Source organism: Rhodococcus sp. C3V, from assembly GCF_029269915.1.
GTDB classification, from domain to species: Bacteria; Actinomycetota; Actinomycetes; order Mycobacteriales; family Mycobacteriaceae; genus Rhodococcus_F; species Rhodococcus_F qingshengii.
Window position 1 is genome coordinate 907,470 of sequence record NZ_JARJBE010000001.1, and the last position, 96,771, is coordinate 1,004,240.

The window sequence follows — 96,771 nt, forward strand, 5'->3', positions numbered from 1 at the left end:
TCACCGGCGAGGACATCACCGAAGTCGGGCACCCGGGTGAGTTGCGAATCAGCGGACCGACGGTCTTTGCCGGCTATCTCGGCGATCGGCCGTCTCCGTTCGACGAGCGCGGATTCCTCTGCACCGGCGACATCTTCGAGATTGCCGGTGATCACGGACAATTCCTACGCTACCTGGATCGAGGCAAGGACCTGGTGATCCGCGGTGGAATGAACATCGCCCCAGCCGAACTGGAGGGATTGATCGCCGAGCATCCGGCCGTTGCGGATGTGGCCGTCATCGGCGACCCCGACGAAGTACTCGGTGAGCGCGTCGCAGCAGTGGTGACACTTCGACCCGAGACGGAACTCGAACTCGATGCTCTGGTTGCGTTCCTGAAGGACAAGCGCATCGCGTCGTACAAACTTCCCGAGCGGCTGGAGATTCGGAAAGAACTGCCGCGCAATTCGACCGGAAAGATCCTCAAGCGTGAGCTTCGACAGAAGAGTGTGGCATGAGTGTGATGAACGACAGTGACAAGCTTGCGTTGGCGCGTGAGATGTTCCAGGCGTGGGACGTCATGGACTGGACACGCGTCGTCGACTTGTTCGCCGAGGACGGTGTGCTCCACAGTGTCATGCAGGAACCTCTTGTCGGCAAGGAGGCCGTTGCGGGCCGAATTGCGTTACTGGCAAGCAAGTGTGAACGGATCACACTGAAGATCGAGTCTCTCGGCGTGATCGACGGAAGGGTATTTGTGCAGCGAGTGGACGACTTCCACTTCGACGGTACCCATGGCGTCGTTCCTGTTGTCGGAATCCTCAGCATGGCAGACGGACGGATCACCGAGTGGCTCGAGTACTACGACCGTCCGACACTGTTGAAGGGAATGGGTCTTGTCTCCGACTTCGAGTAGAGGTTTGCCGACCATCGACATCTCCCTGGGGTTGTGGCAGGACCGTCCGCCGCGGGAGGTGACCACTACCGCGCGCCTCGCCGACAAACTCGGGTTCGGCCGAGTGTGGGTGGGGGAGATGGCGACGTACGACGCCTTTGCTCTGGCGACGTCGGTCGGCGTCGGCTTCGAGTACTCCGAACTGGTGGTCGGCCCACTCGCGGTGACGGTTCGTGATCCGGCGATGATCGCGATCGGGGCGGCGTCGGTGGCCGATCTCACCGGGCGCCACGTGTCGATCGCCTTGGGTACGTCCAGCACTGTCGTGGTCGAAAAATGGCATGGACGAAGCAGGTCCGGGGCAGCTCGGGCGCTCGCGGAGTCCGCCCGCGGTGTGCGAGCGCTCATGAACGGCGAGCGGGGTGAAGTCGCCGGCACGGTGATGCGGACCAGTGGATACCGGCTGCGACTTCAACCGCCGGGCGGCCGGCTGATCGTTGCGGCATTCGGGGACAAGGCGCTTCGGGCCGCGGTGGAGTTGGGCGACGAACTGGTGCTCAATCTGGTCAGCCCGGAGCAAGCGGGGCGCCTGATCACACGGTGCAAGGAAATCGCTGCCGAGTTGGAAACCGGCATGCCTTTCGTGTCGGTGTGGGCACCGGCTGCCGTCGCCGAGAATGGACCGTCACAGGTGTCGATCGATCAACTTCGACGCGGGCTCGTACCGTATCTGGCTGCTCCGGGGTACTCGGACATGTTCGTCCGCGCGGGCTTCGCTGATGTGATCGAGGCAGCCAGGGCCGGGGCCGCGCCGCGCGAGCTCTTGAGCCAGGTCTCGGACGCGATGGTGGCAACGGTGGGAATCGTCGGGACTCCGGCCGATGCCCGCGAGCAACTCGAGGCGTACCGAGCGGCGGGAGTGGACTCCGTCGTGGCCGTGCCTTCATCCACTGATTCGGATCCTGCCGGCAAAGTGACCATGGAACTTCTTGCGGAGATGGCATGACGGACCCCCGACGAACTTACTCTCAGGTAAGTTCGTCGGGGGTCCGTCTAACCGAAGGAGTAGCCGTGAGTGATCGCGTTCGTGTCGAGGTAGTGCAGTCGGTGGCGTACGTGACGCTCAGCCGACCGGAGAAACTCAACGGTCTCGATCTGGACATGCTCGACGCCCTGGTGGACGCCGCTCGAACTATCGAAGCTGATCGTTCGATCCGGGGCGTGATTCTTCAAGGCGCGGGTGACGCGTTCTCGGCCGGGTTGGACTTCGCCTCTGCGGGTAAGCAACCGAGGCGCATGGCGAAGGCCTTCGCGAAGTTTCCCGGTCAGAAGACCAACCTCTTTCAACGCGCGTGCTGGGTGTGGCGCGAATTGCCCGTTCCGGTCATCGCGGTCATTCACGGGCACTGCTTCGGTGGTGGACTGCAATTGGCGCTCGCCGCAGACTTTCGATTCTCCACGCCCGATTGCACGTTCTCGGTGATGGAGGCGAAGTGGGGATTGATCCCCGACATGACCGGAACGGTCACGATGCGCGAACTCGCGACGATGGACGTCGTGAAGCGCCTTGCCATGACTGCTGAACTGTTCGACGGAAATCAGGCTCTCGAGTGGGGATTCGTGAGCGGAGTCAGCGACGATCCGATCAAACCGGCACAGGAACTGTTGTCGCAGATCACGACTCGCTCGCCGGATGCCGTCGCAGCAACGAAGACCTTGCTGCACAAGACCTGGAACCGCTCGCCTCGCGGTGCGTTCTGGATCGAGTCGCGGATTCAGTTGGCGCTGATGCGAGGCAAGAACCACAAGATCGTGCGTACAGCGAATGCTGCGAAGAAGTTGCCGGAGTTCGCCATTCGAAAGTTCGGCTGACAAACTCCGGCATCGCGACGCCGTTGGGCGTCCACATTCAGGTCGATCACACCATCAGGTCTCGTCCTGATCGATCCTTGATGAGCATCGTGGCGACGAACGAGACCGCGGCCAGCAGGGCGAGGTAGATCGAGATGGCAAGGGTGCCACCGGTCTTGCCGAGGAGCCACTGTGCGACGGTGGGAGCAAAGGCGCCGCCGAAGATGGTGCCTACCGCGTAGGAGATCGACGCACCGCTGTAACGGATCGAAGCCGGGAACAGTTCGGCGAACAACGCGGGTTGAGGTCCGTACGACAGCCCGAGTCCGACCGAGAACAGGATCATCGCCACGTAGATCCAGCCGAGATTCCCGGTGTCGACGAGGAGGAAGAACGGCACCGCGAAGAGGACCATTGCGAGGTTGCCCACGTTCATCACCGTGGTGCGGCCGCGTCGATCCGACCAGTAGGCACCGATCATGGTGAAAACGCCCCACGTGACGGCACTTGCGAGCGTGGCAATCAGGAGTTCGGTCTTACCCAGGCCATAGGTCTTGGTTGCGTACGCGACGATGAATCCGCCGATCACCATGTAGCCGTTGCCGTTTGTGCCGATGAAGGACAGCGCAGCGAGTACGACCTGCTTCGGGTGTTTCTTGAACAGAGTTCGGATAGGCGTGTTGCTCTCGGTGCGGCGTTCCTTGAGTTCGGCGAATACGGGTGACTCGCTGACCTTGCTTCGAATGTAGAAGCCGACGCCGATCAACACGACGCTGAGCAGGAACGGCACTCGCCATCCCCAGGTGGTGAACTGTTCGTCCGTGAGGGTGAACGTGCACAGTGCCAAAACGCCGGTGGCGAGCAACATTCCGAGCGGTACTCCCATCTGTACGAACGCTCCGAAGAATCCTCGACGCTTGGTGGGTGCGTGTTCGACGGCAAGAAGAGCGGCCCCGCCCCATTCGCCGCCCGTCGAGAATCCTTGGACGACGCGAAGCAGGATCAACAGGATCGGTGCCCAGATTCCGATCGATGCATACGTCGGCAGCACACCGATGAGAACCGTCGCGGCACCCATCATCGCCAACGTCGCGACCAGGACACGTTTGCGGCCGAGCCTGTCGCCGAGATAGCCGGCCACGATGGCACCGAGCGGACGGAAGACAAAGCTGATGCCGACCGTGACGTAGGAGACGATCTGGCCGGCCGAGCCCATCGGCTTGAAGAACAGGTCGGCAAAGATCAGGGCGGCAGCTTGGGCGTAGATGAAGAAGTCGTACCACTCGACGGTGGTGCCGACCATCGACGCCATCGCGGCGCGGTCGTATTCCTTCGCGGCGGGCTTGGTGCCAGTTCTGGTTGTGGTCATCGAGCTACTTTCTGCCAGTCACGTGGTTCACCGACACGGTGAAACTGCGAAGTCGGAACAGGGGAGAAACGCTGTTCGATCTGCGACGTTGCCGGTGTGCTCGGTGCATGCTTTTGGCTGACTCGGAGCGTTCCTGCGCGATCTCATCGTCGATATCGGCAACCGAATGATCGGTAGGTAATGAATTATGCAGAAGTGTGAGCGTCAACACAAGCGATGCCGGAAAAGTCTGATTGTTTGATGCGGAGCGTGCGAGAAGTCAGCGACTCACGTGTGGAGTGACGCCGCGATCCGCAGATCGATTTCCCTGGCGCTGAGCAGATGGTCGAGGACGAGAACCGCACAACCGAGGATGCCGGATTGTGCGCCGTGGCTGACCGAAGCGATCTGAAGCTTTCGGGTGGCAAGCGCCGTTGCGTTGCCGTAGACGGACTCCCGAAGCCCGGCGAGGAAGAGTTCGTCCGCCTCGGCCATGTCGCCGCCGATGATCAGGACCTCGGGATTGAGGAGATTGACCGCGCCGGAAATGACGTCGCCGATCAGTCGGCCGCTGCTTCTGATGAGCCGGCGGGCTTCGCTGTCGCCGTCCAGGGCGAGGCGGACGACATCACGCACGTGACCGACGCTTCGGCCCTGATCTCGGAGGGCGTGCACGAGAGCCCAACCGCTGGCGACGGTTTCGACGCAGCCGACGTCGCCGCAGCGACACTTCATGCCCCGCGCTGCAGCGGTTTTGGTATGCCCGATCTCGCCGGACGCTCCGAGTGAACCGCGTTGGAGGACTCCGCCCATGACGATTCCTGCGCCGAGGCCGGTTGACGCCTTGATCATCAGGAGGTTGGGCGCACTCTCGCGTCGCTCGCTCAATTCGGCCAGAGCCATCACGTTGGCATCGTTGTCCGCGAACAGCGGAGCCGTGGTCACCGATGCCAGATAGGGGGCAAGCGCGACTCCGTCCCACCCCGCCATCATCGGAGAGTCGAGGCTTGCTCCCGCGGCGACGTCGACCGTTCCGGGAATGCTCAGTCCGATTCCGATGACCTCGGTAGACGCGCGGTGGACCTGGGCCAGTAGTGACGAAAGATGCTCGGCAATTTCGGGCATCAGTTCGTCGGGGCCGACCCCGACCGACTTGTCGATGTCTTCTGCCGCGAGGATCGTGCCCGCCAGGTCGGTGACGGCAAGTTGTGCCCGCGATCGACCGATTGCCACGACGAGAACCACGCCGGACGAGTTCGCGAAGGTGAGAGTGGACGGCGGCCGGCCGCCCGTCGACGGGCCCTCGTCGTCATCGGCAATCAAACCAAGCGATTGAAGTGCTGCAACCCTGGCCGATACCGCCGTCCTGGACAGGCCGGTGAGCTTCCCGATCTCGCTGCGCGTGGTCGCGGAACCGCTGCGTATCAGCGTGAATACCTCTCCCGCGGTGGCCGGAGTCGTGGACGGTCGGGTCATTGTCCTATTCAAGCATTCCTCGTCGGTAACTTCAGCGTGCGAAAGTTCGCATACTTTGTCCACAAAAAGACGTAAGTAGGTCTTGTGAAAAAGCAGAAGTAGGCATAGTCTGTGTCTTGACTCACTGCCACGGGCGTCCGAGGAGACGAGTCGCAGTTTCTGTGAAGCAGGGCGCACAAACAGGGGAGAACCTGATGAGCCGCACCGATACACAAGAGATCGTCGAGTTCGCACGTAAGTGGCAGCAGTTCGACGGTGGACCTGACGAAGAGATCTTTGTAACCTTCGGCCTCGCCCCGGACGAGTATTTCCGCAGGCTGCAGGCAATTCTCGACGACGGCGTCGTAGCGCTGACTCCGCCGGTCACCGGCGAACTCGCAACGGTCTGTGCACATCGACTCGGCCAATCGGCCAGGCGTCGATAAGTCCGACCCGGCGTCAGCCCAGAGTCACCCGAATCCGTGTCACCCGAGTAAGGAATTGAGGTCGCCATCATGCACAAGCACCTTCCGATGCCGTACCCGACCGCCGAAGTGTGGGACTGGCAGCTGCAGGGAGCGTGCCGCGGGCACGATTCCGCGGTGTACTTCCATCCGGACGGCGAGCGTGGACACGCCCGCGAGAACCGTGAACGCAACGCCAAGAAGGTCTGCGCGACGTGCCCTGTACTCCAGCAGTGCCGCGAACACGCACTCTCCGTCCACGAGCCGTACGGCATCTGGGGTGGAATGACGGAGACCGAGCGCGCAGAATATGTGCGATCGCTGCGTAAGCGCAGCAACCGGATGCCCGCGGTCGCCAACGCGAGCTGACGGTCCTTCGGAAAGGACGCCAGTGTGACCCTCGTAGCCGGTATCGATTCGTCTACCCAGTCGTGCAAAGTCATTGTCCGTGATGCCGATTCGGGAGAGCTGGTACGAGAAGGGCGGGCGGCGCATCCCGTCGGTACCGAGATAGATCCGGCATGCTGGCTCGAGGCGATGGACAGTGCAATCGCCGCAGCGGGTGGGCTCGGCGACGTCGCAGCCGTATCGGTCGGAGCTCAACAGCACGGCATGGTGTGTATGGACAGTGGCGGCGAGGTCGTCAGACCGGCGTTGCTGTGGAACGACACTCGGTCGGCGAAGGCCGCGACCGATCTGGTCGAAGAGCTCGGCGGACCCAAGGCGTGGGCCGACGCAGTTGGTGTAGTTCCGGTCGCCGCGGTCACGGCAAGCAAGCTTCGATGGCTGGCAGATCACGAACCCGGCAACGCCGATCGCACTGCCGCGGTGTGTCTTCCGCATGACTGGTTGTCCTGGAAGTTGGGTGGGTCCGGCTCGATCGAGGAGCTTGCCACCGACGCGGGCGACGCCAGTGGAACCGGCTATTATGCTGCCTCGACGCGCGAATATCGTAAAGATTTGCTGGCGTTGGCATTTCGCGGTCGAACCCCGCATGTTCCCCGAGTTGCATCGCCGAACGAAAAGATCGGAAGTACACGTTCCGGAGGTATTGTCGGGCCTGGCACCGGTGACAATGCCGCAGCCGCACTGGGTTTGGGGGCAGTTCCCGGTGACGTGATCATCTCGATCGGAACATCCGGCGTCGTCTCGGCTGTATCGGCCACCCCCACGCATGATCCCGGCGGGAACGTGGCAGGATTCGCGGACGCAACCGGCCTGCACTTGCCGCTGGTGTGCACTCTCAACGGCGCGCGCATTCTTGATGCGACGGCGTCCATTCTCGGTGTCGATCACGCCGAACTGTCGCGGTTGGCGTTGAAGGCGCCCCTCGGAAACGACGGGCTGGTCATGATTCCGTACTTCGAGGGTGAACGGACGCCCAACCGCCCTGACGCCACGGGGGCCATGCACGGATTCCGGCTGCAGAACTCGACGCCTGCGCACTTTGCACGAGCCGCAATCGAAGGGCTCCTGTGCGGCTTGGCCGACGGCGTCGACGACCTGGTTCGTCAAGGCGTCGAGGTGAAGCGAGTTCTCCTCGTGGGAGGCGGAGCGAAGTCGCGCGCTCTCTGTGAGATCGCGCCGGCAATTCTCGGAGTGCCGGTCGTGATCCCTGCTCCGGGTGAGTACGTCGCCGAAGGGGCATGCAGGCAAGCAGCATGGGCACTGTCCGGGGACACGCAGCCGCCGGTGTGGCCGAAACCGGAAGAGCGACGATTCGACGCCGAACCAGCTCCCCACGTGCGCGAGCGCTACGCGGCGTTGCGCGAACTCACCGAAGGTGTCTGAGCGCTCCTTACAGAAGCCCGAACTTCCGCACTGCGTCGAGTAGCGCGTGCGGGCGTTCGGTCGTCGGCAGGGGATCGACGAGTGCGAACTGGCAACCGACGTCTCGGGCAGCGCCGTCGGCGATCTCGCTGTCACCGACCATCAGGGTCTGCGCCGCATCCACATCGAGTTGTGCGAGGGCGTACTCGAAGATCGCCGGTTCGGGCTTGACTGCACCTACCTCGAACGAGAGGACGAACTCGTCGACCCAGACGTCCCAGCCGCGGTCGGCGAACGCCGGACGGATGTCGAAGGCGATGTTGCTCAAGACGGCAGTGCGTATGCCCTTCTCCGACAGTGACTTCAGGACCTCGCCGGTATCCGGGTACGGCGACCACTGATCCGGATCGACCAGCAGGGCGTAGAAAGCTTCGGCCCGAACCGGATCGGGCACCCCGGACTTACTCAACACGTCGAGGTAAGCCTGACGATGCAACTTCGGATCCCGGTCGCGGTTCTCCCACGCGTAGATCCCCGCTTCGTCCATCTCCACGGTTCTGCCCACCGGCGCGGTCATCCGACGCATCAGCTCGGCTTGAGCGTGCACGTCGAGCGGATCGCCTTGGTGATCGACGAGGTGCTCGGTCCAATCGTCGCTCTCCTCCAAACGGAAGAGGGTTCCGGAGAAATCGAACAGCGTCGCGGCGATATGTCCGTCTTGATGGGCCGTGCTGTCAGTGTTCACCTCGACAGGTTATCGGCGTCCGCTTTCCGATGCGTGATGTGAGCCAGTGCACGCGTACTTTGAGAGAGCACATTTTCCGAGGTTCCCCCGACGGGCACGATTTCGATGCCCCGGATGAACCGTATGACGAGGGGGATCCTCCGTGTCCGACCACGCGAATACACCAGACCTGACGAAGCCGTCCGGCGAAGACCCCCACCTCTCACGTCAGCTGTCCAACCGGCATATCCAGCTGATCGCCATCGGTGGTGCCATCGGCACCGGACTGTTCATGGGATCGGGCAAGACGATCTCGCTCGCCGGGCCCTCCGTGATCTTCGTGTACATGATCATCGGATTCATGCTCTTCTTCGTCATGCGGGCGATGGGGGAGCTGCTGCTCTCGAACATGGCGTACAAGTCGTTCTCCGACTTCGCCGCGGATCTGCTGGGCCCCTGGGCGGGATTCTTCACCGGCTGGACCTACTGGTTCTGTTGGATCGTCACCGGCATCGCGGACGTCATCGCGATTTCCGGGTACTTCAAGTACTGGTGGCCAGGGCTCGCGGCGTGGATTCCTGCTTTGCTGACGATCGCGGCGCTGTTGCTCCTCAATCTCCCGACCGTTCGCGCCTTCGGTGAAACCGAGTTCTGGTTCGCGCTGATCAAGATCATCGCCATCGTCAGCCTGATCGTCGTCGGCATCGTCATGGTCGTCTCCGGGTTCACGGCGCCGAACGGTGCCACCTCGGGTATCGACAACCTCTGGAACGACGGCGGGATGTTCCCGACCGGATTCATGGGCTTCGTCGCCGGCTTCCAGATCGCCGTGTTCGCCTTCGTGGGTATCGAGCTCGTCGGCACGACGGCAGCCGAGGCGAAGGACCCGGAGAAGAACCTGCCGAAGGCCATCAACTCCATCCCCATTCGTGTCCTGCTGTTCTACGTCGTTGCACTGACCGTGATCATCGCGGTGACTCCGTGGCGTGAAATCAGCGCAGACAAGAGTCCGTTCGTCGCCATGTTCACACTCGCCGGCCTCGGCATCGCTGCTTCTGTCATCAACTTCGTCGTGCTGACCTCCGCTGCATCTTCGGCCAACTCGGGTATCTACTCCACCTCGCGCATGGTGTTCGGCCTTGCGCAGGAAGGCGACGCACCGAGGGCCCTCGGCAAGCTGAACTCACGCAAGGTCCCCGCGAACGCCCTGATGTTCTCGTGCATCTTCCTGCTGGCGTCGTTGATCCTGCTGTTCTCGGGCGATTCCGTGATCGAGGCCTTCACCGTCGTCACGACCATTTCGGCGCTGCTGTTCATGTTCGTATGGACGATCATCCTGGCGAGCTACATGGTGTACCGGAAGCGTCGTCCGCACCTGCACGAGGCGTCGAAGTTCAAGATGCCCGGCGGCATCGTGATGTGCTGGGTCGTGCTCGCGTTCTTCGTCTTCATTCTCTGGGCACTGACAACCAAGGACGACACCCTGCAGGCACTTCTCGTCACGCCGATCTGGTTCGTGGTTCTGGGCATCGCGTGGGCGATCATCCGGCGTCGACCCGCTCACCGGGCACGATACGACGCATTCAAGTCAGAACTGGACGCCAGCCGACAGAACGGCGACAAATAGTTTTGGTCAAGATCGGGTAACGGTGGCGGCCGCCTTGATCAAACTGTTACATTCTTCGGCAGACAGAGGAGCGGGCTTCATCAGAAGGACGCTGCACGCCGACGACTGACGGAGTACACACTGTGGGAAACCACCACCGCACGGGCAATGACGATGTTGTCTTCGAGATCGATCCCGAGGCAGCAAGCGGCCGCCACCGCACCCCGTCGGCTGGCCCTGGTGCCGGTGTCAAGGCAGGTGTCGTAGCTGCGGCTACCGGTGCACTCCTCGTCGGTGCAGGCCAGATGGGCGCAGGAACCGCTGCTGCGGCGCCGGCAACACAGACCATCGCCGGCATCGAAATCCCGCAGGGTCTGCTCCCCGAGGGCGTTGTCGTTCCGGCTGAATTGGCGGCACTTCCGGCTCTCGACATCCCCGAGCTTCCCGATTTTGCTGCCGACCTCAACACGCAGGCACAGCAGTTCCTCGCTGGGATCAACCCCGGCACCTCAGCTCGTACCGTGCAGCCGGTGTCCGGAACGCTGACCTCCACCTTCGGTTCGCGCTGGGGAGCACACCACGGCGGCCTCGACATCGCGGCTCCGATCGGTACGCCGATTCTGGCTGCAGCCGACGGCCAGGTCATCGACGCCGGCCCGGCGTCAGGTTTCGGCCTCTGGGTCCGCGTCCAGCACGACGACGGCACGGTCACCACGTACGGCCACGTCAACGACTACCAGGTCAACGTCGGCCAGCGCGTCAACGCCGGCCAGCAGATCGCCACCGTGGGTAACCGTGGCCAGTCCACCGGCCCGCACCTGCACTTCGAGGTTGCCGAGAACGGCGCAAAGGTCGATCCCGCAGCGTGGCTGCAGGCTCGCGGCGTAGCTGTCACCTGGGTCGACAACTCGTAGAAGAAACTTTCGGAGAACTGCGGTGGCGTCGGGAAATTCTTCCCGGTGCCACCGCAGTTCTCGTTTGTCGGTGACACCGGACGGATAGCCTTCAGTGACGTTGATCGTCGAAGGGGGAATGCGCAATGGGTGCAGAGGTCACGGCGCGAGAATTCACCAGAGCCGACCGTAGGCTCTTTCGTAAGAAGGTGCGCTCGTGCGTCGACGCCATGAAGCAGATGCTCGACGGTGGTGACTTCCGAGACGCCGTCGACAAGCCCGCTCCGCTGTTGGGCATGGAGATCGAGTTCAACCTCGTGACCGGCGACATGAGGCCCGCGATGTCCAACCGTGAAGTGCTCGAATCCATCGACGACTCTGCGGTTTTCCAAACCGAGCTCGGACAGTTCAACGTCGAGATGAACGTCGAGCCCGGCCCACTCACCGGTGATGCGACTTTCGAATTGGAGAAGAAACTGCGGGCGTCCCTCGACGTCGCAGACGCGCGAATCCACGCGCACGACGCCGAGATGGTGATGATCGGGATGCTGCCGACACTGCAGCTCGAGCATCTCGATCGTGAGTGGATCACCGCCAACCCGCGCTACGAATTGCTCAACGAGCAAATTTTTGCCGCGCGAGGAGAGGACATCGAACTCGACGTCGAAGGTGTCGCGCTACCCGGCGGCGACGTGGAAATCCTTCGGGCCGACACCAATTCGGTAGTCCCGGAGGCGGCATGTACGTCCATGCAGTTGCACCTGCGCGTCGCGCCGGAAGAATTCGCAGCGCACTGGAATGCCGCGCAGTGTCTGGCCGGAGTGCAGGTGGCGCTTGCTGCCAATTCTCCTTTCCTGGCAGGCAAGGCACTTTGGCACGAATCGCGCATTCCGATCTTCGAACAGGCAACGGACACCCGAACTTTCGAGCTCAAGAACCAAGGTGTGCGACCGCGAGTGTGGTTCGGTGAGCGGTGGATCCATTCGGTTCTCGACCTGTTCGAGGAGAATTCACGGTACTTCCCGGCGCTGCTCCCTGATGTCTCGGACACCGATCCGCTGGAAGTGCTCGCGGCGGGCGGGGTTCCGGAGTTGAGCGAGCTTCAGATGCACAACGGCACGGTCTATCGCTGGAATCGGCCCGTCTACGACTGCTCGGATGGCAAGCCGCACTTGCGTATCGAGAATCGGGTGTTGCCGGCCGGGCCGACCGTCGTCGACATCATGGCCAATGCGGCCTTCTACTACGGAACCGTCCGCGCATTGGTGAACGCGGAGCGGCCACTGTGGTCGCACATGTCGTTCCATGCGGCAGAAGAGAACCTGCACATCGGCGCCAAGTACGGACTCGACGCCACCCTGTACTGGCCGGAGATCGGTTGGGTCGGTGCCGACGAGTTGGTCCTGCGAAGGCTGCTGCCGTTGGCGGACGAGGGTTTGGCCGACTTCGGATTGTCCGCCGCGGCCCGCGATCGGTACCTCGGCGTGATCGAAGGGCGGTGCATGAATCGGCAGACCGGTGCCGCCTGGCAACGCGAGCAAGTGGCGCACGCGGAGGCCTCGGGCGCGGACCGCTCGACTGCGCTCACCGGAATGCTCCGCGGTTACGTGGAGAACATGCGGACGGGAGATCCTGTTCACACCTGGTCCTGATTGCTCTGCTAATTCTCCTATCCGTCAACAGTTTCGGGGACCTAAGTCCCCGAAATGAAGAGGGGGCGACCCCAAAAAAGCCGGACAAGTGGGATGGTTAGAGTGAAAGTGGCTCGGTTACTTCTTCAGGAAGGTGGGCACATGAGTTCACGCGAACATAACAGTGTTGTTGTCGGAGTCGAGGGTTCGGACACTGCGTCCACAGCGCTCCGCGAGGCCGCGAAAATCGCCGCCCAGCGCGAATTGCGACTCGACATCATCCACGCTCTCGACTTCGCGCCTTACGGTTTCGGCGGACCGTACGTCGACGCGGGTGGGGTGTACGAATGGGTCGAAGAGGCCGGAAAAGCGATCTTGGCGGAGGCGGAACAGTTCGCCCGTGAGATCGATCCGAAACTCGAAGTTCACACCGAAATCGCCATCGGCAGCGCAACTCAGTGGCTGATCGAGAGTTCGGCACAAGCCAGGCGGGTAGTCGTCGGAGCGTCGGCGTCAGGCAAGGCGGCGACAGCAGTCCTCGGCAATACCGCGGTCGGTGTGGCCAGTCACGGCAAGTGTCCGGTCATCGTCGTCCGAGACCGCGATGGTGCGGTGCCCTCGGAAGGACCCGTAGTGGTCGGCGTCGACGGCAGCGCGTTGAGCGCCCAGGCCGTCGGTGCGGCTTTCGAGGAAGCGTCGTTCCGCGGAGTCGAGTTGGTGGCGTTGCACGTGTGGAGTGACCTCGGCAGTGCGGCATTCGAAGACCCGAGGGCCGCTGCGCTTGCCCCGCAGTCTCTCGAAGAGGAAGAGCACGCGGTACTCAGCGAGAGCTTGGCCGGATGGTCCGAGCAATACCCGGACGTGAAGGTCCGGCGCGAGGTATACCTCGACAACCCACGCGGACGGCTGCTGGACTGGTCGGCAAAAGCGCAGCTCGTCGTAGTCGGCAGCCGTGGCCGTGGTGGATTCCGCGGCATGTTGCTCGGCTCGACCAGCAACACCCTGATCGCTTCGGCCAAGTGCCCCGTCATGGTGGTTCGCCCCGAAGAATCCTGACCCTCGACAGGCTCTCCCACTGCCCCGTTCATTTCGGTCATCGAATATGAACGGGGTAGTCACATGAATGCGGACTCAGGTTCCGTAGTGTTCGATGTGAGTTAAGTGTTCGATGGGAGTACCACTGCTCGTGTGCGCGTCGCACACGGCAGCAATCGTCAGGATTGGGGTTACAACGTGCGTATCGGTATGGGTTTGAACTACAGCGGCGGGTTCGCCGAAACCGTCGAAGAGGTCGGTGACCTGGAGAAGGCGGGCCTCGACATCGCCTTCGTCCCGGAGGCGTATTCCTTCGACGCCGTCAGCCAGCTCGGTTACCTGGCGGCCAAGACGTCGACCATCGAACTCGCTTCGGGAATCTTTCAGATCTACACCCGTACCCCTTCGTTGACCGCCATGACGGCGGCTGGCCTGGACTTCGTCTCCAACGGTCGCTTCGTGATGGGACTGGGCGCTTCCGGACCGCAGGTGATCGAGGGGTTCCACGGCGTCAAGTACGACGCTCCGCTGGGACGCACACGTGAGGTCGTCGAGATCTGCCGTCAGGTATGGCGCCGCGAGAAGGTCGAGTACCAGGGCAAGTACTACCAGGTTCCCCTCCCCGCCGAGAAGGGCACCGGACTCGGAAAGCCGCTCAAGCTGATCAATCATCCTGTGCGTGAGCGCATCCCGATCCTGATCGCTTCGCTCGGACCCAAGAACGTCGAGCTGACGGCGGAAATCGCCGAAGGCTGGGAACCTATCTTCTTCCATCCGGAGAAGGCAGCAAGCGTGTGGGGTGAGCCGATCGCCAAGGGCAAGGCCAAGCGCGATCCGAGCCTCGGTGAGCTTCAGGTGTACGCGTCGCCGGCACTGGCCATCGGTGACGACGTCGACCACATGCTCGACTGGGTACGCCCGAGCCTTGCGCTCTACATCGGTGGCATGGGCGCCAAGGGCAAGAACTTCTACAACGATCTCGCGGTGCGCTACGGCTACGAAGAGGCCGCCGAGAAGATCCAGGATCTCTACCTCGCGGGCAAGAAGGACGAAGCCGCAGCAGCAGTGCCGGACGAACTGGTTCGCGCAGTGTCGTTGATCGGTCCCGAGAGCTACGTCAAGGAACGCGTCGCAGCCTTCGCCGAAGCCGGTGTCACGACGCTCAACGTCACGCCGTTGGCGGCCGACCGCAACGGCCGAGTGCAGCTGATCGAGAAGTTCCGCAAGATTTGTGACTGATCCTGCTGTGCGCCTTTATTAACCGCCGGCGGTTAACAAAGGCGCACAGCAGAGCAGGTGGTTCGGGATCTCCTGCGTACGAAACCCGATTTTGGGCGCTTGTTGACAGGACTTTTTTCACTTCTGACCGGTCGGGTTCTTCACCTAACGTGGATCGAGTAGCCAGGGTTTGCGTGCGAATCCGGCACCGGTGGCCTCGTTGACGCCCGAAAGGGATGTTGGCGGGGCCGTTGCCGCAGTCCACCCGAACACCCAATGTCCGATTCGGGACTCGCGTCGGCTGATGAATCCTTTTTGCCGTCATTGGGCAATAGTGTGAGGGCGAAGAGATTCTGTGGTCGATTGTGGAGGGACGAACATGAGTGCAACCAAACCCGTCGTCGTAGCGGTAGACGGTTCGGAATCGGCGTCGTCGGCTGTCGTCTGGGCGGCGAGGACCGCGGTGGCGCTCGGTCGACCGCTCCACATCGCGACGGTGGTGCACATCCCAGCCTTCTACTACTCCGAGCCTTACCTCGCCGAGAGCTTCAAGGACGAACTGCGGCGCACTGCCACCGCTCGTCTGGACAGCGCACAGATCCTCGCGCGGCAAAGCATCGACGACGACCTCGAGATCGTCACCGAACTACTCGACGGCAGCGTCTCCGATCGCCTGATCGAATTGTCCAAGGGCGCGTACATCATTGCGCTCGGCCCTCGCGGGCACGGCGAATTCACCGGATTGGTCGTCGGTTCTGCGACGGTCTCGGTTGTCTCGCACGGCGAATCTCCGGTTGCAGTTGTCCGAGGACGGACGCTCGACGGTCGGCCGCCGACCGAGGGCCCCGTCGTCGTCGGTGTCGATGGATCCGAAAGCAGCATCGAGGCAGTCGAGCACGCTTTCGAGCAGGCCTCCGCGCGGGGCGCCACCTTGATTGCCGTCAACGTGTGGAGCGACGTGAGTGTGCAGCCCTCGTTGGGCGCCACCCCCGACGACCCACTGTGGAGCAGCATCCAGACGGGTGAGGAAGTTGTCCTCGCGGAGCAATTGGCCGGATTCACCGAGCGTTACCCGGACGTCGTCGTCGAAAGAGTCGTCGCGCGTGACCGTCCCGTCCGAGTCCTGAGCGAATACGCGGAGACGGCGCAGTTGATAGTCGTCGGCAGTCGCGGGCGCGGCGGATTCGCAGGAATGCTCCTCGGATCGACCAGTCGGGCGCTCCTGCACACCGCGGATTGCCCGGTTCTCATCGTCCGGCACGTCAACAAGTGAAGAGAATGCATTCCATGAGTTCTGAGTCCACCGTCTCCGGTACCGTTCGACGTGAGATGTCTTTTGGAGGGGTTCGATGACAACGCGGATATTCCTGGTCGACGATCACGAGATCGTCAGACGCGGATTGTTCGACCTACTCGGTGGGGTCGAGGACTTCGTGGTGGTGGGCGAGGCGGCGTCCGTGGGGGAAGCGCTGGCTGCGGTACCGCAGACCAACGCCGACGTCGCTGTTCTGGACGTACGCCTGCCTGACGGCAACGGCGTCGAACTGTGCCGAGAACTCCGCTCGATGCTTCCCGACCTCCGCTGCCTGATGCTCACGTCGTACGCCGACGACGAGGCGTTGCTCGACGCGATCATGGCGGGCGCCTCGGGATTCGTCCTCAAGCAGATTCTCGGAACCGATCTGGTCGCTGCAGTCCGCACAGTCGGGCGCGGCGGTTCACTGCTCGACAGTCGTGCAACCGAGGCGCTGATGCAGCGGATCCGCAGCGACCGTACAGCTGATCCGTTGGCCGAACTTTCCGATCAGGAGCGAGCAGTCTTCGATCTCATCGGAGAGGGGCTCACCAACCGGGAGATCGGCGCGCGATTGTTCCTCGCGGAGAAGACGGTCAAGAACTACGTGACGCGTCTGCTCTCGAAGCTGGGCATGCAGCGTCGTACTCAGGCTGCGGTGCTGGCGACCGAAATCCGTAGCGGCAGTCGCTAGGATCTAACGACCGGATTTCGGTCGATTCGAGTTGGTGCGACCGAGCGGTACTCGCCAGAGCAGGCGTGCACCGCTCGGATCGTGATTGACGATCGTGCACGTACCGCCGCAATGTTCGGCGCGGCGCTCCAGATTGTGCAGTCCACTCTTGTGGAAGTCGGAGGGGAGTCCGACGCCGTCGTCCTCGATCGTGATCGCAAATTCGACGTCCGCGGTGACAGCGATGGTGATGTGGCGTGCGTGTGCATGCCGAAGGACGTTGCTCAACCCCTCACGCAGCACGGCTTCGGCGTGCTGGTGGATCCCGGGATTCACCAGAGTGTCGATGGCGCCGGAGAATTGGACGCTCGGGGTCACAGCGGACTGTGCGGTGGCGTCGCCGATGACATCGAGGAGGCGCCGGCGCAGGCTCGACGAATCGGTGGCCGTCGGAGTCTGCAGATCGAAGATGGTTGTCCGAATCTCGCGGACGGTCTTGTCGAGCTGTTCGAGAGATCGTTTGACAATCGCGCGCGCCGACTCCGGGAGGGTCTCGTCCGGAAGCGTGCTCTGCAGGCTCATTCCGCTCGCGAACAGTCGCTGGATGACGTTGTCGTGCAGGTCTCGTGCGATGCGGTCGCGGTCGGCGAGCACGGACAACAGGCGTTGCGCCTTTTGTTTCTCGTCGAACTCGATTGCAACGGAGCCGAGTTCGGCCATCGACTCGATCCGGGTCAGTTCGTCGTGATCCCAGTGTGTGTTGGTGGAATTCGACGCCACGATGACCGCGCCGACTACACCCGAGGCAACGCACATCGGTGCCACGACAGCACTCCCAGCGGACGGCACCAGTTCGGTGAGTGCGCCTAAAGTGGTGAGTACCTGTAGCTTTCGAGTGCTCCGCACCACGTCGAACGGATAGGTGGTCGCCGGAATTCTGACTCCACGTGACGTGGTCCGGGCGCTGGCCGCGGCGTGAACCTGTGCGTAGCCGTTCTCGCAGATCACCACGATCACGTCGTCGACGCCGGTCAGGTCCCGAACGCGACTGGCAAGAAGTTGCAGACCGTCCTCGAGCGAGTCACCGGCCAGCAACCGCGAGCGGATGGCAGATGTTGCGGTGAGCCATCTTTCACGAGTTCGTGACTGCTCGAACAGTCGGGCGTTTTCCACAGCGATACCGGCTGCGATGGCGAGGGCTTCGAGAATGACCTCGTCTTCCTGGGTGAACTCGGCCTGTCCCCGTTTCTCGGTCAGGTAGATGCTTCCGAACACCTTTCCCCGCATCATGATCGGCGCTCCGAGGAAGCTCTCCATCGGTGGATGATTTGCGGGGAATCCCACCGATTCGGGATGGTCGCCGAGATGGGCCACACGCAAAGTCTGCGGGTGATTCATCAGAACACCCAGCACGCCATGACCTTCGGGGAAATGTCCCATGGTCGCGCGTTGGGACCCGGAGATTCCCTCGTACACGAATTCCGAGAGCCCGCCCCCCGGCGCCGCGACCCCCAGGGCGCCGTAGCGGCAATCCAGAACCGTTGTCGCAGAGGTGATGATCCGTTGAAGCGTCAGGTCGAGGTCCAGGCCGGAGCCGACCACCAGGACCGCCTCGAGCAGGCGGTGGAGTGTCGGTATGTCGGCATTGGAATCGCCCAGGCGGTCGAGCAACTCGCCGAACGTACGTGCCGGACTGTGACCCGAAGCTTCGACCATGGTCGAAGCATATCGCCTCACCGAACGTCAGCTCTCCTGGCGGCGACCTTCCCACCACGACGACCAGTGATGCTTGATCTCGTCGAACTCGTCATCGCTCAGGTCGTAGGTGGTCAGCAGGATGGACATGCCTCCGTCGGGCCGCTGCGCCGTCACCGACTGGGTGGCGACAGACAGCAGGCCAGGGCCGAGATCCTCGACTGTCAACCCGAATTGGTGGTCGGTGACGTAGTCGACGACGCCTTCGAAATAGTCGCCGGGAGCGATTGTCACCGCGTACCGACTTCCCGCTTCCAATTCGATTTCGGTGAGCCCGAGGACGCTTGCCACGTTCTCACCGGGGAGCAGAAGGCCGTCGAGATAAATGGTTCTACGCTCGGCCAGTCCGTGGTGCTCCACTGCGAATCTGAGCAGCTGGAGGAATGTCGTCCAGCCCTCGGTGATGTCGTTGTACCAGTCGTCGTCGGCAGATTTGGCCGGTCGGTCGATGCGGACGACCGTCTTGCCGTCCTGTTCGCGAAGTGAGAAACGGTCGCCGTTTCCGAGTTTCAGCGTCAACGCTTCGGGGTCGGCCTCAGCGGTGGAGTAGATCTGGGTGATTTCGTCGTCGAGTCCGTCGTACTCCCAGCCGAACCAACGTCGAATCAGCGACGGGTCGCGCAGCGCGGGCCAGAGTACGGACGGGGCTGCGACGATGGACACTTCGATCACGGTTTCGCTCACGCGGAAGACGCTACCGATTTCAGCCCTTCATGGCGACGGTCAGTAGAAATGCAACGTCTTCGAGCGCTTCGACGCTGTGCCGGTCGGCCGGGACGGTCAGGAAATCACCCGTGGATCCTTTCCACTGGTCACTCCCACACACAAGATTCAGCTTCCCGCTCAGGACCAACAACGTGGCTTCGCCCGGACTGTCGTGTTCGGCGAGGCTCTTGCCGGCGCTCAGCGCGATCACCGTCTGTCGCAGGCTGCGCTGGTGGCCACCGTAGACGGTTTGTGAACTGCGACCGCTGGTCGCCGAGCCCGCCAGTTTCAACTGTTGGCGAGCGAGAGCGGTCAGTGACTTCTTGTCCATCGAAGACCTCTCGGAAGCGGTGAATGTCCTTCTTGGAGTATGACCGACTCACTCGCGAGGTGCCTCGTTATCGGCGGAAGTCGGTCAGCGCGTGTACTCCAACCAGCGGAAGCGCAGGCCGCTCTTCTCCGAGGTCTGCCAGGGCTCGTCGGATTTCAGGTTCCATTCGGGGCCGATCTCGGGAGCAAAAGCATCACCGGCGATGTCGAGGTCGATCTCGGTCACCAGTAGATGCGTCGCGAATGGCAGTGCAGCCGAATAAATTTGCCCGCCACCGACGACGAAGACGTCACCGTCCGGCAACGCCAGGGCGTCGTCCAGACTGCGGACCACCTCGGCGCCTTCGGCGTGCCATTGCGGATCGCGTGTGACGACGATGTTCCGACGCCCGCTGAACGGACGGAACTTCGATGGAATGGAGTCCCAGGTGCGCCGCCCCATGATTACCGGATGGCCCATGGTGACGCGTTTGAAGTAAGCCATGTCCTCGGACACGCGCCACGGGATCGAGTTGTCGGCGCCGATGACGCCGCCGTGGGCCTGCGCCCAGATGAGGGTGACTGTGCGATCGGTCATCGTCAGACCGCTACCGGGGCTTTGATCGCGGGGTGGTGCTGGTAGTCGACGATCTCCACGTCCTCGAAGGTGTAGTCGAAGATGGAGTCGCGCTTGTTCAGCTTCAGGGTCGGCAACGGCAGCGGTTCGCGACCGAGCTGCTCGGTCACCTGGTCGACGTGATTGTCGTAGATGTGGCAGTCGCCGCCGGTCCAGACGAACTCACCGACGTCGAGTCCGGCCTGCTGGGCCATCATGTGGGTGAGCAGCGCGTAGCTGGCGATGTTGAACGGAACGCCGAGGAACATGTCGGCGCTGCGCTGGTACAGCTGGCAGGAGAGCTTGCCGTCGGCGACGTAGAACTGGAAGAAAGCGTGGCACGGCGCCAGGGCCATCTGTGGAATGTCGGCGACGTTCCACGCCGAAACGATGATCCGCCGCGAATCGGGGTTGGAGCGCAGGGTCTCGACGGTCTGCGTGATCTGGTCGATGTGCTCGCCCGAAGGGGTGGGCCAGCTACGCCACTGGACGCCGTAGACGGGGCCGAGTTCACCGTTCTCGTCGGCCCACTCGTCCCAGATGGAGACGCCGTGCTCGTGCAGCCACGCCACGTTGGAGTCGCCGCGCAGGAACCACAGGAGTTCGTTGACTATCGACTTGAGGTGGACCTTCTTGGTGGTGACGAGCGGAAAGCCGTCGGCAAGATCGAAACGCATCTGGTGACCGAAGATGCTGCGGGTGCCGGTTCCGGTTCGATCGGATTTGGCGGTACCCGTCTCCATGACGAGCCGGAGGAGGTCTTCGTAAGCAGTGGAGACAGTCACGGGAATCAGTCTAGGGCCTGCCCTGCTGTGCGCCTTTATTAACCTCCGGCGGTTAATAAAGGCGCACGGCAATATAGCCTCGGCACATGCGCGAACTCTTGGTGATCGGTATCGGTGCTGGTGATCCCGACCAGGTGACGGTTCAGGCGATCAAGGCCATGAACAGGGCCGATACCTTCTTCATCATCGGAAAGGGTGACGAGAAGCAGGCTCTGGTCGACTTGCGCACCGGCATCCTCGACGAGCACGTTCACCTCGACTACAAGGTGGTCGAGATCACGGACCCGCCGCGGGACCGAACTCCCACCGATTACGAGGGAGTCGTCGAGGACTGGCACGAGCGTCGGGCCGCGAAATTCGAAGCGGAATTCGCGGCCGAACCTGGCGTCGGAGCGATTCTCGTCTGGGGTGACCCTTCCCTCTACGACAGCACTCTGCGGATCGTCGAGCGCGTGCTCGCTCGCGGGAGAGTTTCGTTCGACTACTCCGTCATCCCGGGAATCACCAGCGTGCAGTCGCTGGCTGCACAACACCGGATCGTCCTGAACCGAATCGGCGAACCCATCCACATCACGACCGGCCGCAAACTGGCCGAGGGATTGCCCGACGGCGTGGACAATGCCGTCGTGATGCTCGACGCGCATTGCACCTTCACTCAGGTAAGCGAAAACGACGCCGAGATCTGGTGGGGCGCGTACCTCGGGACCCCGGACGAGGAGTTGATTTCCGGCAAACTGCGTGACGTCGAAGATCGGATCGTCGCTCGCCGGGCGGAGTTGCGTGAGAAGCACGGTTGGATCATGGATACGTACCTCGTTCGGCGCTGACAACCGACCCTGAATTTGCCGCCTCGATCCTGCACTCTTGGTCCCGAACGACGGTCCGCGCACCTATGATCTGCGCATGACATCGTTCGGGCAGGACCGACTGCAGTCGATTCTGCCCGCGCCGCGTGGCCGTGAAAAATCAGCTGTGAAGTCGGCTTTCGGCCTTCTGGTTCAGTGGTATCGGCGTCCTGATCAATTCGACAGTTTCAATCGATACCTCGCCACGAAGGGCCTGGAGCTAGCTGTCCGATTGCTGGTCATCGGCTCGCTGACGACGGTCATCATTGCGATGACTCTGCTGCGCTTCAGCGACGCGGGCGTGCACAACCACGTCACCAGCGTCGTCAACGCCGTTATCATCGCCGTCACGATTGCGGTGATCGTGCTCTTCTGCCTTCTGCCCGAAATCACGCGTCGGTGGTCGTACTTCTTTGTCGCCTACTGCGAGGTCGGCGTATTCGTCGGTGTGTTCTTGAACAACGACCCTTTCATCGGGTTGATCCAGTGTGTGCTCTTCGTACTGATCGGTGGTTACATCGCGTACTTTCACAACGCGAGACTCCAGGCGATCCACATCGCGCTGTCCATCGTGATTCTGGCAGTGGTCGGCCGAAAGGTCGCGGTCTACGCGGATCCTGCGTTGGCCACAGCACTGTGCCTGATCATCGCCACCGGGATCGTGGTCATCCCGTTCGCCTGCCAGTTCGTCCTCTCACTTCTCGGCTCCGACGCGGACAGTTCGGATGTGGATCCGTTGACAGGGCTTCTGAATCGGCGCGGGCTGCAGCGAGCTGTTGTCGAAATGGGGGCGACGGGGCATGCGTCGAGCAAGTCGTCGTATGTCGTCGCGATTGTCGATGTCGATTCGTTCAAGAGCGTCAACGACTCACAGGGGCACGAAGAAGGCGATCTCGTACTTCGCCAGATTGCTGATCGACTGCGGTGGTGCGGCGGCGAGAAGGCGCTCTTCGCCAGATTCGGTGGGGACGAGTTCGTGTTGGTAGACACGATAGACGTCGGCGCAGCGCCTGCGTTCGAAGACAATCTGCGAAGGCACTTGCGAATCGACGATCGTGATCCGGTAGTGACCACCAGCGTCGGAGTCGCGATCACCTCTGCCGAATGGTCGTCGATTATTTCCGACGAGGAGTTGACGGAACTGTTTCGAGTAGCCGATGCCTCGATGTACCGCGCGAAGGCCGCCGGCGGCGATCAGGTTGTGATGTGGGACGGCAAACAGTGAAAATTGTCTGATTGCGGGGAGTTGACTGGATTACCCTGACCCTATGGAATCTGCCGAGAGTGTTGAGCGTTCGGACGCCGCGGCGTCTCGACGACCGCTCTCGGGTCCCGCGTTCCGGCTGATCTCTTCTCAACTTGTCGATTGGTATCGGCGTCCGGACCAATTCGACACCTTCAATCGCTATCTCGCGGACAAAGGGTTGACCGTCGCCTCGCGGTTTCTCGTCGTCTGCTCGTTGGTGCTGGTCACCGTGATCATGTTCCTGACTCGCTTCAGTCCACAGGGGCCGACCACTTCGCACGCGCGCACCGCGAACGCAGTCATCATGGTCATAACCGTGATGATGGCCGTCGCCCTCTCGACGAGGCGCAATCTCTCCCGTTCCTGGTCTTACGCCTTTGTGCTCTATTCGGAAGTGGGAATAGCGGCCGCAATGCTGCTGTACTCCAATCCACTTGCAGCATTGGCACACGCCGTGATGTTCTCGGTGATCGGCGGATACATCGCGTTCTTCCACAATGCTCGAATACAGAGCCTTCACATGTTGTGGGTATTCGTCGTGGTCATCGGCATCGTGACACGTACGGCCGTGGTCGAAAACGATGTGGATATTCCGGTTCTGGTCGCGTTGGTAGTACTGGTCGGCGCGGCAATCTACGTGATTCCCTTTGCCTGTCAGTTCATTTTCTCCATCCTCGGCACCGACGCGTTGAACTCGCAATTGGACCCACTGACCGGACTGCTCAACAGGAGGGGACTGGCCGACGAAGTGCGACTGTTGCTGGAGCGGTCGTACACGCACTCGGCGCTCTTGGTAGTCGCCGCTGTCGACATCAATCGATTCAAGGCCATCAACGACGAGTACGGACATACCGTCGGTGACGCTGTGATCGAAAAAGTCGGATCGAGGCTGGTCGAATGCGCCGGCCCGGCGGCCTTGATCGCACGGATAGGCGGCGACGAGTTCGTCATCGTCGATTCGGTCGATCAACGCTCGTTCCATCGACTCGAATATGAACTACTCCGTTCGACGATCACCTCGCCCGATCATCCCGAGGTGGCGATGAGCGTCGGAATCGCGAAGATCGCAGGGCCTTTCGAATCAGCGGATGATGCGCTGGTCGCCTACCCGACTCTGCTGCGGCGAGCGGATCGGGCGATGTACTCCGCGAAGGCACGCGGTGGGCACTCGGTGGTGCTGCAGACGGAAACGGACTGAGCGCGCTGTGAGTGTCCGTGGTCGGCGTTAGTCTGTTGCCATGCCTGAACTACCCGAGGTGGAAGCGCTGGCAGGGTTCCTTCGTCAGCACGCGGTCGGCGCAGTGGTGGGACGCGTCGACATCGCTGCATTGAGTGTGCTCAAGACCTTCGATCCGCCGATCACTGCTCTGCAGGGGCGTGACGTCACGGGCGCCGCCCGCTTCGGGAAGCATCTGGCTCTGGATTGCGACGGGCTGTGGTTGGTCACGCATCTCTCCCGTGCCGGCTGGATGCGCTGGCTGGACAATCCATCGGCGACGCCGCCGAAGCCGGGGAAGGGGCCGTTGGCGCTGCGCGTTCATTTCTTCACACCCGAAGGTTCGACGCCGGCATTCGATCTCACCGAAGCCGGCACCAAGAAACGCCTCGCCGTCTGGGTCGTGAACGATCCGCAGGAGGTTCCGGGCATCGCCCGGTTGGGGCCGGACGCGATGGCTGTGACCGAAGCCGAGTTCGCACAGATTCTGGGCGGAACGTCGGCGCGGATCAAGAACTCGATAGTCGATCAGTCGTTGATCGCCGGTATCGGGAACGCCTACTCGGACGAGATCCTCCACACCGCGAAACTCTCGCCATTCGCGACCTCGTCGCGGCTGACGCCGGATCAGATTTCGACGCTGTATGCCGTGATGCGATCCACGCTGGCCGACGCGATCGAGCGTTCGGAAGGTCAGGACGCGGCCCGGCTCAAGGGTGAGAAACGCTCGGGGATGCGAGTACATGCTCGTACCGGACTTCCGTGCCCGGTGTGCGGTGACGTCGTACGCGAAGTGTCGTTCGCGGAGCGTTCTTTTCAATACTGCGCGACGTGCCAGACCGGCGGTAAGCCGTTGGCGGACAGGCGAATGTCGAAACTGCTCAAGTAGCGAACTGCGCTGCGAGTAGTTCGACGAACTCGCGGGCGAGTGCCGACGAATGGGTGGGTTCGGTGATTGCGTGGACGATCCGATGCGGCGCATCGGTGATCGGAATACAGACCAATTCGGAGTGCAGGGCGCTCATGGACTGGGGGAGCAAACCTACGCCCAGGCCGTTGGCGGTCAGTGAACAGATCAGGTCTACCGAGTTGGCTTCAAGTGTTTTTCCCCGAGGGACCTGTGATTCGGCGAAGGCTTGGTCGGTTTGGACCCGGGCCTCGCTGCCGGAGGCGAAGTCCACGAGAGTGTGATCGCGTAGGTCTTCGAGCCTGATCGACGAAGCCTGGGCAAAGGGATGGTCGGGAGCAACGAACGCTGCGGTGGGTTCACTCCACAGTGGCGCGGCGGCAAAGCTCTTGGGTAGGCGACCTGCGGCCAATCCGACAATGCCGACGTCGATTGCACCGGACCGGACTCCTTCGATAACTACTTCACTGCCGTACGGTCGCGCGGTGATGTTGATTGCAGGGTGGCGCCGTGTCAGATCTGCCAGCGCGCGTCCGACGTCGACGCGCCCCGCCGAGGTGATGGTGCCGACCGTCAACCGCACTTGCTCGTTGCTCCGTGCGGAGACATCACTGACGAGTCTCGACACGGCGCCGAGTACCTCGCGGGAGCGGGCGACAAAAACCTCGCCTGCAGCAGTCAGGCCGACGTTTCGGCTGTTCCGGTTGAACAATTCGACTCCCAGTTCCTTTTCGAGGTCTCTGACCTGGGCACTCAAGGCGGACTGGGAAACGTGCAACCGCGACGCTGCTCGGCTGAAGTGTCTGTCTTCCGCGACTGCCAGGGCGTAGCGGATGTGACGTAGTTCCATTGCACCAATCTATCGTTTCTGGAGATAGATCATGCATATCTATCTATTGGACGCGCGTCGGTGTAGGCGGTCATGCTTGACGACATGATTTCAAGCGACGCGCGTCCGAGGCTCGGACTACCGATAGTGCTGCTGATGGCTGCAGCGACGGGCCTGTGCGCGGGCGGTAACTATTTCAACCAGCCACTCCTCGATTCCATCGCAGATCACCTGAATGTGTCGGCCTCCGCAGCGGCCGCGACGGTGACCATCGCGCAGGTCGCGTATGCACTCGGATTGATACTTCTGGTTCCGGTGGGCGACATGGTGGACCGACGCAAGCTGACGGTAGGGCTCATGCTGCTGGCGGCGACCGGTCAAGCGGTCAGCGGATTTGCGCCCAACTTTGCCACGCTTGCAGTGGGAATCGCTGTCGCTGGAGTCTTTTCGGTCGCCGCCCAGGTGCTGATTCCGTTTGCCGCCTCACTGGCCGAACCTGAGAGGTCCGGTCAGGTGGTCGGCACGATCATGAGTGGACTGCTGATCGGAATCCTGCTGGCGCGCAGCGTTGCCGGCGTCCTCTCCGGACTGGGAGGTTGGTCGACGGTATACAAGGTTGCGGCGGTGCTGATGGTGGTGATGGCCGTGGCATTGTGGCGATCTCTGCCTTCCGATTCCGCAGATCGCCCGAAGGCAAGCTACCGCGCAACGCTCGCTTCGGTAGGGAAGTTGGCTGCGACCCTGCCGCGCCTGAGAACCCGATCGGCCATGGGCGGACTGGCTTTTGCTGCTGTCAGCACCGTCTTCACGACGATGGCCTTTCTTCTGTCCGGCGAATTCGGCTACAGCGACACTCAAATCGGCTTGGTCGGACTACTCGGTGTGGCGGGAGCTTTGATGGCGACGGTGGCGGGCAGGCTGGCCGATCGGGGATTGGGTCAGCTGGCGACCGGCGGCGCCATCGCGATTCTCTTGGTGTCGTGGCTTCCATTTGTCGCCGGTGCCACCCACGTGGTGTGGTTTCTCGTTGCCATCGTCCTTGCCGATCTCGCGCTGCAGGGAGTGCACGTCAGCAACCAGAACGTGATCTACGCCCTTGTCCCCGAAGCACGTTCGCGTGTGAATTCCGTGTACATGACCACCTACTTCGTCGGTGCTGCCGTGGGCTCGGCGGTGGGATCAGTGGTGTGGAAGTCGTACGGCTGGAACGGAGTATGCATCGCCGGGTTGGTCTTCTCCGTTGCAACGGCGATGGTGTGGGTGCATGATCGCCGACTGGAGACGGCTGAACTGCGAATCCCGGAATCCCCTGTTTCAGTGGGGTAGGCACCCACACCTTCTCGGCTCCAGCACCTTTCAGATTTCGGCACCGTCCACCAGGATCTTGCCGACGCGTTCGGGATAGAACGACATGTGGTCGTCGATCCCGGACGCTTCGGCGGTAGTGAACGGATAGAACCACGCCAGATCCTCGATCGGAGCGAGTTCGGTTGTGCCGGTGAACGACAGATACGACGCAGTGCCCTTGTAGGGGCAGGCCGTGGTGGTCGGGGACGGCGCAAAGTACTCGCTGCGAACGTCGATTCTCGGAATGTAGTACCGCGTGGGCAGTCCGGTTTCGAAGAGCAGTCTGGGTCGTCTCGTCTCGGCGACCAGTACGTCGCCGACAAAGACCTGGACGTGGCGGGACGAGGGGAGTGCGTCGATACGTACGTATGGATCGCGGGCGTGGACAAAGACCTGTTGATCCTCCTCGTACCAGGCGTCCATGCGATCCCAATAGAATGCGACGTACTCACTCAGATCCAGGGAACCGTCGAGCTGTTCAGGGTAGGTCCAGATGGCGTCCTCGGCCCGGCGGTCTCCGATCTCGATCGTCCAATAGGTGGCGTCACCTTTCCACGGGCAATGGGTGGTCGTCGACGTCGGGACGAGGAATTCGGTACGAACGTCCGCGAGGGGGATGTAGTACATCGGCAGGCGGCCGCGTTCGAAAAGGTATACCGAACGAGTGGTGTCTGCGACGGCGTGACCAGCGAAGAAGGCTCGAATTCGGCGGGGGTTCGGCTCCAGTGCGATCCGCCCGTTGGAAGCTGTGATCTGTGTGTCTTCTGCGTGAGTCAGTGCTGTGGACATTCGCGAATGCTCCTGAGATCGGCAGGGTGGTCCTTCCCATCCTGCGCCCGGCAGCAGTTATTTGACAGGTTGGAGTCGAAATACGCGGATCTGGCGCCCGAATGCTCGATCGGCGTAGGTTTCGTACGGCGGCCACGTGGTGGTCGCGAGCTCCCACAGCTTCTTACGCGTGGCGCCCTCCGCCAGACTCGCACCGACCGGTATTTCGACGCCCTTCACTGTCACGATCGCGGTGGGGTTTGCCATCAAATTGAGTGTCCATGCTGGATGCGTATCCTGCCCCCAGTTCGAACCGACGACGACAAACGCATCGCCGTCGGGTGCGTACAGGAGTGGCGTGGTGCGAGAACGGCCGGTCTTACGGCCCGTCGTGGTGAGCAGTAGCTGAGTCACGGTGTTCTCTCCGACCAGCGAGAGCTTGCCTCCCGACACTCTCTGCACTGCTCGATCGAGCGGAACCAGATCCTTGCCGAGATCCGAGAACCATTGTGTATGGCCGACATTGCGCATCAATGACCGGTAGATATTGCGCATCGGACCCCTCGCATTCTCGGCACTGTTTCGAGGCTGGTGCACCTCGACTCGGAAGAGTCTGCCACGTCAGGTCACAGATACCTGAGTCCCAAGGTCCCGAAAGGAATGAAGCGGTCAGCCGAATTCGGTTTTGGTGGAGTGGAATTGGGGCATACCGCCGAAACCGTTCGTTTGTGCGCGTTGGACGGTCGTTGGAAGATCAACCCTCCGAGGTCAAGACATCAGGCTCGAGCCACTCGACGCCGAGCAGTTCGGACAGCGACCGCAGACCGGATCGATCACCACCTTTCAGACCTGTGACCGAATTGAGATTGCGCAACATGACCGTGGCGACGTCCTCTTCCTTGGTGCCCACGCCGAAGGGTATGACCCACGGGCACGTCTGGTAGTCGCGATGCGACCGACCGAACGTCTGTTCTGCCGCGATCCCTGAGTAGCGCGGTTGATGAAATATTCCCGTCCGTGGCAACGGGGACGCGTGAGTGCCGTCCGGGAGTGCTTCGTTGGCATGGAGCGAGATCGAGGTCGTGACATTGAAGACGATGACCGGTGCGTCCCCGCGTTGAAACCGCAGACGTTGACCCTCCTTGTCCGGCACCGCACCGAACAGTTTTGCCACCGAGATCCCGGCGTCTTCGATCATCTCGACCAGTGGATCACCTGCCGTGGAGACGAATTCGACGGCCACCAACACCTGCTTGCCTGCCTTGACCTGCGCCTGCGCCCACTGGGCCGTCGACTCGGCGCGGATCATGCCCGCTTTCTGTCGGTAGCGCAGAACCAGCGCACGGCCGCGCGCGATGTTGCGACTCTTGCGGGCCAATCCCATTTCGTAGGCGTACTCGGCCCACTCCGTCTCGTACTCGGCGCGCTGGGCATGGGTGAGGTCGATCGGCATACCGTCGAGCGGAACGGGTCCCCACGGAGTCGGTCGATGAATCATCAAGGGCGGTTTGCTGTTCGACATCCACCCACGCACGGTCTCGAGCGCGCGAGATTGCAGCGCAGGTGATTCCTTCGCCTCTGCGCTCCACGTCCACTTCCCGTAGGACTTGTCCAGCGGAAGGCCGGACTCGACCAGCCTGGCGCCCAGGTCGGACCAGTACTCCGAAGGTTCTGAATGCAGCTGCGCGAAAAGCGGTGCCAGGTAACGCTGATCGGCCGGCGTGTGTCCCGGTGTTGCTGTCACGGACAGGACGAACGGCGCTTGCTCGTGAGCATTCGAAAAGCGCGCGACCTTCTCGAATGCGGCCGTGCGCTGTGTGTCGTTGCTGTATAGCTGGGCCTCGTCGGCAATCACCACACCGAACGTGTACTTGGGGCGGCCGTTTCGCGCGATCAGCTTCTTCAATTGGTCAGGCGACATGATCAACCAGCGGAATCCACCGTCGCCCACCGAGGCGATGGAATAGCGCCAATGCGGAATGGTGATCTGTGCGGGTCGATCGACGAGGACGAGGATGTTGGTTTCGCCGCGCTCCTCGGCAATCGTCTTGGCAGACATCACTGCGATCAGCGTCTTACCCAGGCCTGCATTGTCTGCCAACAGAAATCCGCGTTTGCCGGCGCGAGCGGCATCGACGACGGCTGCAGCCCCCGAAACCTGCTCGGGCCGAGGAATTTTGGGTGCAGCAACGGGACGTTCGCCGGTGCTGTCATTGATGTCGTCCTCTACCCACTGCTGATACGAGAAGGGGAGTGCCTTGAATGGAGCGAGTTCTACGGGCAACTCCGTACCGACCCACGCGTAGCTCTTCCATTTCTTGACGAACTGTGCACCAGGCGCCGGCGTCCGAAAGGGGACGTCGAGGAGCCAGACTCTCTCACCAGGGCCGGCAGTCGGCACATCCGGCATCGTCGCGCGTGAGCTCTTCTTTGCGACAGTCTTCTTCGGGGCGGTCTTTCTGGTCGTGTTCCTCTTGGGTGCAGCCTTCTTCGGTGCAGCCTTCTTTGCGGCAGCCTTGCGTGCCGTGGTTGCTTTGCGTGGTGGCATCAGGCGGTTTCTGCTGTGAGGAATTCACGCAGCGTGAGCGCAGGCCGGCCGACAAGGTCCTCCACGGTGCCCGTGATCAGCGCCAATTCACCCTGCGCGATTGCGGTGTACGTCGACACCCATGCGTCGAGTTCCCAAGCGGGTGCGTTGTACGACGCCCGCGATTCGTAAGCTTCCTCGAGCGTTTCCTCGACGTACGTGGTTCGCTTGCCGGTGACTTCGGTGATGATGCTCGCGGCCTCGAAGAGCGTCAGTGCCTCCCGTCCGGTCAGGTTGTACGTCTGTCCGACATGAGAATCCAGATCCTGCAGAACCGACACAGCGACGGCAGCAATGTCGGAGCGCGCTACCGCGCCGACGAGACCGTCCCCTGCGGGTCCGCGGATCACACCGTCTTCACCGGCGAGAGCGGGTAGGAAATCGAGGTAGAAGCTGTCGCGCAGGAAGGTGAATGCGAGCCCGGAAGCGCGGATATGTTCTTCGGTGACCCAGTGATCGCGAGCGAGCGTGAACGTCGCGTCCGGAGCAGCGCCGAGGAAAGACGTGTACACGATGTGCCTGACCCCGGCCTCCGCGGCGGCGTCGATGAAGGTGCGGTGCTGATCCAGGCGATCTGCGCTTTCGGCCGCCGAGACCATGAAGAGGGTGTCGATTCCGGCCAGAGCCGCGAGAGCGCGCTCCTGATCCCCGTACGTGGTCTCGGCCGAATCGGCACCGGGGAGCTGCGGTAATCGGTTGGCCGACCGTGCGATCAGCCGCTGCGGGACACCGGCGTCGGCCAACGACCGGGCCACCAGTCCGCCGATATGACCGGTCGCGCCGGTGACGGCGATCCTCGCAGACCGTGAATCTACGGACATGGTGCCCCTCCTTCGGTCGGTGTGCATCCCATCTTGCCGGAACCCACTCCCACGTCAGGTCACGACGCGACGATTACACCGCGAGCCACCGACAGAGCGTCGGACAAAGCTGTCCTGGTGTTGTCGTCGAGGGACAGCAGGGGCCGGCGGGGAAGGCCGGCGTCGACGCCGAGAGATTCCAACCCGGCTTTGACCGTCGACGGCAGTCCGCGACTGACGAGGACCTTCAGTAGCGGCTCGATCTGTTCGAACACAGCGGCGGCACCCGACCGATCACCGGATTCGAGTAGACGCCAGAAGTGCACCACCTGTTCGGGGGCCAGACACGGGGCTGCCGTGCACCATCCGCTTGCACCGGCAGAGAAAGATTGCAGTGCAAGAGGATTGCTGCCGTTGAAGAAGGGGATCGTGCCACCGCTCAGTTCGTTGATGCGGTTCATCCGGGTGATGTCGCCGGTGGATTCCTTGATCATCGTGATGCCGTCGACGGTGGAGACGAGATCGACGAGAAACTCCGGCGACATGTCGATCCCGGTGGTGGCCGGATTGTTGTAGATCATCGTGGGAATGTCGACGGAATCGGCCACCGCGGTGACGTGTTCACGAATCTCCTGCTCACCCAGATGCCAGTACGACGTGGGGAGGATCATCATTGCGTCGGCTCCGGCGTCTGCCGCGATCGATGCTCGGCGGAGTGCTCCCGCCGTAGTCAGATCCGACACTCCGACGACGGTGGAGACTCGGCGGTCGACGTAGTCGACAGTCTCCCGAGCGACCGTCTCCCACTCTGCATCGTCGAGATAGGCGCTCTCGCCGGTACTGCCGAGTGGGGCTATCGCGTCGACACCACTGCTGATCATGCTGTCGAGGAGCGTGTGTAGCGGCTTGGGGTCGAATGCTCCGGTGTCCCGGTCGAACGGGGTGATGGGATAGGCGACGATTCCCTTGATGGTGCTGCTCATGAGGCTCTCAGTTCTGTTGGTGGGAAACAAAAGTCAGTTGGTCAGTGTGTCGGGATGATTGCGGAGAGCGCGACGGGCGTAGTAAGCGAAGTTCGCCTCGCTGCGCCGAGGAGTCAGTGTCCAATCGTGTGCCTCCTTCGCCAGGCGAGGCGGTAGCGGCTTGATGTCTCCGGCAGCCATCGCCAGCAACTGCAGTCTGGCCGCTCGCTCGATCAGATGCCCGAGAGAGCATGCCTCTTCGACCGTGTTGCCGACGACGAGTTGGCCGTGGTGGGCGAGCAGAATTGCCCGCTTGTCGCCGAGTGCAGCCGAAATGATCTCGCCCTCCTCGTTTCCCACGGGAACCCCGGGCCAGTCGGCGAGAAATGCGCAGTCGTCGTAGAGCGGCGCGATGTCCATTTGGGAGACGACGAGGGGAATCTCGAGCATCGACAGCGCCGTCGCATGTAGTGGGTGTGTGTGGACGATGCAGTTGACGTCGGGTCGTGCGCGGTAGATCCAACTGTGGAACCTGTTGGCGGGGTTCGGCATGCCTTCCCCGTCGAGGACTTCGAGATCCTCGTTGACGAGCAGGAGGTTGTCCTCGGTGATCTCGTCGAACCCGAGGCCGAGTCGCTGTGTGACAAACGTTCCTGGCTGCCCACCGCGGGCGGAGATCTGTCCGGCAAGGCCGGAGTCGTGGCCGGCGTCCGACAGTGCCCGGCAGGTCAGTGCGATCTTCTGTCGAAGAGTCCAACTACCTGTCGTTACTTCGGTGAGCATCTTCGTCTCGGCGGTGGCCATGAGTTCCTGCTTGCTCGCATGCATCGTGTCGGTCATGGGGTGTGCCTTTCTCGGGACCCGGAAATCAATGACATTCAGTCACCTATAAGACACAAAGTGTCATATAGGACGGAAATGCGCAACCCTCGATTCCTGCATCGCTGATCGCCGCAGGTCAATGTATTGGTAGGGTGATGACACAAAGTCGCGTGAGGGGAACCGAATGGCAGCGTTTTTGCGAACACATCGGCGTCGCGCCGGTCTGACGCTCGAGGGCCTGGCCGAGCAGACCGGTCTGACGAAGAGCTATCTCTCCAAGGTCGAGCGGGGTATCAGTACCCCGTCGATCGCGGTGGCACTCAAGATTGCGCGTGTGCTCGACGCCGATGTGGGGCAACTGTTCTCGGACAGTATGGAGGGAAATGCCATGACGATCGTGCGCGCGAAGGACCGCGTGATCGACCCGGCCAACTCCGTGCAGTCTTCCGTCTACGATCCGATCGCGCCCTCACTGGTCGGAAAGGCCATGCAGCCGTTCGTGGTTCATCCGGCCTCGGTGATGGGTCCCAAGTTCATGGACCACACGGGAGAGGAGTTCGTGTTCGTGCATTCCGGATCCGTGGAATTCGAAATCCCCGGGCAGACGATGCACCTCGACGCCGGCGACAGCTTGTACTTCGACGCGAATACGCCGCACCGGATGCGGTCGGTGTCGGCGGATCGTGCGGTGGTGCTGGTTGTCGTCTACGACAAGCCTTCGGCTGGATCACCCAGCGGTGACTCGCTGGAAACGCACTGCGGGGTGGGCAGATGACGCTGGGGATCGACACGACACTGACGCTTCTCACGGCCGGTCTGATCTTCCTTCTCTCCCTGTGCCTGGGAATCTGGAAATACCGACAGATGGCCACTTCGGACAATCACCTCGCCCATCCGTATGTCGACATCGCACACCGCGCTGCCCTGATGTACTCGTTTGCGACGCTGCTGATCGCGGTGTTCGTCGAACTCAGTGCGTGGCCGACGTGGATCAACCTGACCAGTGCCGCAGTGGTCGTGTTCTTCTTTCTCGCAGCGATATTCAGCTACATCGCTCACGGTGCGATGAAGGACACCGACAATCAGTTCGAGTCCGCCGGTCCGCCCCTGCACCTCGGGATGTTTCTGCTGATCCTCGGTGAGGTGGGCGGATTTGCCGTACTACTCGCAGGTTTCGTGAAAGGTCAGTTCTTCTGATCGGGCTTCAGCGCCTGTGCTCGTAGCCGATCCAAGCCCGTCGACGCTCACCCATCGGGTCGTTCTCCACTCGGGACGTCTCGTCGAAGATCATTGTTTGCCGCTCCGGTACGGAGTAGGCGGGCCAATCCCGGTCCGGCACTCCGTGGCGGGCGAAATGGATCCAGTGGCGCTGCATGGTGGAGGTCACCGCAGTCAGTCCGCGGCGCCCACCGACCGCTGTCAAGGCCGCGGTGAGTGCATCCGAACGCCCGAAGACCGCAAGCAATTCGGTGGCGTGGGTAGCGCCCATGCCGACGAGTCTGAGCAGGCGAGGCGCAAAATCGTAGCGGTAACTGTAGGTAGGAGCTACCTGGCAATGACCCTGTGCGCAGAGTATCGCGGGCTCCCAGAACGTGATGTCGCCGCCGAGATCTGCGGCAGCAAACCGGTGCGGATACGTGGGATACGCCGCGAGCGCACGTGCTTTCACTTCAGGGGTGGTGTGGGAGAACATCTTCTCGATCCGAACCGGGTCGGTAGGCAAGATGTCGAGAACGCGCGGGAAGATTCTTCCCTCGTGGAGATTCGAACCGACGAGCAGCGGAACGGGGTGGGCGCGTCCGGCGGCGAACACGTCGAGCGGGTGTTCGGGAAGGACGTCGTCACCCACCACGGGGGCAAATGCCCGCGTTCCGGGTTCTTCGTCCGCGCCGCGGCGCGCAAGTTCTTCGCCGGCAGCGACCAGGTCCTTCACCGAAGCGGAGCGCAGCCACGATCCCGGATCGGTATCCGGAGCCTGTGCGATCTCGAGGAACTCGCGTGCCCAACCGTGCGCTCGCTCTTTTCCGTATGCCGAAGCAGCCGGCGGACTTTGAGCGATGGCCCGGGCGAACAGTCCTCGTGCCGCCGGCGTTGCCATCAGAGTGGTGACCGCGTTGGCGCCGGACGATTCACCGAAGACGGTGACGGCGTTCGGGTCGCCGCCGAAAGCGGCGATGTTGCGTTGGACCCACGTCATCGCGGCGATCTGATCGCGCAATCCGAGGTTCGTCTCGAACGATCTTTCCGCAGTGGAATATTCACTGAAATCGAGGTAGCCCAACGCGCCGAGACGATATTGGATCGAGACGTAGACGATGTCGCCACGTTCGACCAGGCTCGTTCCGCGGTACATGGGCGTCGACGGATTCCCGCCGTTGTACGCGCCGCCGTGAATGAAGACCATGACCGGTCGCAACGAATCCGACGGTACCTGCGGGGCCACGACATTGACGAAGAGTGAGTTCTCGTCGAAGTTGCTCTTGCGCTGCGGAGACGGAGAGCCGAATGCTTCCGCCGGGCGGACACCATTCCAAGCCTCGACCGGCTGTGGTGCGCGAAATCTCCAAGGACCGGTCGGGGCCGCTGCGTAGGGGATAGCTCGCCAGGTGCGCAGTCCTCGATCGAGGCGCCCGCGCACGACTCCGGAATCGAGAGTGATCTCGAGAGGGCTCGTCACGGTAGGGAGATGTCGGTGCCGTGACTGCGGTAACCGCTGTATCCCGCCCAGGCCAAGCGTTGTTCACGTCTGGGATCGTTCTCGACGCGGACGATCTCGTCGAAGATCATGGTCCGACGCTCCTGCCCCTCGTAGCGCGGCCAGGATCCGCGCGGCGAGCCGTGCTCGGCGAAGTGAAGCCAGTGTCCCTGAACAGATTCGGTGACTGCGCGCAGTCCGCGTCGACCGCCGGGAAGGGTGAGGCCGCGCCCGACAAGGGTGTCACCGATGCCGAAGACTGCAAACATCTCGAATCCGTGGGTGGCGTCGAGGCCGAGCCAGCGCATCATCGTCGGCGCGAAGTCGAATCGGTAGGCGTATGTCGGCGCCGATTGTGCGTGCGCTTGCATCAACTCCACGGACGGGTGCCAGAACGTGACGTCTCCGCCGACGTCGATCGCGGACTGCTCGTCCGGGTAGCCGGGATAGGTTGCGAGGATGCGCTTCCCGGCCTCGGGATCGGTGAGGGCAAACATGGTGTCGATGCGTGACGGGTTGGTCGGAAGTGCGTCGAGCACCTTCGGGAACAGCGTCCCCTCCCGTCTGTTGGTGCCGATGATCATCGGCACCTGGTGTGCCGATCCTTCTTTGAATGCGTCCAAGGGGGAGCGCGGGAGGAAGTCGCCGTCGACGACCGGTCCGAAGGGATGTAGTCCAGGTGTGTTCGCGAGTACCTCGGCGCCCAGTCTGCTTCCGGCTCTGCCCAATTCGACGGCTGTCGCCGAGGTCAGGGCCTTCGCGGGTGGTAGGCCGGAATTGAGGATCTCGACGAAACGCGCGCCCCAGGCATGCGATCGCTGCGTGCTCGAGACCAGATCCGGAGCCGAACTCTCGGCGATAGCGCCGGCGAAGAGTCCCTTGGCGGCCGGAGTCGCCATCAGGGTGGTGACGGCGGTGGCTCCGGCGGATTCACCGAAAATCGTGACTTTTTCTGGATCCCCACCGAATGCGGCGATGTTGCGTTGCACCCACTGCAGGGCCGCGACCTGATCGCGCAGTCCGAGGTTGGAGTCGAATACGCGCTCGGATGTGGAGAAGGGTGTGAAATCGAGGTAGCCCAGAGCGCCGAGCCGGTAGTTGATCGAGACGTAGACGACGTCGCCGCGTTCGACGAGGGACACGCCCGAGTACAAGCCGGTGGCCGAGGTCCCGATGGTGTTTGCCCCACCGTGGATGAAAACCATGACGGGACGCGGAGTATTGCCGGTGTTCGCGGGGGCGAGCACGTTGAGCGTCAGGCAGTCCTCGCTGCTCGGCTGGTACTTCCCGGGCGCGAGCAACAGCCCCTTCTTGTGTTGGACAGACGCGTCGCCGAACCTGGTCGCGTCGCGTTCTCCGGTCCACGGCGTGACCGGCTGGGGTCGCGTCAGACGCAGTGTTCCGACCGGCGGCCGGGCGTAGGGAATTCCGCGCCAGGCACGAAGTTTTCCCACCCGGCGGCCGCGCAGGGTGCCGTCGGCCGTGGTCACAAGTATGTCGGACGCCATGTCGCGACTATACGTACTTCGGGAGCGCGTCAGCGGCGAGCCTCCAGCAATCGAAGCCAGACTTCACTGACCGTCGGATACGAGGGCACCGCATGCCAGAGAGTTTCCAGTGGTACGGCGCCGACGACCGCGATTGTCGCCGCATGCACCAGCTCGGATACTTCGGGCCCGGCGAAGGTAGCGCCGAGGATCACGTCGGTGGCCTTGTCGATCACCAACTTCGCGCGCCCCGAGTAGTCGTCGCGCAGCAGCGAAGATCCCGCGACGGCGAGTTCGATCTCCACGACTTCGACGTCGTAGCCGTCGTCGCGAGCTTTCTTCTCGGTGCGTCCCACCCAGGCGATCTCGGGTGAGGTGAACACCACCTGGGGGACCTGTCCGTTGTCCGCCGACGCGGTGTATCGAGGTCCACTGAGCCCGCGACTCTCGGCCCGCGCGGCGATGACGTCTCCGCAGACTCTCGCCTGATACTTGCCCATGTGGGTGAGGGGAGAACGACCGTTGATGTCGCCGACTGCGTAGAGCCATTCACCTTGGGCGCAGAGGTGATCGTCGGTCGTGACGTACTTGCCGTCCTCGAGGCCGATGACAGACAAGCCGAGATCGGCAGATGTCGGCCCGCGGCCCGCCGCGACGATGACCTCGTCGACTTCGATCACGCCGGACGATGTCTCGATGCTGACGGGTCCACCGTGGATGTGACCTTCGCCGGTGGCCTTGGCATCGGGGCGTGAGACCGAGTTGACGGCAGTGCTCAGTCGAACGTCCACACCGCGGGCGCCGAGTGCTTCGGCCACCATCGTTCCGGCAAACGGTTCTGCTGATTTCAACAGAGCATCGCCCCTCACGAGCAACGTCACGTGAGCGCCGAACGACGACAACCACGTTGCGCACTCCGTTGCGACCACTCCGCCGCCGATGACCGCCACTCGCGACGGAACCTCGTGCAGGTTGGTGGCGTCGCGCGAGGTCCACGGGAGTGCCTCGCGCAATCCCGGTGTCTTCGGGACGGTGGCGGTCGTTCCCGTGGCTAGTACGACGGCCTGGCGGGCACGGAGCTTACGGGTCCCGTCGACGGTCACTGCTCGCTCGCCGTCGATGACCCCGTGGCCTTTGATCACGGTGATGCCCGCGGAGGTTGCCCAGTCGACCTGGGACGAGTCGTCGTGGTTGTGGGTGAACGAGTCGCGCCGTTTCAGAACGGCATCGACGTCCAGCGGTCCGGCCGGGATCCCGGGCAAGGCGTCGGCCGCCTCGAGGACCTGCCCCGGGCGCAGTAGTGCCTTGCTGGGCATACAGGCCCAATACGAGCATTCACCGCCGACCAGTTCGTGTTCCACGATTGCGGCGGTGCGATTACTTCCGGCGATGGCGTATGCGGCGGCGTTCTCGCCGGCGGGTCCACCGCCGATCACGATGACATCGAATTCGTCGGTCATTGCTCCACGGTATGCCGGATCGGTCCGAGTTCGCTCGGTTACTGCCGGGTACGAGAGCTCGATGATGGCTACAGTTGCACCCATGACGCGGCAGAAGATTTTGATCACCGGTGCCAGTTCGGGTCTGGGGGAGGAGATGGCCAGGAGATTCGCCGCGGCCGGTCGCGACCTCGCGCTGTGTGCCCGGCGGACGGATCGTCTCGACACGCTGCGAGGGGAGTTGGTGGCGCAGTACCCGTCGATCAGCGTCGCAGTGCGCGAACTCGATGTGACCGAACACGATTCCGTCGTCCGGGTTTTCGGTGAGCTGCGCGACGAGTTGGGTGGCCTGGACCGGGTGATCGTGAACGCCGGGCTCGGCAAGGGCGCCAAGATCGGAACCGGAAAAGCGCACGCGAATCTTGCAACAGCGCAGACGAATTTTGTCGGCGCGCTGTCGCAGTGTGAAGCTGCGCTCGAGATCTTCCGCGCGCAGGACGCCGGACACCTGGTTCTCGTGTCCTCGATAAGCGCGGATCGGGGGCTACCCGGGCCAAAAGCGGCCTATTCGGCAAGCAAGGCCGGGGTAGCGGCTCTGGGTGAGGCGCTCAGTATCGAGTTGGCGCGCACACCTATTCGGGTCACCACCCTGCTGCCGGGCTTCATCAAGACCGACATGTCCGCCGGCGCCGGCGACGACGCAGCGCTCATGGCCAGTCTGGACGAAGGCGTCAGTGCCATGGTCGACGCCATCGAGAAGGAAACCACCCGAGCGGCGCTACCAGGCCTCAAGTGGCAAGGGATAGATGCGGCCCTACGATTCCTGCCCAACTCCGTGACAGCGAGGTTTGTCTGATGAGCATCCACATCTCGAACGGTAAGCCCCGCGTAGTGATCGTCGGTGGCGGCTTCGGTGGACTGTACGCAGCGAGACGGCTCAAGAAGGCCGACGTCGAGGTGGTTCTGATCGACCGAGGGACCAGCCACGTCTTCCAGCCCCTGCTATACCAGTGCGCCACGGGTCTGCTCTCCGAAGGGCAGATCGCAAGTCCGCTGCGACATCTGCTCGAGGACAACAAGAACACGAACGTCGTTCTGGGCGAGGCCAAGTCGGTGGACGCCGACGCCGGGATACTGACTGCCAGTCGCTTCGACGGGTCGACCTTCGAATTGCCGTACGACTACCTGATCGTGGCGGCTGGAATGCGCCAGTCGTACCACGGCCAGGACGAGTTCATCAAATGGGCGCCTGGCATGAAAACCCTCGACGACGCTTTGGCGATCAGGCGCAGTCTCATTGCTGCGTTCGAGATGGCCGAATCGCTCCCGACGGCGGAAGAACGTCGGCCGTGGCTGACCTTCGCCGTGGCGGGCGGTGGACCCACCGGCGTCGAATTAGCCGGGCAGATCCGCGAATTGGCGATGCACGCGCTGACCAACGAGTTCCGGTCCATAGACCCGGACGAGGCAAGGGTGCTGCTCTTCCACGGCGACGATCGGGTGCTCCCTTCGTTCAGTCGCAAGCTCTCGGCCGCCGCCAAACGTACTCTCGACGGGATCGGCGTCGAGACTCACCTCGGCGTGCACGTCACCGACGTGTGCGAGACCAGCATCGAGACGACGGACAAGAAGACAAAAGAGAAGCGGCAGTACGAGACCCGCACGATTCTGTGGACCGCGGGCGTCGAAGCAGTGCCGTTCGCCGAGGCACTGGCCACGGCGCTGGGTGTGAAGCAGGTCGGCGGTGGCCGCATCGAGGTGGAAGCCGATCTGACCGTTCCCGGCCACCCGAACGTCTACGTGGTGGGCGACCTCATGTCGCGGGACAAACTTGCCGGGGTGGCCGAGGTCGCGATGCAGGGTGGTCGGCACGCCGGTGCCCGGATCGCGGCAACCGTGGAAAACGGAGTGCCCAGCCGAAAACCGTTCAAGTACCGCGATCTTGGAACCGCGGCCTACATTTCGCGACGCCACGCGTTGCTTCAGGCAGGGCCGGTCCAGTTGTCCGGGTTCATCGGATGGGTGTCATGGGGAATCATCCACATCGCATTCCTCGCCGGTTTCCGCAATCGCGCCAGCACGGTGCTGAACTGGGGCGCAACCCTGGCGTCGAAAACGCGTCGGGAACGGGCAATCACGTACGGCGACCCCGAAACCGCTCGGCAGCCGTACAACTGAGGGTTACTCAGTCTTGAACACGGGGTTTCCGGCGGCGTCGATCATCCACCACAGGCTGCCGACGCTCTGTCCGAGCATGTCTCCGGGAACCTTGTCGTCGAGGTACCGATAGACGGGCTTGCCGTTGACGGTGATCTGGAAAGATCCTTCAGGCCCGTCGACAGTGTCGATGACGGCGTCGATTCCTTCGACGATCGGCGAATCCGTGACCGAGGTGACCGCCGGCCAGTAATGCAGGCACGCTTCGTCGCACGACCCGGCTTGTGAGTTCTCCTCGTCCGGGTTGTAGACGTAGACGGTCATGCCTTCGCCGTCGACGGCGATCGTCCCGAGTGGGGAGTCGGCGGTCTTCAGCAGGGGTGCATCAGCGGCGGCGGGTGGCGACAGCGACGTCGCAATGGCAGTGACGTTGTCTGCGCTGTCCCCGGAATCGAGGGCGTCGGGCGAGCAACCGGTGAGGATCAGGGCGGTACTCGCAACCGTCGCGAACAACCACTGTCTGCGCATGACGTCTCCGTTCTGGGCGGGAGTGCTCGGGACAAGCAACCGGGGATACCCGTTGCGGACGAGCTGAAAACGCCGGGCGTCCGGATTCCTCGACAATAGCTCTGTTACAGAGCTATTGTGAGGTTGTGGATGGAAGCGGAGCAGATCTTGCGGATGACGTCCTGGAGACGCTCGGACAATTGCGCCGGGGCACGAGGAAGGCATCGGGGCGGCCGTTTGCGGAACGACCGCTCGCCGGCGCCCAGATCGAACTCGTCAGGCTGCTACGACGCAACCCGGGTCTGTCGGTGGCCGAGGCCGCCGGGCGATTGGGTGTCGCGGCAAACACGGTGTCCACCTTGGTGCGGCAGCTCGTCGACGATGGAGTGATCGAACGCGTTGCCGACGAGGCCGACCGCCGCGTCGCGCGATTGGTACTCGCGGACGAGGCGCGCGCCCGCGTCGAGGTGTGGCGTGATCGCCGGAGTGTGATTGTCGGTCAGGCATTGTCGAGTCTGACCGGAGAAGACAGAGCGAGGATCGAGGCTGCGCTACCAGCCCTGTCGCGATTGGCGAGCGCTCTGGCAGCAGCCGGATCAGAAGGTGAGGGGTAGTGAGATGCTGACACAGTGGTGGAAGAGCCGAGCGGCAGGTTCACCCGACCCCGGCGCACACGCGGTCGAGATCGACTCGGTTACATACAAGTTCGGCGACCACCGCGCGGTGGACAACCTGAGTCTGGTCATCAATGCGGGGGAGTGTTTCGGCCTGCTCGGTCCCAACGGCGCAGGAAAGACTACGACGATCAGGTTGCTCAACACGTTACTTCCTCTGCAAGACGGTGACATTCGGATTCTCGGTCGCTCAGTTCGTACCGAGGCGATGACCATTCGGCGCTACCTCGGGTACGTGCCACAACAGCTCTCGATCGAAAGCGCATTGACCGCACGCGAGAACGTGACCTGGTTCGCGCGACTGTACGACGTTCCGCGGTCCGAACGACGCGAGCGCGTCGACCAGGCGCTCGAGATGGTGGACCTACTCGATTCAGGTGATCGTCTGGCGTCGGGTTTCTCCGGCGGTATGGTGCGACGTCTCGAACTTGCGCAGGCGCTGGTGAACCGACCGTCGTTGCTGGTGCTCGACGAACCGACGGTGGGGCTGGATCCCATTGCCCGCGAATCCGTCTGGCAGCGAGTGGCGGAGATGCAGAAGCAGTACGGCATGACTGTGCTGCTCACGACGCACTACATGGAAGAAGCCGAGGAGTTGTGTGATCGTGTTGCGTTGATGCATCACGGTGAACTTCGTGCAGTGGGCGAGCCGAGCGCGTTGGCCGCCGAACTGGGGCCGGAGGCCACTCTAGAAGACGTGTTCCGTCACTACACCGGCGACGACCTCACCGGCGGCAAGTCAGGAGGTCTCCGCGATGTCCGCAGTGCCCGTCGCACAGCGCGCCGCTTGGGCTGATCCCACTACCAACGGTTTTGCTCGATTGCTCTCGAGAATTTACACATTCTGCCTCGTGGAGGTTCAGAAGTTGCGGCACGACCGATCTGAATTGGTCACGCGCGCAATCCAGCCGATCCTCTGGTTGGTGATCTTCGGTCAGACGTTCAGTCATATCCGAGCGATCCCGACTGGCGACGTACCGTATCTCGACTTTCTCGCGCCGGGCATCATTGCGCAGTCCGCACTCTTTGTTGCGATCTTCTACGGAATCCAGATCATCTGGGAGCGTGACGCGGGGGTCCTCACCAAACTCATGGTGACGCCGACGCCACGAGCCGCGCTGGTCACCGGAAAGGCATTTGCAGCCGGTATCCGTGCGGTCGCCCAGGCCGTGGTCGTAGTCGTTGTAGCGGCGCTGCTGGGCGTGAGCATGACGTGGAACCCGATAAAGCTGCTCGGCGTCGTGGGCGTCGTTGTCCTCGGCTCGGCGTTCTTCGCCTGTCTGTCGGTTGCGATCGCGGGGATCGTGCTCAAACGAGATCGATTGATGGGCATCGGCCAGGCGATCACCATGCCGTTGTTCTTCGCGTCCAACGCTCTGTACCCGGTCGAACTCATGCCGACGTGGGTTCAGTGGCTCAGTCGCATCAATCCGCTGAGCTACGAGGTGTCAGCGCTGCGCGGTCTGCTGATCGGAATGCCGACCGATTACCTCGTCGACTTCGGCGTGCTGATCGGGGCCGCGCTGCTCGGAATCATCACAGCTTCGGCACTATTAGGCCGCTTGACTCGCTGATCTGACTCGCTGATCTTCGCTCCGGACTAGTCGCGAGTGAACGGTGGGGTGTAGGTGCTGCAATCCGGAGGGACGGCCGGGAGTCCTTCGGACGAGCGAAGTTTCTCCGCAATCGATGAGAGCAAGTCCTGCGATTCAGGGGAGAGATCGACCGCTTTTATGGCCAGAGAACGTAATTCGCTGTCGTGGAACTCTTCGACAACCGAACGGTCTTCTTCCGGAATCAGTTCGGGATCTTGGCGAGGTGTCGGGCCGAAGAAGTACTCTGCTGCTACGCCGAAGTAATCGGCCAATGCCAAAACGACTTGCTCCGACGGATTTGTGCGCACACCGCTCCGGAGTTGCGAGAGGTACGGTGTCGAAATCTTGCATCCACGTTGCGAAAGGGCTTCCACAACTTGTGCGTTGGTGAGTCTCGGTGCTGTGGCCGGGTACAAGGCGTTCAAACGGTCCTTGAATGAATCGGTCACAATTCCTCCCTCGAGCGTGACCCAGCGTCACAGCTACTTCGCAGTTTTCACATAGTAGACGACACGGTTATTCTGGACTCCGGTCGAAAGTCCTTTCACCTGCGGATATTTGGCGCGGAGAGTTTCCAAAGACTTTGTAAAGTATGTGATTTACACCGCGTACTGACCGTTCGTTTTGCCAACGGGCGTGTGGGTGGCGTATAAGCAAAATGCCGGTGGTTACGCCGTTGCGCTGCAGGTTCTTTCGGCCGGTCCTATGTAGCTGCGTCGATGCATTGTGGCCCTGTCTGTAACGTGCGAGCACTGCCGCCGGGCGCCGGGCGTCACTCTCTCCGGCGGTTGGCGAGCCGCGTGTTCGGAACTCTTTCTCGGTGCTCTGCTCGACGCTCGCGCGTAGTGATGGGCGCGTATTTTTCTCGGCAGTCGAGAGTGAGCGGGCAGGTGTGTCGACCTGTCGAAAGTGGCGCGCGTCGAAAGCGGCCGATTGGTATGTCATCGACGTTGGAACACAGTGCTTCTCGTCAGTCGCCGCTATCTCCTGCGGTGATATCGGCGTCGCCCGGACGTGTTTTGCGGCAGACCGAGCTCGAGGCGCAGCGTCCCGGCACGACATGTCGACCGTCGCCTTTGCGTCTTTCGGATCGGAATAGCCCGCTGCGCCGGTAGTAGTCGACGTCAGTCGCAGTCGGGTGCGGTCAGGACCCTTCGAAGGAATACGCGGCTTGCACACGGAGGGCGACAGTCCGGGCGGCAATTCTGTCGCACAGATCTACCATCAGCCCCTGCCGTGGGCTGCTCCTCCTGCAGGATGCGTGCCTCGGCCTCGGAAGCGGCTTATGGCACGGGGCTTGCTGACCGGCGCATACTGGTTACAACGCGGTGTGTTCGAAGGGCAGGACTGACATGGTCAGTGTCGAGAAGTGGGCGATGTGGGATTCCGCCGTGGAGGTGGATGTCACCGAAGGCGCTGCGCTGCCCACTGCGCACGCGTTGATCGCAGCTGCCATCGACGAAACCGAAGCGGTCTGCGACCTTCGCCGGGGTGACGCCGAGATTCACGCCGTCAACCTCGCTCAGGGAACTCCGGTCAAAGTGACTCGGCGTATGTCTGCTCTCTTGCGGTCGGCGCTGTGGGCGGCTCGTATGACCGGCGGCGCAGTCAATCCGCTTGCCGACAATTACTCCGAGGACGAGTCCATCCCTCCGGTCCACCCGACCCCGACGTTCGAGGACGTACAGCTCGACGGCGACGTGGTGTACGCGCCCTGGGGTGCGTCGTTCGACATCACCGGAGTTGCCAAGGCCGACACCGTCGATCGCGCCGCGCAGATCGTCGCCGCCGAATTACAATGCGGCGTTGCTGTGCGGATCGGCGACGTGATCGCCACGGCCGGCCATGCACCGGCTGGTGGCTGGCAGATTCCGGTGCCGGACAGCGAAGAAGTCGAACTGATCAACGGAACCGCGATGGCGACGGCGCGGGCGCTGGAGCTGCCCTCCTGGGAGCCGAACCAGGAGCGGCCCTCCACGGAATGGGCACAGGTCTCGGTGATTGCTGACGACGCGGTGTGGGCGTACGCCGCGAGCGAGGCTGCGTTGATCCGGGGGATAAGCGCCATCAAATGGGTTGAACAGCAAGAGCTTCGCGCTCGGCTCGTCGACCGATCCGGACGCGTGTACACAACGGAAAGTTGGTTCGGCCCGGCCGCCGCGTGAGTCAGGCCCGTCCGCGCTCTCTGCGGTACCACTGCACCAGAGCATCTGTGGATGTGTCGCCGAGGTCGCCGGGTGCTGCTTCGGAAGAGAGCGCAGGCCCCAGTTCCAGTGCCTGCGTCTTGCCGAGTTCGACGCCCCACTGATCGAACGGATTGACACCCCAGACAGCACCTTCGACAAATACCTGGTGCTCGTAAAGCGCGATCAGCTGACCGACGACCGAGGGGGTCAGCTCCTTCGCCAAGATAGTGCTCGACGGTCGGTTGCCTGGCATCACCTTGTGCGGCACCAACTCCGGAGCAGTGCCCTCTGACGCGATCTCTTCGGCAGTCTTGCCGAACGCGAGAACCTTTGTCTGAGCGAAGAAGTTACTCATGAGCAGATCGTGCATTGATCCCGTGCCGTCCGCAGTAGGCAGATCGTCGGTGGATTCCGCGAAGCCGATGAAATCGGCGGGCACGAGCCACGTGCCCTGATGCAGGAGCTGATAGAACGCGTGTTGGCCGTTGGTCCCCGGCTCGCCCCAGAAGATCTCACCGGTGGACGTGGTCACCGGTGAGCCGTCGGCGCGAACCGATTTGCCGTTGGACTCCATGGTCAGCTGCTGCAGGTACGCGGGAAAGCGCAGCAAGTCGTTGGAGTAGGGCAGCACTGCGCGGGACTGAGCGCCGAAGAAGTTGGAGTACCAGAGCCCGATGAGGCCGAGGAGGACCGGCGCGTTCTGCTCGAGCGGTTGGTTTCGGAAGTGCGTGTCGATCTGGTGGAAACCGTCGAGAAACTCCGCAAAACGAACGGGTCCGACGGCACACATGACCGACAAGCCGATCGCCGAGTCGACGGAGTAGCGCCCGCCGACCCAATCCCAGAACCCGAACATGTTCGCGGTGTCGATGCCGAACTCCGCCACGCGGTCACCGTGGGTGGAGACTGCGACGAAATGCTTGGCTACGGCCGAGACGTCTTCGCTGCCCAGACCGGCGAACAGCCAACGCTTTGCCGCTGTCGCGTTGGTGAGGGTCTCGAGGGTGGAGAACGTCTTGGATGCGACGATGAAGAGCGTCGTCTCCGGATCGAGGTCGTCGAGCTGTCCGACCAGATCGACAGGGTCGATGTTGGAGACGAACCGGACGCTGATTCCGGCGTCGGCGTAATGCCGTAGTGCGCGGTAGACCATCACCGGCCCGAGGTCGGAACCGCCGATGCCGATGTTGACGATGGTGCGGATGCGCTTGCCGGTAGCTCCGGTCCACTCGCCGCTGCGCACACGATCGGCAAAAGCGCCCATCGCGTCCAGAACTTCGTGAACGTCCGCGACGACGTCTTGACCGTCGACGGTCAGAGCAGAATCCTTGGGCAGACGCAGTGCTGTGTGCAGTACGGCGCGGTCTTCGGAAGTGTTGATGTGATCGCCCGCGAACATCGCGTCGCGTCGTGCCTCGACGCCGGCCTCGCGGGCCAGTTCGACGAGTAGCGCGAGAGTTTCGCGGCTGACGCGATGCTTGCTGTAGTCGATGTGAAGATCACCGGCGTCGATCGTCAGCTCTCGCCCGCGGGCTGGATCGTCCTGGAAGAGTTCTCGCAGGTGAACGCCTTCGATGTCGGCGTAATGAGCGCGCAGTTTCTGCCAGGCTGAGGTTCCGGTGATGTCAGTGCTCACGATCATCGACTTTAGTGGCACAAGCTGGAAACTTCCGCGTGAGTCTCGCTCGCGGGCAGACGGACGCGGCTCCGACGAGCATCATGGAACCCATGGACACATTCGAATTCATTCGATCAGTTCCCACCCAGTTGTTCGTCGGCGGTCGGTTCGTGCCCGCGGAGAACAACGCGACCTTCGCGGTGGCGGATCCGGCGACCGGGAAATCGTTGACCGATGTCGCCGATGCGAGCCCCGCGGACGCGCTGCGCGCTCTCGACGAAGCCGTCGCCGTCTCGTCGAAGTGGGCGAGCACACCTGCGCGCGAGCGTGGTGAAATCCTGCGAGCCGTCTTCGAGAAGATCACCGAGCGAGCCGAGGACGTGGCGCTGCTGATGACCCTCGAAATGGGCAAGGCACTCGCCGAAAGTCGCGCCGAGGTGAAGTACGGGGCGGAGTTCTTCCGGTGGTTCAGCGAGGAGGCCGTTCGCATCGGCGGGCGCTACACGCCGGCCCCGGCGGGCAACGGCCGGATCCTTGTCACCAAGGCGCCGGTCGGACCGTGTCTGGCCATCACTCCCTGGAATTTCCCGTTGGCGATGGGTACCCGCAAGATCGGCCCGGCATTGGCCGCCGGCTGCACGATCATCGTCAAGCCCGCCTCGGAGACCCCGTTGACGATGTTGTTGCTTGCTCAGCTCATGGCCGAAGCCGGGTTGCCCGACGGAGTCCTCTCGGTGTTGCCGACATCGAAATCCGGTGAAGTGACCGGCCCTCTCATCGACGACCCTCGACTGCGCAAGCTCACCTTCACCGGGTCCACCGGCGTCGGCAAGATGCTGGTGGAGAAGTCCGCGAAGCGATTGCTCCGCACGTCGATGGAATTGGGTGGCAACGCACCCTTCGTGGTGTTCGACGACGCGGACGTCGACAAGGCAGTCGAGGGCGCGGTACTGGCGAAGCTTCGCAACGGAGGCGAAGCATGCACCGCCGCCAACCGGTTCCACGTCGCCAACGCCGTGCGTGAAGAGTTCACGACCAAGCTGACCGAGAAGATGGCGACTTTCACGATGGGACCCGGTACCGACCCGGAGACGAAGCTCGGCCCGCTGATCAACCAGAACCAACTCGACACGGTCGCGGAGTTGGTTGCAGATGCGGTGGATGCCGGGGCGAAGGTGCGACTGGGCGGCGAAGCGCCGGGTGGTGAAGGGTACTTCTATCCAGCCACGGTGTTGGCAGACGTTCCGGCCAGCGCGCGGATTCTGAAAGAAGAGGTGTTCGGACCCGTCGCCGCGATCACCGGCTTCGACACCGAAGCCGAGGGAATCGCAGCCGCCAACGACACCGAGTTCGGACTGGCCGCGTACATCTTCACGAGGGATCTCGACCGTGCGCTTCGGGTTTCCGACGCACTGGAATCAGGAATGATCGGCGTCAACCGCGGAGTGATCTCGGACGCGGCAGCGCCGTTCGGTGGCGTGAAGGAATCCGGATTCGGCCGCGAGGGCGGGACCGAGGGGATCGAGGAATACCTGAACACGAAGTACATCGCGCTCGAGAGCTGATACACACGCGAACGGCCACATCGGGACTGCCAGAGGCATCCGATGTGGCCGTTCGCAAGTGATCTGGGTGTGCGCTAGTGGCCCAGGCGTCCGCGGCCCAGGCGCAGGAGCAGCATCGCGAGAGTGTGGCCTTCCTGGCCCAGCTCGTTGAATCGTTCTAGGACCTTCATCTCGCGGCTGTGCACCAGACGCGGACCACCCGATGCCATCCGGGTACGGCCGATGATCTGGGAGACCTCGGAGCGGCGTTTGATGGCCGCGAGGATCTCGGCGTCGAGACGGTCGATTTCTTTCCGTAGTTCGTCGATCTCCGCCTCACTCTGGGGGATCTCGACGTCTGTCGGAGCAGTTTTTACAGTATCGACAGTATTTCCATGGGGGGCTGCAGCCTGGGTGCTCATTGCTATTCGTCTCCTCTTCCTACTGCGTGGATCGTGGTCTCGGCTCGGGTCGTTACCGATCCAGGCACACTGACGAAAATGCCCCGGATCCGATTCGGACCAGGGGCGGGTGAGCTGTTCAGATCACGTGCACCGAGGTCCGGGGCACGTAAAGTAACGCCACAGCGGGCCGACGGGGTCGGCCGTGTTGTCGCGAACGGAAATGCTGAACATAGCGTCCAGTTTGCCATGCTCGACACAGGTAATCCAAGTGCCTCTACCAGCAGGTGGACGCACTGACGACCGTGTCGGTGGACGCCGGTAGCGTGGACAGGCGATGAACACGTACCCAGCACTCGGTGAGCACGACGGACATTCCCAGCACGACGGGGGCGGCGCGCGGGGACACGACGCGGGTTCGGACGCCCTCCTCGAGGGTCTCAACCCGCAACAGCGCGAGGCCGTGGTCCATGCCGGTTCGCCGTTGCTGATAGTCGCGGGCGCCGGCTCGGGCAAGACTGCAGTGCTGACGCGTCGCATCGCCTATCTGTTGGCCGAACGGGGTGTCACCCCCGGTCAGATCCTGGCCATCACGTTCACCAACAAGGCTGCGGCCGAGATGCGCGAGCGTGTGGCAGCTCTTGTCGGACCGCGTGCCAACGCCATGTGGGTCTCGACGTTCCACTCCAGTTGCGTGCGGATCCTGCGAGCACAGGCGGCGCTCCTGCCCGGTTTGAACTCGAATTTCTCGATCTACGATTCCGACGATTCGCGTCGACTGCTGACGATGATCTCGAAGGACCTCGAGCTCGACACCAAACGATTCTCCGCGCGGCTTCTCGCTACGCATATCTCCAATCTGAAGAACGAACTCGTCGGACCGGAAGAGGCGGTTGTCGCAGCCGATCAGGATCCGGCCGAACTTCCGCGACTGATCGCCAAGGTCTACGGCCACTACCAACAGCGGTTGCGTGCGGCGAACGCACTAGACTTCGACGATCTCATCGGTGAGACCGTCGCGCTTCTCCAGGCGTTTCCCCAGATCGCCGAGTACTACCGCCGCCGCTTCCGTCACGTGCTCGTCGACGAGTACCAGGACACCAACCACGCGCAGTACATGCTTGTGCGTGAACTGGTCGGCGGAGCCGGAGAGTCCGACCACGCCGTTGCCCCGGCCGAACTGTGCGTCGTCGGTGACGCCGATCAGTCGATCTACGCATTCCGCGGAGCCACTATCCGCAACATCGAAGAGTTCGAACGCGACTACCCGGATGCTCGGACCATCCTTCTCGAACAGAACTACCGTTCGACGCAGAACATTCTGTCTGCGGCCAACTCCGTGATTTCCAAGAACACCGGCCGACGAGAAAAGCGTCTGTGGACCGATTCGGGTGAAGGCGAACTGATCGTCGGCTACGTTGCAGACAACGAGCACGACGAAGCATCGTTTGTCGCCTCGGAGATCGATCGGCTGGTGGACCAGGGCGAGACCAAGTTCGCCGACATCGCGGTGTTCTACCGGACCAACAACTCCTCGCGCGCGCTCGAGGAGATCTTCATTCGACTCGGAGTGCCGTACAAGGTGGTCGGCGGCGTTCGCTTCTACGAGCGCAAGGAAGTTCGGGACATCGTCGCGTATCTGCGCGTCCTCGCCAACGAGGACGACACCGTGAGCCTGCGACGCATTCTCAACACGCCCCGACGCGGTATCGGTGATCGAGCCGAAGCCTGCGTCGCCGTGCACTCCGAGCATCGCAACATCAGCTTCGCCGCCGCTCTCCGTGACGGCGCGGAAGGCAAAGTGGCGCTGCTCAATACGCGGTCACAGAAGGCCATCGCGTCGTTCCTCGAGATGATGGACGGGCTGCGGGCCCTGCTACCGACAGCGGCCGCCGACGAGGACGAACCGTTCGAGCTCGGTGACATCGGTGAGGTTGCCGAGGCGGTGCTCGAGCGCACCGGCTACCGCGCCGAGCTTGCGGCGAGCAGCGATCCGCAGGATGGCGCGCGACTCGACAACTTGAACGAACTCGTCAGCGTGGCAAGGGAATTCAGTTCCGACGCGCGAAACGCGGCCGGGCTGATCGATCCGGACGACGAGGAAACCGCAGCAATGCGTGAAGGTGAACCCGATCCGGGTTCGCTTGCCGCCTTCCTCGAACGGGTATCGCTTGTCGCCGACGCCGATCAACTGCCGGACTCCGACGACGGCGTCGTGACCATGATGACGCTTCACACCGCCAAGGGCCTCGAGTTCCCGGTCGTCTTCGTCACCGGTTGGGAGGACGGGCAGTTCCCGCACATGCGCGCCCTCGGTGATCCGGCGGAGCTGTCCGAAGAGCGTCGACTTGCTTACGTCGGCATCACCCGTGCCAGGCAGCGCCTGTACCTGACGCGCGCGATCATGCGTTCGGCGTGGGGGCAACCGATCCAGAACCCGGCGTCGCGGTTCATCCAGGAGATCCCGGAGGACCTGATCAACTGGCGCCGTGAGGATCCGGGCACCGGTGGCGGATTCGGAAGCGGCAGGCCGGGTTACGGCAGCGGAAGCCGCTACGGCAGCCAGGGCGGCCAGGGATACGGCGGCGGGCAGAACTACGGGGGAGGGTCCGGCAAGGCCGCGTCGACTCCCAGTTTCGGTGCCGCGCGTGGCCGCAACAACGTTCTGGTCCTCGCCACGGGTGACCGCGTCAGTCACGACAAGTACGGTCTGGGCACCGTGTTGGAAACCAAGGGCACTGGCCCCACCGCGACGGTCACCATCGACTTCGGTAGCGCGGGCAAGGTGCGGTTGATGCTCATCGGCGGTGTGCCGATGGTCAAGCTGTAGAAGACAGGCGAAAACTTCCGGCCCGTACCTGGAAAGGTGCGGGCCGGAAGTTTTTCATCAGAAGCGTTGGGCTTGCGATCAGTCCTGCTCGACGCCGAGGCTGATGCCGCGTGAGGCGAGCCAGGGGAGGGGATCGATCTTGTTCTCGCCGGCGAGATGAACCTCGAAGTGAAGGTGAGGGCCGGTGGAGAAGCCGCGGTTGCCGACAGTGGCGATCTGGTCTCCGGCCATGACCTGCTGACCGACCGTGACGGTGGACGTGTCGATGTGGCCGTAGACGGTGATCGTTCCGTCTGCGTGCTGTAGGCGTACCCACATGCCGAACCCGGAAGCCGGACCTGAATCGATGACCTTGCCGTCGGCGACGGCGACGATGGGCGTCCCGATCGGGGCGGCGATGTCGACGCCGGCGTGCAGGGTGCCCCAGCGGGTGCCGAAGTTGGACGTGAACGTGCCCACTGCCGGCAGGACGAACAGCGGGCGACGGGCAGCGGCTTCGCGTGCTGCGCGCTCGTCACTGAAACGCTGGCCCTTGGCAAGCAGGTTGCTGAACTGGGAGAGGTCGGTCGGCGCTGCGACGTTGAGGACCTGCGGAGCGTCGGCCTCGGTGGTGGCTGCCGTGGAGGTGGCCGGAGCGAACTGAGCGGCCTGCGGTTCTGCGGTGGTACCGATCGCGGAGGACTCGTTGGCGAGTGCAACTTCCGAGTGGTCGGCGGCAGAAGAGGAACCGTCGTTGACAACTGCCTGGCCCGCGGCGACAACCGCGCCGGCTGCAACTGCCAGAACGGCGGCGCGGCCCTTGAGAGCGGAGGGAGGGGTGGGGAGTCGGTGAGCACCGCTGCGGCGAACCGGAGATTCGACATCGACTGTCGGTGCGGAGGTGGCGTAAGTGGGGGTGCTGATCACGTCGGACTCGACGAACTCGTGAGAGTCGGAATCTGACGACGTGGGGGATGAATTTCGAGTGAACATATCGGTAGAGATCTCAGAACTTTTGGTCTCGGTGTAACGCCTGGCCGAGTGCGTTGGATAAGTGGTCGTGACCTCGTCTGGAGCTGAGTTCGAGAACCTACTAGCGGTGAACTGGCTGCGGTGATGCATATGCCGGTTCTCTCCTCGAGTTCGTGATCAGCCCGTGACTTAGACCGACTGACGGTAACGAAATGATTGCGATGGGCGCAAGCCGTAGCGGAAACCTGTCCGATTATGTGACGTGCCTCACAGCTTGACCTGGGAATATGTCGATCCGGGCAAAACGGACGAATCATCTCGTTTCGTGATCACGCGTGTCACAACCGGATCACCGGTCCATTCAGGCACTACCGTCGATCGAGTGTCCACAACACCTGGAACTACGTCGCAGGCGCGTTTCGACGACCCCGGAGTGAAGTCCGGGGCGCCACTCGCGGCGGTAATCGGACTGCTCGGTGCCGTCGGAGTGGCAGCCAGTCCCGTCGTCGGAGTCGGGAGTGCCCGCGGGGTCGACACGACGGGGGCTCTTGCTTCCGCCGCTCTCTTCGCTGCCGTCTGCACGATCGTCGTGCCGCTGGTTGCGGTGCTCACCTCGGGGCGCAGGCCCGCCTTCGCAGGTGGACTCCTGGCAGGTATCGGCGCGGTGTCCCTCGGCGCGGCGATCCTCGACGTTCAGTTGTTCGTCGACGCAATCGATGCAAACCGCTTGGACCTTTTCCGTCCGATTTCGGCGGGTTCGATCGATGCGGGTCCGGGCGCTTATCTCGCGCTCGCGGGCCACGGACTTCTTGTGGTGTCTGGTGTCCTCGGCTTCATGGTCGTCCACCGTGAATCGGAGCGGGACGGATACGGCAGCGCTCGCGCCGCGGAATTCGACGGGCGATCGGTTGGCGGGCGGATCGGTGGGTGGCCGACAGCGCTGCTGATTCTGGCCGCGGTGGTGTTCGTGCTCTCCCTGTTCGGTCCTTCCTTCAGTTCGCAGGATCCGATCTTTCTGGTCAAACCGCTCGTCGACTCGGCGGCGGCTACCGCCGTCGGTACGGGATTGGTCGGCGTCGCGGTACTCGTTGCGGTCGCGGCGGCATTGACGTCCATCTCGCTACCGGTGGGCTGCGGCGCCCTGATCGGTGTCGGTCTCGGCGCACTCGCAGTCAGTGGAACCAGGGTGATGGCTGGGTTCGCGGCCGGCGATCGGATCGGCGTCGGTTCGGGATCGGTGGTCGGGGCACTGGCCGCCGTGGTCATCGCCGTGATCGGAGTTTCAGCTCCCTACCTCGCTTCCAGGCGTGAAACAGATGGGATTCCCGCTGAAAGTGTGGTTCGCGCACCCGCGAAGACGACAAAGGGTGCGCTGAAAGCGGCGATGGTGGCTCAGTCCCGGGCGGCGCAAGCGCGGGTGAACAGACTTCACCGCGTTGCCGGTATCGGCGCAGTTGTCACCGCAGCAGTGGCAGCCCTGGGCGTGGCACTTCCGGTCCTGTCGTTGCCGGAGAACATCCCCGAACCGTCCATGCTCTCGTCTCGAGTTGTCCTGCTCGCGGCTGCTGTACTGATGGTCGCCGGTCTGGGCTTGTTCGCCCCGGGCCGCGCCGCGGTGGTGCGGCCGGCCGTCGGCGTGTTGTGGACCACGGTCGTGATGGGAGTCGCCGCTGTCATGCAGTCGGCTGTCATCGCCACGGACGTACCGGGCGTCGGGTTGGGGGCCGGTGCCTTCGTGCTCTGCGGCGCGGCTTTCCTCGCTGCGGCGACGGGACTGCTCGTCTGGCTGGCGGGAAGCGCCGAGCGTGAGGATGTCGACACGTCGGTAGGTGGCGGTTCGAGAGGGCTGGTGCTTCTCGTCGGTGGGATCGGCGCCGTCGCTGTCCTGATCGGAACCGCGCTTCCCCTCTATCAGGGCGACACCTATACGGCGGCCTCAGTTCTGGAGTGGCCGTGGGGAATTGACGTCTGGGGTCAACTGCTCGTCGGCGTCACCGTCGTGATCGCCGCTGTGATCGCAGCGTCCGCGCGGCCGTCGCGGGGCGCGGCATTGCTGATCGGATCTGCCGTGGCAGCTCTGGTGTACGTCGGTGAGTGGCCACTCACGTCATCGCGCATATCGGACGCAACCGTGGGGGTGGGTGCGATCACAGCGGCCACGGGCATAGTGTTGCTTCTCGTTGCAGCGTTCTCGAGCGCAAGAATCAGTGAGACTGATGCTTGACAAATTCGGTGTGGCCACCTTGCCGAATCGGTGAGGCGTGCCTCATCGGGCAATTGCGCGTGACTTGGGCCACATAGCATCAATGCGGGCGCAAACCGAACGCGGCAACTGGTTAAAGTCCAGAACAGACCCGCTCCTACCCCTCGAGCGGGTGACAACGCAGACGAGACGGTGAGCAGATGGATCTCTTCGAATACCAGGCGAAGGAACTCTTCGCCAAGCACGGAGTGCCGACTTCGGCTGGACGTGTTACAGACACAGTCGCCGGCGCACGCGAGATTGCCGAAGAAATCGGTAAGCCCGTGATGGTGAAGGCACAGGTCAAGGTAGGCGGCCGCGGCAAGGCCGGTGGCGTCAAGTACTCGCCCGACGTGGATGCCGCAGTGGCAAACGCCGAGGCAATCCTGGGCCTGGACATCAAGGGCCATGTCGTCAAGAAGCTGCTGGTCGCAGAGGCAAGTGACATTGCCGAGGAGTACTACATCTCCTTCCTGCTCGACCGCACCAACCGCACCTACCTGGCCATGTGCTCGGTAGAGGGTGGCGTCGAGATCGAGGTCACCGCCGAGGAGAACCCCGACGCTCTCGCCAAGATCCCCGTCGACGCAGTCAAGGGCGTCGACCTCGCGTTCGCGCGCAGCATCGCCGAGGCAGGAAAGCTGCCCGCAGAGGTGCTCGACGCAGCGGCCGTGACGATCCAGAAGCTGTGGGAGGTCTTCATCGGCGAAGACGCACTCCTCGTCGAGGTCAACCCCCTCGTTCGTACGCCTGACGATCAGATCCTCGCCCTCGACGGCAAGGTCACCCTCGACGAGAACGCAGCGTTCCGTCAGCCCGGCCACGAGGCATTCGAGGATCGCGACGCTACCGATCCCCTCGAGCTCAAGGCCAAGGAAAACGACCTCAACTACGTCAAGCTCGATGGTGAGGTCGGAATCATCGGCAACGGCGCAGGCCTGGTCATGTCCACGCTGGACGTCGTCGCATACGCCGGCGAGAACCACGGTGGCGTCAAGCCCGCCAACTTCCTCGACATCGGCGGCGGAGCTTCCGCTGCAGTCATGGCTGCCGGCCTGGATGTCATCCTCAACGATGCACAGGTCAAGAGCGTGTTCGTCAACGTCTTCGGCGGCATCACCGCGTGTGACGCAGTTGCCAACGGCATCGTCGGCGCACTGAAGACCCTGGGTGACGAGGCCAACAAGCCGCTCGTCGTTCGCCTGGACGGAAACAACGTCGAAGAGGGTCGTCGCATCCTCGCCGAGGCCAACCACCCGCTGGTCACGGTCGTCGCAACCATGGACGAGGCCGCCGACAAGGCCGCCGAACTCGCTCACGCAGCGAAGTAAGGGACTCACAGAACAATGGCAATCTTCCTCACCAAGGATTCAAAGGTCATCGTCCAGGGCATCACCGGCGGCGAGGGCACCAAGCACACCGCTCTGATGCTCAAGGCCGGCACCCAGGTCGTCGGCGGCGTCAACGCTCGCAAGGCCGGCACCACGGTCTCGCACGTTGCAGCTGACGGTTCCCCTGTCGAGCTCCCCGTCTTCGCGACGGTCGAAGAGGCAATCAAGGAGACCGGCGCAGACGTCTCCATCGCATTCGTTCCCCCGGCCTTCTCGAAGGACGCCATCGTCGAGGCCATCGACGCGGAGATCCCGCTCCTCGTGGTCATCACCGAGGGCATCCCGGTTCAGGACTCCGCTTACGCTTGGGCGTACAACGAGTCCAAGGGCAAGAAGACGCGCATCATCGGACCGAACTGCCCCGGCATCATCACCCCGGGTGAGGCCCTCGTCGGCATCACGCCCGCCAACATTGCAGGCACCGGCCCCATCGGCCTGGTCTCCAAGTCGGGCACCCTGACCTACCAGATGATGTACGAACTCCGTGACTTCGGCTTCTCCACCGCCATCGGCATCGGCGGCGACCCGGTCATCGGAACCACCCACATCGACGCCATCGAGGCGTTCGAGAAGGATCCCGAGACCAAGGTCATCGTGATGATCGGTGAAATCGGTGGCGACGCCGAAGAGCGTGCAGCCGATTACATCAAGGCCAACGTCACCAAGCCGGTCGTCGGCTACGTGGCAGGCTTCACCGCTCCCGAAGGCAAGACCATGGGCCACGCCGGTGCCATCGTCTCCGGTTCCTCGGGAACTGCTCAGGCAAAGCAGGAAGCTCTCGAAGCTGCAGGCGTGAAGGTCGGCAAGACGCCGTCCGCTACCGCTGCTCTCGCTCGCGAGATTCTTCAGTCCCTGTAAGGGGCTTCGTCCCCGTGCGTGGTTAGGGAGTCTCCGGACTCCTTAACCACGCACAGTGGTATCGACCCACATCGACCCGGCAGGTTCCAACTGCCCGGCACCGGATGTGATGGATGCGACGATCGAATCGAGATCGTCGGCGTCACCGGCGGCGAGCGTCATCACCGCCTTCGATCCATACGTAGTTCCGAGCACCGAGACGCCCCGCGCTCTCAGCTCCGCTTCCACCCGACCGGCCTCTGAGTGCCGGATCGCCAAAGTGCGCAGGACCTTTCTCTCCCTGGCCACAAGCTCGGCCGAATCGAGAGCCACCGAGACCGCTCCCGAATACGCGCGGACCAATCCACCGGCGCCGAGCTTGATTCCGCCGAAATAGCGCGTGACGACAACAATCACATCGACCAGATCTCGAGACTTGAGAACTTGAAGCATCGGCACCCCGGCAGTGCCGCCCGGTTCACCGTCGTCGTGTGCACGCTCGACGCGTGAGTTCGCCTCGTATCCGATCACGAAAGCCGAACAATGATGGCGCGCATCGGGATACAGCGATTTCTGCTCCGCGACGAACTCCGTGGCGGCTTCGGCGTCGTCTACCCGGTGAAGCGCGGCGATGAATCGTGAGTGCTTCACCTCGGTTTCGACGACGTGGTCGGCGCCGGGCGCGAGGGTGAAGGGCATCTGCCCATTGTCTCCTGTCGGTGTTAGCGTGCGAAGTCGAGACACATACGCTGGTAACCATCGAAGACCGTCTACGAGGAGAAGTCATGACGTTCACGCCGCAAGGGCCCAGCTTCGGGCCACCGAATCAGCCGGCAGCGGGCGGTGGAACCAAGAATCTCGGATTCATCCTGCTCATCGCCGTCGCGGCACTCGGCCTGATCAATTTCCTGCTCGGTTTTGCGCCCTTCACGTCGATCAGTGGAAGCAGCAGCGGCATCGGTAGCGGCCTGGATACCAGTTCGAGTTTCTTCGAATCGAGCATCTACGGCCTCGGATTCGTTTTCGCCGGCGGTGTGGTCGCAGGCGTCTCGCTGCTCCCGAAGCAGTCGTATGCAGGCATTGCCGCAGCGCTCACCCTCACGGGTTTCTTCGCTTTGGTGTTCGCCGCGTTCTCCGTCGGTACCAGCGACTACGTCGACATCAGCCTCGGTTGGGGCCTGATCATCGTGCTGATCCTCTCGTTCGTGCAGACCGTCGTCGCAGTCGCCGCGTTGTTGTTCGAGATCGGAATTCTGAAGGCGCCCGCGCCCCGACCGGTAGCTCAGCAGTACGGTCAGCAGCAGCCTTACGGCCAGCCCCAGGGCCAGGCGCCGGGGCAGGCGCCCGGTCAGCCACAGGGATACGGACAGGCTCAGTACGGCCAGCCTCAGCAGGCTCAGCAGCCGGGCCAGTACCAGCAGAATCCGCAGTACGGGCAGGCGCAGCAGCAGGGATACGGGGGAGCGCACGCCGCCCCCACAGACCCGACCGCTTCGCAGCCTTACGGCCAGACTGCGCCTCCCTACGGTCAGAACCCTGTGCAGAATCCCGGACAGACCGACTCGTCGGCCGCGACGACGTCGTCTTACTATCCGCTGACCTCTCAGCCCGCGAGTCAGCCGAACCCGAGTTACTCGTCGGATCAGTTCACCGCTCCACGCGGTTACGGCCAGCCGTACAACCAGCAGCAGACTGGCTCGACCGAGCAGCCGACGGGCTTCGAGCCGCCTACCTTCGAAGCGCCGACGCCGTCTGCGGAACCTGACCAGGGCAGCAGCGATTCCGCGGCCGAGACCAAGGTCTTCGGCTCGCAGAACCCCGACGAGCGTCAGCAGTAGTACTTCTTCGTTTCACGAACATGAATGTGGCCTCCGACCCGCTGCGGGTGGAGGCCACATTCCGTGAGCCCGACGGCGCGCCTGAGTGCGCGGCGCACTGTCGAGTGAAACCCTCGAGGGGATGAGTTCTTTGATTGATGGCACCCGGTCCCGTCCCACGTCCTCACGACCCGGACGTGGTCGTACTGGCAGCGGCCGCGTCGGCGGCGGTCGCCCGGGACCGAACCCGGACCTGGCGCGCAAGCTGCTGACCGTCGCCTTCCGACCGTCGGGCCTGACGATGCTGCTGATCGCGGCTGTCGTCGTGGTCACTTTGGTATCGGCGAGCAGCGACCTGACCGGAACCTTCGGCGCCATTGCCACCACCTGGTTGGTCATCCACCAGGTGCCGGCGACTATCAGCGGCGTCCAACTCGGTGTACTGCCATTGCTTCCGACGGCCGTCATGATGTGGGTGGTTGCACGCCGATGCGCGTCGACTGCGGTGCACACCGACTCCCGTGACGACACCCTCCGCCTGGTGGGGGCGGCAGTAGCCGGGCCGTTGACTATCACGGCAATCGCTCTCGCCGTTGTCGCCGACGCCTCCGCGGCAATTCCGCTGTCGAGCCCCAACACGTTGGCCGCTTTCGGCTGGGTCGCCGGGATTCACCTGATCGCCGCGTCCGTCGGTGTTGCTGCTGCGCACTGGGATCGCGTCGTCGCCGAGATTCCGCCGTGGGCATCTGCCGCTGTTCGTCCGGCCGCGGCCGCGTCGGCAGCGCTGCTGGCTGCGGGCGCCGTGGCCGTCGTGGTGTCACTACTCGTGTCGTGGTCGACGGTCGGTGACCTACTCGCACGAGGCAACGGGTTTGTCGGCGTGCTGGGATTGACGGTGTTGTCGCTGCTCTATCTGCCGAACCTCGTGGTCGGTGCAGCCGCGGTGATGACGGGATCGACGGCCGATTTCGGCAACGTCTCCATCAGCGTGTTCGGCAACATCGGTGGAGATCTGCCACCGTTGCCCCTTCTCGGAGCGGTTCCGGAAGGCGTCGCCGGCGGAATCTGGCCGGTGCTGTTGATCGTTCCGGCTGCGGTGGGTGTGATGCTCGGCCGTGATTGCGCTCGACGCATCGCCGGGCAGGACAGTGTGCTCGCGGTGCTGACGGCAGCTGCCGGTGCCGGCGTCGTCATGGCTCTGCTTGCCCTTGCTGCGGGGGGAGACCTCGGGCAGTTCGGCACCGTCGAGGTCCTGTGGTGGGGCTTCGGTCTTCTGACTTTTGCGTGGCTGGGATTGTTCGGAACCGTCTCGGCGCTGTTCGCGATGTGGTTCTCACACCGCGGACACATGAAGGACGAGGTTGCGCCGCCGACGGCTGAACCGGCTCGAGCATCCGAGCCCGAACTTGCGATCACGGCCGCGGCCACAACGGATGGCGAGGACGACGAAAACGCCGACGAAGTGCTCGCCCAGGAATCTGCGGTGGTAGTGACCAAGGTCGTCGAAGCCGAGTTTGTCGAAGAATCAGGCGAACCCGTGCAGGTAGTGACAGAGGAAACCGTCGAGATCGAAGTAGTCGACGCGGAGGTTGTCGCGGCACCCGAGGCGGACCCCACAGCCGGGGCCGAGCCGGAGACCGACCTGCCCTCGAAGCCGCAGGAGTCCAGCGACTAGGCTGTCATGCGGCCGATACTCCGGCCGCATCATCTTCCAGTTCTCAGGAGTAGTGCGCTGACTGCCTCGGCCGACAATCCGCAGCCGACAATGCCCGACAGGGTCCAATTTCGCGACTCGGTCGCGCGGGTAGTCGTACTCGCTTCCGGCGCGGGAACCCTGCTGACTTCGCTGATCGACGCTTCGCATGCCGAGGGATACCCCGCCGAGATCGTTGCCGTCGGTGTAGATCGTGACTGCCTCGCCGCCGAGCACGCTGCGGATTCGAAGATCCCGTCCTTCAAGGTCTCGATCAAGACCTACGAAAATCGTGCCGCCTGGGACGAGGCGCTGACAGCAGCAGTGGCCGAGTACGAACCCGATCTCGTGGTCAGTGCAGGCTTCATGAAAATCCTCGGCCCCAGCTTTCTCGCGCGTTTCGGCGGCCGAATCATCAACACTCATCCCGCGTTGCTGCCTGCCTTTCCCGGCGCGCACGCGGTTCCCGACGCTCTGGCGTACGGCGTGAAGGTCACCGGTTCCACGGTGCATCTCGTCGACGGCGGAGTTGATACCGGGCCGATCTTGGCGCAGGAAGCTGTGCCGGTGCATGACGACGACACCGAGTCTTCGTTGCATGAACGCATCAAAATTGTGGAGCGACGGTTGTTGGCGGACGTCATCGCCGCTGTTGCTACGCGCGGAGTGGTTTCCGATGGACGAAAGGCCGTGATCCCCAGTGAGTGAACGCAAGGCTGTGCGCCGTGCACTTGTCAGCGTCTACGACAAGAGTGGTCTGATCGAGCTGGCCACGGGCCTGCACGAGGCCGGTGTCGAGTTGGTCTCGACCGGTTCGACCGCGTCGAAGATCGCCGACGCCGGAATCCCCGTGACCCCGGTCGAGGCTCTGACCGGATTCCCGGAATGCCTCGAAGGCCGTGTGAAGACGCTGCATCCGCGCGTCCACGCCGGCGTTCTCGCCGATACCCGCAAGCCGGATCACCTCGCTCAGCTCGAGGAACTCGGCATCGCGACCTTCGAATTGGTCGTCGTGAACCTGTACCCCTTCACCGAGACGGTTGCCTCGGGCGCTAGCCCGGACGAGTGCGTCGAGCAGATCGACATCGGCGGCCCGTCGATGGTGCGTGCTGCAGCCAAGAACCATCCGTCGGTTGCCGTCGTGGTCGATCCGGCTCGGTACGCCGACGTCCTGACTGCCGTTGCCGGTGGCGGATTCACCTTGCGTGAGCGCACTGTGCTTGCAGCGCAGGCTTTCCAGCACACTGCGTCGTACGACGTCGCGGTTGCGAGCTGGATGACGAGCACGATCGCCGCTGACGAGGACGGTTCGCTGTTCCCGGCCTGGGTCGGTGCGACCTGGAACCGCAGCGCTGTTCTTCGCTACGGCGAGAACCCGCACCAGGACGCTGCGCTGTACGAAAACCCGGCTGCGCCTGCAGGTTTGGCTCAGGCGGAGCAGTTGCACGGCAAGGAGATGTCGTACAACAACTACACGGACTCCGACGCAGCGTGGCGCGCAGCGTACGACTTCACTGATCCGGCCGTCGCAATCATCAAGCACGCCAACCCGTGTGGCATCGCCATCGGCACCGACATCGCCGACGCCCACCGCAAGGCGCATGCATGCGATCCGGTCAGTGCTTTCGGTGGTGTGATCGCTGCCAACCGCGAGGTCACCGTCGAACTGGCCGAGCAGATCGCCGACATCTTCACCGAGGTCGTCATCGCGCCCTCGTACGAAGACGGAGCTGTCGAGGTTCTGCAGCGTAAGAAGAACATTCGTGTTCTGAAGGCAGCCGCTCCGACCGCTACCGGAATCGAACTGCGTCCGATCTCCGGCGGTACCTTGCTCCAGCAGCGCGACGTCCTGGACGCCGACGGCGACAACCCGGCCAACTGGACCCTCGCCAACGGTGAGGCTGCCGATGCCGAGACTCTCGCTGACCTCGAATTTGCTTGGCGCGCCAGCCGTTCGGTGAAGTCCAACGCGATCCTGCTGGCCTCCGGCGGTGCCTCTGTCGGCGTCGGCATGGGCCAGGTCAACCGCGTCGACGCAGCGCATCTGGCTGTTCAGCGAGCCGGTGACCGCGTCGTAGGTTCGGTTGCAGCTTCGGACGCGTTCTTCCCGTTCCCTGACGGTCTGCAGGTGCTGCTCAACGCCGGCGTCAAGGCTGTTGTGCAGCCGGGTGGTTCGGTTCGCGACAACGAAGTGATTGCCGCAGCCAAGGAAGCCGGTGTCACTCTCTATCTGACCGGTGCGCGCCACTTCGCGCACTGACTCCTACGTCGGTAGCGGGCCTCGACTCCTCAACGGGAGTTCGGGGCCCGTTCTGCATTCAGGCCGCCCGGGTCTTTCAGGCGGCGCTGCTGTGGGTGCCCTGGAGTTCGCGCGGTGAGCCGGTGATGACGACGCGTGAGGCTCCGCGACTGCGGATCTCGCTGATCAATGCGCCGAGGGTAGCTTCGTGGGCCGCATCGGAGTGTGAAAGATCCAGGGTGACGGCGTATCCGGTGAGGTCACCGGGCAGATCGACATACGGCGGCGCGATGGACAGTTGGTTGACTCGAAGTTTCATGTGGTGCTCCTGCGTGTGAAAGGTAAAAGAAAAGGCACCCGAGGCGTTTGCCCTGGGTGCCCGAGAACGAATCCGGTGAAACTGGGGATCATTCTCGGGGTACACCGCGCTTGTTGCCCATGTGCTTGGCCGACATTGCGGCCGAAAAAATGTGCTTGTCTGCGGTGCAGCTGCGCCACGAAGGTACGGATACGACGTGCGGGTGTAGCGACATGATGTCCGTTCCTTTCTGTGTGGCGTTGCTGGTTAATGGATGACCGTACAGCACGGATCGAGGGTTCGCACCAATAAAAAGCGCCGCGAACGTAAACTCCGGGTGACTTCTGTCCCCAGGTTCGCCGGATTGAAAGAGTCTTCATTGCAGGTCAGGCGTAGAAAGCAGAATTCCCTCCGCGATGGTTCGCGGAGGGAACTTTCTACCTGAAAAAGAGGACGTTCGGTCTGTACGTGATCAGGAGAACGAGCGGACCCACGCTGTGAAGGGCTCCGAGAACTCTGCCGAGTACGGGAGCGGCGCGACGTAGTCGGCCCCGGTGGACTGTTCGTCGCCGATGTCCTTGAGTACGAAGTTGGCGTTGCGCATCCGCACGGAAGTCAGCGCTGTATGTGAGAGCGCGGCGTCGAGTGCCGCGACATCGGCGGGAATGACTTGGATGTCTTTGTCCGAGCAGCTCGTGAGAACGGGCATGCCCGCCGGTAGCGCCGCCACGAGCGCAACCGGGTCCAATGCGTCTTCCTCGGCGAGTGCCTTGGCGTTGGCGTGTACGAGTCCCGCATTCTGCAGCGGCTCGGGCAGGTCATCCGGAACAGTGCCTTCGGATCGCAGCGACTCGACGGCATCGGCGAGCGCGACGCGCAGTTCGTCAGCCAGTTCGACCGGCAACTGACCGGCGCCGACGACCGCATCGAGCTGACGGTGAATCTGCGTCGTGAGTAGATCGAGAAGTCTGACGCTCAGTGGCTCGAGCAGTGCGAGGGCACTGACTCTGGCGCCCTCCTTCGCGGTGGCAAGTGCTAGCGCGACTACGGCGCCGTCGCTGTGTCCGACCATGAACAAGCGCTCGGGATCGACACCGGGTTGCCCGGCGAGGTAGTCAAGTCCGTCGGAGGCGGCGTCGAAAAAAGTGTTGAAGCCGAGATCGGCGATGTCCTCGATCTCGTAGTCGCCGAGTGCGGTTTCGCCGCTGCCGAGCTTGTCGTAACGCAGACTTGAAATGCCCTGATTCTCAAGGAGATCCGCGATGAAACGGAGGGTTCCGATATCGCCTTCGAGGAGTGCGCTGTCGCCGTTTCGGTCGGTGGGGCCACTGCCGGCCAGAATCAGCGCGGCCGGCGCCGGGGAGTCGGGTGAGGCTGCCAGGCGAAGACTCCCGTACAGGGTGACGTCGCCGGATTGGAACGAGATCTCGGTGTCGGACATGACGACTTGTCTACCAGGTCGATGCGGTCAGGCGGTGCGCAGACTCCGGACACGACGCCAGCCACGCCAGCTGAACCACAAGAGCGCGGCGAGCAGGGGAATGATCAGGAGCGGCAAGATCATCGCGATCAAGGAAGTGAAGAAAGTCAGCACATCCTCGATGACGGAAACGACGGGATTTGCCAGCCCACCGGTAGTGGCCGTACTGGCCGCGCGAGTGCCGGTCTGCGCGGCGCTGAACGTCAACGCCGTCGGCGCTCCGACGATGATGCCCGCCAACGCGGCCATCGCAGGGTCGAGATGACTGAATGCCGCCCAGGCGGCGATCACTCCGGCGATCGGCCCCGTGACGTTCCCGATCACCGAGAGTGCGTTGTCCACGAACGGAATGAGGTCGGCACCCAGTTCGACCACCGCGGCGATTGCCAATGCCACCAGCGCGCCGGTCGATCCGATCCACCGCATCGACTCGCCGACGGTGATCCCGAACAGTTCGAAGTGGACGGCAGCGCTGAGCATCAGCAGGGGCAGGAAGGTTCGCATTCCGGACGCTGCGGCGAGTCCGAGGCCGAGCATGGCGGGCAACACCCAGGTATCCATGGGTGGAGTTTAGGTCTACTGTGCGCCTTTATTAACCGCCGGCGGTTAATAAAGGCGCACAGCAAAGTCTCGGAAAGGACCTTTCATGGCGACAAACCCGCAGCCGATGTTCTTCCTCAACCTGCCCGTCAAGGACCTCGGCAAGGCCACCACCTTCTACGAGGGCCTCGGATACTCCAAGAACACGCAGTTCTCCGACGAGAATGCGTCGTCGATGGTCATCAGTGACACCATCGTCGTGATGCTGTTGGCCGAGCCCTTCTTCAAGACCTTCACCGCCAAGGGCATCGCCGACACCTCGACGTCGACGGAAGCGCTGCTCGGTCTCTCGGCCGAGACCCGTGAGGCCGTCGACGCCCTCGTCGACAAGGCGCTCGAGACCGGCGGTTCCGAAGGAAACGCGACGCAGGATCACGGCTTCATGTACAGCCGCAGCTTCCAGGATCCCGATGGCCACATCTGGGAAATCATCTGGATGAATCCCGAGAACATCGAGGGCTGAGCGACCGAACTTCCTCGGCGAGAGGCGAAACCCCGAAAACACTCGTAGCGTGGAGTGGTGACTGTCGCAAAAACCCTCGGAGAGCTACGCGCCTCCGGACACGTACAGCGAAGTGTCAAGGAAGAACTACGAGAGAATCTTCTCGCCGCGTTGCGGGACGGCCGTGACCCCTGGCCCGGGATAGTCGGGTTCGAGGACACGGTCGCCCCGCAACTCGAGCGGGCGCTGATCGCCGGCCACGACGTGGTTCTGCTCGGCGAACGAGGTCAGGGAAAGACGAGGCTGCTTCGCACTCTCGGGCTCCTGCTCGACGAGTGGACGCCCGTCATCGAAGGCTCGGAACTGGGGGAGCACCCGTACGAGCCGATCACCCCGGCTTCGATACGTCGAGCCAAGGAACTGGGCGACGACCTCCCGATCGCCTGGCGCCATCGCAGCGAGCGGTACTCCGAGAAGTTGGCGACGCCGGACACCTCGGTCGCCGACCTGATCGGAGATGTCGACCCGGTCAAGGTGGCCGAAGGTAGGAGCCTCGGTGATCCGGAGACCATTCACTTCGGTCTCGTGCCCCGCGCGCATCGCGGAATCGTGGCCATCAACGAGCTTCCCGACCTCGCCGAGCGCATCCAGGTCTCCTTGCTCAACGTGATGGAAGAGCGGGACATCCAGGTCCGCGGGTACACGCTTCGGCTTCCGTTGGACGTTCTTCTGGTCGCGAGCGCCAACCCCGAGGACTACACCAACCGCGGGCGCATCATCACACCGCTCAAGGACCGCTTCGGCGCAGAAATCCGCACTCACTACCCCGTCGAGTTGGCGGGCGAGATCGCGGTGATCGAGCAGGAGGCGCACCTGGCCGCGGAGGTGCCTGACTACCTTCTCGAAATTCTTGCCAGGTTCACGCGCTTGCTACGCGAATCCACCTCGGTGGACCAGCGATCGGGTGTGTCGGCACGCTTTGCCGTCGCCGGCGCGGAAACCGTCAGTGCCGCCGCGGTACGACGGGCAGCGGTGCTCGGCGAAGCCGATCCTGTTGCACGGCCCGTCGATCTCGAGTCCGTGGTCGAGGTTCTTCGCGGCAAGGTCGAGTTCGAATCCGGTGAAGAGGGACGAGAACTGGAGGTGCTCGAGCACCTGCTGCGTCGCGCGACGGCCGATACGGTTCGGGTACGTCTCGGCGGGATCGACCTGGGGATGCTGGTTGCTGCGGTGGAGATGGGCAACACGATCGTCACCGGTGAATCTGTCACGGCCAAGGCATTTCTCGACGAGCTTCCGGACCTCGAGGTCCTGGACGAAGTAGCCGAACGCCTCGGCGCGCAATCCGACGGCGAGCGTGCCGCCGGTGCCGAACTTGCCCTCGAAGGGCTTTACCTCGCGCGCCGGATCTCCAAAGATCAAGGCCCGGGCGGCCGCTCGGTGTATTCGTAAGGGGCAGTGATGATCCACAATCCGCGGTACGGGCCTTACGACGGTGGTCCCGATCCGCTGGCGCCTCCCGTGGATCTGCGCGAGGCCCTGGCAGCAATCGGCGACGACGTGTTGTCGGGCACGTCGCCGCGCCATGCCCTCCGAGAGCTCCTGCGCCGAGGCAACCGGGACATGCGCGGGCTCGACGACCTTGCCGCCCAGGCGAACCGGCGTCGACGCGAGTTGCTGCGCCGCAACAATCTCGACGGAACTCTCGACGAGGTTCGCAAGCTTCTCGACAAGGCGGTGCTCGAAGAGCGCAAAGAACTGGCACGTGCTCTCGACGACGACGCACGATTCAACGAAATGCGGATCGAGGAGTTACCGCCGTCGACAGCTCAGGCCGTGCAAGATCTGGCCGACTACAACTGGCGCAGCGAACAGGCGCGCGCGGATTACGAGAAGATTCGTGATCTGCTCGGGCGAGAGGTCCTCGATCAACGCTTCTCGGGAATGAAGCAGGCACTCGAGGGCGCCACCGACGAGGATCGTGAGCAGATACGCCAGATGCTGGCTGATCTGAATCACTTGCTCGACGCGCACTCTCGGGGCGTCGACACTGCGGAGCAGTTCGCGGACTTCATAGACAAGCACGGGCAGTATTTCCCGGACAACCCGCGCAACGTCGACGAACTTCTGGATTCTTTGGCGCAGCGCGCGGCGGCTGCACAACGATTGCGGAACTCGCTCTCGCAGGAGCAGCGTGACGAGTTGGATGCGTTGGCGCAGCAGGCGTTCGGTGATCCGAGCCTGATGAGTGAGCTGAGTCAACTCGACCAGTTCCTTCAGGCGGCTCGGCCGGGTGAGGACTGGGAAGGTTCGCAACAGTTCCGCGGCGACAACGGAATGGGGTTGGGTGAGGGGACCGGTGCCCTGCAGGACATCGCCGAGCTGGAATCCTTGGCGGATCAACTGTCGCAGCAATACGCGGGCGCGGCGCTCGACGACATCGACCCCGAGCTACTCGCGCGGCAACTCGGCGACGAAGCCGCCGCTGATGCTCGCACCCTGGCCGATCTCGAAAAGGCTTTGCAGGAACAGGGTTTCTTCGATCGTTCACCGGATGGTCAATGGCGCTTGTCGCCCAAAGCCATGCGACAGCTCGGGCAGACTGCTCTGCGCGATGTCGCCGGGCAACTGTCGTCGCGAACCGGCCAACGCGATACGCGTCGGGCCGGTGCGATGGGCGAACCGACCGGAGCTTCCCGCGAATGGGAGTTCGGGGACACCGAACCGTGGGACGTCACGAGAACCATCACCAACGCCGTCCTACGTGACCCGGGCCGAATGCCGGTGCGGCTGAGCGTCGTCGATGTCGAGGTGGCCGAAACCGAGCAGCGTAGTCAGGCTGCTGTGGCTCTGTTGGTGGACACGTCGTTCTCGATGGTGATGGAGGATCGCTGGGTGCCGATGAAGCGCACCGCTCTGGCACTCAATCATCTGGTGAGCACGCGGTTTCGCAGCGACGAACTCCAGTTGATCGCCTTCGGACGCCACGCGCACGTACTGAGCCCGTCGGAGCTCGCCGGTTTGGACGGCGCGTGGGACCAGGGAACCAACCTGCACCACGCACTGTTGTTGGCGGCCAGACACCTTCGACGCCATTCCAATGCACAGCCGGTGGTATTGATCGTCACGGACGGTGAGCCGACGGCTCATCTCGAAGCGGACGGAGAAGCCAGGTTCGACTACCCGCCGAGTGCGCGAACCCTCGGTTTGACGGTTCGAGCACTCGACGCGGTGGCCAGGCTGGGCGCCAAGGTCACGTTCTTCCGCCTCGGTGAGGATCCAGGTCTGGCCAGGGTGGTCGACCGGATGGCGCACCGTGTGGGTGGACGCGTCATCGCGCCGGACCTGGACGGCCTCGGCGCCGCGGTCGTGAGTGACTACATGCGAGGTCGCCGCTGATTCCGGCCGTCAGTCTTGTTCAGCGGGCTGGTGCTGGGTGATGCAGTGGATGCCGCCGCCACGTTCGAACAGCGGTCTGGCGTCGACGGTGACGACGGTGCGCCCGGGGTAGGCGGCCGCAAGGATCCGGGCCGCTTCGGCGTCGGCCGGATCGTCGAAGCTGCAGGCAATCACTCCGCGATTGACCACGAGATGGTTGATGTAGCTGTAGTCGACGAATCCCTCGTCGTCGCGCAGGATTTCGGGAGCGGGTACCCGAATGACCTTCCACGGCCGGCCGCCGACGTCCGTCGAGCTTTCGAACAACTCGATGATCGTCTTGCTGACGGCGTAGTCGGGGTGCACCGGATTGCGTTGGTCATGGACGAGTACCACTCCGGGGGAAGAGATGGCAGCGACGATGTCGACGTGTCCGCGCGTTCCGTAGGTCTCCTGATCGCGGGTCAACCCGCGGGGAAGCCAGATCACGTGCTTGGCGCCGATGGTGCGGGCGAGTTCGGCCTCGATGTCGGCCTTCGTCAGGTCGGGGTTTCGTCCCGGATCGAGTTGGACGGTTTCGGTGACCAAGACGGTGCCGAGACCGTCGACTTGAATACCGCCGCCCTCGTTGACGATTGGTGAGTCGATCAACTGGGCACCGGATTGTTCGACGACAAATGCGCCGATCTTCGAGTCCTTGTCCCACTGCGCCCAATCCTGTGCACCCCAGCCGTTGAACACCCAGTCGACTCCGCCGAGACGGCCTTCGTCGGACAGGACGAACGTCGGCCCGATGTCGCGCATCCACGCGTCGTCGAGAGGTGCCTCGACGATGTCGACCTTCTCGGACAGGTACTTTCGTGCTTCTTCGACTTCGGCGGGATCGACGACGACGGTGACCGGCTCGAATTCGGCGACGGCGTGGGCGACGGCCGCCCACGTCGAGCGCGCTTCGTGCTGTTCTTCCGCGGTGTCCCCGAGAGAGTATCCGGCGCTCGGGTACGCCATCCAGGTACGTTCGTGCGGCTCACTTTCCGCGGGCATGCGCCAGGTCATCGGTTGGCTCCTGCAGTGTTCACCGGTGCGGTCAGGGCCGAGTAGGTGTCGGGTCGGCGAGTGGCCAGGAACGGGAACAGCGCAAGCCAGTCTTCACGGTGCTGCAGGTCGAGATCTGCGACCAGGACGGCTGATTCGTCGCGCGGAGCCTGAACGAGGATGCGTCCGTACGGGTCCGAGATGAACGACGAACCGTAGAAGGTGATGAGACCTTCACTGCCGTGGCGATTGGGGACAACCATGAAAGTGCCGTTGGCGATACCGTTTCCGACGATCACTTGCTGCCACAGCGGTTGGGTGTCGAAGTTCGGGTGATCGGGTTCCGAGCCGATCGCCGTCGGGTACACGAGGACCTGGGCACCGGCGAGGGAGTATGCACGTGCGACCTCGGGGAACCACTCGTCCCAGCATGTCGGGAGTCCGAACTTGGCGCCGAGTGCCTCGTGAACGGGGTATGCGTCCACGGACGGACCGCCGCGAAAGTACGTGTCCTCGTAGTACCCGGCCGTCACCGGAATGTGGAGCTTGCGGGTACGACCGAGAAGTTCACCCCCGGGCGAGACCAGGATCGCGGTGTTGAAACCCAGGCCGTCCTCGGCGTCGCTGCGCTCGTACAACGACGCGTGAACGAGAACCTGGTTCTCCGCGGCGGCCTTGGTGGCGAAGGCGAAAGTGGGTCCGGTGAGCAGGTCTTCCGCCGCGCGTCCGGGATTGTCGCCGGCCGGGGTGGAAGCGGGGTAGCGGCTGAGCGTCAGCTCCGGAAGAAAGACCACGGAAGCGCCCAGCTTCGCTGCGGACGCAATGCCTTCGCTCAATTCAGCGTGGAGGTCGTCTTGGTCCTCGTGCCAGCGATGTTGGACGAGACCTACACGCAGAGGGGTGGACGTGGACGGCGAAGTCGCGGCCGGTGACTCGGGTGGGGTGAGGGCGGTGATCGTCAGCATGGGGTTTCCTCGGTGCTCGGGTATTCGACGTTCAACGTAAAACGAATGTGATTCGTTAAGTATGGTGGGTGAGCGCTGATTGATCAAGGACTTTCGAGGAATTGTTTTTTGCAGCGCCCCGAACGGTATGGATCACTACAGGAGGACATATGCCGCGGCCATCGCAACGACTGCTCTCACCGGCGATCATCACCGAGGCAGCGATCGAGTCGGTGGACGAATCCGGCGACTTCACCATGCCGGGACTCGCCGCAAGACTGAAGGTTCGACCGTCCTCGCTCTACAACCACGTTTCCGGACGAGCCGAGATCGTCGAACTGATGAGGGCGCAGTTGATGGCAGGAATCGACGTCGAGTCGGCCTCGGGGACCTGGAGTGAGACCGTCGCGGCGCTGGCAGCCGAGTACCGGCGAAGCTACGCCGCGCATCCTCGTCTGATTCCGCTCTTCACGGCCCAGACGGTGCAGGCCGGTGTGGCGTTCACCCTCTACAACGCATTGGCGCAGGCATTTGCCGATGGTGGCTTCGACCCGACCGAAACACTGCACGCGATCACGACCGTCGACAGTTTTGTTCTCGGTTCGGCCCTGGACCTGGCGGCGCCGGACGTCCAGTGGGCGTCGGGACCCGAAGCCAACGACGCGATGAAGGCGGCGTTGGCAACGTCCGGGAAAAATCCCGAACGTGCCGACGCCGCCTTCGAATTCGGCTTGCGCGTGTTGATGGCGGGCCTGATCGCGCAGGCCCCCGAATCTACTGTCTCCTAGGACACGCTGAGGTCGTTCTCGTCGCGCAGAGCCTCCGTGTCGCGGTTGAGGGTCTTGCCCTCGAAGAACTCGGGATTGCGCACTCGCATGACCATCATCAGGACCGCGCCGAGGATGAGGATTCCGAAGCCGAGGAAGAAGACCAGGCCGATTCCGCCGATGGATGCTCCGCTGGCATTGTCCGGATTCATACTCTCCTGGACCGAAATGACGAACACCGCAAGCAGCATGAGGCCACCGATGAGTGGGAACGCGAGCCGGAAGACGAAGTTTCGTACGCTCTCGAAAAGCGTCTTGCGGAAGTACCACACGCACGCGAATGCGGTGATGCCGTAGTACCAGCAGATCATGATGCCGAGTGCGGCGATCGTGTCGAGCAGAGCACTTTCGGACAGGAACGTGACGACGCTGTAGAACACTGCGGTTACCGCGCCTGCCACGACGGTCGCGTACGACGGCACCAGGAACCGAGGCGAGACCTCGGCGAGCTTCTTGGGGAAAGCTCCGTATGCACCCATGGCGAGCATGGTTCGTGCCGCGGGCAGGAACGTGGTCTGCAGGCTGGCGACTGAAGAGACGAAGACCGCGAGGAACAGAAGCATTCCGCCCCAGTTGCCCAGGACCGGGTCGGCCAGAGCGCCGAAGACGTTCTCGGAGTTGTCGGGATTGCCGAGGCCGAGGCCTTCCTCGCCGACGCCGGCGTACATCATCGCGGCAACGGCGACCAGCAGGTAGGTAAGGAGAATGGTTGCGACACAGAGCAAACCGGCGCGGCCGGGGGTCTTCTTGGGGTTCTTCGACTCCTCGCCCAGCGTGAGACAGGTATCCCAGCCCCAGAACGCGAAGATCGATCCGGTGAGTCCGATGACAAACGCACCGATGGCGAGTCCGCTGAACGGGTTGAACCAACTCAGGTCGAAGGACAATCCGGCCGGGGCGTCGCCGGCGCCGACGTGAACCAGTGCAACGACGGCGAAGACGACCAGCAGCACCATCTGGAAGCCGACGAGCGCGAACTGTACGCGCTCGCTGGTAGTGATTCCCCGACTGGCAATCCAGGTGGCCAACGCGATGAACACCAGTGTGGTGCCGACGTTGACGAATTTATTGCCCGGCAGATCGGCGATGGAGGGATTGTCGGCCACCCGCGCGATGAACAGATAGAAGAAGTCGACGGCAATTGCAGCGAGGTTCGAGAGCACGATGATGGTGGCGATCACCATGCCCCAGCCGCACATCCAGCCGACGTACGGTCCGAATGCCTTGGTGGACCACGTGAATGACGCTCCGCAGTCAGGAGTGTCGGAGTTCAGTTCGCGGTACGCGTACGCGGTGAGGAACATCGGGATGAAGCCGGCGATGAAGATGGCGGGCATCTTGAGACCGACCGCGGCGACGATCAATCCGATGCTGGCCGTCAGGGTGTAACCCGGTGCCACGGAGGAGATTCCGAGCACCGCGCCGGAGATCATGCCGATCTTGCCGGTGGCGAGGCCTTTGGAACTCAGTTCGGTGCTGGTCATGACAGTGCCTCCGGCTGGGTGAATTCGTGCTTGGGCACTACGACCATGGGTACGGGCAGTACGCGCAGCATCTTGGCGGCGGTCGAGCCCAGGAAAAGTTTGCGGGGCTGGGCGAGGCGACTTGAACCGACCATCACGAGATCGCCGTCCTGCCAGTCCAGTTGACGCACTGCCGATTCCACGGTAGACCCGTCGGCGATGATGACCTCGATGGGGAACTCCGCGGGGAGCGCGGCTCTTGCGACGTCGAGTGTGTCCTGAGCGTGATTTCGTGCACGCTCCCTGGCCGACTCGGCGGTGTCGCGATGATCGCGCAGATCGTTCTGGGGGTCGAGCGCTACCAGTGAGACCAGTCGCAGCGGAACCTGCATCAGTTCGCTGGCGCGCACGGCGGTGTTCAAGACGATGTCGGCGCCGACACGGGTGCCGAGTGCACAGGTGACCTCTCGTATAGCAGTGGCCGCCGAGTGCCGCGTTCCGCGAGGCGCCAGTGCTACCGGGACATGGGCGGAGTGAAGCAGTTCGGTCGAGACCGAACCTATCGCGTGACGGCCGAGCAAACCGTCGCCGGAAGCTCCCACCACGATCGCGAGCGCATTCAGTCGGTCCACTTCGTCGAGCAGGCCCTGAGCGAACGACTCGTGGAAGCTCAGGTGTACTTCCACCTGGATGTCCTCGGGCACCGACGCTTTCGCCTCGGCGAGCCAGTCGTGGGCACGCGCGGCGAGGATGTCGTCGTAGCCGGCTTCCGAGGGAACCTTGGCCGGCAGTGTCCGATCCGGTGGGAGGACCATGCAGATGTCGAGTTGCGCGCCGAGACTGCGCGCGAGCTGGGCCCCGAGGACCAGCCCGTCTTTACCGCTGGGTGTGGCGAGGTATCCGACGATAAGGCGCATGGTGGCTCTTTTCCGGATTGGAGGAATCTGCTGTGCGCCTTTATTAACCGCGGGGGGTTGATAAAGGCGCACAGCAGGAGGGGCGGCGACTCAGTCGTGCGAACTCATGACGTGCTTGAGACGGGTGTAGTCCTCGACTCCGTAGGCCGAGAGATCCTTGCCGTAACCGGAATACTTGAAGCCGCCGTGCGGCATTTCGGCGACGAGCGGGATGTGGCAGTTGATCCACACCGCACCGAAGTCGAGAGCAGCGGAGACGCGTTGCGTGACACCGTGATCCTTGGTCCAGATGCTCGAGGCCAGGCCGAACCGAACGTCGTTGGCAAGCGTGATCGCCTCCTTCTCGTCGGAGAAGCTCTGGACTGTGAGGATAGGACCGAAAGTCTCTTCCTGCACGATGTCGTCCGATTGCGCGACGCCGGTGATGACGGTCGGCTCGAAGAAGAATCCGGTTTCGCCCGAACGCTTTCCGCCGGTAACGATCTTGGCCGACGCCGGCAGGTTCGCGATCTTGTCGCTCACGGCGTTGAAGTGATTGATGTTGTTGAGCGGGCCGTAGAAGGCATCAGGATCGGAAGGCGCTCCGGGGCGCAGCTTCTCGGCGTTCCGGACGAGGGCTTCGACGAGCTGATCGTGGATGGACTCGTGAACGATCACGCGAGTGGCCGCGGTGCAATCCTGGCCGCCGTTGAAGAACGCTGCCTCGGCGATGCCGGTGGCGGTCTTCTCGATGTCGACGTCGCCGAAGACGATCGCCGGCGCTTTGCCGCCCAGTTCGAGGTGCGCGCGCTTGAGTTGCTGTGCTGCGGACACGGCGACAGCGATGCCCGCCCGCACCGAACCGGTGATCGAGACGAGACCGAGGGCCGGGTTCTCCACCAACGTCGCTCCGGTTCCGCCGTTGCCGAGCACGACGTTGAACACGCCGTCCGGCAGGATGCCCTTCGAGAGCTTCGCCAGGACCAGCGTGCTGCCCGGTGTGGTGTCGCTGGGCTTGAGGACGATCGTGTTGCCGGCCGCGAGGGCGGGCCCGATCTTCCACAGCGCCATCATGAACGGGTAGTTCCATGGAGTGACCTGACCGACGACGCCGATCGGCTCACGACGGACGTAGGAGGTGAAACCCTCCATGTACTCTCCGGCCGCCTTGCCTTCGAGAAGTCGTGCGGCTCCGGCGAAGAACCGCATCTGATCGGCTCCGACCTTGACCTCTTCGTCGGCGATCATCTGGTGAGCCTGGCCGGTGTTGGCGCTTTCGGCTGCGACGATTTCGTCGCTGTGCGCTTCGATGGCGTCGGCGAGCTTGAGGAGTGCAGCCTGCCGCACGCTCGGCGTCGTCTTGCCCCAGGTCTCGAATGCTCTCTGTGCGGCTTCGACGGCGGCGTCGACGTCTTCCTTCGTGGAGACCGGCGTACGCCCGACCACACTCTCGTCCACGGGGTTGATCAGGTCGAGTGTTTCCGTCGCGGCTGAGGCGACGAATTCACCGTTGATGTAGTTCTCGAGTACGACGATCGACATCGGTACCGGTTCCTCTCGAGGTCGAACGAGTTCCGGCCGAGGTGATCAGCACGGAACTCGCACTTTGTGGGGCGTGTGTGAGCAAGTGTGCGCTGACTCACAAGTAAAGGCAGCTGCCAAAAAGGTGAAATCTTTGATCGCCGACGCGCCGAGTTGTACAGTCCAGCCCATGACGATCGCTGTGCGGTGGATGTTGGCGCAGCCGGACCTCGCGCTGGAACTCAAAGGCGGCGCCCAGGGCGTCGGTCGCGAAATCACATTTGCGCACGCCACGGAGTTGCTCGACCCTTTCCGGTGGTTGACCGGCGGCGAATTCATCCTCACCACCGGCATCCGATTGCCGTCCACTCAGCAAAAGCGCGGCCGCTATCTCCGAATGCTCGACGCGGCAGGTGTGGCGGCGGTGGGATTCGGAACCGGGCTCTCGTACCCCGAGGTCCCGGCCGATCTGGTGGCCGTCGCCGACGAGATCGGACTCCCGCTGATCGAGGTGCCGCTGCCGACGCCTTTTGCTGCCGTCGTCAAGCGCGTAATGAGCCGGTTGGCAGAGCAGGAATATGAAGCTGTCCTCCGGGCGTCGCGGGCGCAACCGCGGATGACGCGTGCCGTCATTTCCGGCGGAACGGCTGCGACCGTGCGTGAACTGGCGATCGCGACTTCGGCGACGGTGCTTCTTCTCGACGTCGCCGGAAGAGTTCTCGAGAGCTCACCTCAACTGCCGACGGACGACGTGATCGACGAACTGCGAGCAACTCTCGGGGGCGGTGCCTCCAGTAGCGTGACGCTCGCAAGGTCTGGAGCGTCGATCGCGGTGCAGCAGATCAGCGTCGGGCGAACGCCGTACGGATACCTGGCGGTGATCAGTGCTTCGGCGCTCAGCTACGTCGATCAGATACTGCTCGGTCACGCGAACTCGTTGTTGGCATTGGACTTCGAGAAACCCGCGCGCCTGCGTGCTACTCAGGATCAGTTGAATTCGCACGCCCTCGGGCTGCTGCTCACCGAGGATCGCGACCCGGCGCCGGCGTGGCAACAGATCAGGCAGGCCGCCGACGGCGAGGGAATGATCCGAGGATTGACAGTTCTTGCCGACACGTCCGACGTAGCGGGACGCGTCGGAGCCGAGATTGCCGAGTTCATGAACAAGGCAGGGCGGCAGTTGTTCTCGCGGATCAACGACACTCGCGTCACGGTGCTGCTGCGTGGAACCGACGACGTCGAGTTCGCCCGAGAGCTGCTCGGCGGGGTATCGAGGTCGGATCTTCGCGCGCTTCGTGTCGGCTTGAGCGCGCGACGGGTGGTCGCTGCGCTGGCGGTCGCCGTCGAACAGTCCCAGCTGTGTGCGTCGGCGGCCGAAATCGGTGGCGAACCTTTGGAATTCGCGGCGCTGACCGGAAGTGTGCTGCTGTCTTTCGATTCGACGCGTGAAGTGCTCAACACGTTGGCGGAAACGATGATCACACCGATCGAGGACTACGACCGTGACAACGGCACCGAACTGCTGGCGTCGTTGCGGGCATTTCTCGAGGCCAACGGACACTGGGAAGCGGCCGCCATCACGATGGGCGTTCACCGGCACACACTGCGGAGCCGAATGGCGAAGGTGGAGAGCCTGATCGACTGTCGGCTGGAAGTGGCCAGGGTTCGGGCCGAACTACTGCTCTCGATCATTGCCCGGCAATCGTGACTGCCGGGCAATGATCGAGACTTGGCAAAGCGGCCGTCAGGCTTTGCTGCGAGCGATGATGTCGGCTGCGGTTCGCTGACCCATCCGAACGGCACCGTCGACGTGCTGGTACCCCTCGGCCGCAATGTCGGAGCACGAGAAGTGAATCGGGCCGACGGGCGTGCGGGAATCCGCGCCGTAGCGGTGCAGGCCTCCGAGGTCGAAGCTCGCTGCATACGCACCGCGGGTCCATTCCTCCGAGCCCCAGTCGGATTCGTAGTACACAACCGGCTCTTCGGCCTTCGGGCCGAGATAGCGGGCAAGTGAGGCCAGAATCGTGGCCTTACGCTCCTCGACGGAAAGCTCGAACATCGCGTCGGCCTTCTCGTCGGAGACGAACGCGACCAGGGTGCCGCGATCGTCCTCGTGGTTGGTGTTGTCGTACACCTCCTGCACTACCTCGGACGCGCCGAAGCCGGTGCCGGAGAGGCCGTCTTCGCGCCAGAAAGGCGTCTCGTACACCGCGTGAACCTTGATGACGAGGCCGAGGGACTGGTGCTGGTGCATCTGGTGCTGACGACGCGGCAGCGGGGGATCGTACGAGATTCGGGAGTAGAGGTTGGGCGGTACGGCCAGGATCACTCGGCTTGCCTCGACGCGAACATCGCCGTCCGCCAACACCGTTGCACCGGATTCGTTCCACTTCACCGTTCGCACGGGTGCGTTGAGGAAGACGTCGTCACCGAGGGCCTCCGCCATGCGGATCGATACCTGCTGCATTCCGCCGATCACTCGCTTGTCGAGAATGAAGTCCTCGTCGACAAGGTGGGAGAACGAACCTGCGGAAGCGGCCATGAGTACGGCCTGCAGGGCAGAGAACGAGTGGGCGGGCTTGGTGAGCATGCCACCGGCGATGAAGAGGCCGATGTTGTCACGTGCCTCGGCGTCGTCGGACTGATTGATCAGCCACTGCTTGAAGGAGACTGTGTCGAGATCGCGGGCGAGGGGATGTGCCCACGGTTCCTCGGCGCCGATCTGTGCTGCGAGATCGTCCATCTCGTCGATGAGACGGTCCATCTCCTTCTTCGTGGTGTCGTTCGTGGGGAAGGAATCACCCGTGTACTGCGTCCGCTCACCTGCCGACGAGATGTAGACGGACTCGCCCTCGCGGTAGCGCTCGAAAGTTTTCAGGCCGAGTTCGTCGAGCAAGGAGATCAGCGCGGTCTGGTCGGGGGAGACCCACTGGCCGCCGATTTCCAGAACTGCTCCGTCGATGGTGTCGGTCCACGTGCGGCCGCCGACGCGGTCGCGCGCTTCGATCACAGCGACGGTCAAACCGGCCTTGCGCAGCGCGGTTGCAGCTGCCAGGCCAGAGGGGCCGGCACCGACGATTGCAACGTCTCTCTGGAGAGTAGGCACTTGCGAGCTCCTTCATGTTGAGCACCGCTCGAGTCGAAAGCTGCCGACGAGCGAGTGAACGGGTGTCGGTTTTCAGTCTGTCCCGAGGAGACGCACACCACACCTGACGAAACGGCGTGTTCGATCGTCGAACTTGTGCCGTTTAGGCGCGCAGCTAGCCGTTGATGACGTGACGATCGCCGAGCGGTCGGCTCAGCGGGACATCCAAGCTGCCGAACACGGCAACCAGAATGCACATCTTGTCCGCGGCCTCGGGCAGTGCCCCGGTTCGGAGCGTGACGATCACCGTCGTATCGGTCTCTTCGACGGTTGCGTACGCGCCGTAGCACTCCGGAGTGCCGGTCACGAAGTGGACGGCCACCGTGTGATCGTCGACCTCGGACCACGATTCGAACATCGTGGCCGTCGCACCCACGATGTCGGTGCGGCTGTCGAACTCCGTGCCCATCTCGCTGTCGTCGACCTCGTCGGGAACGGGGGTTCCGAGCGACCAGTCGGCGGGACTTGCTTCGTTGGCCGCCATCGGATTCGGTGCGGCAACCGGCCCCGTGGTCTGGGCCCCGACGGAGCATCCGGCCACAGCAAGGCAGGCCAGAACGGCGAGGGTTAGTACACGCATGAATCCACCGTAACCCTGCTCAAGCGAGTAGCGCTGTGACCAGCGCAATTGCCGGAATTGACGCCAAAGTGGTGACAAAGGCACTGTCTCGGGCGAGGACCATTCCGCGCCGATAGCGGCTTGCGTAGATGAAGACGTTCTGCGCCGTCGGCAACGTCGAGACGACCACGATGGCGAACAACTGATGACCGTCGATGTCGAGGAGGAAATGCGCCATCAGATAGGCCAGCACAGGTTGGACCACGATCTTGAGCGTCGACGCCAGCGCGACGTCGCGGCGTGGACTCGAGCCTTTCTCCAGCACCCGCACGCCGTAGAGCGAGAGCCCGAATGCCAACAGCGCACCGGGTACGGACGTCGCGCCGATCAATTCGAAAGGCTGCATCAGCGGCCGGGGCGGTACCCAACCGATCAACGCGACAATCAACCCCGCAGCGCCCGCGAGCACGATCGGATTCTTGAACGGGGCGGTGACGGTGTCGATCAACGAGAGCTTCTCGGCATCCGCGCCGCGAAGGGCCGTCAGATCGAGGATCGTCAAGGCGATCGGGGAGTACACGACGATCTGGAAGAGCAGGAGCGGCGCGACGAACGTGGCATCGCCGAGCACGAACACCGCGATCGGGATTCCGAGGTTGGCTGAATTCACGTACGAAGCCGACAGCGCGCCGATGGTCAGTTCGGGTAGCGGCCGGTTGAGCCAGATCTTTGCGACGACGACGTACAGAGCGCCGACGGCAAAGGCAGTAGCCGACGCAACGGCGAGCGTCGGCGAGAAGATCACCGAAAGATCGGACGACGCGAGGGTGGTGAACAGCAGGGCAGGCGTCGCGACGAAGAAGACGAGTCGACCGAGAACGAACTGTCCTTGGCTACCGAGGGTGCCGAGACGGCCGAGGAGATACCCAACCGCGATGACAACAAAAATTACGGTGAAACCCGCAACAACTCCCGACACGCTGCGGGCACCTCTCGACTGGAATGAACGACTTCGGGAAAATCTTAGTCAGGGCAACAAAAAGGCCGCGCAGTCGAGTGACTGCGCGACCTCTTCGGTACTTCTACGTGTGACTACCGTGCGGCGGTGAAGGGGAGCAACGCCATTTCGCGTGCGTTCTTCACTGCAACGGCGACCTGACGCTGCTGCTGCGGGGTCAGGCCCGTGACGCGGCGGCTGCGGATCTTGCCGCGGTCCGAGATGAACGTGCGAAGCAAGTTGATGTCCTTGTAATCGACATGCGTGATCTTCGCTGCGAACAACGGGTTCTTCTTGGGCTTACGACCCTCTACGGGGCGTGGCTTCTTCGACGGTGAACGCTTGACTGCCATCCGACTTCCTTACCAGCTCGACTTGTGTACGCCAGGCAGTTCCCCACGGTGCGCCATTTCTCGCACGCGAATCCGGGAGAGCCCGAACTTCCGCAGGTGGCCGCGCGGACGTCCATCCGCAGCGTCTCGATTGCGCAATCGTACCGGACTGGCGTCGCGTGGTAGACGTTGCAGGGTCGCTTGGGCCTTCGCGCGCTCCTCTGCCGAGCTTTTCGGGGAGCGGATCGTCTCCTTGAGAGCGGACCGCTGCTCCGCGTACCGCTCGACGACGACCCGTCGATGGTTGTTCTTCGCGATCTTCGACTTCTTGGCCATGCCTACTTCTCTTCTCGGAAATCGACGTGCTTTCGCAGCACCGGGTCGTACTTCTTCAGTACGAGTCGATCGGGGTCGTTACGACGGTTCTTGCGGGTCACGTACGTGTACCCGGTGCCCGCGGTGGACTTGAGTTTCACGATCGGGCGGATCTCGTTGCGTGCCATCTGCTCAGACCTTCTCGCCGCGCGCGCGGATCCGGGCGACGACGGATTCGATGCCGTCGCGGTCGATCGTCTTGATGCCCTTGGTCGAGAGCGTGAGTGTGATGCGACGCCCCTCGCTGGGCAGGAGGTAGGTCTTGCGCTGGATGTTCGGGTTCCAGCGACGGTTCGAACGCTTGTGAGAGTGCGAGACGGATTTTCCGAACCCCGGCACACGTCCGGTCACTTGGCAGTGAGCCGACATGGGTGTTCCTTTCAACTTGCAGATGACAATCATTTTCGACAATGCGGTGAGATCAATGTACCGTTCAACCTCGGTAATGACAATCATTCCCAGAAAGGCCCGCTGTGAACACGATCTTGGACGGCAGGACTCCGCTGGTCCTGGTCGCCGGCATGAGCGAATCCACCCCACACACCGCACGAGCGTTGCTGCGGACCGGAACTGTTCTGGTCCACCACGACCTGAGCCACGTCCGTGAAGGGGTGGTCCGGCGGACGGTCACCTCGATGACCGGGAGTGCCGGGTCTGCCGGCACTGTGTCCGAGCGCGAGACGATCCTCGAGCTCGCGCACGGCTGCGTCTCCTGCACCCTGCGCGAAGACTTGCTGCCGCTCCTGCGCCGGCTTCACTCGCACAGTTCGGTGCAGCGGATCGTGTTGCTGTTGGACCGGCAACTCGAGCCCGAGGCGCTGTGCTGGGCGATCGAGCACGTCGTCGTAACCGGCGTCGTCGGCCAACTGGACGGACCGGCGCAGCGGGACGTCCGCGTCGACGCCGTCGTGACGTGCATCGACGCGGCGACCTGGCTGGCAGACGCCACCGGCGACGAAGCTCTCGACGACGACCGCACCCTGGCTCAGGTCGTCGTCGGGCAGGTCGACTTCGCCGACGCGCTCGTCCTACGCGGGTCCGATGCGCTCGACGGCTGGCAGCGGTCCCGCTTGAATGCGGTTCTCGCGCGCATCGCTCCACGGGTACCCGTCTTCGACGAGGGAGACGACATCGAGGCACTGCTCCTCGAGGTGCCTGCGGATGCGCGACGCGGTGAACTGGCCGACGCTCACTCACCGCTGTTGCGTCGCCAGCCGCCGCTCGACGACGACGGCGGAGTGATGCTCGTCGAGTTCACCGCGAACCGGCCGTTCCACCCCGGTCGTCTGCACGAGGCGATCGACGTCCTGCTCGAAGGCGTCGTGTACTCCCGCGGACGAGTCTGGGTGGCAACGCAACCGGGTGAAGCGCTCTGGCTCGAATCGGCGGGCGGTGGCCTGCGAGTTGCCAGCGCGGACACCTGGCTTGCCGCGATGACGCCGGAGGAACGAGACCACGTTCCAGCTGAACGCCGTGCACTCGCGGCCCTGAAATGGGACGAGCGTTTCGGTGATCGCGACACCTCGATGGTCGTTCTGACGTGCGGTGCGAACCCGCTCGAGATCGACCGAACACTGCAGCACGCCTTGGTCACCGACGACGAATTGGCGGACGAAGCGTCGTGGGCAACGTGGGAAGACCCGTTCGGCGAGTTTCACGAAGACCCGTGTGACGAATCCGAATCACCTTATGCCGAAACCGAATCAACGCGAGAGGGAAACGAATGAAGAAGCAGATGCACCCCGACTACCACCCGGTGGTCTTCCAGGACGCCAGCACCGGCAAGAGCTTCCTGACCCGATCGACCGTGACGAGTGAGCGCACCGTCGAATGGGAAGATGGTGGCACGTACCCGCTGCTGGTCGTCGACGTCACGAGCGACTCTCACCCGTTCTGGACCGGAGCGCAACGTGTGATGGACACCGCCGGACGCGTCGAGAAGTTCGAGCGGCGCTACGGAAAGCGCAAGGCACTCTGATGGCCGTTCCCAAGCGGAAGATGTCCCGTTCCAACACTCGCAGCCGTCGTGCCCAGTGGAAGGCGACGGCGCCCGATCTGGTCGAGGTCACGGCCTTCGGCCAGACCCACCGAGTCCCTCGGCGACTGGTCAAAGCAGTTCGACTCGGGGTGATCGACCCGAGCCGCATCTGACCGTGCGATCCTTGGCCGGTGCTGCTGAGGATCCTCGAACTGGTGGGCATCGTGGCGTTCGCGGCCTCGGGTGCCCTGGTGGGCGTCACCAAGCGACTCGACATCTTCGGGGTGTGCTCGGTGGGTGTGTTCACCGGCATCGGCGGCGGTATCGTCCGCGACGTTCTCCTCGGCGTCCATCCGCCCAGCTCTCTGAGCAGTTGGCCGTACTTCGGAACGGCCGCCGCCACCTCACTCGCCGTGTTCTACCTCCACGAGCCGCTCAATCGACTGCGTCGTGAAATCCTGGCGCTCGACGCACTGGGGATGGGCTTGTTCGCGAGCACCGGCGCCGTCATCGCGCTGGACAACAACGCCAGTTCGCTGGCGGCGACGTTGATCGGTGCGACCGCGGCGATCGGCGGCGGCGTGATCCGCGACGTTCTCGTCAACGAGGTGCCACTGCTCCTGCACAAGGACCTGTACGCGGTTCCCGCACTGCTCGGCGCTGCGTTGGTGGTCACAGTCTCGCAAGCCGGACTGTCCACCAACGCCGCGCTGGTGTGCGGCACAGCGTTCGCCGCGGTGTTCAGACTGCTTGCGTTATGGCGTCATTGGAGCCTGCCCGGGCCGAGGCGAACCCGGGACTGACCGCGACACGCCGGAGGCCGGAATCGGACCCTCTCAGCCGCATCTCAGCACTTCAGTCCAAACTGTCGGTATGCGTATTTTGGTGGTCGACGACGACCGGGCGGTTCGCGAGTCGCTTCGGCGGTCGCTCAGCTTCAACGGCTACACGGTCGAGCTCGCGGTCGACGGACTCGACGCACTCGAGAAGATCCTCGCCAACCGGCCCGACGCCGTCGTGCTCGACGTCATGATGCCGCGACTCGACGGACTCGAAGTGTGCCGTCGTCTTCGCAGTGCCGGCGACGACCTGCCCATCCTCGTGCTCACCGCCCGCGATTCGGTCAGCGAGCGAGTGGCCGGTCTCGATGCCGGAGCGGACGACTACCTGCCCAAGCCCTTCGCTTTGGAAGAGTTGCTTGCCAGGTTGCGTGCACTACTTCGCCGCACCGCGCCCGATCTGGACGCCGATTCCGAAATGATGGCGTTCGAGGACCTCACCCTCGACCCGGTCACCCGTGAGGTCAAGCGCGGCGAACGATCGATCAGCCTGACGCGCACCGAGTTCTCCCTCCTCGAAATGCTCATGGCCAACCCACGCCGCGTGCTGACCCGTGGACGCATTCTCGAAGAAGTGTGGGGATACGACTTCCCGACGTCCGGCAATGCCCTCGAGGTGTATGTCGGCTACCTGCGTCGCAAGACGGAAGCCGACGGCGAACCGAGGTTGATCCACACCGTCCGCGGAGTCGGCTACGTCCTGCGGGAGACGCCTCCGTGATCACCGCTCCGTTCGGCAAGAACGCCGAACCGAAGAAATCCTCCACCACCCAAGCGTCCGTCGAAATGCGCCCGCCGATGCCACTGACCCGTTCGGTGTCATTGCGTTGGCGTGTGACGCTGCTCGCCGCGTCGGTGGTGGCCATTGCCGTCGCAGTCATGGCGATCGCTGCCTACGCGGTGGTTTCGCGTGCGCTCTACGCGGACGTCGATCACCAGTTGCGTACCAGGGCAGCGGTGCTCATCGACAGCAATGTCGTGCGATTCGATCCTCGCTACATCTCCGGTGCGACGCTGTACACCACCGACATCAGTGTGGCCCTGATCTTCTCGGACCTGAGCACGTACCAGCCGCCCGGTTCCGACGTGCCGATCGGTGAAGCCGAAGACGCCGTAGCGCGTGGCGAATCGGATTCCTCGCTGCGAACCGTCGACGGTCAGCGAGTGCTGGCTCAACGAACCCATGACGGCAGCACTTTGGTGATCGGTCAGCGGCTCGCGCCGACCGTTGCGGTACTGGACCGTCTGGCCTGGGTGCTCTTCGTGGTCGGCGGGTGTGGCGTCATACTTGCGGCAGTGGCGGGTACTACCGTGGGCCGCACCGGTTTACGACCCATTGCCAGGCTGACGGCTGCCACCGAACGAGTCGCTCGGACCGACGATCTGACGCAGATCCCCGTTACCGGCAGCGACGAATTGGCGCGCCTGACAGAGAGTTTCAACACGATGCTGCGGGCGCTCGCCGAGTCCCGTGAGCGTCAGTCGCGCCTCGTTGCGGACGCCGGACACGAGTTGCGGACGCCGTTGACTTCGTTGCGCACCAACATGGAATTGCTGATCGCGTCCAGTCGCCCCGGTGCGCCGCAGATTCCCGACGAGGACATGGCAGAACTTCGTGCCGACGTCGTCGCGCAGATCGAGGAACTCTCGACTCTGGTCGGCGACCTCGTCGACCTGGCCCGTGAAGACGCACCCGAAACCGTGTACGAGCGCGTCGACGTCAGCGACGTCGTCGAGCGTGCGCTCGAACGAGCGCGGCGCAGGCGCAACGAAATCGAGTTCGAGGCGGTCACCACTCCGTGGTACGTCTACGGAGATCAAGCGGGCCTGTCGCGTGCCGTGCTGAACGTCCTCGACAACGCTGCGAAGTGGAGTCCGAAGGGCGAACAGGTACGCGTCGAAATGCGTCCGGTGGGTCAAGGATTGTTGGAATTGACCGTAAGTGATGCGGGACCTGGCATTCCGGAGGAGGATCGGGAGTTGGTGTTCGATCGTTTCTACCGGTCGACTGCGGCACGTTCGATGCCGGGATCGGGTCTGGGACTTGCGATTGTGCGTCAGGTCGTCGTCAAGCACGGCGGCACCATCGCGATCGACGAATCCGATCGTGGGGGAGCGCTTGTTCGTATCGTGCTTCCCGGTGAACCGGGGCCGAGTGCCGAGTAGCGTGTTCTGTAGACCCGTTGGTCCCTCGCTTCGGTGACTGACGTCACGGCTTAATGCGTTCGGCCCGAAAGTCTTTCGGGCCGAACCGACAACACCGGTTTTTCACGTCGAACTCTGGGTAAAGTGACAGGCACGTCTCAGCGCCTTCTCAGCAGCGCAAGGCAGCATTGTCGGCAGAACAGTTGTGACTGCCCGTCCGGTGGTCACCGTAGACGAAAGCGAGCCGATGACCGAGGACCGTAACGTCGGGCCGACCCGGCCCGAGCAGCCCAACAGCGAGCCCACCACCCAGGCGCAGCCGACAGCACCTCAAGCACAGCCGACAGCACCTCAGGCACAGCCTCCCGTGCCGCCGCAGCAGCCTCAGGGGCAGGCGCCTCAGCAGCCGTACCAGCCGACCGAGTCGTTCGCCCGACCCGCCGAAGCCTTCGGGCAGGCACAGCAGCAGCCCACGCAGGCTTTCGGCCACCCGCACGGTGCCCATGAGGCCGCGTACCAGCAGAGCGCCCCGTACGGCGCACCCAACCCTGGTGGCCCCGGCGGTCCGAACGGCCCGGGCGGCGGCCACAATCAGATCCCCGCACCGCTGCAGGGGCCGAACTCCGGTTCGACCACCACCAAGCCGAAGTCGGGACGCATGGCGCTGGTTGCCGGCGCTCTCGCCCTGGTCCTGGTCAGTGGCGGTGTCGGTGGCGTGGTCGGCGCCGTCGTCGCGGACCGCAACGGTGGAACCGCGACGGTCACCAACTCTCTGAACGCTCCGAAGCCCACTGCGACCAACACGTCCAACGCTCCCGCCGGCTCGGTTCAGGCCGTTGCCTCGAAGGTCGTGCCGAGCGTCGTGCAGATCGAGGTGGCCACCGCGCAGGGACAGGGCGGTGAGGGCTCCGGTGTCATCCTGTCCTCCGACGGTCTGATCCTGACCAACAACCACGTTGCCGGCGCACAGGGAGCGCAACTTCGCGTTGCGTTCTCCGACGGAACCAAGGCCTCGGCCACCCTTGTCGGTGCCGACCCCGTCTCCGACATCGCCGTCATCAAGGTCGACGGTCGAAACGACCTCACCCCCATCGATCTCGGCAACTCCGGCGACGTCCAGGTCGGACAGCAGGTGGTTGCCGTCGGGTCCCCACTCGGCCTGGCCGGCACGGTCACCGAAGGCATCATCTCCGCACTCGATCGCCCGGTGTCCACGAGCGGCGAGTCCGGCAACCAGAACACCGTCATCGACGCTCTGCAGACCGACGCAGCGATCAACCCCGGCAACTCCGGTGGCGCCCTCGTCAACATGGACGGCCAGCTGATCGGCATCAACACGGCGATCGCCTCGCTCGGAGCGTCGTCGGGTACCCAAGGCGGTTCGATCGGCCTCGGTTTCGCCATCCCGATCGATCAGGCACGCCGCGTCGCCGACGAACTGATCAAGACCGGCAAGGCGACTCAGGCCATGATCGGCGTGACCGTGCCGTCGCAGGACAACGCCGACGGCGCAACCGTCATGGATGTCACTGCTGACGGGCCGGCCGCCAAGGCCGGTATCCCGAAGGGTGCAGTCATCACCAAGGTCGACGATCGTGTTGTCGCAGATGGTGATTCGCTGATCGCGGCAGTGCGTTCACATGCTCCCGGCGACAAGGTCTCGATCACGTACAGCGACGGCGGGCAGACCAAGACCGTCGACGTCACGTTGGGAACCGCGGCAGCGCAGGGCGGTCGATGATGTTCGGCGATCAGCAGACGATCGACCCGATCTTCGGCCAGATCGCAACGGCGTCGGGATCGGACACTACGGTAGGAGTCATGGAACTCGAAGCCACATCGGCCGGCCGCGCTCTGGTCGTCATCGTCGACGATCGCACAGCCCACGGCGACAACACCGACTCCATCGGTCCACTGGTCACGGAACTGCTGAACGAAGCGGGTTTTCTCGTCGATGCGACGGTCGCCGTCGCCGCCGACGAAGTGGAGATCCGCAACGCTCTCAACACCGCAGTCATCGGTGGCGTCGACCTCGTCATCTCGGTCGGCGGTACCGGGGTATCCCCGCGTGACGTCACTCCTGACGTGACCGCTGAGGTTCTCGATCGCGAGATCCCGGGAATTGCCGAAGCACTTCGTGCTTCCGGTCTTTCGGCCGGATCGCTCGAAGCAGGCTTGTCCCGCGGCCTCGTCGGGGTTTCGGGAAGCACCGTGGTAGCCAATCTGGCGTCGACCAGGCCGGCAATTCGCGACGGCATGGCAACCCTGACGGCTTTGGCGAGTCACGTGATCGCCGAGCTTTCCAGCCTCGAGGGCTGAGACAGCTTGTCGGAGCAACCAGATACCCCGAAGAAGCCGTCAGTCGACAAGAAGCGCCTGGCGCGCATCTTCGGGGACGTCTTTCCCGAGACGACGTCGGACGAGCGGGGTCCCGAAGGATCCTCGCGGTCCTCGGACGACGACTGGCTGCGCAGTCAGCGGCCCCCGCACCACGGGGGTTGAGAAGTAAATCAGGCCCCCGGACAAATGTCCGAGGGCCTGATTTGATCTGTGGGCACTGCCTATTCGAGAGTCTTGGCGTGCGCTCCTGTGTCGGCGCCACCGGCATTGGCCGAGAGGATGTCGCGGATCTGGATGAGCAGATCGGTTTCGCTGGCTTCCTTGTCCTCGGGCTCGGAGACGAACTTCTTCTTCGCCGCATTCGCAGGGACGATCAGCACGAAGTAGACGACCGCTGCGATGATGATGAAGTTGATGATCGCGGTGACGACCGCACCGAAGTTCAGGAACGTCTCAGCGGAGTCACCCGTCAGCTGAATGCCCCACCCGTATTCGTTGGCTCCGCCAATCGAAGCGACAAGTGGGTTGATGATATTGCTGGTGAAGGCAGTCACGATGGCGGTGAAGGCCGCGCCGATGACCACTGCGACGGCCAGGTCGAGCACGTTTCCGCGAAGCAGGAAGTCCTTGAATCCCTTGAGCATGTCGGTGTCCCCTCGAGTCTCCGATGGCAAGTGCCAGATGGTCCGTTGATACCGAACCGACTGGAAAAATCCTAGAGGAGCTTCGGACGCTTTGTGCGGTCAGCGGAATGTCACGGTGATCGCATTGGACAGAGATGCCGCGGCTACGACGTTGGCTGCTGGTGTCGGCAGGGCCAGCAAAATCACCTGTTCCTGCTGGTTACGTGTACTTTCCGACGTGGTGACCAACGCGACTACCGCTCCTGCCGCAAGAATTTGTGGGGCCTTGTCTGCAACTGATTCGTTGGGTGTGTCGGGGTGGGGTGTGTCTGGGCGGGATGTGTCAGGGCCGACGGTCAGGACGTCGACGACGTCCCCGCTGCGCAACATGTCCGCGACGGCCGCATCGGCCAATCGGACGGGGACGATGCGGGCGTCGTCGGTTCCTACCGACAACCCGGCCAGCCGTGGGCTGAGAACGCGCACGTCGGTGACGGTTTCTCCGGAGCGAATCGGGCCGGCAACGGTTCTCCCGACTACCAGGTCGGTATCGGAGACAACTCCTTCGGGAAGTTGTTTCGAGTCGATCTCTCGCATCTCGACATCCGAATCCGCAATCACCTGCCCCGGAGTGAGATCGCGGCTCGAGACAACTACGGCGACGGTGTCGGTCGCGGGATCGCCTCGAAAGAAGAGAACAACGCCGAGTGTGGCCAGGACAACGGCTGCGATCTTACGGACTGTCGCCGTGCGGAATCGTGTGCCGCGTGTCAGTTCGACGACGCGATCGAAGGTGCTCGGGCTGAGATCGAGTTGGGCGCGCAGTGGATCGGAGCGCCTCGGCGAGCGAGAACGTGCTGACGGCATTCATGCACGTTAGGGCCGGAAGCGGTGCTTCCGGCCCTAACCATGTGAAACTGTGGACAACCCGGAGGTTGTGGAAATCAGCTCGCGGCAGCCTTTGCGGGCGCAGGCGTGCTGGTCGACGAACTCGATGTCGAAGAGGAGTCCGACTTGGACTCGGACTTCGCAGCGGGTGCCGAATCACTCTTGGCGGGCTCGCTCGCAGTCCCGGAGCCGCCGCGGCTGTCGGTGCGGTAGAAGCCGCTGCCCTTGAACACGATGCCAACAGAGTTGAACAGCTTGCGGAGCTTGCCTGAGCAAGCTGGGCAGACCGTCAGCGAATCTTCGCTGAAGGACTGGACGATGTCGAAACGGTTGTCACATTCCGTACATGCGTATGAGTAGGTGGGCACCGGGCTTCCTCCGCACTGTGATGTTCGAGCAGCCGCGTATTTACACCGCAGCCTTTAGCACTCTACAAGTGACAGTGCCAACAGCGCTAATCAGGGATCTATTCCCGCAGATCAATCGCCTTGGAGCGGCGTGAGACCGCCGCTTGGCGTCAATGCCCAGCCCATGGGAATGTCGTGGTCGTCGGCAGGCAAGGCCTCGACGAGTTCGGAGTCTCTGACAATTGCCACGAGCCGAGTCTGTGGTCCGACCGACCCGAGCGTCCGGTCGTAGAAGCCTGCGCCACGGCCGAGGCGTGTTCCGCGAAGATCCACCGCGAGAGCAGGGATCAGCATGCATTCCACGTCGGACAGGGCTTCCGGTGGCAAGACGGGTCCGACAGGCTCCCGAATGCCGTACTTCGCGGGGCGCAAACCGTTCGCGCCGTTGTACTCGACCCAGGACAACGGTCCCGGCTCCCCGGTGATCGGAAGTAGTACACGCTGAGCGATCTCGGCAACGGCGTCGAGCAAATCGGTGGATCCTGGTTCGGTGCGGGTGGGGACGTACGCACAGACGACCGAGCCGTCGACAATCACTGAACGTATGTGCGTGATCAACGCCGCAGTTTCCGTGTTTCGAGTGTGCTCGGAGACTGCATCACGTGCTGCGAGTGTGATTTGTCGCCATTGTGCTTTTGTCTGAGGTGTCACCCCGCAACGATATTCGTCGTGCTGACCGAGCGGTAACAAGCGGCGGCTAAGGTGTTGGCATGACAGACGTTGTCGCTAGCAGCACGAGGGCCTTCCGTACGGCCGTGGTTCCCGCAGCCGGACTTGGTACGCGTTTCCTGCCTGCCACCAAGACGGTTCCGAAAGAATTGCTGCCGGTCGTGGACACACCGGGTATCGAACTGGTGGCAGGTGAAGCTGCGGACTCGGGAGCCGAGCGGCTCGTCATCGTGACGTCCCCGGGCAAAGACGGCGTGGTTGCCCACTTCGTCGAGGATCTCGTGCTCGAAAGCAAGCTGGAAGCAAGCGGAAAACTCGCTGCCCTGGCGAAGGTGCGCAAAGCGCCGGGTTTGCTCGAAGTCGACTCCGTGATTCAGGAGCAGCCTCTCGGCCTCGGGCATGCAGTCGGTTGCGTCGAGTCGGTTCTCGACGACGACGAAGACGCCATCGCGGTCCTTCTGCCCGATGATCTCGTACTACCGCGTGGCGTCCTGGAGATCATGGCGCGAGTTCGGGCCAAGCGCGGCGGGTCCGTTCTCTGTGCAATCGACGTCCCGAAAGACGCAGTCAGCGCTTACGGCGTCTTCGACGTCGAGATCGTTCCCGACGCGGTCAATCCCGACGTCCTCAAGGTCGTCGGCATGGTCGAGAAGCCGGCTGTGGAAGACGCGCCGTCGACCTTTGCCGCTGCAGGTCGCTATCTGCTCGATCGTGCGATCTTCGACGCACTTCGTCGCATCGAGCCGGGAGCCGGCGGTGAGTTGCAACTCACCGACGCCATCGCTCTCCTGATTTCCGAGGGCCATCCGGTTCACGTGGTGGTGCACCGCGGAACGCGTCATGACCTGGGCAACCCCGGCGGGTACCTCCGCGCTTCGGTGGACCTGGCACTCGACAGTGACGATTACGGCCCGTCCTTGCGTAAGTGGCTCGCGGATCGGCTCGACCGCTGAGCGTGTCGCCACGGTGGTTGATCGCCCGATAACGCAGTATCAATGTGCTTGTCCCTTTTCGGCGGCAAGGCATCATGAGCTGACGGATATCACCGAATTTCCAGACACAGGAGGACGCGGACCAGATGCGGTCGGTTGAGGAGCAGCAGACCAGGGTTACCGCTGCTGCAGTGGCACCCCGTCCGGTTCGGGTCGCCATCTCGGAGGCGCAGGGACTGCTGTGTGCCGAGGAAGTGGTGACCGAACGCCCATTGCCGGGATTCGATCAAGCTGCCATCGACGGTTACGCGGTTCGCAGTGTCGATGTCGCCGGAGCTGGAGCCGACCTCCGCGGCGAGGACGGCGAGCCTACGGACCTCAGCTTGCCGGTGGTCGGCGAGGTGACGGCGGGCTCACGCCAACCGATCCGCTTGCAACCGCGTCAGGCCGTTCGAGTCGACACGGGCGCGCCGCTGCCCACGCTGGCCGACGCCGTGCTCCCGCTCGAAAACACCGACGGTGGTCGCGCTCGCGTTCGGATCTTCGAGCCGGTGCGTTCGGGCGATTACGTTCGCCGTGCAGGCGACGACGTCCAGCCGGGCGACGTGGCCGTTCGGGCAGGCACCATCATCGGAGCCGCACAGGTCGGGTTGCTCGCTGCGGTCGGCCGCGACAAAGTACTCGTCCATCCCCGTCCGCGCCTCTCCGTTATCAGCGTCGGTGGAGAACTCGTCGACGTGGATCGCACGCCGGGGCCAGGCCAGGTTTACGACGTCAATTCGTATGCCCTCGCCGCCGCAGCGCGCGATGCCGGCGCCGACGTCAACCGTGTGGGAATCGCAGGCAACGACTCTCGTCGTCTTCGCGAAGTAGTCGAGGGACAGCTGATTCGCTCGGAAATCGTTGTCATCGCCGGTGCCGTGGGCGGCGGAGCGTCCGACGAGGTTCGTGAGGCGCTTGCCGACCTGGGGACACTCGAGGTGGAGCGCGTTGCCATGCATCCGGGATCGGTGCAAGGCTTCGGAAAGCTGGGAAGGGACGAGGTTCCGACCTTTCTCCTACCGTCCAACCCGGTCAGCGCACTGGTGGTATTCGAAGTCATGGTTCGCCCGCTGATCAGAATCGCGCTCGGACGCCGCCAGCCGATGCGGCGAGTAGTGAAGGCGCGGACAGTGGGAACGATCACGTCGATTGCCGATCGCAAGGGTTTTCTGCGTGGTCAGCTGATGCGTGACGAAGCGACAGGGGAGTACCTGGTGCAGGCCCTCGGGGGTGCGCCCGGTGCGTCCTCACATCTCCTCGCGACCTTGGCGGAAGCCAATTGCTTGGTTCTGGTCGATCGAGACGTCACCGAAGTGCACATCGGTGAAGAAGTCGACGTAGCTTTTCTCGCCCAACGTGGGTAACGCCGACCCGAGTGGGGTGTGATGTCAGTCCATCCAGGATGGCCGGAAGATCTCGGCCCGCTGCGAGTGCCCGCGGGAGTGGTGACCGTCCGCCCCGTGAAGCTCCGTGACGCTGCTGTGTGGAGTCGTCTCCGCATTCGCGATCGCGAGCACCTCGAGCCGTGGGAGCCCACCGGAGAATCGCCCTGGGATGCTCGCCACCACATCACCGTCTGGCCGTCCCTGTGCGGAAACCTTCGCTCCGAAGCGCGCAAGGGCAGGATCCTTCCCCTGGTGATCGAACTCGACGGGAAGTACTGCGGGCAGGTCACCATCGGAAATGTGGTGCGCGGCGCTCTGCGGTCCGCCTGGGTGGGCTATTGGGTCGCCTCGCACGTGACCGGTGGGGGCGTAGCCACAGCTGCCGTTGCACTCACACTCGATCACGCATTCTCGAAGGTCGGTCTGCATCGAGTGGAGGCCACTGTTCGGCCGGAGAACGCGTCGAGTCGCGCAGTCCTACGAAATGTTGGGTTCCGGGAGGAAGGTCTTCTCAAGCGCTACCTCGATGTCGACGGCCAATGGCGTGATCATCTTCTGGTCGGAATGACCATCGAGGAAGTACCCACCACCGTCGTCGACAGATTGGTGCGGTCCGGACGCGCTTCGTGGGTGTGACGAAGACGGCGCCAGAAGCGTGAGAAACGCGAGCTAAACAGCAGTTACCGCTGAGTAGTCCTACTTTCGGGCGGGAAAATGTGGTTTTTGATTCAACCAGAACTCGAGACTTTTGGGACTGAACCGGAAGTTCAGTTCGGTACGCGTGTGACACATGAGTATGGTGGGGTTCGGCGCGTCGGCAACGATGCGAGGGCGTCGGCCGTTAACCTTGACTCGTCAACGGCTGGCATAGGTGCTGGTAGGTGATCGGGAGGAGGCCGCGGCATGCCTAGCTCATTCGTGTGGATCGGGCTGGTGGCCGTGTGGCTGTTCGTCCTGGTGCCGATGCTTGTCAACAAGCGCCCCAGGATCCGGCAGACGAGTGACGCGGCACTCGCGACTCGAGTACTCCACCGCGGCGACAGCAACCCTGTTCAGCGCGGGCCGGCAGCAGGACATCGAAGCGATCCGAACTGGCAACCAGAACCAGTGCGCAGCAGCTACGACGCGGAGGACCAGATGGACACTCACGCAGAAGACGACTACGCCGGCGGTCGTGCACCGGTCGGAGAATTTGTTCCGGTTCGGCGCGGCCGAGGCGGATTCGACCCCGAAGCGGATGCCATCGCCCGGGAGGCGCGGTATGCATTCCGTCAGCGGACATTGCTGGGACTTGCGTTCGTCGCGATTCTCTCGGGCGCTCTCGCATTGATCATCTCGCCGATGGTGTGGTGGTTGTTTGCGCTGACCGTCTGCGGCCTCGGCGGGTACATGGCGTACTTGCGTCGGCAGGTTCGGATCGAGCAAGAGATTCGCCGCCGTCGTACCGAACGCCTCAACCGATCGCGACTCGGAGTCGAATCGCACACCGACGAAGAGCTTCGCCTGATTCCGGCGCGACTGCGTCGGCCAGGAGCGGTTGTCCTCGAGGTCGACGACGAAGATCCGGTGTTCGATCACCTGGATCACTACGAAGAAGAGATCAGGCACACCGAGATGCGTCGCGCGTCCGGTCAGTGATCTTCTGGGCCGATCTTGTCGGGCCGAAAGTTCGTGTCGGGTGATTCCAACGGGAGTATTCGTTCCTGTTAGAGTTGCCGAGCACCGCTGAGGCGGTGGCACGGGGCTGTGGCGCAGTTGGTAGCGCGCTTCGTTCGCATCGAAGAGGTCAGGGGTTCGATTCCCCTCAGCTCCACCAAGAAGTACCAGCGAAAAGGGTCTTTCAACGAAAGTTGAACGACCCTTTCCTGCATTTTCAGGGCCTGCCCGAATTGCGAAGATTCGATCTGAGTGTGCGCCGTTTCATACGATTGCGACCGCTGATCCGGACCGTTGAGCTTCCAAGTGAGGGATGATCCTTGGGCTGATACATGTTTGCCGGAAATGTAACGAGGGTGTGTCCGGTGCGATAGGCACGGTGAGTCTGCCGCAGTTTTCCGCAGGTCGGACGTATGTGTCGGGGAGGAATGTCGATGAGCCAGCCACGACGGCTAGCGATGATGCTTGTTGCTGTGATGTGCCTGATGGGTATCGGCGTCCTTGCCGTATCGGTCTTCCCCGCCATCGTCGCCGCCCAACCTGGCGGCAACAGCGGTGGTGGCAACAACGGCAATGGAAACGGCAATTACGGCAACAACGGTGGCAATAACAACGGCAACGGTGGCGGTCACAACGGCAACAACGGCAACGGCGGCAACAACGGCAACGGCAACTATGGCTGGCATTGTCACCGTCACAACTGCGGCACGACCGTAATTCCGACACCGACACCGACCACGACTGAGCCGACGACGACGACTGAGCCCACGACGACTGAGCCGACGACCACGACTGAGCCGACGACCACGACTGAGCCGACGACCACGACTGAGCCGACCACGACTGAGCCGACCACGACTGAGCCGACCACGACGACTGAGCCGACCACGACTGAGCCGACCACGACTGAGCCCACGACGACTGAGCCGACCACGAC

99 protein-coding genes and 1 tRNA gene (1 of these 100 cut by a window edge) are annotated in these 96,771 nt (G+C 63.2%); 55 read left to right on the top strand and 45 right to left on the bottom strand.

Features of this window, described 5'->3' with window-relative positions:
• From P3G66_RS04500 to P3G66_RS04515, 4 genes are all read left to right on the top strand, one after another.
• Positions 1–497, top strand: the 3' portion of a protein-coding gene (locus tag P3G66_RS04500; RefSeq protein ID WP_276116242.1) for a class I adenylate-forming enzyme family protein. 1,225 nt of this gene lie to the left of the window's left edge; only the last 497 of its 1,722 coding nucleotides appear in the window; its start codon lies off the left edge, out of view; it ends in the stop codon at positions 495–497.
• Positions 494–895, top strand: coding sequence for a nuclear transport factor 2 family protein (locus tag P3G66_RS04505; protein ID WP_054825548.1), 402 nt, complete (start codon positions 494–496; stop codon positions 893–895). Before P3G66_RS04500 ends, P3G66_RS04505 begins: the two co-directional genes overlap by 4 nt.
• Positions 876–1,880, top strand: coding sequence for an LLM class F420-dependent oxidoreductase (locus tag P3G66_RS04510; protein ID WP_235808373.1), 1,005 nt, complete (start codon positions 876–878; stop codon positions 1,878–1,880). The genes P3G66_RS04505 and P3G66_RS04510 overlap by 20 nt, the downstream gene beginning before the upstream one ends.
• A gap of 65 nt (positions 1,881–1,945) precedes the next feature.
• Positions 1,946–2,746, top strand: a complete 801-nt coding sequence (locus P3G66_RS04515) for a crotonase/enoyl-CoA hydratase family protein (RefSeq protein WP_276116243.1) — start codon at positions 1,946–1,948, stop codon at positions 2,744–2,746.
• Positions 2,747–2,792: 46 nt separating this feature from the next.
• Here P3G66_RS04515 and P3G66_RS04520 read toward each other — a convergent pair whose 3' ends face one another.
• Together P3G66_RS04520 and P3G66_RS04525 are read right to left on the bottom strand one after the other, a co-directional pair.
• Positions 2,793–4,094, bottom strand: coding sequence for an MFS transporter (locus P3G66_RS04520; protein ID WP_099698277.1), 1,302 nt, complete (start codon positions 4,092–4,094; stop codon positions 2,793–2,795).
• 267 nt (positions 4,095–4,361) lie between these two features.
• On the bottom strand, positions 4,362–5,549 hold the full coding sequence (locus P3G66_RS04525) for an ROK family transcriptional regulator (RefSeq protein ID WP_003946405.1): 1,188 nt from the start codon (positions 5,547–5,549) through the stop codon (positions 4,362–4,364).
• A 194-nt stretch (positions 5,550–5,743) separates the two neighbouring features.
• On the opposite strand from P3G66_RS04525, the gene P3G66_RS04530 reads away from it, so the two are divergent.
• The 3 genes from P3G66_RS04530 (at position 5,744) to xylB (ending at position 7,783) form a co-directional block, all read left to right on the top strand.
• Positions 5,744–5,974: a DUF3263 domain-containing protein gene (locus tag P3G66_RS04530; RefSeq protein WP_020970382.1), complete on the top strand. Its 231-nt coding sequence runs from the start codon at positions 5,744–5,746 to the stop codon at positions 5,972–5,974.
• Between the two features lie 69 nt (positions 5,975–6,043).
• Complete coding sequence (locus P3G66_RS04535) at positions 6,044–6,361, top strand: WhiB family transcriptional regulator (RefSeq protein ID WP_003946343.1); 318 nt, start codon at positions 6,044–6,046, stop codon at positions 6,359–6,361.
• 24 nt (positions 6,362–6,385) lie between these two features.
• Positions 6,386–7,783, top strand: a complete 1,398-nt coding sequence (gene xylB / locus P3G66_RS04540) for a xylulokinase (RefSeq protein ID WP_276116244.1) — start codon at positions 6,386–6,388, stop codon at positions 7,781–7,783.
• A 7-nt stretch (positions 7,784–7,790) separates the two neighbouring features.
• Here the strand turns inward: xylB and P3G66_RS04545 are convergent, their stop codons facing one another.
• Positions 7,791–8,507, bottom strand: a complete 717-nt coding sequence (locus tag P3G66_RS04545; RefSeq protein WP_003946350.1) for an HAD-IA family hydrolase — start codon at positions 8,505–8,507, stop codon at positions 7,791–7,793.
• A 142-nt stretch (positions 8,508–8,649) separates the two neighbouring features.
• On the opposite strand from P3G66_RS04545, the gene cycA reads away from it, so the two are divergent.
• The 7 genes from cycA to P3G66_RS04580 all read left to right on the top strand — a co-directional run bounded on the left by cycA (position 8,650) and on the right by P3G66_RS04580 (position 16,857).
• Positions 8,650–10,113, top strand: coding sequence for a D-serine/D-alanine/glycine transporter (gene cycA, locus P3G66_RS04550; RefSeq protein ID WP_003946351.1), 1,464 nt, complete (start codon positions 8,650–8,652; stop codon positions 10,111–10,113).
• A 122-nt stretch (positions 10,114–10,235) separates the two neighbouring features.
• Positions 10,236–11,006 carry a M23 family metallopeptidase gene (locus P3G66_RS04555; protein WP_003946431.1) on the top strand — a complete coding sequence of 257 codons (771 nt, stop codon included), beginning with the start codon at positions 10,236–10,238 and terminating at the stop codon, positions 11,004–11,006.
• 125 nt (positions 11,007–11,131) lie between these two features.
• Positions 11,132–12,637, top strand: a complete 1,506-nt coding sequence (locus tag P3G66_RS04560; RefSeq protein WP_276116245.1) for a glutamate-cysteine ligase family protein — start codon at positions 11,132–11,134, stop codon at positions 12,635–12,637.
• A 141-nt stretch (positions 12,638–12,778) separates the two neighbouring features.
• On the top strand, positions 12,779–13,672 hold the full coding sequence (locus tag P3G66_RS04565; protein WP_007727672.1) for a universal stress protein: 894 nt from the start codon (positions 12,779–12,781) through the stop codon (positions 13,670–13,672).
• A gap of 177 nt (positions 13,673–13,849) precedes the next feature.
• Positions 13,850–14,890, top strand: a complete 1,041-nt coding sequence (locus P3G66_RS04570) for an LLM class F420-dependent oxidoreductase (RefSeq protein ID WP_007727670.1) — start codon at positions 13,850–13,852, stop codon at positions 14,888–14,890.
• A gap of 358 nt (positions 14,891–15,248) precedes the next feature.
• Positions 15,249–16,142 carry a universal stress protein gene (locus tag P3G66_RS04575; protein ID WP_003946389.1) on the top strand — a complete coding sequence of 298 codons (894 nt, stop codon included), beginning with the start codon at positions 15,249–15,251 and terminating at the stop codon, positions 16,140–16,142.
• 76 nt (positions 16,143–16,218) lie between these two features.
• The gene (locus tag P3G66_RS04580; RefSeq protein WP_276116247.1) at positions 16,219–16,857 is read left to right on the top strand and encodes a response regulator transcription factor; all 639 of its coding nucleotides are present in this window, start codon (positions 16,219–16,221) and stop codon (positions 16,855–16,857) included.
• 3 nt (positions 16,858–16,860) lie between these two features.
• Here P3G66_RS04580 and P3G66_RS04585 read toward each other — a convergent pair whose 3' ends face one another.
• The 5 genes from P3G66_RS04585 to P3G66_RS04605 all read right to left on the bottom strand — a co-directional run bounded on the left by P3G66_RS04585 (position 16,861) and on the right by P3G66_RS04605 (position 21,006).
• Complete coding sequence (locus tag P3G66_RS04585) at positions 16,861–18,552, bottom strand: GAF domain-containing protein (protein ID WP_042921348.1); 1,692 nt, start codon at positions 18,550–18,552, stop codon at positions 16,861–16,863.
• A gap of 27 nt (positions 18,553–18,579) precedes the next feature.
• Positions 18,580–19,275: a hypothetical protein gene (locus P3G66_RS04590; protein WP_003946413.1), complete on the bottom strand. Its 696-nt coding sequence runs from the start codon at positions 19,273–19,275 to the stop codon at positions 18,580–18,582.
• 19 nt (positions 19,276–19,294) lie between these two features.
• Positions 19,295–19,627, bottom strand: coding sequence for a cupin domain-containing protein (locus P3G66_RS04595; RefSeq protein WP_003946336.1), 333 nt, complete (start codon positions 19,625–19,627; stop codon positions 19,295–19,297).
• Between the two features lie 84 nt (positions 19,628–19,711).
• Positions 19,712–20,203: a dihydrofolate reductase gene (locus P3G66_RS04600; protein ID WP_003946393.1), complete on the bottom strand. Its 492-nt coding sequence runs from the start codon at positions 20,201–20,203 to the stop codon at positions 19,712–19,714.
• Positions 20,204–20,205: 2 nt separating this feature from the next.
• Positions 20,206–21,006 carry a thymidylate synthase gene (locus P3G66_RS04605; protein WP_003946427.1) on the bottom strand — a complete coding sequence of 267 codons (801 nt, stop codon included), beginning with the start codon at positions 21,004–21,006 and terminating at the stop codon, positions 20,206–20,208.
• 86 nt (positions 21,007–21,092) lie between these two features.
• Here P3G66_RS04605 and cobF point away from each other — a divergent pair, with 86 nt between their 5' ends.
• From cobF to P3G66_RS04625, 4 genes are all read left to right on the top strand, one after another.
• The gene (cobF, locus tag P3G66_RS04610; RefSeq protein ID WP_003946376.1) at positions 21,093–21,833 is read left to right on the top strand and encodes a precorrin-6A synthase (deacetylating); all 741 of its coding nucleotides are present in this window, start codon (positions 21,093–21,095) and stop codon (positions 21,831–21,833) included.
• A gap of 76 nt (positions 21,834–21,909) precedes the next feature.
• Positions 21,910–23,076 (top strand): GGDEF domain-containing protein, encoded by a 1,167-nt coding sequence (locus P3G66_RS04615; RefSeq protein ID WP_276116248.1) that lies wholly within the window; start codon positions 21,910–21,912, stop codon positions 23,074–23,076.
• Positions 23,077–23,119: 43 nt separating this feature from the next.
• Complete coding sequence (locus tag P3G66_RS04620) at positions 23,120–24,295, top strand: GGDEF domain-containing protein (protein ID WP_276116249.1); 1,176 nt, start codon at positions 23,120–23,122, stop codon at positions 24,293–24,295.
• A 40-nt stretch (positions 24,296–24,335) separates the two neighbouring features.
• Positions 24,336–25,202, top strand: a complete 867-nt coding sequence (locus P3G66_RS04625; RefSeq protein WP_003946349.1) for a DNA-formamidopyrimidine glycosylase family protein — start codon at positions 24,336–24,338, stop codon at positions 25,200–25,202.
• On the opposite strand, the gene P3G66_RS04630 is transcribed toward P3G66_RS04625, so the two are convergent.
• A complete protein-coding gene (locus P3G66_RS04630) occupies positions 25,195–26,070 on the bottom strand; it encodes a LysR family transcriptional regulator (protein WP_276116250.1) in 876 nt (291 codons plus the stop codon). The genes P3G66_RS04625 and P3G66_RS04630 overlap by 8 nt on opposite strands.
• A 72-nt stretch (positions 26,071–26,142) precedes the next feature.
• Between P3G66_RS04630 and P3G66_RS04635 the strand changes: the two genes are divergently transcribed.
• On the top strand, positions 26,143–27,375 hold the full coding sequence (locus P3G66_RS04635; protein WP_276116251.1) for an MFS transporter: 1,233 nt from the start codon (positions 26,143–26,145) through the stop codon (positions 27,373–27,375).
• Between the two features lie 30 nt (positions 27,376–27,405).
• Here P3G66_RS04635 and P3G66_RS04640 read toward each other — a convergent pair whose 3' ends face one another.
• The 6 genes from P3G66_RS04640 to P3G66_RS04665 form a co-directional block, all read right to left on the bottom strand.
• Positions 27,406–28,185: a DUF427 domain-containing protein gene (locus P3G66_RS04640; protein WP_276116252.1), complete on the bottom strand. Its 780-nt coding sequence runs from the start codon at positions 28,183–28,185 to the stop codon at positions 27,406–27,408.
• Positions 28,186–28,242: 57 nt separating this feature from the next.
• On the bottom strand, positions 28,243–28,719 hold the full coding sequence (locus P3G66_RS04645) for a nitroreductase/quinone reductase family protein (protein WP_003946395.1): 477 nt from the start codon (positions 28,717–28,719) through the stop codon (positions 28,243–28,245).
• Positions 28,720–28,918: 199 nt separating this feature from the next.
• A complete protein-coding gene (locus P3G66_RS04650; protein WP_007727645.1) occupies positions 28,919–30,712 on the bottom strand; it encodes a DEAD/DEAH box helicase family protein in 1,794 nt (597 codons plus the stop codon).
• On the bottom strand, positions 30,712–31,572 hold the full coding sequence (locus tag P3G66_RS04655) for an SDR family oxidoreductase (protein ID WP_276116253.1): 861 nt from the start codon (positions 31,570–31,572) through the stop codon (positions 30,712–30,714). The genes P3G66_RS04650 and P3G66_RS04655 overlap by 1 nt, the downstream gene beginning before the upstream one ends.
• A gap of 59 nt (positions 31,573–31,631) precedes the next feature.
• Positions 31,632–32,534, bottom strand: coding sequence for a dihydrodipicolinate synthase family protein (locus P3G66_RS04660; RefSeq protein ID WP_276116254.1), 903 nt, complete (start codon positions 32,532–32,534; stop codon positions 31,632–31,634).
• A 33-nt stretch (positions 32,535–32,567) separates the two neighbouring features.
• Positions 32,568–33,353, bottom strand: a complete 786-nt coding sequence (locus P3G66_RS04665) for an aldolase (protein WP_030534888.1) — start codon at positions 33,351–33,353, stop codon at positions 32,568–32,570.
• A 166-nt stretch (positions 33,354–33,519) separates the two neighbouring features.
• Between P3G66_RS04665 and P3G66_RS04670 the strand changes: the two genes are divergently transcribed.
• Both P3G66_RS04670 and P3G66_RS04675 read left to right on the top strand, forming a co-directional pair.
• Entirely contained in the window at positions 33,520–34,110 is a 591-nt protein-coding gene (locus P3G66_RS04670; RefSeq protein WP_003946400.1) for an XRE family transcriptional regulator, read from the top strand.
• Positions 34,107–34,532 carry a hypothetical protein gene (locus P3G66_RS04675; RefSeq protein ID WP_276116255.1) on the top strand — a complete coding sequence of 142 codons (426 nt, stop codon included), beginning with the start codon at positions 34,107–34,109 and terminating at the stop codon, positions 34,530–34,532. Before P3G66_RS04670 ends, P3G66_RS04675 begins: the two co-directional genes overlap by 4 nt.
• Before the next feature lie 7 nt (positions 34,533–34,539).
• Here P3G66_RS04675 and P3G66_RS04680 read toward each other — a convergent pair whose 3' ends face one another.
• Genes P3G66_RS04680 through P3G66_RS04690 form a run of 3 tightly spaced genes read right to left on the bottom strand, consistent with a single transcriptional unit; the run spans position 34,540 to position 38,977 of the window.
• Positions 34,540–36,012 carry a carboxylesterase/lipase family protein gene (locus tag P3G66_RS04680; RefSeq protein ID WP_276116256.1) on the bottom strand — a complete coding sequence of 491 codons (1,473 nt, stop codon included), beginning with the start codon at positions 36,010–36,012 and terminating at the stop codon, positions 34,540–34,542.
• Positions 36,009–37,538, bottom strand: a complete 1,530-nt coding sequence (locus P3G66_RS04685; protein ID WP_003946388.1) for a carboxylesterase/lipase family protein — start codon at positions 37,536–37,538, stop codon at positions 36,009–36,011. The genes P3G66_RS04680 and P3G66_RS04685 overlap by 4 nt, the downstream gene beginning before the upstream one ends.
• Positions 37,539–37,567: 29 nt before the next feature.
• The gene (locus tag P3G66_RS04690) at positions 37,568–38,977 is read right to left on the bottom strand and encodes an NAD(P)/FAD-dependent oxidoreductase (RefSeq protein WP_276116274.1); all 1,410 of its coding nucleotides are present in this window, start codon (positions 38,975–38,977) and stop codon (positions 37,568–37,570) included.
• Positions 38,978–39,059: 82 nt separating this feature from the next.
• On the opposite strand from P3G66_RS04690, the gene P3G66_RS04695 reads away from it, so the two are divergent.
• Positions 39,060–39,812, top strand: a complete 753-nt coding sequence (locus P3G66_RS04695; RefSeq protein WP_019744767.1) for an SDR family oxidoreductase — start codon at positions 39,060–39,062, stop codon at positions 39,810–39,812.
• Entirely contained in the window at positions 39,812–41,134 is a 1,323-nt protein-coding gene (locus P3G66_RS04700) for an NAD(P)/FAD-dependent oxidoreductase (RefSeq protein ID WP_003946361.1), read from the top strand. The genes P3G66_RS04695 and P3G66_RS04700 overlap by 1 nt, the downstream gene beginning before the upstream one ends.
• 3 nt (positions 41,135–41,137) lie before the next feature.
• Here the strand turns inward: P3G66_RS04700 and P3G66_RS04705 are convergent, their stop codons facing one another.
• A complete protein-coding gene (locus P3G66_RS04705) occupies positions 41,138–41,641 on the bottom strand; it encodes a hypothetical protein (RefSeq protein WP_276116257.1) in 504 nt (167 codons plus the stop codon).
• A 125-nt stretch (positions 41,642–41,766) separates the two neighbouring features.
• Here P3G66_RS04705 and P3G66_RS04710 point away from each other — a divergent pair, with 125 nt between their 5' ends.
• From P3G66_RS04710 to P3G66_RS04720, 3 genes are read left to right on the top strand one after another with little or no spacing between them, the layout of a single operon-like run.
• A complete protein-coding gene (locus tag P3G66_RS04710; RefSeq protein ID WP_003946332.1) occupies positions 41,767–42,234 on the top strand; it encodes a MarR family transcriptional regulator in 468 nt (155 codons plus the stop codon).
• Positions 42,235–42,238: 4 nt separating this feature from the next.
• Complete coding sequence (locus P3G66_RS04715; protein ID WP_003946416.1) at positions 42,239–43,090, top strand: ATP-binding cassette domain-containing protein; 852 nt, start codon at positions 42,239–42,241, stop codon at positions 43,088–43,090.
• The gene (locus tag P3G66_RS04720; protein WP_003946384.1) at positions 43,050–43,868 is read left to right on the top strand and encodes an ABC transporter permease; all 819 of its coding nucleotides are present in this window, start codon (positions 43,050–43,052) and stop codon (positions 43,866–43,868) included. Before P3G66_RS04715 ends, P3G66_RS04720 begins: the two co-directional genes overlap by 41 nt.
• Before the next feature lie 26 nt (positions 43,869–43,894).
• Here the strand turns inward: P3G66_RS04720 and P3G66_RS04725 are convergent, their stop codons facing one another.
• The gene (locus tag P3G66_RS04725) at positions 43,895–44,338 is read right to left on the bottom strand and encodes a helix-turn-helix transcriptional regulator (RefSeq protein WP_003946341.1); all 444 of its coding nucleotides are present in this window, start codon (positions 44,336–44,338) and stop codon (positions 43,895–43,897) included.
• 903 nt (positions 44,339–45,241) lie between these two features.
• On the opposite strand from P3G66_RS04725, the gene P3G66_RS04730 reads away from it, so the two are divergent.
• The gene (locus P3G66_RS04730) at positions 45,242–46,054 is read left to right on the top strand and encodes an FAD:protein FMN transferase (protein ID WP_007727618.1); all 813 of its coding nucleotides are present in this window, start codon (positions 45,242–45,244) and stop codon (positions 46,052–46,054) included.
• Between the two features lies 1 nt (position 46,055).
• On the opposite strand, the gene pgi is transcribed toward P3G66_RS04730, so the two are convergent.
• Entirely contained in the window at positions 46,056–47,711 is a 1,656-nt protein-coding gene (gene pgi / locus P3G66_RS04735; RefSeq protein WP_218679793.1) for a glucose-6-phosphate isomerase, read from the bottom strand.
• Between the two features lie 92 nt (positions 47,712–47,803).
• Between pgi and P3G66_RS04740 the strand changes: the two genes are divergently transcribed.
• A complete protein-coding gene (locus tag P3G66_RS04740; RefSeq protein WP_190287595.1) occupies positions 47,804–49,258 on the top strand; it encodes an NAD-dependent succinate-semialdehyde dehydrogenase in 1,455 nt (484 codons plus the stop codon).
• A gap of 74 nt (positions 49,259–49,332) precedes the next feature.
• Here the strand turns inward: P3G66_RS04740 and P3G66_RS04745 are convergent, their stop codons facing one another.
• Positions 49,333–49,659 (bottom strand): chorismate mutase, encoded by a 327-nt coding sequence (locus P3G66_RS04745; RefSeq protein ID WP_003946362.1) that lies wholly within the window; start codon positions 49,657–49,659, stop codon positions 49,333–49,335.
• Positions 49,660–49,975: 316 nt separating this feature from the next.
• On the opposite strand from P3G66_RS04745, the gene pcrA reads away from it, so the two are divergent.
• On the top strand, positions 49,976–52,468 hold the full coding sequence (pcrA, locus tag P3G66_RS04750) for a DNA helicase PcrA (RefSeq protein ID WP_003946394.1): 2,493 nt from the start codon (positions 49,976–49,978) through the stop codon (positions 52,466–52,468).
• A 78-nt stretch (positions 52,469–52,546) separates the two neighbouring features.
• On the opposite strand, the gene P3G66_RS04755 is transcribed toward pcrA, so the two are convergent.
• Positions 52,547–53,569, bottom strand: coding sequence for a M23 family metallopeptidase (locus P3G66_RS04755; RefSeq protein WP_276116258.1), 1,023 nt, complete (start codon positions 53,567–53,569; stop codon positions 52,547–52,549).
• A 232-nt stretch (positions 53,570–53,801) separates the two neighbouring features.
• Here P3G66_RS04755 and P3G66_RS04760 point away from each other — a divergent pair, with 232 nt between their 5' ends.
• The 3 genes from P3G66_RS04760 (at position 53,802) to sucD (ending at position 57,910) form a co-directional block, all read left to right on the top strand.
• On the top strand, positions 53,802–55,643 hold the full coding sequence (locus P3G66_RS04760) for a hypothetical protein (protein WP_276116259.1): 1,842 nt from the start codon (positions 53,802–53,804) through the stop codon (positions 55,641–55,643).
• A 179-nt stretch (positions 55,644–55,822) separates the two neighbouring features.
• On the top strand, positions 55,823–56,992 hold the full coding sequence (gene sucC, locus P3G66_RS04765) for an ADP-forming succinate--CoA ligase subunit beta (protein ID WP_003946426.1): 1,170 nt from the start codon (positions 55,823–55,825) through the stop codon (positions 56,990–56,992).
• 15 nt (positions 56,993–57,007) lie between these two features.
• A complete protein-coding gene (gene sucD / locus P3G66_RS04770) occupies positions 57,008–57,910 on the top strand; it encodes a succinate--CoA ligase subunit alpha (RefSeq protein WP_003946432.1) in 903 nt (300 codons plus the stop codon).
• A 42-nt stretch (positions 57,911–57,952) separates the two neighbouring features.
• Here sucD and P3G66_RS04775 read toward each other — a convergent pair whose 3' ends face one another.
• Positions 57,953–58,588: a YigZ family protein gene (locus tag P3G66_RS04775; protein WP_003946418.1), complete on the bottom strand. Its 636-nt coding sequence runs from the start codon at positions 58,586–58,588 to the stop codon at positions 57,953–57,955.
• A gap of 86 nt (positions 58,589–58,674) precedes the next feature.
• On the opposite strand from P3G66_RS04775, the gene P3G66_RS04780 reads away from it, so the two are divergent.
• The 4 genes from P3G66_RS04780 to purH all read left to right on the top strand — a co-directional run bounded on the left by P3G66_RS04780 (position 58,675) and on the right by purH (position 63,659).
• A complete protein-coding gene (locus tag P3G66_RS04780) occupies positions 58,675–59,727 on the top strand; it encodes a DUF5336 domain-containing protein (RefSeq protein ID WP_276116260.1) in 1,053 nt (350 codons plus the stop codon).
• Positions 59,728–59,848: 121 nt separating this feature from the next.
• Positions 59,849–61,381, top strand: coding sequence for a DUF6350 family protein (locus tag P3G66_RS04785; RefSeq protein WP_276116261.1), 1,533 nt, complete (start codon positions 59,849–59,851; stop codon positions 61,379–61,381).
• 90 nt (positions 61,382–61,471) lie between these two features.
• Positions 61,472–62,107 carry a phosphoribosylglycinamide formyltransferase gene (gene purN, locus P3G66_RS04790; protein ID WP_003946386.1) on the top strand — a complete coding sequence of 212 codons (636 nt, stop codon included), beginning with the start codon at positions 61,472–61,474 and terminating at the stop codon, positions 62,105–62,107.
• Positions 62,100–63,659: a bifunctional phosphoribosylaminoimidazolecarboxamide formyltransferase/IMP cyclohydrolase gene (gene purH / locus P3G66_RS04795; protein ID WP_003946407.1), complete on the top strand. Its 1,560-nt coding sequence runs from the start codon at positions 62,100–62,102 to the stop codon at positions 63,657–63,659. Before purN ends, purH begins: the two co-directional genes overlap by 8 nt.
• Before the next feature lie 76 nt (positions 63,660–63,735).
• Here the strand turns inward: purH and P3G66_RS04800 are convergent, their stop codons facing one another.
• The 3 genes from P3G66_RS04800 to P3G66_RS04810 form a co-directional block, all read right to left on the bottom strand.
• Positions 63,736–63,957, bottom strand: a complete 222-nt coding sequence (locus tag P3G66_RS04800) for a hypothetical protein (protein WP_003946391.1) — start codon at positions 63,955–63,957, stop codon at positions 63,736–63,738.
• 451 nt (positions 63,958–64,408) lie between these two features.
• Positions 64,409–65,377 carry an alpha/beta hydrolase gene (locus P3G66_RS04805; RefSeq protein ID WP_276116262.1) on the bottom strand — a complete coding sequence of 323 codons (969 nt, stop codon included), beginning with the start codon at positions 65,375–65,377 and terminating at the stop codon, positions 64,409–64,411.
• 27 nt (positions 65,378–65,404) lie between these two features.
• Entirely contained in the window at positions 65,405–65,977 is a 573-nt protein-coding gene (locus P3G66_RS04810; protein WP_193595060.1) for a DUF4126 domain-containing protein, read from the bottom strand.
• An 85-nt stretch (positions 65,978–66,062) separates the two neighbouring features.
• Here P3G66_RS04810 and P3G66_RS04815 point away from each other — a divergent pair, with 85 nt between their 5' ends.
• Genes P3G66_RS04815 through P3G66_RS04825 form a run of 3 tightly spaced genes read left to right on the top strand, consistent with a single transcriptional unit; the run spans position 66,063 to position 69,857 of the window.
• Positions 66,063–66,479, top strand: coding sequence for a VOC family protein (locus tag P3G66_RS04815; RefSeq protein ID WP_047272569.1), 417 nt, complete (start codon positions 66,063–66,065; stop codon positions 66,477–66,479).
• A gap of 54 nt (positions 66,480–66,533) precedes the next feature.
• Positions 66,534–67,910, top strand: a complete 1,377-nt coding sequence (locus tag P3G66_RS04820) for an ATP-binding protein (RefSeq protein ID WP_102999408.1) — start codon at positions 66,534–66,536, stop codon at positions 67,908–67,910.
• A 9-nt stretch (positions 67,911–67,919) separates the two neighbouring features.
• Positions 67,920–69,857, top strand: coding sequence for a VWA domain-containing protein (locus P3G66_RS04825; RefSeq protein ID WP_204855495.1), 1,938 nt, complete (start codon positions 67,920–67,922; stop codon positions 69,855–69,857).
• A 9-nt stretch (positions 69,858–69,866) separates the two neighbouring features.
• Here the strand turns inward: P3G66_RS04825 and P3G66_RS04830 are convergent, their stop codons facing one another.
• Together P3G66_RS04830 and P3G66_RS04835 are read right to left on the bottom strand one after the other, a co-directional pair.
• Entirely contained in the window at positions 69,867–70,892 is a 1,026-nt protein-coding gene (locus P3G66_RS04830) for an agmatine deiminase family protein (RefSeq protein ID WP_047272567.1), read from the bottom strand.
• On the bottom strand, positions 70,889–71,836 hold the full coding sequence (locus tag P3G66_RS04835; protein ID WP_081558236.1) for a nitrilase-related carbon-nitrogen hydrolase: 948 nt from the start codon (positions 71,834–71,836) through the stop codon (positions 70,889–70,891). The genes P3G66_RS04830 and P3G66_RS04835 overlap by 4 nt, the downstream gene beginning before the upstream one ends.
• 149 nt (positions 71,837–71,985) lie before the next feature.
• On the opposite strand from P3G66_RS04835, the gene P3G66_RS04840 reads away from it, so the two are divergent.
• The gene (locus P3G66_RS04840) at positions 71,986–72,603 is read left to right on the top strand and encodes a TetR/AcrR family transcriptional regulator C-terminal domain-containing protein (protein WP_030536334.1); all 618 of its coding nucleotides are present in this window, start codon (positions 71,986–71,988) and stop codon (positions 72,601–72,603) included.
• Here the strand turns inward: P3G66_RS04840 and P3G66_RS04845 are convergent.
• The 3 genes from P3G66_RS04845 to P3G66_RS04855 all read right to left on the bottom strand — a co-directional run bounded on the left by P3G66_RS04845 (position 72,600) and on the right by P3G66_RS04855 (position 76,543).
• Positions 72,600–74,126, bottom strand: a complete 1,527-nt coding sequence (locus tag P3G66_RS04845; RefSeq protein WP_003946397.1) for an APC family permease — start codon at positions 74,124–74,126, stop codon at positions 72,600–72,602. The two genes, P3G66_RS04840 and P3G66_RS04845, sit on opposite strands and share 4 nt — an antisense overlap.
• Positions 74,123–75,022, bottom strand: a complete 900-nt coding sequence (locus P3G66_RS04850) for a universal stress protein (protein ID WP_007727555.1) — start codon at positions 75,020–75,022, stop codon at positions 74,123–74,125. The genes P3G66_RS04845 and P3G66_RS04850 overlap by 4 nt, the downstream gene beginning before the upstream one ends.
• A 90-nt stretch (positions 75,023–75,112) precedes the next feature.
• Complete coding sequence (locus tag P3G66_RS04855; protein ID WP_003946421.1) at positions 75,113–76,543, bottom strand: gamma-aminobutyraldehyde dehydrogenase; 1,431 nt, start codon at positions 76,541–76,543, stop codon at positions 75,113–75,115.
• A gap of 169 nt (positions 76,544–76,712) precedes the next feature.
• Here P3G66_RS04855 and P3G66_RS04860 point away from each other — a divergent pair, with 169 nt between their 5' ends.
• Positions 76,713–78,230, top strand: a complete 1,518-nt coding sequence (locus P3G66_RS04860; protein ID WP_003946355.1) for a PucR family transcriptional regulator — start codon at positions 76,713–76,715, stop codon at positions 78,228–78,230.
• A gap of 36 nt (positions 78,231–78,266) precedes the next feature.
• Here the strand turns inward: P3G66_RS04860 and P3G66_RS04865 are convergent, their stop codons facing one another.
• From P3G66_RS04865 to rpmB, 7 genes are all read right to left on the bottom strand, one after another.
• Positions 78,267–79,628: an NAD(P)/FAD-dependent oxidoreductase gene (locus P3G66_RS04865; protein WP_007727552.1), complete on the bottom strand. Its 1,362-nt coding sequence runs from the start codon at positions 79,626–79,628 to the stop codon at positions 78,267–78,269.
• A gap of 154 nt (positions 79,629–79,782) precedes the next feature.
• On the bottom strand, positions 79,783–80,247 hold the full coding sequence (locus P3G66_RS04870) for a hypothetical protein (RefSeq protein WP_007727550.1): 465 nt from the start codon (positions 80,245–80,247) through the stop codon (positions 79,783–79,785).
• A 19-nt stretch (positions 80,248–80,266) separates the two neighbouring features.
• On the bottom strand, positions 80,267–81,205 hold the full coding sequence (locus tag P3G66_RS04875; protein WP_007727548.1) for an AEC family transporter: 939 nt from the start codon (positions 81,203–81,205) through the stop codon (positions 80,267–80,269).
• Positions 81,206–81,318: 113 nt separating this feature from the next.
• Positions 81,319–81,576, bottom strand: coding sequence for a 30S ribosomal protein S18 (rpsR, locus tag P3G66_RS04880; protein WP_003946414.1), 258 nt, complete (start codon positions 81,574–81,576; stop codon positions 81,319–81,321).
• Between the two features lie 9 nt (positions 81,577–81,585).
• Entirely contained in the window at positions 81,586–81,891 is a 306-nt protein-coding gene (gene rpsN / locus P3G66_RS04885) for a 30S ribosomal protein S14 (protein WP_042449016.1), read from the bottom strand.
• A gap of 2 nt (positions 81,892–81,893) precedes the next feature.
• A complete protein-coding gene (gene rpmG, locus P3G66_RS04890; RefSeq protein ID WP_003946358.1) occupies positions 81,894–82,058 on the bottom strand; it encodes a 50S ribosomal protein L33 in 165 nt (54 codons plus the stop codon).
• Between the two features lie 4 nt (positions 82,059–82,062).
• Positions 82,063–82,299: a 50S ribosomal protein L28 gene (gene rpmB, locus P3G66_RS04895; RefSeq protein WP_003946346.1), complete on the bottom strand. Its 237-nt coding sequence runs from the start codon at positions 82,297–82,299 to the stop codon at positions 82,063–82,065.
• A 104-nt stretch (positions 82,300–82,403) separates the two neighbouring features.
• Between rpmB and P3G66_RS04900 the strand changes: the two genes are divergently transcribed.
• The 9 genes from P3G66_RS04900 to P3G66_RS04940 all read left to right on the top strand — a co-directional run bounded on the left by P3G66_RS04900 (position 82,404) and on the right by P3G66_RS04940 (position 89,394).
• A complete protein-coding gene (locus tag P3G66_RS04900) occupies positions 82,404–83,657 on the top strand; it encodes a GTP-binding protein (protein ID WP_276116263.1) in 1,254 nt (417 codons plus the stop codon).
• Positions 83,654–83,908 carry a type B 50S ribosomal protein L31 gene (locus P3G66_RS04905; RefSeq protein WP_003946367.1) on the top strand — a complete coding sequence of 85 codons (255 nt, stop codon included), beginning with the start codon at positions 83,654–83,656 and terminating at the stop codon, positions 83,906–83,908. The genes P3G66_RS04900 and P3G66_RS04905 overlap by 4 nt, the downstream gene beginning before the upstream one ends.
• The gene (gene rpmF, locus P3G66_RS04910; protein ID WP_007727540.1) at positions 83,908–84,081 is read left to right on the top strand and encodes a 50S ribosomal protein L32; all 174 of its coding nucleotides are present in this window, start codon (positions 83,908–83,910) and stop codon (positions 84,079–84,081) included. The genes P3G66_RS04905 and rpmF overlap by 1 nt, the downstream gene beginning before the upstream one ends.
• A gap of 18 nt (positions 84,082–84,099) precedes the next feature.
• The gene (locus P3G66_RS04915; protein ID WP_003946409.1) at positions 84,100–84,711 is read left to right on the top strand and encodes a trimeric intracellular cation channel family protein; all 612 of its coding nucleotides are present in this window, start codon (positions 84,100–84,102) and stop codon (positions 84,709–84,711) included.
• Positions 84,712–84,781: 70 nt separating this feature from the next.
• Positions 84,782–85,468: a response regulator transcription factor gene (locus P3G66_RS04920; RefSeq protein WP_003946387.1), complete on the top strand. Its 687-nt coding sequence runs from the start codon at positions 84,782–84,784 to the stop codon at positions 85,466–85,468.
• A gap of 65 nt (positions 85,469–85,533) precedes the next feature.
• Positions 85,534–86,913 (top strand): HAMP domain-containing sensor histidine kinase, encoded by a 1,380-nt coding sequence (locus tag P3G66_RS04925; RefSeq protein ID WP_020908630.1) that lies wholly within the window; start codon positions 85,534–85,536, stop codon positions 86,911–86,913.
• A 226-nt stretch (positions 86,914–87,139) separates the two neighbouring features.
• Positions 87,140–88,633, top strand: coding sequence for a trypsin-like peptidase domain-containing protein (locus P3G66_RS04930; RefSeq protein ID WP_228401224.1), 1,494 nt, complete (start codon positions 87,140–87,142; stop codon positions 88,631–88,633).
• A gap of 80 nt (positions 88,634–88,713) precedes the next feature.
• Positions 88,714–89,211, top strand: a complete 498-nt coding sequence (locus tag P3G66_RS04935; protein WP_176720912.1) for a MogA/MoaB family molybdenum cofactor biosynthesis protein — start codon at positions 88,714–88,716, stop codon at positions 89,209–89,211.
• Positions 89,212–89,217: 6 nt separating this feature from the next.
• Positions 89,218–89,394 (top strand): hypothetical protein, encoded by a 177-nt coding sequence (locus P3G66_RS04940; protein WP_003946347.1) that lies wholly within the window; start codon positions 89,218–89,220, stop codon positions 89,392–89,394.
• Positions 89,395–89,453: 59 nt separating this feature from the next.
• Here the strand turns inward: P3G66_RS04940 and mscL are convergent, their stop codons facing one another.
• From mscL to P3G66_RS04960, 4 genes are all read right to left on the bottom strand, one after another.
• Positions 89,454–89,876: a large conductance mechanosensitive channel protein MscL gene (gene mscL, locus P3G66_RS04945; protein WP_030536328.1), complete on the bottom strand. Its 423-nt coding sequence runs from the start codon at positions 89,874–89,876 to the stop codon at positions 89,454–89,456.
• A gap of 99 nt (positions 89,877–89,975) precedes the next feature.
• A complete protein-coding gene (locus P3G66_RS04950) occupies positions 89,976–90,722 on the bottom strand; it encodes an SAF domain-containing protein (RefSeq protein ID WP_047272494.1) in 747 nt (248 codons plus the stop codon).
• A gap of 77 nt (positions 90,723–90,799) precedes the next feature.
• Positions 90,800–91,111: an FmdB family zinc ribbon protein gene (locus P3G66_RS04955; protein WP_003946378.1), complete on the bottom strand. Its 312-nt coding sequence runs from the start codon at positions 91,109–91,111 to the stop codon at positions 90,800–90,802.
• A 111-nt stretch (positions 91,112–91,222) separates the two neighbouring features.
• Positions 91,223–91,801 (bottom strand): 5-formyltetrahydrofolate cyclo-ligase, encoded by a 579-nt coding sequence (locus P3G66_RS04960; RefSeq protein WP_276116264.1) that lies wholly within the window; start codon positions 91,799–91,801, stop codon positions 91,223–91,225.
• A gap of 59 nt (positions 91,802–91,860) precedes the next feature.
• On the opposite strand from P3G66_RS04960, the gene P3G66_RS04965 reads away from it, so the two are divergent.
• The 5 genes from P3G66_RS04965 to P3G66_RS04985 all read left to right on the top strand — a co-directional run bounded on the left by P3G66_RS04965 (position 91,861) and on the right by P3G66_RS04985 (position 95,994).
• Positions 91,861–92,772: a UTP--glucose-1-phosphate uridylyltransferase gene (locus P3G66_RS04965; protein ID WP_003946415.1), complete on the top strand. Its 912-nt coding sequence runs from the start codon at positions 91,861–91,863 to the stop codon at positions 92,770–92,772.
• A gap of 125 nt (positions 92,773–92,897) precedes the next feature.
• Entirely contained in the window at positions 92,898–94,157 is a 1,260-nt protein-coding gene (glp, locus tag P3G66_RS04970; RefSeq protein WP_003946353.1) for a gephyrin-like molybdotransferase Glp, read from the top strand.
• 21 nt (positions 94,158–94,178) lie between these two features.
• Positions 94,179–94,814, top strand: a complete 636-nt coding sequence (locus P3G66_RS04975) for a GNAT family protein (protein WP_007727523.1) — start codon at positions 94,179–94,181, stop codon at positions 94,812–94,814.
• A gap of 267 nt (positions 94,815–95,081) precedes the next feature.
• Positions 95,082–95,816: a gephyrin-like molybdotransferase receptor GlpR gene (gene glpR / locus P3G66_RS04980; RefSeq protein ID WP_007727521.1), complete on the top strand. Its 735-nt coding sequence runs from the start codon at positions 95,082–95,084 to the stop codon at positions 95,814–95,816.
• Positions 95,817–95,918: 102 nt separating this feature from the next.
• Positions 95,919–95,994, top strand: a tRNA-Ala gene (locus P3G66_RS04985).
• A gap of 292 nt (positions 95,995–96,286) precedes the next feature.
• Here P3G66_RS04985 and P3G66_RS04990 read toward each other — a convergent pair.
• Complete coding sequence (locus tag P3G66_RS04990) at positions 96,287–96,526, bottom strand: hypothetical protein (RefSeq protein ID WP_276116265.1); 240 nt, start codon at positions 96,524–96,526, stop codon at positions 96,287–96,289.
• A gap of 2 nt (positions 96,527–96,528) precedes the next feature.
• Positions 96,529–96,771: hypothetical protein (locus tag P3G66_RS04995; protein ID WP_276116266.1), on the bottom strand; the 243-nt coding region annotated here is incomplete at its 5' end.

Bases quoted from the DNA above. Each gene is read 5' to 3' on its own strand.
- P3G66_RS04745 (WP_003946362.1), bottom strand. From the start codon at position 49,659: ATGAGCACCCAGGCTGCAGCCCCCCATGGAAATACTGTCGATACTGTA.
- P3G66_RS04505 (WP_054825548.1), top strand. From the start codon at position 494: ATGAGTGTGATGAACGACAGTGACAAGCTTGCGTTGGCGCGTGAGATG.
- P3G66_RS04740 (WP_190287595.1), top strand. From the start codon at position 47,804: ATGGACACATTCGAATTCATTCGATCAGTTCCCACCCAGTTGTTCGTC.
- rpmB (WP_003946346.1), bottom strand. From the start codon at position 82,299: ATGTCGGCTCACTGCCAAGTGACCGGACGTGTGCCGGGGTTCGGAAAA.
- sucD (WP_003946432.1), top strand. From the start codon at position 57,008: ATGGCAATCTTCCTCACCAAGGATTCAAAGGTCATCGTCCAGGGCATC.
- P3G66_RS04965 (WP_003946415.1), top strand. From the start codon at position 91,861: ATGACAGACGTTGTCGCTAGCAGCACGAGGGCCTTCCGTACGGCCGTG.
- P3G66_RS04715 (WP_003946416.1), top strand. From the start codon at position 42,239: ATGCTGACACAGTGGTGGAAGAGCCGAGCGGCAGGTTCACCCGACCCC.
- P3G66_RS04935 (WP_176720912.1), top strand. From the start codon at position 88,714: ATGGAACTCGAAGCCACATCGGCCGGCCGCGCTCTGGTCGTCATCGTC.
- P3G66_RS04855 (WP_003946421.1), bottom strand. From the start codon at position 76,543: ATGTCGATCGTCGTACTCGAGAACTACATCAACGGTGAATTCGTCGCC.
- P3G66_RS04585 (WP_042921348.1), bottom strand. From the start codon at position 18,552: ATGGTCGAAGCTTCGGGTCACAGTCCGGCACGTACGTTCGGCGAGTTG.
- P3G66_RS04835 (WP_081558236.1), bottom strand. From the start codon at position 71,836: ATGCTGACGATCACCGCCCTCACCCCACCCGAGTCACCGGCCGCGACT.
- P3G66_RS04925 (WP_020908630.1), top strand. From the start codon at position 85,534: ATGCGCCCGCCGATGCCACTGACCCGTTCGGTGTCATTGCGTTGGCGT.
- P3G66_RS04785 (WP_276116261.1), top strand. From the start codon at position 59,849: ATGAGTTCTTTGATTGATGGCACCCGGTCCCGTCCCACGTCCTCACGA.
- P3G66_RS04655 (WP_276116253.1), bottom strand. From the start codon at position 31,572: ATGTCCGTAGATTCACGGTCTGCGAGGATCGCCGTCACCGGCGCGACC.
- glpR (WP_007727521.1), top strand. From the start codon at position 95,082: ATGCCTAGCTCATTCGTGTGGATCGGGCTGGTGGCCGTGTGGCTGTTC.
- P3G66_RS04525 (WP_003946405.1), bottom strand. From the start codon at position 5,549: ATGACCCGACCGTCCACGACTCCGGCCACCGCGGGAGAGGTATTCACG.
- P3G66_RS04800 (WP_003946391.1), bottom strand. From the start codon at position 63,957: ATGAAACTTCGAGTCAACCAACTGTCCATCGCGCCGCCGTATGTCGAT.
- P3G66_RS04755 (WP_276116258.1), bottom strand. From the start codon at position 53,569: ATGCATCACCGCAGCCAGTTCACCGCTAGTAGGTTCTCGAACTCAGCT.
- P3G66_RS04775 (WP_003946418.1), bottom strand. From the start codon at position 58,588: ATGCCCTTCACCCTCGCGCCCGGCGCCGACCACGTCGTCGAAACCGAG.
- P3G66_RS04670 (WP_003946400.1), top strand. From the start codon at position 33,520: ATGGCAGCGTTTTTGCGAACACATCGGCGTCGCGCCGGTCTGACGCTC.
- P3G66_RS04730 (WP_007727618.1), top strand. From the start codon at position 45,242: ATGGTCAGTGTCGAGAAGTGGGCGATGTGGGATTCCGCCGTGGAGGTG.
- rpmG (WP_003946358.1), bottom strand. From the start codon at position 82,058: ATGGCACGCAACGAGATCCGCCCGATCGTGAAACTCAAGTCCACCGCG.
- P3G66_RS04630 (WP_276116250.1), bottom strand. From the start codon at position 26,070: ATGGAACTACGTCACATCCGCTACGCCCTGGCAGTCGCGGAAGACAGA.
- P3G66_RS04830 (WP_047272567.1), bottom strand. From the start codon at position 70,892: ATGACCTGGCGCATGCCCGCGGAAAGTGAGCCGCACGAACGTACCTGG.
- P3G66_RS04950 (WP_047272494.1), bottom strand. From the start codon at position 90,722: ATGCCGTCAGCACGTTCTCGCTCGCCGAGGCGCTCCGATCCACTGCGC.
- pcrA (WP_003946394.1), top strand. From the start codon at position 49,976: ATGAACACGTACCCAGCACTCGGTGAGCACGACGGACATTCCCAGCAC.
- P3G66_RS04695 (WP_019744767.1), top strand. From the start codon at position 39,060: ATGACGCGGCAGAAGATTTTGATCACCGGTGCCAGTTCGGGTCTGGGG.
- rpmF (WP_007727540.1), top strand. From the start codon at position 83,908: ATGGCCGTTCCCAAGCGGAAGATGTCCCGTTCCAACACTCGCAGCCGT.
- P3G66_RS04625 (WP_003946349.1), top strand. From the start codon at position 24,336: ATGCCTGAACTACCCGAGGTGGAAGCGCTGGCAGGGTTCCTTCGTCAG.
- P3G66_RS04640 (WP_276116252.1), bottom strand. From the start codon at position 28,185: ATGTCCACAGCACTGACTCACGCAGAAGACACACAGATCACAGCTTCC.
- P3G66_RS04615 (WP_276116248.1), top strand. From the start codon at position 21,910: ATGACATCGTTCGGGCAGGACCGACTGCAGTCGATTCTGCCCGCGCCG.
- P3G66_RS04520 (WP_099698277.1), bottom strand. From the start codon at position 4,094: ATGACCACAACCAGAACTGGCACCAAGCCCGCCGCGAAGGAATACGAC.
- P3G66_RS04780 (WP_276116260.1), top strand. From the start codon at position 58,675: ATGACGTTCACGCCGCAAGGGCCCAGCTTCGGGCCACCGAATCAGCCG.
- cobF (WP_003946376.1), top strand. From the start codon at position 21,093: ATGCGCGAACTCTTGGTGATCGGTATCGGTGCTGGTGATCCCGACCAG.
- P3G66_RS04675 (WP_276116255.1), top strand. From the start codon at position 34,107: ATGACGCTGGGGATCGACACGACACTGACGCTTCTCACGGCCGGTCTG.
- P3G66_RS04535 (WP_003946343.1), top strand. From the start codon at position 6,044: ATGCACAAGCACCTTCCGATGCCGTACCCGACCGCCGAAGTGTGGGAC.
- P3G66_RS04665 (WP_030534888.1), bottom strand. From the start codon at position 33,353: ATGACCGACACGATGCATGCGAGCAAGCAGGAACTCATGGCCACCGCC.
- P3G66_RS04870 (WP_007727550.1), bottom strand. From the start codon at position 80,247: ATGCGTGTACTAACCCTCGCCGTTCTGGCCTGCCTTGCTGTGGCCGGA.
- P3G66_RS04920 (WP_003946387.1), top strand. From the start codon at position 84,782: ATGCGTATTTTGGTGGTCGACGACGACCGGGCGGTTCGCGAGTCGCTT.
- mscL (WP_030536328.1), bottom strand. From the start codon at position 89,876: ATGCTCAAGGGATTCAAGGACTTCCTGCTTCGCGGAAACGTGCTCGAC.
- P3G66_RS04565 (WP_007727672.1), top strand. From the start codon at position 12,779: ATGAGTTCACGCGAACATAACAGTGTTGTTGTCGGAGTCGAGGGTTCG.
- P3G66_RS04930 (WP_228401224.1), top strand. From the start codon at position 87,140: ATGACCGAGGACCGTAACGTCGGGCCGACCCGGCCCGAGCAGCCCAAC.
- P3G66_RS04650 (WP_007727645.1), bottom strand. From the start codon at position 30,712: ATGCCACCACGCAAAGCAACCACGGCACGCAAGGCTGCCGCAAAGAAG.
- P3G66_RS04860 (WP_003946355.1), top strand. From the start codon at position 76,713: ATGACGATCGCTGTGCGGTGGATGTTGGCGCAGCCGGACCTCGCGCTG.
- P3G66_RS04690 (WP_276116274.1), bottom strand. From the start codon at position 38,977: ATGACCGACGAATTCGATGTCATCGTGATCGGCGGTGGACCCGCCGGC.
- P3G66_RS04530 (WP_020970382.1), top strand. From the start codon at position 5,744: ATGAGCCGCACCGATACACAAGAGATCGTCGAGTTCGCACGTAAGTGG.
- P3G66_RS04645 (WP_003946395.1), bottom strand. From the start codon at position 28,719: ATGCGCAATATCTACCGGTCATTGATGCGCAATGTCGGCCATACACAA.
- P3G66_RS04815 (WP_047272569.1), top strand. From the start codon at position 66,063: ATGGCGACAAACCCGCAGCCGATGTTCTTCCTCAACCTGCCCGTCAAG.
- P3G66_RS04850 (WP_007727555.1), bottom strand. From the start codon at position 75,022: ATGCGCCTTATCGTCGGATACCTCGCCACACCCAGCGGTAAAGACGGG.
- P3G66_RS04635 (WP_276116251.1), top strand. From the start codon at position 26,143: ATGCTTGACGACATGATTTCAAGCGACGCGCGTCCGAGGCTCGGACTA.
- glp (WP_003946353.1), top strand. From the start codon at position 92,898: ATGCGGTCGGTTGAGGAGCAGCAGACCAGGGTTACCGCTGCTGCAGTG.
- P3G66_RS04560 (WP_276116245.1), top strand. From the start codon at position 11,132: ATGGGTGCAGAGGTCACGGCGCGAGAATTCACCAGAGCCGACCGTAGG.
- P3G66_RS04685 (WP_003946388.1), bottom strand. From the start codon at position 37,538: ATGGCGTCCGACATACTTGTGACCACGGCCGACGGCACCCTGCGCGGC.
- P3G66_RS04810 (WP_193595060.1), bottom strand. From the start codon at position 65,977: ATGGATACCTGGGTGTTGCCCGCCATGCTCGGCCTCGGACTCGCCGCA.
- P3G66_RS04600 (WP_003946393.1), bottom strand. From the start codon at position 20,203: ATGACCGATCGCACAGTCACCCTCATCTGGGCGCAGGCCCACGGCGGC.
- P3G66_RS04825 (WP_204855495.1), top strand. From the start codon at position 67,920: ATGATCCACAATCCGCGGTACGGGCCTTACGACGGTGGTCCCGATCCG.
- P3G66_RS04840 (WP_030536334.1), top strand. From the start codon at position 71,986: ATGCCGCGGCCATCGCAACGACTGCTCTCACCGGCGATCATCACCGAG.
- P3G66_RS04975 (WP_007727523.1), top strand. From the start codon at position 94,179: ATGTCAGTCCATCCAGGATGGCCGGAAGATCTCGGCCCGCTGCGAGTG.
- P3G66_RS04595 (WP_003946336.1), bottom strand. From the start codon at position 19,627: ATGGACAAGAAGTCACTGACCGCTCTCGCTCGCCAACAGTTGAAACTG.
- sucC (WP_003946426.1), top strand. From the start codon at position 55,823: ATGGATCTCTTCGAATACCAGGCGAAGGAACTCTTCGCCAAGCACGGA.
- purN (WP_003946386.1), top strand. From the start codon at position 61,472: ATGCCCGACAGGGTCCAATTTCGCGACTCGGTCGCGCGGGTAGTCGTA.
- P3G66_RS04805 (WP_276116262.1), bottom strand. From the start codon at position 65,377: ATGTCCGACACCGAGATCTCGTTCCAATCCGGCGACGTCACCCTGTAC.
- P3G66_RS04575 (WP_003946389.1), top strand. From the start codon at position 15,249: ATGAGTGCAACCAAACCCGTCGTCGTAGCGGTAGACGGTTCGGAATCG.
- P3G66_RS04620 (WP_276116249.1), top strand. From the start codon at position 23,120: ATGGAATCTGCCGAGAGTGTTGAGCGTTCGGACGCCGCGGCGTCTCGA.
- rpsR (WP_003946414.1), bottom strand. From the start codon at position 81,576: ATGGCAGTCAAGCGTTCACCGTCGAAGAAGCCACGCCCCGTAGAGGGT.
- P3G66_RS04660 (WP_276116254.1), bottom strand. From the start codon at position 32,534: ATGAGCAGCACCATCAAGGGAATCGTCGCCTATCCCATCACCCCGTTC.
- P3G66_RS04580 (WP_276116247.1), top strand. From the start codon at position 16,219: ATGACAACGCGGATATTCCTGGTCGACGATCACGAGATCGTCAGACGC.
- P3G66_RS04845 (WP_003946397.1), bottom strand. From the start codon at position 74,126: ATGACCAGCACCGAACTGAGTTCCAAAGGCCTCGCCACCGGCAAGATC.
- P3G66_RS04705 (WP_276116257.1), bottom strand. From the start codon at position 41,641: ATGCGCAGACAGTGGTTGTTCGCGACGGTTGCGAGTACCGCCCTGATC.
- P3G66_RS04700 (WP_003946361.1), top strand. From the start codon at position 39,812: ATGAGCATCCACATCTCGAACGGTAAGCCCCGCGTAGTGATCGTCGGT.
- rpsN (WP_042449016.1), bottom strand. From the start codon at position 81,891: ATGGCCAAGAAGTCGAAGATCGCGAAGAACAACCATCGACGGGTCGTC.
- P3G66_RS04905 (WP_003946367.1), top strand. From the start codon at position 83,654: ATGAAGAAGCAGATGCACCCCGACTACCACCCGGTGGTCTTCCAGGAC.
- P3G66_RS04720 (WP_003946384.1), top strand. From the start codon at position 43,050: ATGTCCGCAGTGCCCGTCGCACAGCGCGCCGCTTGGGCTGATCCCACT.